General features: G+C 30.3%; 89 protein-coding genes and 6 tRNA genes (2 of these 95 cut by a window edge). 79 read left to right on the top strand and 16 right to left on the bottom strand.

Annotated elements, in window-relative coordinates; translation table 11 throughout:
- Nucleotides 1-196: the 5' portion of a DUF1289 domain-containing protein gene (locus AC5SLN_RS03680; protein ID WP_020169339.1), read on the bottom strand. Its footprint begins 56 nt before the window's first position; 196 of the gene's 252 nt are visible here — the first part of the coding sequence; it begins with the start codon at nt 194-196; the stop codon falls past the left edge of the window.
- 101 nt (nt 197-297) lie between these two features.
- Here AC5SLN_RS03680 and AC5SLN_RS03675 point away from each other — a divergent pair.
- The 42 genes from AC5SLN_RS03675 to lpxB all read left to right on the top strand — a co-directional run bounded on the left by AC5SLN_RS03675 (nt 298) and on the right by lpxB (nt 42,159).
- A tRNA-Leu gene (locus AC5SLN_RS03675) sits at nt 298-382 on the top strand.
- 16 nt (nt 383-398) lie between these two features.
- Complete coding sequence (gene tig / locus AC5SLN_RS03670; protein ID WP_494592782.1) at nt 399-1,832, top strand: trigger factor; 1,434 nt, start codon at nt 399-401, stop codon at nt 1,830-1,832.
- 31 nt (nt 1,833-1,863) lie between these two features.
- Nucleotides 1,864-2,475 (top strand): ATP-dependent Clp endopeptidase proteolytic subunit ClpP, encoded by a 612-nt coding sequence (gene clpP / locus AC5SLN_RS03665; protein WP_006997039.1) that lies wholly within the window; start codon nt 1,864-1,866, stop codon nt 2,473-2,475.
- A 91-nt stretch (nt 2,476-2,566) separates the two neighbouring features.
- Complete coding sequence (clpX, locus tag AC5SLN_RS03660) at nt 2,567-3,835, top strand: ATP-dependent Clp protease ATP-binding subunit ClpX (protein ID WP_494592781.1); 1,269 nt, start codon at nt 2,567-2,569, stop codon at nt 3,833-3,835.
- A gap of 59 nt (nt 3,836-3,894) precedes the next feature.
- A complete protein-coding gene (gene lon, locus AC5SLN_RS03655; protein WP_494592779.1) occupies nt 3,895-6,279 on the top strand; it encodes an endopeptidase La in 2,385 nt (794 codons plus the stop codon).
- A 49-nt stretch (nt 6,280-6,328) separates the two neighbouring features.
- Nucleotides 6,329-6,404 (top strand) — tRNA-Val (locus tag AC5SLN_RS03650).
- Between the two features lie 13 nt (nt 6,405-6,417).
- A tRNA-Asp gene (locus tag AC5SLN_RS03645) sits at nt 6,418-6,494 on the top strand.
- A gap of 88 nt (nt 6,495-6,582) precedes the next feature.
- Nucleotides 6,583-6,951, top strand: a complete 369-nt coding sequence (locus AC5SLN_RS03640) for an NADH-quinone oxidoreductase subunit A (protein WP_006997036.1) — start codon at nt 6,583-6,585, stop codon at nt 6,949-6,951.
- An 11-nt stretch (nt 6,952-6,962) separates the two neighbouring features.
- Nucleotides 6,963-7,484 carry a NuoB/complex I 20 kDa subunit family protein gene (locus AC5SLN_RS03635; protein WP_006997035.1) on the top strand — a complete coding sequence of 174 codons (522 nt, stop codon included), beginning with the start codon at nt 6,963-6,965 and terminating at the stop codon, nt 7,482-7,484.
- 5 nt (nt 7,485-7,489) lie between these two features.
- Nucleotides 7,490-8,098: an NADH-quinone oxidoreductase subunit C gene (locus AC5SLN_RS03630; RefSeq protein ID WP_006997034.1), complete on the top strand. Its 609-nt coding sequence runs from the start codon at nt 7,490-7,492 to the stop codon at nt 8,096-8,098.
- Nucleotides 8,082-9,257, top strand: coding sequence for an NADH-quinone oxidoreductase subunit D (locus AC5SLN_RS03625; RefSeq protein ID WP_494592777.1), 1,176 nt, complete (start codon nt 8,082-8,084; stop codon nt 9,255-9,257). The genes AC5SLN_RS03630 and AC5SLN_RS03625 overlap by 17 nt, the downstream gene beginning before the upstream one ends.
- Entirely contained in the window at nt 9,257-9,865 is a 609-nt protein-coding gene (gene nuoE, locus AC5SLN_RS03620) for an NADH-quinone oxidoreductase subunit NuoE (RefSeq protein WP_011282014.1), read from the top strand. The genes AC5SLN_RS03625 and nuoE overlap by 1 nt, the downstream gene beginning before the upstream one ends.
- Nucleotides 9,858-11,189 carry an NADH-quinone oxidoreductase subunit NuoF gene (gene nuoF / locus AC5SLN_RS03615; RefSeq protein WP_494592775.1) on the top strand — a complete coding sequence of 444 codons (1,332 nt, stop codon included), beginning with the start codon at nt 9,858-9,860 and terminating at the stop codon, nt 11,187-11,189. The genes nuoE and nuoF overlap by 8 nt, the downstream gene beginning before the upstream one ends.
- Nucleotides 11,182-13,221 carry an NADH-quinone oxidoreductase subunit NuoG gene (gene nuoG / locus AC5SLN_RS03610; protein WP_494592774.1) on the top strand — a complete coding sequence of 680 codons (2,040 nt, stop codon included), beginning with the start codon at nt 11,182-11,184 and terminating at the stop codon, nt 13,219-13,221. Before nuoF ends, nuoG begins: the two co-directional genes overlap by 8 nt.
- Before the next feature lie 3 nt (nt 13,222-13,224).
- Nucleotides 13,225-14,223 (top strand): NADH-quinone oxidoreductase subunit NuoH, encoded by a 999-nt coding sequence (gene nuoH, locus AC5SLN_RS03605; RefSeq protein WP_018414060.1) that lies wholly within the window; start codon nt 13,225-13,227, stop codon nt 14,221-14,223.
- Nucleotides 14,224-14,225: 2 nt separating this feature from the next.
- Entirely contained in the window at nt 14,226-14,711 is a 486-nt protein-coding gene (gene nuoI, locus AC5SLN_RS03600) for an NADH-quinone oxidoreductase subunit NuoI (protein ID WP_494592772.1), read from the top strand.
- Between the two features lie 2 nt (nt 14,712-14,713).
- A complete protein-coding gene (locus AC5SLN_RS03595; protein WP_006997027.1) occupies nt 14,714-15,346 on the top strand; it encodes an NADH-quinone oxidoreductase subunit J in 633 nt (210 codons plus the stop codon).
- Nucleotides 15,342-15,650, top strand: a complete 309-nt coding sequence (gene nuoK / locus AC5SLN_RS03590) for an NADH-quinone oxidoreductase subunit NuoK (protein ID WP_026225064.1) — start codon at nt 15,342-15,344, stop codon at nt 15,648-15,650. The genes AC5SLN_RS03595 and nuoK overlap by 5 nt, the downstream gene beginning before the upstream one ends.
- Before the next feature lies 1 nt (nt 15,651).
- Nucleotides 15,652-17,565: an NADH-quinone oxidoreductase subunit L gene (gene nuoL / locus AC5SLN_RS03585; protein WP_494592770.1), complete on the top strand. Its 1,914-nt coding sequence runs from the start codon at nt 15,652-15,654 to the stop codon at nt 17,563-17,565.
- The gene (locus AC5SLN_RS03580; RefSeq protein WP_494592768.1) at nt 17,565-19,058 is read left to right on the top strand and encodes an NADH-quinone oxidoreductase subunit M; all 1,494 of its coding nucleotides are present in this window, start codon (nt 17,565-17,567) and stop codon (nt 19,056-19,058) included. Before nuoL ends, AC5SLN_RS03580 begins: the two co-directional genes overlap by 1 nt.
- A complete protein-coding gene (gene nuoN, locus AC5SLN_RS03575; protein WP_494592766.1) occupies nt 19,058-20,473 on the top strand; it encodes an NADH-quinone oxidoreductase subunit NuoN in 1,416 nt (471 codons plus the stop codon). Before AC5SLN_RS03580 ends, nuoN begins: the two co-directional genes overlap by 1 nt.
- Nucleotides 20,473-21,036: a biotin--[acetyl-CoA-carboxylase] ligase gene (locus AC5SLN_RS03570; RefSeq protein WP_494592764.1), complete on the top strand. Its 564-nt coding sequence runs from the start codon at nt 20,473-20,475 to the stop codon at nt 21,034-21,036. Before nuoN ends, AC5SLN_RS03570 begins: the two co-directional genes overlap by 1 nt.
- Nucleotides 21,033-21,779, top strand: a complete 747-nt coding sequence (locus AC5SLN_RS03565; RefSeq protein WP_494592762.1) for a type III pantothenate kinase — start codon at nt 21,033-21,035, stop codon at nt 21,777-21,779. Before AC5SLN_RS03570 ends, AC5SLN_RS03565 begins: the two co-directional genes overlap by 4 nt.
- A gap of 2 nt (nt 21,780-21,781) precedes the next feature.
- Nucleotides 21,782-23,437, top strand: coding sequence for a ribonuclease J (locus AC5SLN_RS03560; protein ID WP_006997020.1), 1,656 nt, complete (start codon nt 21,782-21,784; stop codon nt 23,435-23,437).
- The gene (locus AC5SLN_RS03555) at nt 23,438-23,683 is read left to right on the top strand and encodes a DUF1467 family protein (protein ID WP_011282023.1); all 246 of its coding nucleotides are present in this window, start codon (nt 23,438-23,440) and stop codon (nt 23,681-23,683) included.
- A 2-nt stretch (nt 23,684-23,685) separates the two neighbouring features.
- Nucleotides 23,686-25,020: a proline--tRNA ligase gene (gene proS, locus AC5SLN_RS03550; RefSeq protein WP_494592760.1), complete on the top strand. Its 1,335-nt coding sequence runs from the start codon at nt 23,686-23,688 to the stop codon at nt 25,018-25,020.
- Nucleotides 25,017-26,249, top strand: a complete 1,233-nt coding sequence (locus AC5SLN_RS03545) for an FtsX-like permease family protein (protein WP_494592758.1) — start codon at nt 25,017-25,019, stop codon at nt 26,247-26,249. The genes proS and AC5SLN_RS03545 overlap by 4 nt, the downstream gene beginning before the upstream one ends.
- Nucleotides 26,242-26,928: an ABC transporter ATP-binding protein gene (locus AC5SLN_RS03540; RefSeq protein ID WP_494592756.1), complete on the top strand. Its 687-nt coding sequence runs from the start codon at nt 26,242-26,244 to the stop codon at nt 26,926-26,928. The genes AC5SLN_RS03545 and AC5SLN_RS03540 overlap by 8 nt, the downstream gene beginning before the upstream one ends.
- Nucleotides 26,912-30,328 (top strand): DNA polymerase III subunit alpha, encoded by a 3,417-nt coding sequence (gene dnaE, locus AC5SLN_RS03535; protein WP_494592754.1) that lies wholly within the window; start codon nt 26,912-26,914, stop codon nt 30,326-30,328. Before AC5SLN_RS03540 ends, dnaE begins: the two co-directional genes overlap by 17 nt.
- A gap of 129 nt (nt 30,329-30,457) precedes the next feature.
- Nucleotides 30,458-31,279: a 30S ribosomal protein S2 gene (gene rpsB, locus AC5SLN_RS03530; protein WP_494592752.1), complete on the top strand. Its 822-nt coding sequence runs from the start codon at nt 30,458-30,460 to the stop codon at nt 31,277-31,279.
- A 1-nt stretch (nt 31,280) separates the two neighbouring features.
- Nucleotides 31,281-32,132, top strand: a complete 852-nt coding sequence (gene tsf, locus AC5SLN_RS03525) for a translation elongation factor Ts (protein ID WP_494591216.1) — start codon at nt 31,281-31,283, stop codon at nt 32,130-32,132.
- Nucleotides 32,133-32,684 (top strand): ribosome recycling factor, encoded by a 552-nt coding sequence (frr, locus tag AC5SLN_RS03520; protein WP_271766376.1) that lies wholly within the window; start codon nt 32,133-32,135, stop codon nt 32,682-32,684.
- The gene (uppS, locus tag AC5SLN_RS03515; protein ID WP_494592749.1) at nt 32,681-33,358 is read left to right on the top strand and encodes a polyprenyl diphosphate synthase; all 678 of its coding nucleotides are present in this window, start codon (nt 32,681-32,683) and stop codon (nt 33,356-33,358) included. Before frr ends, uppS begins: the two co-directional genes overlap by 4 nt.
- Nucleotides 33,358-34,023 carry a phosphatidate cytidylyltransferase gene (locus AC5SLN_RS03510; RefSeq protein ID WP_494592747.1) on the top strand — a complete coding sequence of 222 codons (666 nt, stop codon included), beginning with the start codon at nt 33,358-33,360 and terminating at the stop codon, nt 34,021-34,023. Before uppS ends, AC5SLN_RS03510 begins: the two co-directional genes overlap by 1 nt.
- Nucleotide 34,024: 1 nt before the next feature.
- Nucleotides 34,025-35,191, top strand: coding sequence for a 1-deoxy-D-xylulose-5-phosphate reductoisomerase (locus tag AC5SLN_RS03505; protein ID WP_494592745.1), 1,167 nt, complete (start codon nt 34,025-34,027; stop codon nt 35,189-35,191).
- Between the two features lie 6 nt (nt 35,192-35,197).
- Nucleotides 35,198-37,438 (top strand): outer membrane protein assembly factor BamA, encoded by a 2,241-nt coding sequence (gene bamA, locus AC5SLN_RS03500; RefSeq protein WP_494594185.1) that lies wholly within the window; start codon nt 35,198-35,200, stop codon nt 37,436-37,438.
- A complete protein-coding gene (locus tag AC5SLN_RS03495; protein WP_494594183.1) occupies nt 37,438-37,968 on the top strand; it encodes an OmpH/Skp family outer membrane protein in 531 nt (176 codons plus the stop codon). The genes bamA and AC5SLN_RS03495 overlap by 1 nt, the downstream gene beginning before the upstream one ends.
- Before the next feature lie 2 nt (nt 37,969-37,970).
- Nucleotides 37,971-38,420, top strand: a complete 450-nt coding sequence (fabZ, locus tag AC5SLN_RS03490) for a 3-hydroxyacyl-ACP dehydratase FabZ (protein ID WP_271487002.1) — start codon at nt 37,971-37,973, stop codon at nt 38,418-38,420.
- A 56-nt stretch (nt 38,421-38,476) separates the two neighbouring features.
- Nucleotides 38,477-39,457 carry a UDP-3-O-(3-hydroxymyristoyl)glucosamine N-acyltransferase gene (gene lpxD / locus AC5SLN_RS03485; protein ID WP_494594181.1) on the top strand — a complete coding sequence of 327 codons (981 nt, stop codon included), beginning with the start codon at nt 38,477-38,479 and terminating at the stop codon, nt 39,455-39,457.
- Entirely contained in the window at nt 39,454-40,230 is a 777-nt protein-coding gene (lpxA, locus tag AC5SLN_RS03480) for an acyl-ACP--UDP-N-acetylglucosamine O-acyltransferase (protein WP_494594179.1), read from the top strand. Before lpxD ends, lpxA begins: the two co-directional genes overlap by 4 nt.
- Nucleotide 40,231: 1 nt before the next feature.
- Nucleotides 40,232-41,026, top strand: coding sequence for an LpxI family protein (locus tag AC5SLN_RS03475; protein WP_494594177.1), 795 nt, complete (start codon nt 40,232-40,234; stop codon nt 41,024-41,026).
- Nucleotides 41,023-42,159 carry a lipid-A-disaccharide synthase gene (gene lpxB / locus AC5SLN_RS03470; RefSeq protein WP_494594175.1) on the top strand — a complete coding sequence of 379 codons (1,137 nt, stop codon included), beginning with the start codon at nt 41,023-41,025 and terminating at the stop codon, nt 42,157-42,159. The genes AC5SLN_RS03475 and lpxB overlap by 4 nt, the downstream gene beginning before the upstream one ends.
- On the opposite strand, the gene gltX is transcribed toward lpxB, so the two are convergent.
- From gltX to AC5SLN_RS03435, 7 genes are all read right to left on the bottom strand, one after another.
- Entirely contained in the window at nt 42,136-43,536 is a 1,401-nt protein-coding gene (gene gltX / locus AC5SLN_RS03465) for a glutamate--tRNA ligase (protein WP_494594173.1), read from the bottom strand. The two genes, lpxB and gltX, sit on opposite strands and share 24 nt — an antisense overlap.
- A gap of 22 nt (nt 43,537-43,558) precedes the next feature.
- Complete coding sequence (lexA, locus tag AC5SLN_RS03460; protein WP_271487021.1) at nt 43,559-44,236, bottom strand: transcriptional repressor LexA; 678 nt, start codon at nt 44,234-44,236, stop codon at nt 43,559-43,561.
- A gap of 88 nt (nt 44,237-44,324) precedes the next feature.
- Nucleotides 44,325-45,116, bottom strand: a complete 792-nt coding sequence (locus AC5SLN_RS03455) for an indole-3-glycerol phosphate synthase TrpC (RefSeq protein WP_494594171.1) — start codon at nt 45,114-45,116, stop codon at nt 44,325-44,327.
- The gene (trpD, locus tag AC5SLN_RS03450; RefSeq protein ID WP_494594169.1) at nt 45,109-46,101 is read right to left on the bottom strand and encodes an anthranilate phosphoribosyltransferase; all 993 of its coding nucleotides are present in this window, start codon (nt 46,099-46,101) and stop codon (nt 45,109-45,111) included. Before trpD ends, AC5SLN_RS03455 begins: the two co-directional genes overlap by 8 nt.
- Nucleotides 46,098-46,673, bottom strand: coding sequence for an aminodeoxychorismate/anthranilate synthase component II (locus tag AC5SLN_RS03445; protein ID WP_018414084.1), 576 nt, complete (start codon nt 46,671-46,673; stop codon nt 46,098-46,100). Before AC5SLN_RS03445 ends, trpD begins: the two co-directional genes overlap by 4 nt.
- Entirely contained in the window at nt 46,673-48,127 is a 1,455-nt protein-coding gene (trpE, locus tag AC5SLN_RS03440; RefSeq protein WP_494594167.1) for an anthranilate synthase component I, read from the bottom strand. Before trpE ends, AC5SLN_RS03445 begins: the two co-directional genes overlap by 1 nt.
- Complete coding sequence (locus AC5SLN_RS03435) at nt 48,127-49,548, bottom strand: SurA N-terminal domain-containing protein (RefSeq protein WP_494594165.1); 1,422 nt, start codon at nt 49,546-49,548, stop codon at nt 48,127-48,129. The genes trpE and AC5SLN_RS03435 overlap by 1 nt, the downstream gene beginning before the upstream one ends.
- A 56-nt stretch (nt 49,549-49,604) precedes the next feature.
- Between AC5SLN_RS03435 and AC5SLN_RS03430 the strand changes: the two genes are divergently transcribed.
- The 15 genes from AC5SLN_RS03430 to AC5SLN_RS03360 all read left to right on the top strand — a co-directional run bounded on the left by AC5SLN_RS03430 (nt 49,605) and on the right by AC5SLN_RS03360 (nt 87,524).
- Complete coding sequence (locus tag AC5SLN_RS03430; protein ID WP_006996994.1) at nt 49,605-50,345, top strand: triose-phosphate isomerase; 741 nt, start codon at nt 49,605-49,607, stop codon at nt 50,343-50,345.
- Between the two features lie 5 nt (nt 50,346-50,350).
- A complete protein-coding gene (gene secG / locus AC5SLN_RS03425) occupies nt 50,351-50,650 on the top strand; it encodes a preprotein translocase subunit SecG (RefSeq protein WP_006996993.1) in 300 nt (99 codons plus the stop codon).
- Between the two features lie 84 nt (nt 50,651-50,734).
- Nucleotides 50,735-52,651: a TolC family protein gene (locus AC5SLN_RS03420; RefSeq protein ID WP_494594163.1), complete on the top strand. Its 1,917-nt coding sequence runs from the start codon at nt 50,735-50,737 to the stop codon at nt 52,649-52,651.
- Nucleotides 52,652-52,665: 14 nt separating this feature from the next.
- Nucleotides 52,666-52,893 carry a hypothetical protein gene (locus AC5SLN_RS03415; protein WP_011282048.1) on the top strand — a complete coding sequence of 76 codons (228 nt, stop codon included), beginning with the start codon at nt 52,666-52,668 and terminating at the stop codon, nt 52,891-52,893.
- Nucleotides 52,890-77,213, top strand: coding sequence for a cadherin-like domain-containing protein (locus AC5SLN_RS03410; protein WP_494594161.1), 24,324 nt, complete (start codon nt 52,890-52,892; stop codon nt 77,211-77,213). Before AC5SLN_RS03415 ends, AC5SLN_RS03410 begins: the two co-directional genes overlap by 4 nt.
- A 14-nt stretch (nt 77,214-77,227) precedes the next feature.
- Complete coding sequence (locus tag AC5SLN_RS03405) at nt 77,228-77,941, top strand: efflux RND transporter periplasmic adaptor subunit (protein ID WP_011282050.1); 714 nt, start codon at nt 77,228-77,230, stop codon at nt 77,939-77,941.
- Nucleotides 77,938-79,272, top strand: coding sequence for an efflux RND transporter periplasmic adaptor subunit (locus AC5SLN_RS03400; protein WP_006996984.1), 1,335 nt, complete (start codon nt 77,938-77,940; stop codon nt 79,270-79,272). The genes AC5SLN_RS03405 and AC5SLN_RS03400 overlap by 4 nt, the downstream gene beginning before the upstream one ends.
- The gene (locus tag AC5SLN_RS03395; RefSeq protein WP_006996983.1) at nt 79,269-81,371 is read left to right on the top strand and encodes a site-2 protease family protein; all 2,103 of its coding nucleotides are present in this window, start codon (nt 79,269-79,271) and stop codon (nt 81,369-81,371) included. Before AC5SLN_RS03400 ends, AC5SLN_RS03395 begins: the two co-directional genes overlap by 4 nt.
- Before the next feature lie 77 nt (nt 81,372-81,448).
- Nucleotides 81,449-82,087, top strand: a complete 639-nt coding sequence (locus tag AC5SLN_RS03390; RefSeq protein WP_494594158.1) for a type II secretion system protein — start codon at nt 81,449-81,451, stop codon at nt 82,085-82,087.
- Between the two features lie 87 nt (nt 82,088-82,174).
- A complete protein-coding gene (pyrG, locus tag AC5SLN_RS03385; protein WP_494594156.1) occupies nt 82,175-83,791 on the top strand; it encodes a CTP synthase in 1,617 nt (538 codons plus the stop codon).
- Entirely contained in the window at nt 83,788-84,612 is an 825-nt protein-coding gene (gene kdsA, locus AC5SLN_RS03380; RefSeq protein ID WP_494594154.1) for a 3-deoxy-8-phosphooctulonate synthase, read from the top strand. Before pyrG ends, kdsA begins: the two co-directional genes overlap by 4 nt.
- A complete protein-coding gene (gene eno, locus AC5SLN_RS03375) occupies nt 84,613-85,869 on the top strand; it encodes a phosphopyruvate hydratase (RefSeq protein ID WP_027306928.1) in 1,257 nt (418 codons plus the stop codon). It abuts the gene before it with no gap.
- A complete protein-coding gene (locus tag AC5SLN_RS03370) occupies nt 85,869-86,171 on the top strand; it encodes an FtsB family cell division protein (RefSeq protein WP_006996975.1) in 303 nt (100 codons plus the stop codon). The genes eno and AC5SLN_RS03370 overlap by 1 nt, the downstream gene beginning before the upstream one ends.
- Nucleotides 86,161-87,087: a lipoyl synthase gene (lipA, locus tag AC5SLN_RS03365; RefSeq protein ID WP_494594152.1), complete on the top strand. Its 927-nt coding sequence runs from the start codon at nt 86,161-86,163 to the stop codon at nt 87,085-87,087. The genes AC5SLN_RS03370 and lipA overlap by 11 nt, the downstream gene beginning before the upstream one ends.
- Nucleotides 87,087-87,524 (top strand): type II toxin-antitoxin system RatA family toxin, encoded by a 438-nt coding sequence (locus AC5SLN_RS03360; protein WP_006996973.1) that lies wholly within the window; start codon nt 87,087-87,089, stop codon nt 87,522-87,524. The genes lipA and AC5SLN_RS03360 overlap by 1 nt, the downstream gene beginning before the upstream one ends.
- 17 nt (nt 87,525-87,541) lie before the next feature.
- Here the strand turns inward: AC5SLN_RS03360 and AC5SLN_RS03355 are convergent, their stop codons facing one another.
- Genes AC5SLN_RS03355 through ispD form a run of 3 tightly spaced genes read right to left on the bottom strand, consistent with a single transcriptional unit; the run spans nt 87,542 to nt 89,611 of the window.
- Nucleotides 87,542-88,033, bottom strand: coding sequence for a CinA family protein (locus AC5SLN_RS03355; protein WP_494594150.1), 492 nt, complete (start codon nt 88,031-88,033; stop codon nt 87,542-87,544).
- Entirely contained in the window at nt 88,000-88,503 is a 504-nt protein-coding gene (locus AC5SLN_RS03350) for a phosphatidylglycerophosphatase A family protein (protein ID WP_494594148.1), read from the bottom strand. The genes AC5SLN_RS03355 and AC5SLN_RS03350 overlap by 34 nt, the downstream gene beginning before the upstream one ends.
- Nucleotides 88,496-89,611: a 2-C-methyl-D-erythritol 4-phosphate cytidylyltransferase gene (gene ispD, locus AC5SLN_RS03345; protein WP_494594146.1), complete on the bottom strand. Its 1,116-nt coding sequence runs from the start codon at nt 89,609-89,611 to the stop codon at nt 88,496-88,498. Before ispD ends, AC5SLN_RS03350 begins: the two co-directional genes overlap by 8 nt.
- Before the next feature lie 33 nt (nt 89,612-89,644).
- Between ispD and AC5SLN_RS03340 the strand changes: the two genes are divergently transcribed.
- The 10 genes from AC5SLN_RS03340 to AC5SLN_RS03295 all read left to right on the top strand — a co-directional run bounded on the left by AC5SLN_RS03340 (nt 89,645) and on the right by AC5SLN_RS03295 (nt 100,681).
- On the top strand, nt 89,645-91,426 hold the full coding sequence (locus AC5SLN_RS03340) for a sensor histidine kinase (protein WP_494594144.1): 1,782 nt from the start codon (nt 89,645-89,647) through the stop codon (nt 91,424-91,426).
- Complete coding sequence (locus AC5SLN_RS03335; protein WP_494594142.1) at nt 91,426-92,781, top strand: sigma-54-dependent transcriptional regulator; 1,356 nt, start codon at nt 91,426-91,428, stop codon at nt 92,779-92,781. Before AC5SLN_RS03340 ends, AC5SLN_RS03335 begins: the two co-directional genes overlap by 1 nt.
- On the top strand, nt 92,782-94,173 hold the full coding sequence (trkA, locus tag AC5SLN_RS03330) for a Trk system potassium transporter TrkA (protein ID WP_494594140.1): 1,392 nt from the start codon (nt 92,782-92,784) through the stop codon (nt 94,171-94,173). It abuts the gene before it with no gap.
- Between the two features lie 4 nt (nt 94,174-94,177).
- Nucleotides 94,178-95,587, top strand: coding sequence for a TrkH family potassium uptake protein (locus AC5SLN_RS03325; RefSeq protein WP_494594138.1), 1,410 nt, complete (start codon nt 94,178-94,180; stop codon nt 95,585-95,587).
- Between the two features lie 31 nt (nt 95,588-95,618).
- Nucleotides 95,619-95,695: transfer RNA gene (locus AC5SLN_RS03320), tRNA-Arg, on the top strand.
- Nucleotides 95,696-95,865: 170 nt separating this feature from the next.
- Entirely contained in the window at nt 95,866-96,906 is a 1,041-nt protein-coding gene (locus AC5SLN_RS03315) for an amino acid ABC transporter substrate-binding protein (RefSeq protein WP_011282064.1), read from the top strand.
- A 65-nt stretch (nt 96,907-96,971) separates the two neighbouring features.
- Nucleotides 96,972-98,117: an amino acid ABC transporter permease gene (locus AC5SLN_RS03310; protein ID WP_006996964.1), complete on the top strand. Its 1,146-nt coding sequence runs from the start codon at nt 96,972-96,974 to the stop codon at nt 98,115-98,117.
- Complete coding sequence (locus AC5SLN_RS03305; protein ID WP_018414101.1) at nt 98,117-99,397, top strand: amino acid ABC transporter permease; 1,281 nt, start codon at nt 98,117-98,119, stop codon at nt 99,395-99,397. The genes AC5SLN_RS03310 and AC5SLN_RS03305 overlap by 1 nt, the downstream gene beginning before the upstream one ends.
- Nucleotides 99,398-99,400: 3 nt before the next feature.
- Nucleotides 99,401-100,135: an amino acid ABC transporter ATP-binding protein gene (locus AC5SLN_RS03300; protein ID WP_018414102.1), complete on the top strand. Its 735-nt coding sequence runs from the start codon at nt 99,401-99,403 to the stop codon at nt 100,133-100,135.
- 174 nt (nt 100,136-100,309) lie between these two features.
- Entirely contained in the window at nt 100,310-100,681 is a 372-nt protein-coding gene (locus AC5SLN_RS03295; protein WP_018414103.1) for a helix-turn-helix domain-containing protein, read from the top strand.
- Nucleotides 100,682-100,793: 112 nt separating this feature from the next.
- Here AC5SLN_RS03295 and AC5SLN_RS03290 read toward each other — a convergent pair.
- Both AC5SLN_RS03290 and AC5SLN_RS03285 read right to left on the bottom strand, forming a co-directional pair.
- Nucleotides 100,794-100,869, bottom strand: a tRNA-Asn gene (locus AC5SLN_RS03290).
- A gap of 50 nt (nt 100,870-100,919) precedes the next feature.
- Nucleotides 100,920-100,993: transfer RNA gene (locus AC5SLN_RS03285), tRNA-Cys, on the bottom strand.
- A 127-nt stretch (nt 100,994-101,120) separates the two neighbouring features.
- Here AC5SLN_RS03285 and AC5SLN_RS03280 point away from each other — a divergent pair.
- The 3 genes from AC5SLN_RS03280 to AC5SLN_RS03270 are packed head-to-tail and all read left to right on the top strand — an operon-like array spanning nt 101,121 to nt 106,671.
- On the top strand, nt 101,121-103,748 hold the full coding sequence (locus tag AC5SLN_RS03280) for a valine--tRNA ligase (protein ID WP_027306938.1): 2,628 nt from the start codon (nt 101,121-101,123) through the stop codon (nt 103,746-103,748).
- The gene (ilvD, locus tag AC5SLN_RS03275) at nt 103,748-105,466 is read left to right on the top strand and encodes a dihydroxy-acid dehydratase (protein WP_027306939.1); all 1,719 of its coding nucleotides are present in this window, start codon (nt 103,748-103,750) and stop codon (nt 105,464-105,466) included. Before AC5SLN_RS03280 ends, ilvD begins: the two co-directional genes overlap by 1 nt.
- The gene (locus AC5SLN_RS03270; protein WP_494594135.1) at nt 105,466-106,671 is read left to right on the top strand and encodes a sugar phosphate nucleotidyltransferase; all 1,206 of its coding nucleotides are present in this window, start codon (nt 105,466-105,468) and stop codon (nt 106,669-106,671) included. Before ilvD ends, AC5SLN_RS03270 begins: the two co-directional genes overlap by 1 nt.
- 54 nt (nt 106,672-106,725) lie before the next feature.
- On the opposite strand, the gene AC5SLN_RS03265 is transcribed toward AC5SLN_RS03270, so the two are convergent.
- Nucleotides 106,726-106,947, bottom strand: a complete 222-nt coding sequence (locus AC5SLN_RS03265; RefSeq protein WP_006996955.1) for a DUF6552 family protein — start codon at nt 106,945-106,947, stop codon at nt 106,726-106,728.
- A gap of 112 nt (nt 106,948-107,059) precedes the next feature.
- Here AC5SLN_RS03265 and AC5SLN_RS03260 point away from each other — a divergent pair, with 112 nt between their 5' ends.
- From AC5SLN_RS03260 to AC5SLN_RS03250, 3 genes are read left to right on the top strand one after another with little or no spacing between them, the layout of a single operon-like run.
- The gene (locus AC5SLN_RS03260; protein WP_494594133.1) at nt 107,060-107,422 is read left to right on the top strand and encodes a Fur family transcriptional regulator; all 363 of its coding nucleotides are present in this window, start codon (nt 107,060-107,062) and stop codon (nt 107,420-107,422) included.
- On the top strand, nt 107,422-107,820 hold the full coding sequence (locus tag AC5SLN_RS03255) for a hypothetical protein (RefSeq protein WP_006996953.1): 399 nt from the start codon (nt 107,422-107,424) through the stop codon (nt 107,818-107,820). Before AC5SLN_RS03260 ends, AC5SLN_RS03255 begins: the two co-directional genes overlap by 1 nt.
- 14 nt (nt 107,821-107,834) lie before the next feature.
- Nucleotides 107,835-108,833 (top strand): Ldh family oxidoreductase, encoded by a 999-nt coding sequence (locus AC5SLN_RS03250; protein ID WP_020169397.1) that lies wholly within the window; start codon nt 107,835-107,837, stop codon nt 108,831-108,833.
- On the opposite strand, the gene xth is transcribed toward AC5SLN_RS03250, so the two are convergent.
- On the bottom strand, nt 108,825-109,601 hold the full coding sequence (gene xth / locus AC5SLN_RS03245) for an exodeoxyribonuclease III (RefSeq protein WP_020169398.1): 777 nt from the start codon (nt 109,599-109,601) through the stop codon (nt 108,825-108,827). The genes AC5SLN_RS03250 and xth overlap by 9 nt on opposite strands.
- Nucleotides 109,601-109,918, bottom strand: coding sequence for a HesB/IscA family protein (locus tag AC5SLN_RS03240; protein WP_006996950.1), 318 nt, complete (start codon nt 109,916-109,918; stop codon nt 109,601-109,603). Before AC5SLN_RS03240 ends, xth begins: the two co-directional genes overlap by 1 nt.
- A gap of 50 nt (nt 109,919-109,968) precedes the next feature.
- Here AC5SLN_RS03240 and AC5SLN_RS03235 point away from each other — a divergent pair, with 50 nt between their 5' ends.
- The 6 genes in view from AC5SLN_RS03235 to scpB are tightly spaced (at most 8 nt apart) and all read left to right on the top strand, a layout consistent with a single transcriptional unit that may run on beyond the window.
- Nucleotides 109,969-111,084 (top strand): deoxyguanosinetriphosphate triphosphohydrolase, encoded by a 1,116-nt coding sequence (locus AC5SLN_RS03235; protein ID WP_027306941.1) that lies wholly within the window; start codon nt 109,969-109,971, stop codon nt 111,082-111,084.
- Nucleotides 111,084-112,817 (top strand): arginine--tRNA ligase, encoded by a 1,734-nt coding sequence (gene argS, locus AC5SLN_RS03230; protein ID WP_027306942.1) that lies wholly within the window; start codon nt 111,084-111,086, stop codon nt 112,815-112,817. The genes AC5SLN_RS03235 and argS overlap by 1 nt, the downstream gene beginning before the upstream one ends.
- Nucleotides 112,817-113,080: a hypothetical protein gene (locus tag AC5SLN_RS03225; protein ID WP_011282074.1), complete on the top strand. Its 264-nt coding sequence runs from the start codon at nt 112,817-112,819 to the stop codon at nt 113,078-113,080. The genes argS and AC5SLN_RS03225 overlap by 1 nt, the downstream gene beginning before the upstream one ends.
- Nucleotides 113,070-114,020, top strand: a complete 951-nt coding sequence (locus AC5SLN_RS03220; RefSeq protein WP_011282075.1) for a glycoside hydrolase family 3 N-terminal domain-containing protein — start codon at nt 113,070-113,072, stop codon at nt 114,018-114,020. Before AC5SLN_RS03225 ends, AC5SLN_RS03220 begins: the two co-directional genes overlap by 11 nt.
- A gap of 8 nt (nt 114,021-114,028) precedes the next feature.
- The gene (locus tag AC5SLN_RS03215) at nt 114,029-114,769 is read left to right on the top strand and encodes a segregation and condensation protein A (protein WP_011282076.1); all 741 of its coding nucleotides are present in this window, start codon (nt 114,029-114,031) and stop codon (nt 114,767-114,769) included.
- Nucleotides 114,766-115,343 carry the 5' portion of an SMC-Scp complex subunit ScpB gene (scpB, locus tag AC5SLN_RS03210; protein ID WP_011282077.1) on the top strand. It continues 124 nt past the right edge of the window, so only the first 578 of its 702 coding nucleotides appear in the window; it begins with the start codon at nt 114,766-114,768; its stop codon lies beyond the right edge, outside the window. Before AC5SLN_RS03215 ends, scpB begins: the two co-directional genes overlap by 4 nt.

The raw sequence follows: 115,343 nt of genomic DNA, 5'->3' as shown, positions 1-115,343 counted from the left end.
CATAAGATTCTTTAAAACTCTCTAATTGCCAGCCACTCAAACGTGTTTGAATGATTGTTAAGTTTGATTTTTTCCATTCTTCTGTAGTTTCTTGCATTTTCCACATTTTTTTTTCCTCATTATTTCTTGCACATCCATAACAATATCCTGTTTGAGGATCTGTTTTACATATACTTATACATGGAGAAATAATCATTTTTTTTAAATTACTAGTAAATATAATTAATTATTAATATATTTCATTATTATTGTCATTGGACAAATAGAAACTATCCTATATAAAGCCACAAGAATTGTGGGCGAATGGCGGAATTGGTAGACGCGCTGGTCTTAGGAACCAGTATCGCAAGATGTGAAGGTTCGAGTCCTTTTTCGCCTACCAACAAGCTTAAAAAATTATGAAAGTTACAGTAGAAAATAAAAAAGGTTTAAATAAAGACATTAAAGTTTTCATAGATAAAGAAACTATGAATTCTTATATGGATGAAAAATATGAAGAAATTAAAAAGACTGTTAACTTAAAAGGTTTTAGACCTGGGAAGGTGCCTAAAGAAGTTTTAAAAAGACAATTTGGCCAAGCAATTTTTAGTGAAGTGCTAGATAAAGTTCTTAAAGATACATCAGTTAAGGCTTTAGAAGATAATAAAATTAAACCAGCTGGACAACCAAAGCTTGATCTTAAAACCTATGGTGAAGATAAAGATTTAGAATATGTAATGTCGATAACAGAACTTCCAAAGGTAGAGTTAAAGTCTGTTGAAAATATTAAATTTGACGAATATTCAGTTAAAATTGACACAAACGAAACAGATAAAAGAATTAAAGAAATAGCCAAAAGTCAGAACAATTTTAAAGAAGTTGCAGCAGATGTTAAAGCAGTAGAGGAAAATTTAGTTATTTTTGACTACAAAGCAACGATTGATGGAAAAGATTTTACTGGTGGTGAAGGAAAAAATACTCAATTAATTCTAGGTAAGGACTTATTTATTAAAGGCTTTGATAAGCAGCTTATCGGCGTTAAAAAAAATGATGAAAAATCTGTTGACGTTACGCTGCCTGAAAACTATCCACAAAAAGAATACGCAAATAAGAAAGCTAATTTTATTTGCAAGATTACAGAAGTAAAAAAATCAGAGGAAGTAAAAATAGATGATGTTTTTGCTAAAAACTTAGGTGCAAAAGATCTTGCTGATTTAAAAGTATTAGTTAGTAAACAAATTAATGATGAATATAAAAATTCTCTAGATAAATTGGCAAAAACTCAAATCTTAAAAGAAATTGAAAATTTTAAAGTGGATGAAATTCCGGAAAACTTAATTGAAGAAGAAGTTAAGATTTTATCTCAAGGTATGACTGAAGAAGATTCTAAAAAAAGTAGAAAAAATTTTGAGGAAATCGCTAAAAAAAGAATTAAAGTTGGGTTGATCTTAAATGAATTTGGTGAACAAAATAAAATCAAAGTAACTGAACAAGAAGTTCAAGCTGAAGTTCAAAAACAACTTAGAATGATGCCTGGCCAAGAAAAGATGGTTATGGAATTTTATCAAAAAAATCCATCAGCATTAGCTAGCTTAAGAGGAACCGTGTATGAGGAAAAAATTATCAATCTAATTAAAACTAAAGCAAAACCATCTAAAAAAGAAATTAGCAAAGAGGAAGCAGAAAAAATTTTAAAGGAACATCAAAAACAAGATCATAATCATGAACATGACCACAATCATGACCACGATCATCCTGAGGAAAAAAAAGCTTCAAAATCTACTAAAATTGAAAAAAAACCAAAACCCTCAGCATCTAAAAAACCTTCAACAAAAAAAGTTAGTAAAAAGTAATCACAAGTTGTATAAGTAAGAGAATCAACTTATGACAACAAACTTATTAGATCAAATGAATACTCTTGTACCTATGGTTGTTGAACAATCAAATAAAGGTGAGAGAGCTTATGATATTTATTCAAGACTTCTCAAAGAGAGAATTATTTTTTTGGTAGGACCAATAAATGATAACGTAGCATCTTTAGTTACAGCTCAACTTTTGTTTTTAGAGTCTGAGGATCCAAAAAAAGAAATCAATTTATATATCAATAGTCCTGGAGGACTAGTGACAGCAGGTCTTGGAATTTATGATACTATGCAATACATTAAACCAGATGTTTCAACATTATGTATTGGTCAAGCTGCATCAATGGGTTCATTTTTATTAGCTGCAGGTAAAAAAGGTAAAAGATTTTCTTTGCCAAATTCTAGAATTATGGTTCACCAACCTTCTGCTGGTTTTCAAGGACAAGCTACAGATATTGAAATTCATGCTAACGAAGTTTTAGCCTTGAAAAAAAGACTTAATGAGATTTATTCAAAACATACTGGAAAATCTGTTGATGATGTGAAGAAAGCACTAGAACGTGATAACTTTATGACTCCAGATACCGCAAAAGAGTTTGGTTTGATAGATGAAGTAGTTGAAAATAGATCTTAATACACAACATCTTGACACCCCATTAAACTGATACTTGATTAGTATGAGTCTTCTATATTAAAGTAACTTTACTGATTCGTTTATAAATTATATGACAACAAATAATAAAAATATTCTTTACTGTTCTTTTTGTGGAAAGAGCCAACATGAAGTTAGAAAACTTATTGCAGGTCCAACTGTATTTATATGTGATGAATGCGTTGAACTATGCATGGATATCATCAAAGAAGAAAGTAAAGACACATTTGTTAAACATCAAGATGGGTTACCACCGCCTAAAGAAATTTGTGCTGTATTAGATGATTATGTTATTGGGCAGCCTCACGCAAAAAAAGTTTTATCAGTTGCTGTTCATAATCATTATAAGAGACTTAATTATGAGACTAAAACCAGCAAAACAGTTGAACTTTCAAAATCAAATATTCTTTTAGTTGGTCCAACTGGTTGTGGAAAAACTTTATTAGCTCAAACTCTAGCAAGAATCCTTGACGTTCCTTTCACAATGGCAGATGCAACCACTTTAACAGAAGCAGGTTATGTTGGTGAAGATGTTGAAAATATAATTTTAAAATTATTACAAGCTGCTGATTACAACGTTGAAAAAGCACAACGTGGAATTGTATACATCGATGAAGTTGATAAGATTAGCAGAAAGTCAGAAAACCCCTCTATAACTAGAGACGTGTCTGGAGAAGGTGTACAACAAGCTCTATTAAAAATTATGGAAGGGACAGTGGCGAGCGTTCCACCTCAAGGTGGCAGAAAGCATCCACAACAAGAATTTTTACAAGTAGACACAACAAATATTTTGTTTATTTGTGGTGGAGCATTCGCTGGCTTAGATAAAATAATATCTCAAAGAGATAAAGGTACATCAATAGGATTTGGTGCAAATGTAAAAAAAACAGATGATAAAAAAACAGGTGAGTGGATGAAAACTTTAGAACCTGAAGATTTGTTAAAGTATGGCTTAATCCCAGAATTTATTGGAAGACTTCCAATGATAGCTACATTAGAAGATCTTGATGAAAAATCTCTAGTTAAAATACTACAAGAACCAAAAAACTCGCTAATTAAACAATACCAAGAATTATTTAAATTAGATGGAGCTAAGTTAAGTTTTAAAGAAAATGCGATCAAAGAGATTGCACAAAAAGCAATTAATAAGAAAACTGGGGCTAGAGGCCTTAGATCAATCTTAGAAAATATTTTATTAAAAACAATGTACGATCTTCCAAGTCAAGACAATGTGGAGGAAGTTATTGTAGACGCTAGTGCGGCCAAAGGACTATCTCAACCAATCATAGTTCATTCAAAAAATATTAGCAAAACAAAGACTGACAAAACCTCTGCTGCCTAATTTCACGTTAATAAGTAATAAATAGCTATTGCAATATCATATTTAATATCCATATTTAGATGATGGATGTAAAAATTGAACGACCTTTATTACCGTTAAGAGATATTGTTGTATTTCCAAATATGGTAGTTCCATTATTTGTTGGTAGAGATAAATCTATTGCCGCTTTAAATGAAGTTATGAAAAAGGACAAAAAAATTGTTCTAGTTACCCAAAAAAATTCAGAAATAGATGACCCTAAAAAAACTGATGTTTTCATGTATGGTTGTGAAGGTAATATTCTTCAGTTATTAAAATTACCAGACGGTACAGTAAAAGTTTTAGTTGAAGGAAGTAAAAGAGTAAAAATTTTAGATTTTAAAGATAATGAGAAATTTATTATTTGTGAATATGCTCATCACCATGATGTAGTAACTAAAGATGAAGACTTAATACCACTAGCAATGACTGCTGTAAGAAGATTAGAAAAACTAACTTCAATTAATAAAAAAGTATCAAGTGAAACGATTAATAATATTAAAAAGTTAACTAATGCATCACACATTGCTGATAATATCGCATCTCACCTAACAGCTACAATTTCAGAGAAGCAACAAATATTTGAAACTATAGATGTTAAGAAAAGACTTAATTCTATAATTAAAATAATGGAGAATGAAACCAGTATTATTGGAGTTGAAAAAAGAATTAGAGGAAGAGTTAAAACTCAAATGGAGAAAACTCAAAGAGAATATTATTTAAATGAACAACTTAAAGCTATTCAAAAGGAATTGGGTGAAATCGAAGATGGAAAAGATGAAACTTCAAGTTTGAATAAATTAATTATTAAAGCAAAAATGCCAAAAGATGTTGAGAAGAAATGTATGGCTGAGCTTAAAAAGTTAAAAAATATGAGCCCAATGTCTGCTGAGGCTACTGTTATCAGAAATTATCTTGATTGGATGACAGATCTTCCTTGGTATAAAAAAAGCCAAGTTGATATTGATCTGAAAAAAGCACTTGCAGTTCTTGATGCAGATCATTTTGGTTTAGAAAAAGTTAAAGAGAGAATTATTGAATTTTTAGCAGTCCAAAAAAGAATGGAAAAGATTAAAGGTCCAATTTTATGTTTAGTTGGTCCTCCAGGTGTTGGTAAAACATCATTAGGAAAATCAATTGCAAAAGCTACTAACAGAGAATTTGTAAGAGTTTCTGTAGGTGGTATGAGAGATGAAGCGGAAATAAGAGGACATAGAAGAACTTATATAGGCTCTTTACCTGGTAAAATTATTCAAATGATGAAAAAAGCAGGTACAAAAAATCCACTTATTCTTCTTGATGAAATAGATAAAATTGGAAATGATTATAGAGGAGATCCATCTTCTGCTTTGTTAGAAGCATTAGATCCAGAACAAAACACAACATTTAATGATCATTATCTAGAAGTTGATTATGATTTATCTGACGTCATGTTTGTTACTACAGCTAACACTTTGAATATTTTACCACCGTTATTAGATAGAATGGAAGTCATTAGATTAGCTGGTTATACAGAAGATGAAAAAATTAATATTGCAAATAAGTATCTACTACCCAAACAAGTTAAAGATAATGGAGTTAAAGAAAATGAAATGACTTTATCTGAGGATATAATTAAAGAAATTATCCAAAGCTATACAAAAGAGTCTGGTGTAAGAAACCTAGAAAGAGAAATTTCAAAAGTAGCTAGAAAAGTTGTTAAGAAAGTGGTTTCTGGAGAAGAGAAAGAAGTTAAAATTGATTTAAAAAATTTACCAGACTATTTAGGAATTCAAAAATTTAAATTTGGTGAACTTGAAAGTAAAGATAAAATCGGTGTTGTTACTGGTTTAGCTTGGACTGAATACGGTGGGGAAATTCTTAAAATTGAAACTGTTATAATGCCAGGAAAAGGCAAAATGCAAATTACAGGAAAATTAGGTGAGGTTATGCAAGAGTCTATCAAAGCTGCAAAATCTTTTATTAGATCAAAAAGTTTAGATTATGGAATCATTCCTCCTTTATTTGAAAAAAAGGATTTTCATATTCATGTTCCAGAAGGAGCCACTCCTAAAGATGGACCCTCAGCAGGTATTGGTATGGTCACTTCAATAGTTTCTGCAATCACAAATAACCCCGTCAGAAGAGATGTTGCAATGACAGGCGAGGTAACATTAACAGGTCAAGTATTGCCAATTGGTGGATTAAAAGAAAAATTATTAGCAGCACACAGAGCTGGGATAAAACAAGTTATAATTCCGAAGGAAAATGAAAAAGATCTTGTTGATATGCCTAAGAAAATTATTGATGATATAAAAATTACTCCTGTTGAGCATGCTGACGAAGTATTAAAAATAGCTTTAACAAAAGAATTAAAAAGAGTTGAGTGGGTCGAGGTTGAGAAAATTTCTCAATCTAATGATAAATCTCAAGCCAGTATTCAATAATTACCAATTTACATTATCTATTCCTTGATGTAATAGTAGCGCTTGTTTTGGGCGGTTAGCTCAGTTGGTAGAGCATCTCGTTTACACCGAGGGGGTCAAAGGTTCGAGTCCTTTACTGCCCACCAAAACAACTAAAGTGGGGGTGTAGCTCAGTTGGTTAGAGCGATCGCCTGTCACGCGATAGGTCGAGGGTTCGAGTCCCTTCACTCCCGCCACTTTTTCCCTATTAATTAACATTTATATTATTAAAAATGTGACGTAAGTACCCTTCAACAAGAGGTAAAAACTGCTATATAGACTCAAATGCTTTCAGAATTTTTAAAAGATTACTTACCAATTATTATATTTTTGATTATTGCACTTGGTCTGAGTTGTGCTTTTGTTGTTGTAAACTTAATATTATCACCAAAACATCCAGATCCAGAAAAATTATCTGCGTATGAATGTGGTTTTGAACCCTTTGAAGATTCAAGAATGGAATTTGATGTAAGGTTTTATTTAGTGGCAATTCTATTTATAATCTTTGATTTAGAGATAGCTTTCCTTTTTCCCTGGGCAATATCATTGGGCAATATTGGAGGTCTTGGCTTTACTTCAATGATGATATTTTTATTCATTCTTACGGTTGGATTTATTTATGAATGGAAAAAAGGTGCACTAGACTGGGAATAAAATTTTAGATTATGAACTTAGAAAATAAAAATAAAGAAATTCCTGAAGAATTTAAAAAACTTGCTGAAGACTTTAGTAAAAATGGTTTTATCACAACTTCACTTGATAATTTAATAAACTGGTCAAGAGCTGGTTCATTACACTGGATGACTTTTGGTTTAGCTTGCTGTGCTGTTGAGATGATGCAAACAGCAATGCCACGATATGATTTAGAAAGATTTGGTGCTGCACCAAGAGGGTCACCAAGACAATCTGATGTTATGATTGTAGCTGGAACTTTAACTAATAAAATGGCACCGGCATTAAGAAAAGTTTATGATCAAATGCCTGAACCGAGATATGTTATTTCGATGGGTAGTTGTGCAAATGGTGGTGGTTATTATCACTACTCTTATTCTGTAGTCCGTGGTTGTGATAAGATAGTACCTGTGGATATTTATGTGCCAGGATGTCCTCCATCAGCTGAAGCATTACTTTATGGAATCTTGCAATTACAAAAAAAAATTAGAAACAAAGGATCTTTTGAAAGATAATTTATATGCAAAATTTAATTGATCTTGAAAAAAAAATTAACTCGGAACTTACAACTAAAATTAAAAAAACTGAGATTAGACATGAACAGTTATATATTAATATTGATAATGAAGATTTGATAGATGTAACGTTATTTATTAAAAGTAACGAGAATACAAAATTTAGACAGTTAATTGATATTACAGTTGTTGATTACCCTGAAAATGCTCAACGTTTTAAAGTTGTGTATTTGTTTTTAAGTCATGAATTTAATCAAAGAATTATATTAAGTTACCTAATAAGTGAAAATGAAGTTATTCCATCATTAACACCCATTTATCCTGCAGCAAATTGGATGGAGAGAGAAGTTTTTGATATGTATGGAGTTAAGTTTAAAGACCATCCAGATATGAGAAGAATACTTACTGATTATGGCTTTGAAGGACACCCCTTAAGAAAAGATTTTCCTCTAACCGGTCATACTGAAGTTAGATATAGCGAAGATCAAAAGAAAGTTATTAGTGAACCAGTTAAGTTAGAGCAAAATTATAGAAATTTTGATTACGAAAGCCCTTGGGAAGGAACAAAATATATTAAAGATCAAACTGACCTAGAAAATGACAAAAAAAATTAAAACATTAAATCTAAATTTTGGACCACAGCACCCTGCAGCACATGGTGTATTAAGATTAATTTTAGAATTAGATGGAGAAGTTGTTGAAAAAGCTGATCCACATATTGGTCTTCTACACCGGGGAACAGAAAAGTTAATAGAAAATAAAACGTATATGCAAGCAGTCCCTTATTTTGACAGACTTGATTATGTTGCTCCAATGAATCAGGAACATGCTTTTGCTTTAGCTATAGAAAAAATTTTAAAGATAAATGTTCCAATTAGAGCCCAATTAATCAGAGTAATGTTTTGTGAAATTGGAAGAATATTAAGTCATATATTAAATGTTACAACTCAAGCTCTTGATGTAGGCGCTTTAACTCCATCACTATGGGGTTTTGAAGAACGTGAAACATTAATGACATTTTATGAAAGAGCATCTGGTTCAAGACTACATGCCAATTACTTCAGGGCCGGTGGTGTTCATCAAGATTTACCGATGGGTCTTGAAGAGGATATAGGTAATTTTTGTGAGTCGTTCCCGAAGATAATAGATGATCTAGAAACATTATTGACTGACAACAGAATATTTAAACAGCGAAATATTGATATAGGAATTGTAACCAAGGAAGATGCGTTAGATTATTCTTTTAGCGGTGTTATGATTAGAGGCTCTGGAGTTCCTTGGGATCTAAGAAAATCTCAACCTTATGACTGTTATGAACAACTAGAATTTAAAATTCCAGTAGGAAAAAATGGAGACTGTTTTGATAGATATTTATGTAGAATTGAAGAAATGAGAGAAAGTGTTTCAATAATCAAACAATGTTTAAGTAAAATGGAAAAAGGACCAATTAAATCATTAGATGGAAAAATTAGCCCTCCACCTAAAAAAGATATTAAACAATCAATGGAAGCTTTAATTCATCACTTTAAATTATTCACTGAAGGTTATCGTGTTGACAAAGATGAAATTTATACTGCTGTTGAAGCACCAAAGGGTGAATTTGGTGTTTATTTAATATCTGATGGAACCAGCAAACCTTACAAATGTAAAATTAGAGCTCCTGGCTTTTCTCACCTACAAGCAATGGATTATTTGATTAAAGGACATATGCTTGCTGATGTACCTGCTGTTTTAGGTTCGTTAGATATTGTTTTTGGAGAGGTTGATAGATAATGAGTTTAAGAAAACCTGCAAAAGAGCAACCAGAAAAATTTGAATTCACAGCAGATAGTCTAGCTGCAGCAAAAGAAATGATTTCCAAATATCCAGAAGGAAAACAACAAAGCGCTGTAATGGCATTACTATATATCGCTCAAAAACAAAATGATAACTGGATACCACTTGCAGCAATGAAATATATCGGAAAGTTTTTAGATATGCCTTATATAAAAGTTTATGAGGTGGCCACTTTTTATACAATGTATAACCTATCACCAGTTGGAAAACACTTTATTCAAGTTTGTACAACTACACCATGCATGATCAGAGGAGCTTATAAACTTGTTGAAGCATGCAAAGAAAAAATTTCAGAAAATGAAAATGAATTATCCACTGATAAATCATGCTCATGGATGGAAGTTGAATGTTTGGGTGCATGCGTTAATGCCCCAATGATGCAAATTAATGATGACTATTATGAAGACCTAGATAAAGAAAAAACTTTAAAAATTTTAGATGAGATACTTGACGGTAAGACGCCAAAGCCAGGATCTTATAGAGGAAGAGTTAATAATGAACCTGAAAATAACAGAAAAACACTTTTGGATTTAAAAAATGCTTAACGATAAAGATAGAATATTTCAAAACCTATATAATGATAAAGGTTCAGATGTTGAGTCTTCAAAAAATAGAGGCGACTGGGTAGATACTGCTGAAATAATAAAAAAAGGTAGAGAATGGATTATAGAAGAAGTTAAATCATCGGAATTAAGAGGAAGAGGTGGTGCTGGATTTCCTACGGGTCTTAAATGGTCTTTTGCCCCAAAAGAACTTGGTTCTAGACCTCACTATCTAGTTATAAATGGTGATGAATCTGAACCTGGCACATGTAAGGATCGTGATATTTTAAGGTTTGAACCTCACAAATTAATAGAAGGATGTTTGATTGCTGCTTACGCAGTTCAGGCCCATGTTTGCTATATTTATATACGCGGCGAATATTTTATTGACGGACAAAAACTTCAAAAAGCAATCGATGAAGCTTATGAAAAAAAACTTATAGGAAAAAATGCCTCTGGTACTGGCTGGGACTTAGATATTTATATTCATTATGGAGCAGGCGCTTATATATGTGGTGAAGAAACAGCACTTCTAGAAAGCATCGAAGGTAAAAAAGGTCAGCCAAGATTAAAACCTCCTTTTCCAGCTTTAATAGGATTATATGGATGTCCAACAATAATTAATAACGTGGAAACTATAGCTGTTGTTCCGACGATTTTGAGAAAAGGTGGTAAATGGTTTGCGTCATTAGGAAAAGCGAAAAATACAGGAACTAAAATATTTTGTATATCTGGAAATGTTAATAAACCATGTAACGTTGAAGAGGAAATGAGTATATCTCTTAAAGAGTTAATAGAAGTACATGCTGGCGGAGTAATTGGTGGATGGGATAATCTACAAGCAGTAATACCAGGTGGATCTTCTATGCCTATTATACCAAAAAAAACATGTGAAACTTTAACAATGGATTTTGACTCACTTGTTGCTGAGAAAAGTGGTTTAGGAACCGCAGGTATTGTCGTAATAAATAATGATCAAGATATTATTAAATGTATGGCAAGAATTGCTAGATTTTATAAACATGAAAGTTGTGGACAGTGCACACCATGTAGAGAAGGTTCTGGATGGATGTGGAGAATGTTAGAAAGAATGGCTGAGGGAGAAGCGTCAAAAGATGAAGTAGAAATGCTTGGTGATGTTACAAATCAAATTGCTGGTCATACTATTTGTGCTTTTGGTGAAGGATCTTCATGGCCTGTCCAGGGTTTGTTAAGACATTTTAGAAAAGAAATTGAGGAACGAAACAATTTTGAACCAACAATAAAAAAAAATAATGAAGTTCCTTATTTAGTCGATCAACATTTATTGGATAAAAAAAATGCCTAAATTAAAAGTTAACAATATTGAAGTTGAAGTTGAAGATGGCTTAACAGTCTTACAAGCTTGTGAAAAAGCTGGAGTTGAAATTCCAAGATTTTGTTATCACGAAAAACTTTCAATTGCTGGAAATTGTAGAATGTGCCTAGTTGAAATGGAAAAATCTCCAAAACCAGTTGCTTCATGTGCGATGCCTGCTGCTGAAGGTATGAATATTAAAACGAATACTGAATTTGTTGAAAAAGCAAGAAAAGGTGTGATGGAATTTTTACTTGCAAATCACCCATTAGATTGTCCTGTATGTGATCAAGGTGGCGAATGTGATCTTCAAGATCAATCAATGTTTTATGGGGTAGATAAATCTAGATTTAAAGAAAATAAAAGACAAGTTCCTGAAAAAAATATGGGTCCTTTAATTAAAACTCAAATGACAAGGTGCATCCATTGTACTAGATGTGTTAGGTTTGCAACAGAAATTGCTGGTGTACCAGAAATAGGAGCAATAGGACGTGGTGAAGATATGCAAATAACTACTTACCTTGAGCAATCAATGCAATCAGAATTATCTGCTAATGTTGTTGATTTGTGTCCTGTTGGAGCTTTAACATCTAAACCATATGTTTTTGAAGCAAGACCTTGGGAATTAAAAAAGACCGAATCTATTGATGTTATGGATGCTATTGGCTCTAATATAAGAGTTGATACCTATGGCTGGGAAGTTAAGAGAATTTTACCAAGAATAAACGAAGACATTAACGAGGAATGGATTTCTGATAAAACAAGACATGCTTGCGATGGTTTATCAAATCAAAGACTAGATACACCTTACATTAAGTATAATGGAAAATTTGAAAAAGCATCATGGTCTGAAGTTTTTAATATAATTAAATCTAAGTTTAAAAACACTGATAAAGAAAAAATCTGTGGGTTAACTGGTGATTTAGTCAATATGGAAACACTTTATATATTTAAAGAATTTTTTAATAAAACATTAGGTTCTCAAAATATAGAGTCTAGAGATAATTACAGTTATTTAAATCCAGAAAAGCGAGAAAATTATTTATTCAACTCATCAATTAATGGAATTGAAGAAGCTGATTTTATTTTCCTTTTAGGGACAAACCCTAGATTTGAAGCAACAATTTTAAATGCCCGAATTAGAAAATCCTATCTTCAAAACAAAACTAAAATTATTTCGCTAAATGAAGTAGGTGACCTTACATACCCTTACCAGTCTTTAGATGGAAACACTGAAACTGTTAAAAAAATTATCGAAGGTAAACATGAGGTATCTGATTTAATTAAACAAGCAAAGAAACCTATGATTATAATGGGTCAATCTGCACTAAAAAGTAAATCATCTAAATATATTTTTGAATCAATCAAGCAATTTTTAGATGAAAATAATAAACTTTCCAATGATTGGAATGCTTTAAATATAATTTCTGAAAATGCATCCACGGTAGGTGCGTTTGATCTTGGGGTATATAAAACAACTGATGGTGATAATGAAGTTTTGAAAGACTTGGAAGATCACAAGTTTGAAATTGTTTATCTTCTAGGTCTAGACGCTATTAATTTTGAAAAAAAAAATGAGTTTATTATTTATCAAGGCTCTCATGGAGATAAAGGAGCGGAAATAGCAGACATTATTTTGCCAGGGGCTGCTTATACAGAACAAAATGGTTATTTTACAAATTTAGAAGGTAAATTACAAAAAGCCTACAAAGCATCTTATCCACCAGAACTTGCAAAAGAGGATTGGGTAATAATAAATGAACTTGCAGAGTCCATGAATCATAGAAAATTATTTAATGATAAAGATGAGCTGGATAGCAGTTTAATTAATCAAATAAATCTACATATTGAAAAAAATAACTCTTTAACTTCATCAAAAGTTAAGGAATTAATTTTTGAAAATGAATTGATTAAAATAGATAATGATTATTATTATTCAAATGTAATTGCTAGAGCTTCAAAAACTATGTCTGAGTGTAGACATTTAAAAGCGGATTTAAAGTCTACAGGAACAGAAGGTTAATTTATGGAATATCTTAATATTATTTTTTTACAAACTTACAAAATATTATTTTTATTAGTTCCTGTTTTAGTTTCTGTGGCTATGATTGTGTGGCTTGACCGACGTATTTGGGCCTTTGTACAAAAAAGACAAGGACCTAATGTTGTTGGACCTTTTGGTTTGCTTCAATCATTAGCTGATGCATTAAAATATATTTTTAAAGAAGTTATAATTCCTTCAAGTTCAAATAAAGTAATCTTTATACTAGCACCAATTGTAACTATGACTTTGGCCTTAGTTTCGTGGGCTGTTATTCCATTCAGCACAACTCAAGTATTGGCAGATATTAATGTAGGTGTCCTTTATTTATTTGCTGTTTCTTCTTTAGGTGTTTATGGAATTATTATGGGTGGTTGGGCTTCAAATTCAAAATATCCTTTTTTAGGCGCTATTAGATCTGCCGCACAAATGGTTTCTTACGAAGTATCAATTGGAGTTATTATTATTAACGTTTTGCTTTGTGTTGGTTCTTTAAATTTGAACGATATAATTATGGCTCAAGAAAATTTATGGTTTATAATTCCATTATTTCCAATGTTTGTGATTTTCTTTATTTCTGCATTAGCGGAGACAAACAGACCGCCATTTGATTTGCCTGAAGCAGAAGCAGAACTTGTTGCGGGTTATCAAACTGAATATTCAGGCATGATGTATGCAATGTTTTGGCTTGGAGAATATGCAAATATTCTTTTGATGTGCGCTATGGGGTCAATACTTTTTTTAGGTGGGTGGCTATCGCCTATTGATCTTTATCCATTTAACTTAATTCCAGGCGCAATTTGGATGATTTTTAAAATTTTATTCTTATTTGTTTTGTTTGCTTTGGTTAAAGCTATTGTTCCAAGATATAGATACGATCAATTAATGAGACTAGGATGGAAGATATTTTTACCATTATCATTAACCTGGGTAGTTCTAACAGCTAGTTATTTGTTTTACTTCAACTTATTACCGGTTAATTAATTATGAAAATTTCAAGAATATTTAAAACAATTTTTTTATTAGATTTTTTAGGTGGCTTAAATATCGCTATCAAAGAAATATTTAAATCTAAAAAAACAATAAATTACCCTTTTGAAAAAGGGAAAATAAGCCCAAGATTTAGAGGTGAACATGCTTTAAGAAGATATCCTAACGGTGAAGAAAGATGTATCGCATGTAAGTTATGTGAAGCTGTGTGTCCAGCTCAAGCAATCACAATTGAATCCTCTGAAAGAGCTGATGGTAGTAGAAAAACTACTAGATATGATATTGATATGATGAAATGTATTTATTGTGGTCTTTGTGAAGAGTCTTGTCCAGTTGATGCGATTGTACAGGGGCCTAATTTTGAATTTTCAACTGAAACAAGGGAAGAGCTATATTATAACAAAGAAAAATTACTCGATAATGGAGATAGATGGGAAAATGTTTTAGCAGCCAATATTAAAGCTGATAACACTCACAGATAATCATGTTAGCACACGCAATATTTTTTTATACGTTTTCTTTTATAGCAATTGTTTCTGCTATAATGGTAACAGTATCTAAAAACACCGTTCATTCTGTTTTCTTTTTAATTTTAGATTTCATAAGTATTTCATGTCTATTTATAATGATTGGTGCTGAGTTTTTGGGAATGATCATGTTAATTGTATATGTAGGTGCGGTTGCTGTTTTATTTTTATTTGTAGTTATGATGTTAAATGTAGCTCAACAAAAAAACCAGTGGTTTAGTGCGCAGGAAAGTTCAAAGCATATACCTATTGGACTAATAGTAAGTGTTATAATATTTTTTGAATTAATAATCGTAATTGGTGGATGGAAATATAAACCTGATCTTGTCTCGGCAATGTCTTTAACAATAGATAAAAATATAACCAATACTCATTCAATTGGTTACGTTCTATATACAGATTACATTCATGTTTTTCAGTTAAGTGGAATGATTTTATTAGTTGCAATGATAGGTGCTATTGTTCTTACATTCAGACAAAGATCTGGAGTTAAAAGACAAAGTTATTTTAGTCAAATATCTCGTGAAAGATCAGATGGTGTTGAATTAATTGATGTTGAGAACAATAAAGGAGTTAAATCTGATGATTAGTATAGGTTTAGGTCACTATCTTACATTGGCTGCAATAATTTTTACTATCGGCATAGTCGGATTATTTTTAAATAGAAAAAATATTATAGTAATATTAATGAGTATTGAGCTTATTTTATTAGCTGTAAATATCAATTTAGTTTCATTTTCAATATTTTTAAACGATATTTCTGGTCAAATATTCACTCTTTTTATATTAACTGTTGCAGCGGCAGAGGCGGCAATAGGTTTAGCAATTATTGTTGTCTATTATAGAAACTCATCAACAATTGATGTTGAGAAAATTGACAGTTTAAAAGGATAATATGGAATTAGCTTTAATATTTCTTCCATTATTAGCCTCAATAACTTCAGGTTTTTTTGGTAAATATTTAGGTGATAGGAATTCAGAAATTGTAACTAGTCTTTTTGTGTCAATTTCAGCGTTACTTTCAATTATATTATTCTATCAAGTAATTGTTAACGGATATGAAAGTAATGTAGTTGTAGCAACTTGGATTAACTCTGGAACTTTAGATGTTAATTGGTCTATTAAAGTTGATGCTTTATCATCTGTAATGCTTGTTGTTGTAACTTTAGTTTCAGCTTTAGTGCATATTTACTCAATTGGTTATATGTCTCATGATCCACATAAGCCAAGATTCATGGCTTATTTGTCACTTTTCACTTTTTCAATGCTAACATTGGTTACCTCTGATAATTTTCTTCAGCTATTTTTTGGATGGGAGGGTGTAGGGCTTTGTTCATATTTCTTGATTGGTTTTTGGTTTAAAAAAGAAACAGCAAATGCAGCTGCAATAAAAGCCTTTGTGGTAAATAGAGTAGGTGATTTTGGCTTTGCTTTAGGAATTTTTTTAATCTTTTATTTATTTGGTACTGTAAACTATGTAGAAGTTTTTAATCAAATTCCACAAATTGTTGAAAAAAAACTTTTATTTTTAGGAATGAATGTTGGAGCAATTGATTTAATTTGTATTCTTTTATTCATAGGTGCAATGGGTAAATCAGCACAAATTTTCTTACACACTTGGTTGCCAGATGCCATGGAAGGCCCCACACCAGTTTCAGCTTTAATTCATGCGGCTACCATGGTTACAGCTGGTGTTTTTTTAGTTGTAAGATGTTCTCCAATTTTTGAATACTCACCTCTTACACTAAATATAATTACTGTTGTTGGAATGACTACAGCTTTTTTTGCTGCAACTGTAGCTTTAGTGCAAACTGATATAAAAAAAATAATTGCATACTCAACTTGTAGTCAGCTTGGTTATATGTTTTTTGCGGCAGGAGTAGGTGCTTATAATGTTGCTATGTTTCACTTATTTACTCATGCCTTTTTCAAAGCTTTACTTTTTTTAGGTTCTGGATCTGTAATTCACTCATTTAAAGATGAGCAAGATATTAATCAGATGGGAGGTGTTTATAAAAAACTTCCATACACCTATATATTTATGATTATTGGAACATTAGCTCTTACTGGTTTTCCATTCTTATCTGGTTTTTATTCAAAAGATGCAATTATAGAATTTGCGTATCTTAAAGGAAATACAACAGGATATTATGCAGCAGGTGTAGGAATTATGACTGCTGTTTTAACATCAATTTATTCTTGGAGATTAATTTTTAAAACGTTTCATGGAGATTATAATAATAAAAAAATTAATATTAACGAAATGCACGAATCCCCATTAGTAATGCTTTTACCTTTATTTATACTTGCTATTGGAGCTATTTTTGCTGGTTTTTTATTTAAGGATTTGTTCATTGGCAATAGTGGTGGAAATAGTTTTTGGGGAGATTCAATTAAATTTTTAAATCCATTAAGTACAGAACACCCTCCTTTATTGTTTCTTTTAACTACACCAGCACTTGTATTAACCTCCATTCCAATTGCTTATTATTTATTTGTTAAAGATAAAGATATTCCAAATCGAATTGCTCAATCCAATAAACCATTACATAACTTTTTAATAAACAAATGGTATTTCGATGAACTTTATAATGTTTTGTTTATTAAGTTTTCAAAAAAATTAGGAATATTTTTTTGGAAGGTGGTTGATGTTAAAATTATTGATAAATTTGGACCAGATGGAGTTTCTTCATTGATTAATAGGTTATCTTTAAAAGCAAGTAAATTTCAAAGTGGATTTATCTATCAATATGCATTTATGATATTATTAGGATTTTCTGCATTATTAACATTTTTAATTTTAAATTAATGAATTTTCCAATTTTATCATCTTTAATTTTACTTCCTGTAGTGGGCTCTTTGTTTCTATTATTTTCTAAAGATAAGAATTCTAATACAGGTAAATATGTTGCTTTATTTACATCGTTTGTTAACTTTTTAATTTCTTTATATCTTTGGTATCAGTTTGACCCAACTACTTCTGATTTTCAGTTTGTTGAAGATAGAGAATGGTTAAAGGGAATTATTAATTATAAGATAGGTATTGATGGAATATCAATCTTATTTATAGTTTTAACTGCGCTAATAACACCACTTTGTATAATCTCAGTTAACAATACTGTTAAAGACAGACTTAGAGATTTCCTGATTGCTATCTTAGTAATGGAAAGTTTAATGATTGGTGTTTTTTGCTCTCTTGATCTTGTTATATTTTATTTATTTTTTGAAGCTGGATTGATACCTATGTTTTTAATAATTGGAATATGGGGTGGAGCAAGAAGAGTATATTCAGCATTTAAATTTTTCTTATACACATTACTTGGTTCTGTTTTAATGCTAATTGCTATAATTTCGATCTACTGGATATCAGGAACCACAGATATAACTCAGCTTTATGAACTTGGTATAGACACCAAATATCAAAATTTATTATGGTTAGGTTTCTTTAGTTCTTTTGCTGTGAAAACTCCAATGTGGCCTGTACACACTTGGTTGCCAGATGCACACGTTGAAGCTCCTACTGCTGGCTCTGTTTTGCTTGCAGCTATATTACTTAAAATGGCTGGTTATGGGTTTATTAGGTTTTCTTTAGGACTTTTCCCAGTAGCTTCTGATTTATTTACGCCTCTTGTTTATGCCTTGAGTTTGATTGCTATTGTATACACATCTCTTGTTGCGCTGATGCAAGAAGACATGAAAAAGTTAATAGCGTATTCTTCAGTTGCACACATGGGATTTGTTACATTAGGTATTTTTACAATTACCCAACAAGGTATTGAAGGAAGTATAGTTCAAATGATAAGTCATGGTTTGGTTTCAGCAGCATTGTTTTTATGTGTTGGAGTTGTTTATGATCGTATGCACTCCAGATTAATAGCAACTTATGGTGGCTTAGTTTCGGTTATGCCTAAATATTCTATATTATTTATGCTTTTCACTTTAGCTGCATTAGGCTTACCCGGTACTAGTGGTTTTATAGGTGAATTTTTAATACTAATGGGGGCATTTAAAGATAATTTCTTAGTAGCAGTTATAGCTAGTTTAGGTGTTATTTTTGGCGCCGCATATATGTTGTGGCTATATAGAAGAGTTGTATTTGGAGAGATTAAAAATAAAGAACTTTTAAAAATGCCTGACCTTAATAATTCAGAAAAATTTATTTTGTGGTGTTTAGCAATACCAGTTTTATTTTTTGGATTTTATCCAGAACCTCTTATTAATACGATTGAAATTTCTGTAAAAGATTTAATAGAGATGTACAATTTTAACTTAAATATGAATATAACAGAGGTACAAAATTAATGGATAATTTAAATTTTATACTACCTGAAATATTTATATCTTTGTCTATAATGTTTTTATTGCTTCTTGGAGTTTATAAAAAGAATAGCTCAAATATTATTCATAATCTAGCAGTAGGTTCTTTACTTATTACGGGCATTTTAATTTTTAATAATCCGTTAGATCAAAATATTTCACTATTTAATGATGGATACGTTGTGGATAATCTTTCATCATTTATGAAAATACTCACTATTTTAGGAGGTGCATTTGTTTTATCAATTTCAACAAGATATCTCAAAATATTTAAGATTTTTTTAATAGAATATCCAGTTTTAATTCTTTCTTCAATTTTAGGCATGATGGTAATGATCAGTTCAAATGATCTTATGGTTTTTTATATAGGTCTTGAGTTGCAATCTTTAGCTTTATATGTGTTAGCATCATTTAATCGAGATCAATTAAAGTCTTCAGAGTCTGGACTAAAATATTTTGTTTTGAGTGCTTTATCATCAGGATTATTGTTGTATGGATGTTCTTTGGTTTATGGGTTTTCTGGATCAACTAATTTTAATGTTATTGGTGATGTAATGAATTCATCTCATTATGGTTTAACATTTGGAATTGTTTTTATACTTGTTGGTTTGGCATTTAAGATATCAGCTGTACCATTTCACATGTGGGCACCAGATGTGTATGAAGGCTCTCCAACTGCTGTCACATTATTCTTTGCAATTGTACCAAAAGTTGCTGCTCTTACGGTATTCATAAGATTTTTATATATACCTTTTGTTAATATGATCGATCAATGGCAACCTATATTAATATTTTTATCAATCGCCTCTATGATCTTTGGTGCTATTGCTGCAATTGGTCAAAATAATCTTAAAAGGTTGATTGCATATAGTTCAATTGGTCATATGGGTTATGCTCTAGCTGGTTTGTCTACAGGTTCAAACGAAGGCATTCAAAGCTCCATTGTATATATGTCGATATACTTGGTTATGAATCTTGCTTTTTTTAGTTGCCTGTTGATGTTAAAGAGAAATGATGCGTACTATGAAACCATTGATGATTTATCAGGGCTATCAAAAAATCATCCAATTTTATCTTTATCATTACTAGCTATCCTTTTTTCATTAGCTGGCATTCCTCCACTAGCTGGTTTTTTTGCAAAATTTTATATTTTTAAAGCTGTCATAGAGCAGTCAATGTACTTCTTGGCTATTGTAGGTCTTTTATCAACGGTAATAGCTGCATTTTATTATCTCAAAATAATTAAGGTTATTTACTTTGATAAAGAAAAGGAAAGTTATGACACAGATCATAATATTTGGCTAAAAGGATCCCTGACTTTTTCAACATTATTAATTCTCTTATATTTTATTTTTCCAAGCAAATTAGTGGAAATTGTATCTAGAATTAATATTATTTAATGAAATTAAAAAAGTTCAATTTTAAAACTGTAAATAGTACTAACGATCTAGCTATACAAATAATTAAAAAAACCAATAATAAATCTGGAATTATAATTGCTGAAAAGCAAAAAAAGGGAAGGGGTCAATATGGAAAAAAATGGACTTCTTTTAAAGGAAATTTATTTGTTAGTATTTTTTTTAAAATTAACAAAGTCCAATTATCATTGAAAGATTTAACAAAAGTTAACTGTCTTTTAGTTAAAAAATTATTATCAAAATTTTATAATGGTAAAATTACAATTAAAAAACCAAATGATTTATTAATAAATAGAATGAAAATTTCAGGTATTTTACAAGAAATATTAACTAAATCTGGTGAAAAATATATTGTTGTTGGAGTGGGTATAAATTTGACTAAGAGTCCAACTATAAAAAACTATTTAACTACAAATTTGTTTGACTTAACTGGTATCAAAATTACCCCTAATTATGCTGCTTTAAGGTTAAAAAAAATTTATGAAACTTTTATTCCAATGTTTCCTGAATTTAATATAAAAAACTTAGATAGAAATTTAAAATGATTATTGTTGGTGATATAGGAAATACGGAAACTAAAATTTGTTTGGTAAATTCTAAAAATATTATCATTAAACGTGTTACTTTGTTAACAAAAAAAATAAATCACCCCTCACTTAATAAATCTTTACTTGGCCTAAATTTAAAAAATAAATCAATTAATAAATGTTTATTTTGCAGCGTTGTACCAAAAAAATTTAATGCAGTTAAAAGCTTTTTTAATAAAGTTTATAAAATTAAGTGTCTCGAACTAAAAAAACTTAAGTTAAATAAATTGATTAAGATTAAAGTTAATTATAAACAAATTGGTTCAGATAGATTAGCAAATGCAATTAGCATTATTAATAATAAGGATAATTTTATAATTTTAGATTTTGGAACTGCAACCACATTTGATGTCTTGATTAAAAACACTTATCATGGTGGCGTTATAGCACCTGGTGTTAAACTCTCATTGGATACATTAACCGATAAAGCATCACAAATTCCAAAGATCAATTTAAAAAAAACAAATAGAGTAATTGGATTAAACACTATTAGTGCTGTTAGAGCTGGTTTTTTTTGGGGCTATGAGGGTTTAATTGACAATATTGTTAATTTAATTAAGAAAGAGACCCAGATGTCCTTTAAAATTATTATTACTGGAGGATTTTCTGGTTTATTCAAAAATTCAATAAAAACGAAAGTTACATTAAATAAAGACATAACAATTAAAGGCCTAATCAGAGCCACTACTTTAATTAAATAAATATGAAAGATGAATTATTATTTTGCCCTCTAGGAGGGTCCGGAGAAATTGGTATGAATATGAACCTATTTGCCTACGGTAAACCTGGTGAGCATAAATGGATCATGGTTGATATTGGGGTTACATTTGCTGATGATACTTTACCCGGTATTGATCTTATTTACCCAGATCCTGGATTTATTGTTGATAAAAAAGATGACCTTTTAGGTATTATTTTAACTCATGCACATGAAGATCATATTGGTGCGATCGCACATCTTTGGCCTCAACTTAAATGTAAAATCTTTGCAACTCCATTTACTGCAGTTTTAATAAAAGAAAAATTTAAAGAAAAAAATATAGATGTAACCAAGTTTCTCAAAATAGTTCAATTAAATGGAACAGTAAATTTAGATCCATTTAAAATAGAATATATAACTCTAACTCACTCAATCCTTGAGCCTAATGGTCTTAGAATTGAAACTCCAGCAGGTGTAATACTGCATACTGGTGATTGGAAGATTGATCCTGAGCCACTTATTGGTGAAAAGATCAATTCAGATAGACTTAAAGAAATTGGTAATGAGGGTGTGCTTGCTATGATTTGTGACTCAACAAATGTATTTAGCATGGGTAAAGCTGGTTCAGAGTTAGATGTTAGAAAAAGCTTATTAAATATCATGGGTAGCCTTAAAAAAAGAATTGTTATGGCTTCTTTTGCATCAAATGTTGCACGTATGGAAACAGCTTTTTATTGTGCAGAAAAAACTGGTAGACAAATATCGTTAGTAGGAAGGTCCATGCATAGAATATTTAAAGCAGCAAGACAATGTGGTTATTTAAAAAATGTTATTGAACCTGTCGATGCGCGTGATGCAAAAAAAATTGCTAGAGAAAAAATAGTTTATCTTTGCACAGGTAGCCAAGGGGAACCTATGGCAGCACTAATGAGAATTTCTAGTAATACTCACCCAGATGTATTCATTGAAAAAGATGATGCTGTTATTTTTTCTTCAAAAATTATTCCAGGTAATGAGAAAAAATTGTATAAATTACAAAATCAACTAGTTAAAGATGGTGTTGAAGTTATTTCAGAAGAAAGCGAATTTGTTCATGTTTCTGGACACCCCAATAGAGATGATCTTAGAGAGATGTACGATTGGGTAAAACCTCAATGTGCAGTTCCTGTTCATGGTGAACACAGACATATGATTGAACATATGAAGTTTGCTAAAGAAATGAAAGTTCCACATCCTGTTCAAGTTGAAAATGGAGATATTGTAAAATTAGCGCCTGGTAAACCACATGTTTTTGATAAAGCACCAAGCGGTAGACTTTATTTGGATGGTAATATGAGTGTAGAAGAAGATGCTCAATCAATTAAAGATAGAAAAAATATTAGTGCAAATGGATATATGGAGGTTACTATTTTAATTACTGCAAAAGGCAATATCCACAAAAGACCCGTATTAACTTTTAGAGGACTGCCTGTTTATGATGTTGATGAGTTTATATACGAATTAGAAGAAGCAATCGAAAAAACAACTAGAACTTTTTCTATAAAAAGTAAAAAGCAAGAATTTAATTTAATTGATGCTTTAAAAATAACATGTAGAAAATGTGCTAAAGATTTCACTGGTAAAAGACCATTTATCAATATCAACCTAGTAAGAATTTAAATGAGTGCAACAGGTCTTGCTATAATTTATATAATAATTTGGTGGATAGTTTTTTTTACAATCCTTCCAATTGATGTAAATAGACAAAAATCTATCAAAATTGATGGTGAAGACGCAGGTTCTCCTGAAAATCCTAAGATGCTAAAAAAATTCATTTATTGTACTGGTATTACAACAGTTATTTTCGTGATAATTTATTTATTGATAAAATATGAATATTTAAATTTAAGATATATAATTAATTAAAAATGTATATTTCAAAGTCATTCATTCCAATATTAAAAAATAACCCATCAGAAGCTAAAATTAAATCACATCAGTTAATGCTAAGGGTTGGTATGATTAAACAATCTTCAGCAGGTATTTATTCATGGCTACCTTTAGGTTTTAAGGTGATGAAAAAAATTGAACAAATAGTAAGAGAAGAACAAAATAAAATTGGTGCCCAAGAAATACTTATGCCAACTATACAACCCAGTGATATTTGGAAAGAAAGTGGTCGTTATGACGATTATGGTGATGAAATGCTTCGTATTAAAGACCGCCAAGGTAGAGAAATGCTTTATGGACCAACCAATGAAGAGTTAGTTACAGATATATTTAGATCAAGTGTTAAATCTTATAAATCACTTCCTCAATTATTATATCATATACAATGGAAATTTAGAGATGAAGTTAGACCAAGATTTGGAATAATGAGAGGTAGGGAGTTTTATATGAAGGACGCATATTCGTTTGACGTTAATGACGAAGATGCAACATTCTCGTATAATAAATTCTTTTTCTCATATTTAAATACATTTAAGAGATTAGAACTTTCAGCAATACCGATGGCAGCTGATACGGGACCAATTGGTGGAAATCTATCTCATGAATTTATTATTTTAGCAGATACAGGAGAAAGTAAAATTTTTACAGATAAAAGAGTTTTTGATTTAGGTAGTGAAGGAACTGTATTAGATAGACAATCCTTACAAGACTTAAGAAAAAAATATGAACAATATTACGCTGTAGCCGATGAAAAATTTAATAAAAATGAATTTGAAGAAAAGGTGTCAGAAGAAAATAGACTAATTACAAAAGGTATAGAGGTAGGTCACATTTTTTATTTTGGAGATAAGTATTCAAAAGCTTTAAATGCAGCTGTAGACCTTCCAGGTGGCAAAAAAGATTTTGTTAAAATGGGATCTTATGGAATTGGTGTATCAAGGTTAGTTGGAGCAATTATAGAAGCTAAATATGATCAAAAAGATGAAATAATGAAATGGCCATTTTCTGTAGCACCATACGAACTTGCAATAATACCTATGATTAACAAAAATGATACATCGGCATTAGATAAAGCAAATAAACTTTTTAAACATTTTGAAAGTAAAAATATTGATACAATTATTGATGATATGGATGAAAATCTTTCATCTAAAATTAAAAAATTTAATTTGATAGGTGTGCCTTATCAAATAATTTTAGGAAAAAATTCAGAAGATAATTTATTAGAGTTTAAAGAGATCGGAAAGGATCCAAAAAGTTTAACACTAGATCAAATAACTCAAATTTTAACTGAACAAAAATTAAAAAATTGATTTCTGCATTAGAAAAAGAAATTACACTTAGATATTTAAAAACCAGAAAAAAAGACGGTTTTTTAAATATAATATCCATTTTTTCATTTATTGGAATTAGCCTTGGTGTTGCTGTACTTATTATTGTGATGTCTGTTATGAATGGCTTTAGAAGTGAGTTAATTAATAAGATTGTAGGGTTTAATGCTCATGTCACTGTTAAGCCATATGAGACTTCTATTAATTTAGAAAAACTAAATAGTGAAAATCTAAAATTAATTTCAAAAGAATTAATACTTAGTAATTCTGGTGAAGCAATTGTTATTAGCAAAAACTACACAAAAGGTTTAATTTTGAGAGGTTATAGTAGAGAAAACTTTCTAAAACTTGATGTTGTAAAAAAAGGAAACTTAATTGGTAAATCAAACCAATTAACAAAGAATTCGATATCAATAGGTAAAGAATTAAGTTTTAATTTAGATCTTAGTGTAGGAGATAAAGTATCAATAATGTCTCCAGTAGGCATTGAAACAATAATAGGAAGTTTACCTAGGCAAGAAACTTTTATCATTAGATCTATCTTTGATAGTGGTTTAGCGGATTTTGATGCAAATATTGCTTTTATAAATTTAGAAACATTGGAAAACTTTTTTAGTTTTAAAAAAGAAGAGCGTAACCTAGAAATTTATTTGAACAAACCATCAAATATTGAAGAAGCAAAAAGTAAAATTCAAGAAATATTCAAAAATGAATTTGTATATAGTTGGGCTGATATGAATAGCCCATTGTTTTCTGCATTAAAGGTTGAAAGAAATGTAATGTTTATAATCTTATCTTTGATTATTATAGTAGCTGCTTTTAACATTATTTCGGGTCTTACAATTTTGGTTAAAAACAAGACAAGAGATATAGCTATCCTTAAGTCCATTGGTGTCCTGAACAAGTCTATTGTTAAGATATTTTTTCTTGTTGGTGTTATTATTGGAACTACAGCAACACTTTTTGGAGTCTTTTTAGGTGTAATATTTTCTTTATACATTGATAACCTGAGAGAATTCTTAAGTAATACATTTAATATTAGCCTGTTTCCTGAAGAGATTTATTTTTTGAGCACAATGCCCTCTGAAATAAACCCAACTTCAATTTTTATAATTTCTCTTTGTTCAATTTTTATAACTATTATCGTTTCAATTTTTCCAGCAATAAAAGCTTCAAAATTAGACCCTGTTAAAGGACTTAAGTATGAATAATTTGATATCCTTAAAGAACATATCTAAATCTTTTTCTAACAATAAAAAAATAAATGTTTTAAAAAAAATTAATTATTCTTTTACAAAAGGTAAGATTTATTCTCTAGTTGGTCCATCTGGATCTGGAAAGTCTACATTATTAAATGTTTTGTCACTAATAGATAAACCTACCACTGGTTCATTGTTAATTAATAAAACACCAGTAAACTTTAATGAAAATGCAAAAAATGATAAAATCAGATCAAGTAAAATTGGTATTATCTATCAACAAAATAATTTACTTCCAGATTTTACAGCATTAGAGAATGTTTATTTAGCTGGTTTAGCTTTAACTAATGATAAAAAAAATTCAATTGAAAGAGCAAAAGCAATTATAAAAACAATGGGTCTTTCATCACGTGAAGCTCATTTTCCATCTGAACTATCAGGAGGTGAAATGCAAAGAATTGCAATTGCTAGAGCACTAATTAATGAACCTGAAATTATATTAGCAGACGAGCCTACTGGCAGCTTAGATCATACTACTGCTAAAGAGGTTTTTAATGTTTTATATAAATTAAAAAATAAAAATAGATTAATAATTTATGCAACTCACAATAGATTTTTTGCTAATATGGCTGATTGCAAATTAGAAATGATTGATGGTAATATAAAAACTATCAATGCCAGAATTAAATAATCAAAACTTTAATCACTTAAAAATTCACACACAATATTCAATTTGTGAAGGTGCTATCAAAATTGATAACTTAAAAGATTTTTGTAAAGAAAAAAAAATACCTTGTTTAGGCATTTCAGACACATCTAATTTATGTGGTGCATTAGAGTTCGCTGAAAATATTTCTAAGGTTGGTACACAGCCAATTATTGGCACTCAAATTTATTTTAGATTTGAAGATACAACAGGGCTATTACCCCTAATAGCTCTTAACGAAAATGGATATAAGAAAATTATTGAACTTTCCTCAAGGTCTTACCTTGAAAATGATGCATTATCTGACCCTCATTTAGATGTAAAAGATCTTTTAATAGACACTGAAGGTGTGTCCTTACTTTCTGGAACTATTCAAGGGTTATTCGGTAAACTATTTGAAAAAGGTCGTTTAGATGAAATATCAAAACTATATAGAAGCTTATCATCAAAATTTAATGATAATTTTTACTTAGAAATCCAAAGACATGGTGATCAAAACGAAATTGCTTTTGAAAAATTCAATTTAGAACAATCTTTAAAAATTCAAATACCAATTATAGCTACAAATGAAGTTTATTACTTAACACCTGACATGCACGAAGCTCATGATGCTTTAACGTGCATTGGTTCTAAAACTTATGTTAATGAAAAAAATAGAATTAAATATAGCAACCAGCATTATTTTAAATCTAATGAAGAAATGTCAAAGCTATTTTCAGATCTTCCTGAAGCTTTAGAAAATAACTTCAATTTACCATTTAAATGTAATTTTAGACCACAGTTTTCAAAACCTGTACTTCCAAATATTAGTTCTGAAAAAGGAGGCAATGCTGATGAAATGCTTAAAAAAGATTCGCTAGACGGATTAAAAGAAAAATTCCAAAAAGTTTTTAAAATTGAAGAAAACAATTTAAAAACAGATGATAAATTTTTGAAATACAAAGATAGACTAGATCATGAGTTAAAAATCATAATCGAAATGAAATATCCAAGTTATTTTTTGATTGTATCTGATTATATTAAATGGGCTAAAAATAACGATATTCCAGTAGGACCTGGTAGAGGTTCTGGGGCTGGCTCTCTAGTTGCTTGGTGTTTGTCCATTACTGATGTTGACCCGATTAAATTTAATCTAATATTTGAAAGATTTTTAAACCCTGATCGAGTATCAATGCCTGACTTTGATATAGATTTTTGTGAGGAAAAAAGAGATCTTGTTTTTAAATATTTAACTACAAAATATAAAGATAGTGTTGCTCATATAATTACATTTGGAAAATTAAAAGCAAGAATGGTTATTAGAGATGTTGGTAGAGTATTAGGCTTACCATATGGTTTTGTTGACAGTATTTCAAAGATGATCCCTTTTGACCCTTCTAGACCTCAGAGTCTAACAGAGTGTATAAATAGTGAACCACGACTTCAAAAATTAGTTAATGAAGACCCACGTGTAAAAAAATTAACTGATCTTTCTTTAAAATTAGAAGGTTTAAATAGAAATGTAGCAACTCATGCAGCAGGTGTTGTAATAGCTGATAGAAAATTAACAGAAGTTGTACCTTTATACAAAGATGCTGCAGCAGACTTGCTGTTGCCATCAACACAATTTGATATGTATTCAGCAGAAAATGCTGGCTTAATCAAGTTTGATTTTTTAGGATTAAAAACTTTAACAGTTATTAATAGAACACAAAAATTGATTAATAAAAAAGTTAAAGATTTCAAAATTGAAGATATTGATTTTGATGATCAAAAAGTTTTTGAACTTTTATCTTCTGGTAATACTGTTGGATTATTTCAAGTTGAAAGTGCTGGTATGCGCGAAGCTTTGTTGCAAATGAAACCCAACCATATTGAAGATATTATTGCTCTTGTTGCTCTTTACCGTCCAGGACCTATGAGCAACATACCAATTTACAATGACTGTAAACACGGAAGACAAACACCTGATTATTTGCATCCATTACTTGAGGATATTTTAAAACCTACTTATGGAGTTATTATTTATCAAGAACAAGTGATGCAAATAGCGCAAAAACTCTCTGGTTTTACCGCTGGTGAGGCAGATATTTTAAGAAGAGCTATGGGTAAAAAAAAAAGAGCTGAATTAGAAAAGCAGAAACAGGGATTTATTGCTGGTGCTTTGAAAAATGGAATTAGCAAAGAAGTTGCAGCTAGTATATTTTTAAAAATTGAACCATTTGCTGAATATGGATTTAACAAAAGTCATGCTGCTGCTTATGCTATAATTTCCTATCAAACAGCTTTTTTAAAAACCTATTATCCTAAAGAGTTTTTTGCAGCTTCTATGACAATGGATATTTCAAATCAAAATAAATTGGGTGAATTCCATGAAGAACTAAAAAGAATTAATATTAAAGTTATACGACCTGATATTAATAAGTGTTTTGCAGATTTTCAATTCGATGACAATAATTTTTATTATGCACTCGGTGGAATTAAAAGTGTTGGTTATGAAGCAATATCAAATGTTGTTAAAGAAAGAAATGAAAATGGAGATTTTAAATCTATAAATGATTTTTTAAATAGAGTTAATCCTAAAGATATAAATAAACTTCAATTAGAAGGTTTGGTTAAAGCAGGAGCTTTTGATAATATAGATAACAATCGACAAGCCTTATTTAATTCTATTCCAAATTTTATTTTAAAAACAAAAAATATTTATGAAAACAAAGCAGCAAATCAAATTGATCTTTTTGGCTCAGATGAAGAGCAGGATAATGAAATAGTTTTAAATATTGAAGATTGGAAGTTTGAGGATCGTTTATCAAGAGAATTTGAAGCTATCGGTTTTTTTATATCTGACCATCCTTTAAATCAATTCAAAGAAATTTTTGACGACTATAAAATTGTCGATTATGCACAGTTTAATTTAGATGATACAATAAAAGAGGCAAATATCGCAGCTACACTTTTAAAAATCACTGAAAGAAAAACTGCAAAAGGTAATTCATACGGTGTTATTAAGTTCACTGATTTAACTAGTGTTTTTGAGCTCTTTATTTTTTCAGATATTTTAGAACTTAATAGAGAGGCTTTAGTTGAGGGTAGCTCTTTAATCATAACCTTGATCAAAACCATTTCTAACGATGAGAATAGATTTAAAAGAATAAATGTTCAAAAAATAGCTTCTCTCAAGGATCTCTTTAATAAGCCTGTTAATGAAATCGTATTTAATATTAAATCAATTAAAGACATCGATAAAATATCTGATTTAGTGAATGAAGAGGGGACAACTGAGGTAAAAATTAATATAACTGATAAAAACAATGAGATTAGCTTTAAATTGAAAAACAAGCGTCTAATTGACAGGAAAGCTATTAATATCATCAGAAATAAAGATATTTTGACAATTATTCATTAAAAAAGACTTGTTTGTTCCATGAATAATTTGTAAATAACTCTTAAATTAAATTAACACGCACACAGTTTGTGGTTTTATACCTCCGGTCCTTAAATGGAAATTACTGTGGTGGCTTAACCGGGAATAAATATGAAAATACCAAGTCTAACTATCCAACAACTATTAGAAGCAGGCGTTCATTTAGGTCATAAGACCTTAAGATGGAACCCAAAGATGAAAAAATACATTTTTGGAAAAAGAGATTCAATTCATATTATTGATTTAACTCAAACATTAGAATTAACCAATGTAGCTTTGGAAAAAGTTTACAATACGATAGCCAATAATGGCAAAATTCTCTTTGTATCTACAAAAAAACAAGCATCAGAAGCTATTGCTGAAGTTGCAAAAGAAACTGGACAATACTTTGTAAACTACAGATGGTTAGGTGGAATGCTAACCAACTGGGGAACAATCTCAGGATCAATTAAAAAGATGAAAAAATATGAGGCTGATCTTGTAGCTGAAAATAGAGGCTTTACAAAAAAAGAACTATTAAAGATGAGTGTTAAAAAAGATAAATTAGAAAGAGCATTAGGTGGAATTGCAGAAATGAAAAAGGTTCCCGATCTAGTTTTTATTATTGATACTAATTATGAATCTCTAGCTATTGCTGAAGCTTCTAAATTAGGTATTCCAATCTGTGCTATACTTGACAGCAATTCTAACCCTGATGGTATTGATTACCCAATTCCTGGTAATGATGATGCTAGAAGAGCAATTGATTTGTATTGTAATTTAGTAAAAGAAACTATTGAAAATGCAAAAAAAGCTGCTCCATCTAAATCTGAAGAAAAACCAGATGTTGATGAGACAAAAACAAAAGAAACTTCATCAAAAACTATTCAGGAGATTGATAGAGAGAAGTTAGATGCTAAATTTTCAAAAAAAGATAAGGAAAAACTAAATTAACATGAGTGATATAGAAAAAGTAAAACAATTACGTGAAGCAACCGGTGCTGGATTTAAAGATTGTAATTTAGCAATCAAAGAATCTGGAGGTGATCTAGATAAAGCTGTTGAAATTTTAAGAGTAAAAGGAATTTCTAAAGCATCAAAAAAAATGTCAAGAGATGCTAAAGAAGGTGTTATTGCAACTTCAGGTGATGAAAACAAAATATCTGTTATTGAAATTAACTGTGAAACAGACTTTGTTGCTAAAAATGATGACTTCGTATCTTTTGCGAAAGAATTAAGTGAATTAAATAATCAAAATTCGTCTGACTTAGAGAAACTCAATAAGTCAAAAATGGCAAATGGAGAAACAGTTGAAGATAGCCTTGTTGCATTAATTGCAAAAATGGGAGAAAAGATAACACTTGGTAAAGCTAAAACATTTAGCCAACCAGGTTCTAAAAATTTTAATTATTTGCATACTGTAGTTAAAGATAATTTGTCTAAATTATCAGTCATAACTTCACTTGAGACCTCAAACGATAGTGAAGATGTTAAAGCATTTGGTAAACAACTTTCAATGCATATTGCAGCTTCAAATCCTTTGGCTTTAAGTTCAGATTTAATTGATAAAGACCTTCTTCAAAAAGAACAGGATCTTGTTACAGAGGAGTTAAAAAATTCAGGAAAACCAGAGGAGATTGCACAAAAAATTAGCTTAGGTAAAATGAATAAGTTTAAAGAGGAAAATGCATTATTAACACAAGCATGGGTTATGGAACCAAAAAAGAAAGTTCAAGATATTATAAAAGAACTAAACATACCAGATTTAAAGATTAACAATTTTCTTAGAATTAAAATAGGTGAATAAATGTTTAATGAAAAAACATACAGCCAGAAGATGGATAAAACCATTGAGGTTTTTCAGAAAGAATTAACATCATTAAGAACAGGTAGAGCAAATGCTTCAATGTTAGATCTTGTTAAGGTGGAAGTTTATGGTCAAGCGATGCCTTTAAATCAAGTTTCAAGCATAACAACTCCGGATGCTAGAACAATTAACATACAAGTTTGGGATCTTAATAATGTTCCACTTGTTGATACTGCAATTAAAAAATCAGAATTAGGTTTAAATCCTCAAATCGATGGACAATTGATTAGGTTGCCCGTACCAGATTTAAATGAAGAAAGAAGAACTGAGATTAAAAAATTAATCAAATCTATGGGTGAAAAGTGTAAAATCTCAATAAGAAATATTAGAAGAGAAGCGAATGATGATTTAAAAAACTTAGTTAAAGAAAAAATAATTAGTGAAGATGATGAAAAGATTAATGAAAAATTAGTACAAACATTTACGGATGAGCATATTAAAATCATAGATACTAAAGTTGAAGCCAAAGAAAAAGAAATAATGACCATATGAACCCAGTCAAACATGTGGCCATCATCATGGATGGAAACGGAAGGTGGGGTATTAAACATAAAAATTCAAGAAACGCAGGTCATAGAGCAGGGTTATATACAGTTGAGTCTGTTATTGATGAATGTTTAAAGATAAATATTAAATATTTAACACTCTATACCTTTTCAACTGAAAATTGGAAAAGACCAAAAAAAGAAATAAATTATTTATTTAATTTATTGGAGAATTTTTTGACAAATAAAATTGATAACCTATTAAAAAAAAAAATTAAACTAAAATTTATAGGAGAGATAAATAAGTTACCCATTAGATTAAGAAAAATTATAAAAAATTCAGAATTAAAAACATCAAAAAATTCATCTTTACAGGTAAATGTTGCATTGAATTATGGTTCCAAAAGTGAATTAATTAACTCTATAAAAAACATCAGGAAAAAAAAAATTAAAATAAATGAAAAAAATATTGATAATAATTTATTTACAAAAAATATAATAGATCCAGATATTTTGATAAGAACTGGAAATACTCAGAGACTAAGTAATTTTATGCTATGGCAGTTGGCATACACAGAAATTTTCTTTGAAAAAAAATTATGGCCTGACTTTAAAAGTAATGATTTTAAGAAAATATTAAATAAATTTAAATCCATAAAAAGAAATTTTGGCTCAATATGATGAATAACGAATTAAAAAAAAGAATATTCACATCTATTATTTTACTTTCTTTATTGGCAGCAATGTATTTTTATACATTTATAATGATTGGTTCAATAATGATTATAGCAATAATTATATGGATTGAATTTTATGCATTGATTTCTAAAATTATAAAAGGCAATAGATATCAGGACCATTTTTTTAGGTATATATCAAAGTCAGCTTCATTACTGTATTTATCTATTTTGGTTTATTTTATATTTATAATAGAATCTGATTATACAGATTTAAAAATATATTTATTGTATTCAGTTTTAATTGCAATTTTATCTGACATTGGTGGATTAGTATTTGGAAAAACTTTTAAAGGAAAAAAACTTACTAAAATAAGCCCTAATAAAACTATATCAGGATCCATTGGTTCAATTGTTTTATCGATGATTTTAATACCAATATTTTATAATGAAGTAATTATATACGACTTGCTTACTTTAATAATACTAACAATTGTAATTTCTTTAATTTCCCAAATAGGGGATCTATTCATCTCTTTTTTAAAAAGAAAAGCTAGAGTTAAAGATACTAGCGATCTTCTTCCTGGTCACGGAGGATTACTTGACAGAATGGATGGCATAATTTTTGCTGTGCCGCTAGGTATACTTTTGTTAAATTTTTTAAACTAATATGAGAAAAAAAATAGTACTTTTAGGCTCGACCGGTTCAATTGGTAAATCTTTTTTAGACATACTTAAAAAAGATAAAAAAAATTGTGACATTTTATTATTATCTGTAAATAGAAATATTAATGAATTGCTTAAACAATTAAAAATTTTTAAAGTTAGAAATATTGTTGTTGGAGAAAAAAAAAGTTTTTTAAAAATTAAAAAAATACTTAAAAATAAAAAAATTAATATTTATAATAACTATGATTCAATACATAAAATTTTTAATAAAAAAAAAGCTGACTATATATTAAATGCAATTTCTGGTTTGGATGGTTTAAGCCCCACTTTAAAAACAATTAGGTTTACAAAGAATATAGCAATAGCCAATAAAGAGTCTATCATTTGTGGCTGGTCATTAATAAAAAAAGAATTAGATAAATTTAAAGTTAAATTTATACCAGTAGATTCAGAACATTTTTCAATATGGTCTTTAATTGATGATGCTAAAAATATTAATATAGAAAAAGTATTTATTACAGCATCAGGGGGACCCTTTAACAAATTAAATTTAAATAAGTTTAAAAAAATTACTATAAAACAGGCGCTTAATCACCCTAATTGGAAAATGGGAAAAAAAATAACAATAGATTCTGCAACATTGATGAATAAAGTTTTTGAAATTATAGAAGCTAAAAAAATTTTTAATTATAAGTATAGTCAATTAAACATCTTAATACACCCAGCTTCCTATGTTCATGCTATTATTAAATTTAATAATGGCTTAACTAAAATGTTAATACACGATACAAATATGAAAATTCCAATTTTTAACTCTTTTTATAGCAAGTATGAAAAAAAAATTCGAACGCAAAAACTTAACTTTAATCTATTAAGTAAACTTAATTTTACAAAGGTAGATACTACTAAATTTCCAGTTGTAAAAATTTTAAAGAAGATGCCACACAATGACTCATTATTTGAAACTGTTATAGTAAGTGCGAACGACAAATTGGTTGATTTATTTTTAAAGAAAAAAATAACATTTAATCAAATATCAACTTTCTTATTGAAAATAATCAAAATGAAGGAATTCACAAAATTTAAAAAAATTAAGGTCAAAAATATTGATGAAATCATCAAATTGAACAGTTATGTAAGTTTGAAAATTAACAAATTAACTATATAAAACCTTATGTTTAAAACAATTATAAGAATTAATTTTATTTTATTCTTTATTTCCACTTTATCTATAGCTCAAAATATAAGTGAAATTAAGGTGGATGGTAATAAGAGAATATCTAAAGAATCTATAATCATTTTCGGCGATATAGATTTTAACAAAAGTTACAATGACGATGACTTAGATACAGTACTTAAGAATATTTATGAGACAAATTTTTTCAAAGAAATTAACTTAAAAATTAATAATTCAATCTTAGAGATTTCCGTCATTGAAAATCCAATCATTGAAGATGTCCAAATAAATGGTATTAAAAGTACAAAATTAACTGAGCTATTATTTGATAAGATTAAATTAAAAAACCGTAGTTCTTATATTGAAACATTGTTTCAATCAGATTTAAATTTAGTAAAGAATATTTTGAAAAGTAGCGGATATTACTTCGCTGATGTTAAAACAACCTCCACATTAAATGAAGAACAAAATTCTACAAGACTTACTTACGATATAAATTTAGGCAAAAGAGCTAAAATCCATGAAATCCAATTTATTGGAGATAAAAAAATGAAAGATAGAAAACTTAAGAATATTATCACCTCTGAAGAGTCTAAATTTTGGAAATTTATTTCACAATCTATTTATCTTAATTCTGAAAGAATAGAATTAGACAAAAGACTATTAACAAATTTTTATAAAAATAATGGCTATTATAACGTAGAAATAACAAACTCTTTTGTAGAATTTAATAATGAAGATTCTTTTAAGTTAATTTTCAATATTAATTCTGGTGAAAAATTTATATTTAACGAATTAATTTTAGTATTATCTGAAGACTACGATTCAAAATATTTTACTAAAATTAATGAATCCTTAGTAGATTTAAAAAATCAAGAGTACTCATTAGATAAAGTTGAGAAAATTTTAAGAGAAGTTGATAAAATAGCGCTTACTAAACAATACCAATTTATTGATGCGTCACTAGAAGAAACAATAATAGATAATAATAAATTGAACATTTCATTTTCTTTAAAAGATAACGAAAAATTTTATGTTGAAAAAATTAACATACTAGGAAATAATTATACTATTGAAGAGGTTATTAGAAACTCTTTAATAGTAGATGAGGGTGATCCTTATAATGAAATTTTATTCAACAAATCTGTAAATAATATTAAAGCAAAAAATATTTTTTCAAAAGTAGAAACTAATATTGTTCCAGGTTCTAGCGAAGGTCTTAAGGTGGTAAATCTTACTGTTGAAGAAAAACCTACTGGAGAAATTTCTTTAGGTGCTGGTGTTGGAACATCAGGCGGCACAATAGGTGGAGGTATAAAAGAAAATAATTTTTTAGGGAAGGGGATTAAATTAAACTCAAATTTACAATTTTCAGAAAATTCTATTAAGGGACAATTTATATATGAAAAACCTAATTTTAATTATTCAGATAACTCTTTATTTACCTCTATAAGAAGTACCAGTACTGATAATATAACTGACTTTGGTTACAAAACATCAGATTTAGGTGTATCCCTAGGTACTTCTTTTGAACAATTTGAAAATTTATACTTTAGACCTGAGGTTGATATCTCCTACGAAAAACTTGAAACAACAAGCGCTGCATCAACATCTCTTAAAAAACAAGAAGGAAATTATTTTGATAGTTATTTTAACTATTCTTTAGACTATAACTTAACAAATAAAAGATTTCGACCAGATGAAGGTTTTAGAAATATATTTCAACAGGAACTACCAGTAATGTCAGATAATTATGAAATTGTTAATTCATTTGAGTCAACCAGATACCAGAAAATATCAGAAATGGTTACGAAAGTTAGTTTTTATGGAAAAGCTGTAAATTCACTTGGTAATGAGGATGTAAGAATCTCAAAAAGGTTATTTATGCCTAGCAGTAAACTCAGAGGTTTCGAATCTGGTAAAATTGGTCCAACCGAAAATAATGACTACATTGGTGGTAATTATATTTCTGCTCTAAATTTCAGTGCTACACTACCTAAACTTCTACCATCCTTTCAAAATATAGATTTTTCTCTATTTATTGACGCTGCTAATGTATGGGGTGTCGATTATGATAGTGCTATTGATGATAATAATAAAATTAGGAGCTCAACAGGAGTCGCAATGGATCTATTAACACCAATTGGACCTCTAAATTTTTCATTGTCTCAACCAATTACTAAAAGCTCTACTGATAAAACCGAAAGTTTTAGATTTAACCTTGGTACAACATTTTAATGACTTTCAAAAAAATCTGTATTTATTTAACCACAGCATTTATTCTTTTTTATACAAATATTGCTCTATCAAATAATAATATTTACTATCTAGATATAGATTATTTGATGAATAATTCACTAGCTGGGAAGTCAATCATTAAGAAATTAGATGAAAAAAAAAAATCTAATAAAAAAAAATTTGAAGAAATTGAAAAAAATTTACAAATTGAAGAAAAGAATATAATTTCAAAAAAAAATATTTTAAGCGAAAAAGAATACCTCATTGAAGTACAATTATTTAAAAAAAAAGTTGAAGACTACAAAGTATCTCGAAATAAAACAATTAATCAAATTACAAAAATAAAAAATGTTGCCCAAAGAAATCTAACTAAGTCACTTACTCCAATTCTTGCAGATTATGCTAAAAAAAATTCTATCTCATACATCATTCCAAAACAGGGCATCATAATAGGTAAAAAAGAATTAGATATTACAAGTCCAATACTTGAAATTTTGAATTCAAAAATTAAAAGTATAGAATTACAATAATTATGACCAATAAATTAAATAAAAAAGAAATAATCAATTTATTACCTCATAGAGAGCCCATGCTTCTTATAGAAGAATTAATTAATATCAAAAAATTATTTTCTGCAACGGCAATTGTTAATGTTAAGAAAGATAGTTTTTTTGTACAAGGACATTTCCCTGGTAATCCCGTTATGCCAGGAGTTTTGATTGTTGAAGCTTTTGGTCAAGCAGCTGCAGCTCTTACCGCGCATGGTATTGATAGAGAAACTTATGAAAACAAACTTGTTTTTTTAATGGGTATTGAAAAAGCAAGATTTAGAAACCCAGTTATTCCAGACTGTAAGCTAGAACTAAATATAGAAGCAATTAGATCTCATGGAAGAGTCTGGAAGTATAAGGGTGAAGCATTTGTTGATGGAAAAAAAATGGCTGACGCTCTATGGTCAGCTACTATCGTAGATAAAAAATAATTAGTAATAATTCTTGATAAGCAAACCTTTAAAATTTTTGATAAAAAACTTTATCAATGAATAATCCATTTTTTAAGAATAAAGGTCCTATAAAAATTGATGATATCTTAATTTCTGCAAATATTAATAATAAACATAAATATGTAGAAACAAATATTTTAGATATCAAGGATCTTGTTACAGCATCGAATACAGATATTACTTTTTTTCATTCAAAAAAATATGAAGCTGTGGCTTCAATCACTAAAGCTGCTTATTGTTTAACTACTAAGCAATTATCAAGTATATTACCAAATAATTGTAAACCTATTGAGGTTGATAATGTTCTTATCTCTACTGCTATAATTACTAAAATATTTTATCCGGATTCTGTTACTGATGATTTTGATCCCCAAACTGAAAATATTGAAAAAACAATTTTACATAAGACTGTGAAACATGGTCAAAATGTATTGGTTGGAAAAAATGTTAAAATTGGGCTCAATTCTTCAATAGGGCATAATTCAATAATTGAAAGCAATGTAATCATTGGTGATAATTGTTCAATTGGATCTAATGTTATCATCAGAAATACTTTAATTAAAAATAACGTTTATATTTTAGATGGATGTGTAATTGGAAAAAAAGGTTTTGGTTTTTTCCCAAATAAAAATGGAAATACTAGATATCCTCACATAGGAATTGTGATAATTGAAGATAATTGTGAAATAGGTTGTGGATCTACAATAGACAGGGGCTCTTTGTCTAATACTGTAATTGGCAAGAATACCTTTATTGATAATCAAGTTCATATTGCTCACAATAATAAGATCGGAGAAAATTGCATCATTGCTGGTCAAGTTGGATTTGCTGGAAGCTCTACATTAGGAAATAATGTGATGATTGGTGGTCAAGCAGGAATATCTGGACACTTAAAAATTGGTAATAATGTACAAATAGGAGGTGGATCCGGTGTTATAAAGAATATTCCTGATAATACTAAACAAATGGGTTATCCTGCTAAAGATTTAAAAAAATTCATCAAAGATAATAAATGATCCATAAAACAGCAATAATAGATCCAAAAGCAAAAATAGCTTCAAATGTTGAGATTGGTCCATATTGTATAATTGGTCCAAATGTCGAAATTGATGAAAATACTATCATTCATTCTCATGTTAATATTTCTGTAAGTGCTAAAATTGGAAAGGGAAATAAGATTTATCCTTTTGTTTCAATTAATGATCCACAGGACTTGAAATACAATGGTGAACCTACTAATTTAATAATTGGTGATAATAACAAAATTAGAGAGCATGTAACAATAAACCCTGGTACAGTTAGTGGTGGGGGTAAAACAGTTATTGGAAATAATTGTTTATTTATGATTTCATCACATATCGCTCATGACTGTCATGTTGGTAATAATGTAATAATTGCAAATAATGTACCTTTAGGTGGTCATGCAATTATTGAGGACCATGTTGTTATTGGCGGCAATTCCGCTGTTCAACAATTCACTAGGATTGGAAAAATGGCAATGATTGGTGGAATGACGGGTGTGTTACATGACGTAATACCTTATGGATTGTCTACTGGAAATAGAAATTCATTGCAAGGATTGAACTTAATAGGGTTGAGAAGAGCTAAGTATGAAAACAAGGATATCTTAGGTTTAAGTGACGCTTACAAAGAAATTTTTGCTACAAAAAATATTAATGAAAATATAAGTAAATTGAATGGTTCTTTTCAAGAAAATCAGTTAGTTAAAGATGTAATTAAATTTATAACAAAAGATAAAAAAAGATCTATTTGCACACCATTTTCATAAGATGATAGGATTAATTTTTGGTGATACTGATTTTCCAAAGGAAATTCTAAAAACAATTAAAAAAAATAAAATAAAATATTTGATAATTGATTTATCAAAAACAAAGAAATTTAAGAAAGATAAAAATTCTTTTGCTGTATCCATGGGTCAATTCGGTAAAATTATTAATATTCTTAGGGAAAATAACTGTAAAAAAGTCTTATTTGCTGGAAAAGTAAATAAACCAAACTTTTCTAAATTAAAATTAGATTTAAAAGGAATTTATTATATACCAAGAATAATCAAAGCCTCAAAGCTTGGAGATGCAGCGATACTTAAAGAAATTATTAAGATATTTGCTCAAAATAAGATTAAAACAGAAAATTCTCTTAAATTTAATCCCGAATTATCTTTAACGAAAGGTAACTATTCAAAGATAAAACCAAACAAACAAGATCAATTAGATATTAAAATAGCAATTAAAACATTAAATAATTTAAGACAATATAATTTTAGCCAAGCTGTTGTAGTTAGAAACAAAAAAGTGATTTCTATAGAAGGAAAAGGTGGGACTAAAAAAATGCTTGAAAAAAGCAAAAGCAAAATATTTAGAAACCATGGAGTATTAGTTAAGTTTCCCAAAAAAAAACAAGACTTGAGAGTAGATCTGCCAACGATAGGATTAAAAACTATCAAACAAAGTAAGACTGCTGGTTTAAAGGGTATAGTTATAAAAAACAAACAACATGTTTTTTTAGATAAAATCAAATGCATAAAATTTGCGAATAGAAATAAGATGTTTATCTCAGTAAAATGAAAAAAATCTTTATATTAACTGGTGAACCCTCTGGAGATAAACTTGCCTCTAAAGTCATATCCAAAGTCCAAAAAAATAATCCAAATATTCAATATGCTTGTGTCGGTGGAACACATTTAAATTCGTTAGGAATAAAATCTATTTTTAAGCTAAAGGAAATTACCCACATCGGCTTTACAAGTGTTTTATTAAATATTTTTAAAATAAAGAATAAAATAGATAAAACTGTAGAAGAGATAATAAGATTTAATCCAGATATTTTGTTTAGTGTAGATAGTCCTGATTTTACATTAAGAGTTGCAGAAAAAGTTAAAAAATTAAACAATGATATAAAAACTATTCATTATGTAGCACCACAAGTATGGGTATGGCGTGAGGGCAGAGTAAAAAAATTTAAAAAGTTTTTAGATCATATTTTATTATTATTTGATTTTGAAAAAAAATACTTTGATAAAGAAAATATTCCAAATACTTTTGTCGGTCATCCGTTGCTAGAAGAAGAGTCAAAAAACAAAATAGATCTAAATAACATCATATCTAATGATAAAAAAATTATTTCTCTTTTTTCTGGAAGTAGATCGTCGGAAGTTAATTTACTTTTACCTATCTTGATAGATTTTATTAATATGATGAATAAAAAATTTAATAATTTTACTTTTATTTTTCATACTACTGAGGATAATAAAAATTTAATTAGTGAAAAAATTCATAATATAAATTTAAAAAATGTTGAAGTCATTTCTGAAGAAAATATTAAAAAACAAATTTTAAATAAATCTATTTTTGCAGTTTCTAAATCTGGAACTGTTTCTCTTGAAATTTGTAATGCAAGAGTTCCTTCTATAATTATTTATAAAATGAATTTTTTGAATTTTTTAATTGTTAAAATGTTGGTGAAAACAAAATTTGCTAATATCATCAATATTATTAACAACAAAGAGATAATTCCTGAATTAATACAAAAAGAATGTAATGCTAAAGAGATTTACGACTCTGTTGTTTATTTTTTAAAAAATCCAGAATTAATGAAAAAACAAATCAATGAGTGTGATGAAACTTTAACTAAAATTAGATCAAAAACCTCATCTTCTGATGAAGCTTCTTCCGTATTAACTAAGTTTCTTATTAGTTAATCTTTTTATAACTTCCTCTTTTCCAAGTGAAATAATTATATCATATATGCCAGGTCCAAATTTTGAACCTGTTAAAGCTATTCTTAAAGGCTGACCAACTCCTTTAAAATTTGTATTATTTGATTTAATTAGTTCATTTATTATTGGCTCCAATGTTTCTTTGCTAATTTTATCTATGATAGCAAATTGAGCATTGAAAGCAGAAATGATTTTTTTTGCCTTATCATCAACGATCTTAATGTCATCCTGATTAAAATTTATCTCATCGACAATAATATATTGACCATTATTAAATATATCTTCTAATGTTTTTGCTTTATTTTTTAAGAAAGTTAGAGATTTTTTGATCTTATCTTTTTTATCTGACTTAATTTCACTCTTATATAATTTGCAGTATTCTATTAGTTGATTAAATAAATCATTTTCATCAATATTTTTAATATAATGCTCGTTCATTGATAGAATTCTACTCATATCTAGTTTAGATGGTGATTTTCCTATACCTTCTAAGTTAAAGTACTTAATGCTCTCATCTAGAGTGAATATTTCTTTATCTTCAAAAGACCAGCCCAATCTCAGTAAATAATTCCTCAATGCATCAGGCATTATTCCTATTTTGGAGTAGTCATCTAAAGTTGATGCATTATCTCTTTTTGATAATTTTTTACCTTCTATTGTATGAATAAGAGGTATATGTGCAAATTGAGGAACTTCCCATTTCATTGCTAAGTATATTTGCATTTGTTTGAATGTATTAATCTTATGATCGTCGCCTCTAATGATATGGGTCATATTCATTTGATGATCATCAACGGTTGCAGATAAATTATATGTTGGCGTTCCATCATTTCTTAATATTATAAAATCCTCTATTGTAGTATTCTCAATTTCAACATCTCCTTGCACCAAATCTTTTAGAATTGAAGTTCCTTTAATTTTACTTTTAAATCTAATTACTGGTTTGATAATTGTAGGCGCATTAGACTCTTGAAGATCTCTACATTTTCTATTGTAAACATAAGGAAGTTTTTTTTGTCTCGCTCGTTTTTTTTGCTCTTCTATTTCATCACTTGAACAATAACATTTATAAGCATGACCATTTTTAAGCAGTTCATTAGCTACATTTACATGATCATCAATTTTAGTTGATTGAATGTATTCATCACCATCATGCTCAATACCAATCCATTTTAAAGACTTGATAATTTGAATTTTATGTTCATCTTTAGATCTTTCCTTGTCTGTATCTTCAATCCTTAGATGAAAGGTCCCATTTTTATTTTTAGAATATAGCCAATTGAATAAGGCAGTTCTTACACCACCAATATGAAGAGCTCCAGTAGGAGAGGGAGCAAATCTTGTTGCTACTTTTGACATCAATGATTTTTAGACTATTTTCTTAGAAGTTTCTATATAAAGATACAAGAATACCTTGAACTTTTACTCTATCTGGACCAAATATTTTGGTTTCATAGTTTCTATTAGCACTTTCAAGCGCTACAGTTTTTCCTTTTCTTCTAATTCTTTTCAACATTGCCTCGTGTTCATCTATTAAAGCTACTACAATTTTACCGTTATCAGCAGTGTCAGATCTTTTTATGATAACAGTATCACCTTCATTAATGCCAGCCTCAATCATTGAATCACCTTGAACTTTTAGACCAAAATATTGACCGTTTTTTTCAAGATTGCTTGGAAGAGGTATACGAGAAACTTCATTTTGTATTGCCTCTACAGGTGTTCCTGCTGCTATACTACCTAATACAGGAATTTCCATTTCATTTAAGTTAGTATTTTCTGTATCTAGACCACCCTTAATAACACTAGGTGAAAAGCTATTGTAAATATCATTAGCAGAAGCTGTTTCAGGAAGTTTTATAACCTCTAAAGCTCTAGCTTTGTGAGCCAACCTTCTAATAAAACCTCTTTCTTCTAAGGCACTTATTAATCTGTGTATTCCTGACTTAGACTTTAAATTTAAAGAATCTTTCATTTCTTCGTATGAAGGAGATACACCTGAGGCTCTCAATTTTTTGTTGATGAATAAAAGCAGGTTTTTTTGTTTTTTAGTTAGCATAAGAACAAATAAAGTACAAAATCTGTTCTACAAGTGTTCTTTTAATTCTGCAATAGCTAAAAAATGTTTAAAATAGGGGCTTATTTTACTAGAGAATGGAAAAAATAGAATTTTTATTTAAATTTTTTAAAAGTGATTCACCAATTAAAAAAGTTTTTATTTCTGTTTTGTTCTCTAAAGAAAGAAGTTCTTCCTTTGTTTTAATGCCGCTTTCAGAAATTAAAGGGGAGGAGTGATTACTTAAGACGTTATAGATATCATAAGTTGTATTAAGATCTGTTTTTAAAGTTTTAAGATTTCTATTATTTATTCCAATTAATGCTTCTTTAAAGTTAAGAGCTTTTTCGGCTTCTTCAATTGTATGGACCTCAACAATTATTGACATATTAAGTCTCATTGCTTCTTCATATAATTCATTAGCAAGGTCGTCAGAGACACCAGCTAATATAATTAATATTGCATCCGCACCATAACTTTTTGCAAGAGGTACTTGAAACTTATCAATAAAAAAATCTTTACATAAAACAGGTAAATTTATTTTTTCTTTCACTTTACTAATGTCACTTAGGCTGCCCAAAAAGAAATCTTCTTCAGTAAGAATTGATAAACATGTTGCTTTATTGTTATTGTAGATTTTTGCTATTTCTATAGGGTTATAATCATCAATTATAATACCAGCAGATGGGCTTGCTTTTTTTATTTCTGCAATTAGAGAGATTTTATTATTATCAATGTTGTTTTGAATTTTATCTTTAAAGTTAATAAATGATTTATTTTGATCTATTTGTTCATTTAAAAAATTTAATGAAATTGATTTTTTTAATAAATCAACTTTTTCAATTTTTTTTTTAATAATTTCCTCTAGTACATCTTTAGACATTTTGAATTTCCTTTAAGTCATTGTATGTTTTTCCTGACAATATATGTGTTCTTGCTTCGTTATAAGCTTCAATAAAAATTGTATATTTTTCTGAAACGATAAGACCTGCTGCAGCATTTAAACAAACAGCCTTTGAAAAATCATTATCCTCACCTTTGAATATATCTAACATTTTATTTGCGTTAAATTTTGCATCATCACCAAGTAAATCTTCAAATTTATTTGCACCTATATTTAGTTTTATAGGATCAATTAATATTTCAGAAATTTTACCATCTTTTAATTGAACAACATTAGTTTTTGAATAGGGTGATATTTCATCTAATCCATCTTCACTATTTACAATCCAGGCAAATTTAATATCTAAATTATTCAAAGCATTAGCAAAAATTTTTAATAGTTTTTTATCAAAAACACCAATTACTTGCCTGTTAACTAGTGCAGGACTACTTAAGGGACCAATCATATTAAAAATTGTTCTTTTTCCTATTTTTTTTCGAGTAGGACCAACAAATCTCATTGCACTGTGATAGTTAGGTGCAAACATAAAACCAAAGTTATTTTTTTCAATTTGTTCCTCAATATTTTTAGGCTCTAAATCTATCTTTATATTTAAAGCTTCCAAAACATCTCCTGAACCACATTTAGAGGAAACAGCTTTATTGCCATGTTTTGCAACTTTTATCCCCATACTAGATAGAAGTAGTGCTGAAGCGGTTGAAATATTAAGTGTGTTCATACCGTCTCCACCCGTTCCACATGTATCAATACAGTCATTAACGTTAACTCTTTTAGATTTATCTCTTAATACAAAAACCCCTCCAGCAATTTCATCTGAGCTCTCACCTTTAGATGAAAGTAGAGTTAAAAAATCAAATATCTCATCATCTGATGCTTTACCATCCATTAGTATTTCAAAAGCATTTTTGCTTTCAGCAAACGATAAGTCTTGTTTATCTTTTAATTTATCTATGAAAACTTTCATTTACTTTTGTAATTAATAAAATTTTTTAATATTTTAATTCCAATGGTAGTTTTTATACTTTCAGGGTGAAATTGAACACCGTGAATATTATATTTTTTATGCATTATGCCCATGATAATTCCATCTTCAGTTTCTGCAGTAATTTCAAGATGATCAGATAACGTTTTTTTATCAACTATAAGACTGTGATACCTTGTAGCTTCAAATTTAGAGGGAAGATTTTTAAGTATACCTATTTTTTTTGATTTTATAAAACTAGTTTTCCCATGCATTAACTTTTTTGCTTGAATAATTTTTGAACCGAAAACTTGGCCAATAATTTGATGACCTAAACATACTCCAAGAATTGGTATTTTTCTATAAAGTGCTTTTACTATTTTAATACAATTTCCTGATTGATTTGGATTACCTGGTCCTGGTGATATAATAATTTTGTCATATTTAATTTTTAGTATTTGTGTATGGGTGATTTTATCATTTCTAACCACATCAACTTTAACGCCTAGTGATGATACATAGTGATATAAGTTAAATGTAAAACTATCATAGTTATCTATTAATAAAATTTTCATTATTTTAATGCATTCATTAAAGCTTTGGCTTTATTAACAGTTTCTTCGTATTCTTTAATTGGATTACTGTCAGCTACTATTCCTGCACCAGCTTGGACATAAAATTTTTTATTTTTTACAACAGCAGTTCTTAATGCAATGCATGTGTCAAACTCACCATTCGCAGAAAAATAACCTATACCCCCAGCATATACTTTTCTTTTAGTGGTTTCTAGCTCATCAATAATTTCCATAGCTCTAATTTTAGGTGCACCAGAAACAGTCCCTGCAGGAAATCCAGCAAGTAGTGATTTAAATTTTGAAATTTTATTATTATAAATACCCATCACATTGGAAACTATATGCATTACATGAGAGTATTTCTCGATCATAAAACTATCTGTAACTTTAACAGTTCCTATTTTAGAAACTTTACCAGCATCATTTCTACCCAAGTCAAGTAGCATCAAATGTTCAGAAAGTTCTTTTTTATCTTTAAGCAAATCTTTTGCAAAAAAGTTATCCTCTTTTAAATCTTTACCCCTAGGTCTAGTTCCAGCAATTGGTCTAACAGTAATCTTGTTATCTCTTAGTCTTACTAAAATTTCTGGACTAGCGCCTATAATTTGAAAATCATCAAAATTAAAAAAATACATAAATGGAGATGGGTTAGTAATTCTAAGTTTTTTATAAATTTCTAATGGTCTTTTAGACAATTTAGCTTCAAACCTTTGACTTAAGACGACTTGAAAAATATCTCCAATTTTTATGTATTTTTTAGCTTTGTTTACCATCTTTAAAAACTTATTTTTGGTTGTATTAGATTTAATTTTTATATTTTTGACAATGGCTTTATTAAAATCTTTTTTTTGGAGAGAAGCTTGAATTAATAATTCATTTATTTGTTTTTCAATTTCAAGGTATTTATTCTTATAGTTTGTAATTTTTTCATCCTTAAAGATATTAACAATATAAAAAATCTTTTTTTTCAAGTTATCGTGGACAACTAACACCCTTGGTCTTAAAAGCCTTACATCAGGTAGTTTTAAATCATCTCTACATTTGTTTGGAATTTTTTCTATGTATCTAATTGAATCATAAGAAAAATAACCAGAAATTAATGAACTAATAGGAGGAAGACCTGATGGTATCTTAAATTTAAATTCTTCAATTATCTTTTCTATAATTTTTTCAGGTTTTCCTTTAATTCTTTTTTTAGTTTTGTTTGTAACTAAATATGAATTATTATTATTGAACTCCCAAATTTTATCAGGGTTTTTACCAAAAATAGTGTATCTACCTCTTATTTTTCCCTTTTCTACGGATTCAAAAACAAAACTATTTTTTTCTAGAAGAAAATTATCTATTAGATTTAGGATTTCGTCATCATTTCTTATTTTCCTAGTGGTGTAGAGGATTTGATTTTTGTTTCTTTTATGTTGAAACTTAAAATCATTAAAGTTTCTGTTTAACATTATTTAAAATAATTTTTAACTCGCTCAAGTGTTTTTTCATTCACAACAACTTGGTATCTGTTATTTAAAAATAAATCATATGATTTTAAAATATTATTTTTACTTTGAGCTCCCTCTTCAGAAGATATTTTTCCAAAATTAGCAGAATTTTTGTTAATGTTTTTTTCTTCGTATTTTATAGTCTTTGCAATAAACACATCATTTTCATTGTTTGCAATTAATGTAAAAGAATTAATAGGAAGAGAATAGAGTATTTGAATTGAGTTTGTCTCAAATTTTTTAGTATCATTTATAGAATCTAGCTTAATTTCTTTTATATTGTTTTTACCAAACTCATCAAATGACACTTGATTGAATGTTTTTTTATTAATTTTTTCTAAAATATTTTTATTAAATTCAAGCTTTTCTTTTTGAAATAGAAGATTTGTAATTTGTTCTTTAATTATAGGATTTTCAAGATCTGGCAATTTAGAGATTGAATTATTTATATTGTAAAAAATATAAGCACCATTATTTTCAAGAATTTCAATTTTATCTTCTCTTGAATTATAGATCATATTTTCTATTATTTTTTTATTATCAAAATTTATGTATGAGTTAACTTCGGTAGGGGAAATATCCAAATTTTTAACTATAGTTTTAAAGTCAATATTTTTTGATATTTGGTTTTCTATATCGTCAATTTTATCAAAAAATGCTTGATTAAAATCATCAATACCTAGTAAGTTTTTTGGGCTAATTTCAACAAAAGAGAAATCAATATAATCTTGTTTTAATTTTTCTGCATTTTCTTCAACGAAAAACTTAATATCGTTATCTGTAAACATTTCCTTTTTTTTATAAAAGGTACTTAGATCGATATATTCGATATCTAATTTTTTGTTATTTTCTTTATAAAATTTATTAATTAAAAATTCTGGTGATTTTGTTCCACCACTTATGTAGGTAAATAATTGTTTTTGAAGTTCATTATTTTTCAAGCGTATTTCAAACATGGCTGCAGAAGAATTATTTGTTAATAAAAATTTTTCATATAATGTTCTTTGAAATAATCCATTTTCATCATGGAAATTTTTATTATTTTTAATTTTTCTAATCAATACGTCTTCTGTGATTGAAAGATTAAGTTCTTCTATTTCAAGATCAAGAAGAGTCGTGGATACTAATGTAGATAAAAGTTCTTCTATAATATTTTTATCGATATTTTCTTTAATTACCTGTTGGCTTAATCCTGATTCATTTAAATAATCCATAAAATCTTGTGTAGAAATATTAGTATTATTTATCTTAGCTATGTTGTTTTGATTGCCAGTGCTAAATCCTCCACCAAAACCACCAAAACCAAAAGCTACTATAATTACAAAAATTAGTAGTAGACCACCAATTTTCTTTTTAGAAAAATTTTTAAAAGGATTTATCATTACTTCATTAATTTATTGATCTTTAAAATACCAAGCTATAGATTAAATTTTTCATTATGACAAATAAATATATGTATTTTGTAGCTAATTGGAAAATGTATGGGAATTTATCTTCTTTAAATACATTGGATAAAGTTATTAGATTTTCAAAATCTAAAGAAATAAAGGGAGGTAGATTAATTTACTGCCCTCCAAATACTTTAATAAGTTCTTTTGCTAAAAAATTTAATAATTGTCAAATTGGTATTGGTGGACAAAATTGTCATGAAAGCAAAGATTATGGTGCTCACACTGGCCATGTTAATTCCCGTATGTTAAAAAACATTGGTGCGCATTTTGTAATTATTGGTCATTCTGAAAATAGAAAACAAGGTGAGAGTGATAAACTAATTAATCTAAAAATAAAAAGTGCTCTCGAAGCTAAATTAAAAGTTATTTTTTGTATTGGTGAAACTTTAAGTGAAAAAAGAAAAAAAAAGACACGTTCAATTTTATCTAAACAAATTAAAATTGGTCTAAAAAATATTAAAAATAAATCTAATATTTTTATTGCTTATGAGCCTGTTTGGGCTATTGGCAGTGGCATTATACCAAAATCATATGATCTTTTTAAAACTATAGAATTTATTAAAAGTAAATTTAGAGATAAATTGCCAAAAGTTTTATATGGAGGTTCAGTCAACCCTGAAAATATTACAAACTTAAAAAAAATTAATAATATTGATGGTTTTTTGATTGGTGGTGCATCTCAAAGTGCTAAAAAATTTATTGATATAGTCAAAAAAACGTATAGTTAAGCCACATGGAAAATATTTTATTAGTAGTCAACTTAGTGCTAGCAACAATACTTGTACTTTTGATACTTGTACAAAAATCAGAAGGTGGTGCTCTTGGCATAGGTGTCTCTCAGGATAATTTTATGCTTTCCAGATCTGCAGGTAATTTTATGGGGAAGGCTACTGCAGTAGTTGCAACTTTATTTATAATTTGTAGCTTAGCTTTAACAATTATATCTAGAGGTGAGTTAACACCTACTGAATCAGTTTTGGATATCATTGAAGAAAAGTCTAGTGATACACCTTCAATTCCTGAAAATAATTAAAAAATTAAAAAAAAGTTTAAGAAATAAACACTTTTACCTTTAAAACCCCAAACTGGTCACTCAACCTTTATTAGAATATTTCTAATGATTTATAAAGAGTTCGTGTACCAAAAAATTATAAAAATTGTATTAATCTTAAGCCTTAGCTTGTTGGCTTCGTGCGCCAATAGAGGCCCATTGCCATTTTCTTTTGATTTTTTAAAGAAATCTGCTGATGAAGATATTGAAAAAATTTCAAAAATTAGAAAGCAAAATGAAATATTACAAAAAAACTTAGACATTGATTTATATACAGCGATCGCCCTTGCAATCGAAAATAACAAAGATTTAAAAGTAAAATTATTCGAAACCGCATTAGCGGACCGTCAATTGAAAGACGTAAAGTTTGACATGTTACCAACCATGTCAGCTAATGCAGGTTATTCTGGAAGTGACAATTATCAATCATCCACAAGTGCAACTGTTGGAAATAATGATATAGCAGCATCCAAAGGGTCTACATACTCTACATCACGAAATAGAGATGTCGTTGATCAAGATATAGGTTTTGCTTGGAACGCACTTGATTTTGGTTTGTCTTATATCAGAGCAGGGCAAACAAGCGATCGATTTTTAATTGCAAAAGAGATAGAAAAAAAATCAGCTAACAATATTGCAAAAGAAGTTATTCGATCTTATTGGAATGCTCTTTCTGCAGATAAGTTAATTCAAAAATACGATCCTTTAATTAAAAAAGTAAAAATAGCTTTAAGCGACTCTCAAAAAATAGAAGAGATGTTGCTACAAAAACCAATGGATGCACTTTTGTATCAAAAAGAATTGCTAGATATAAAGAGAGCTCTTATTACACAAAGACAAACTTTAATTAATTCTAAAATTGAATTAGGAACCTTAATGGGATTGTTGCCCAACCAAAGCTATAAATTAGTAGCAACCAATCAACCTATCAATATTTTAGACATGGATTTAAAAAACATGGAAAAACATGCTTTAGTTAGTAGAGCAGAGTTATTAGAAAATCGATATCAAGAAAGAATATCCGTTGCTGAAACTAAAGTTGGATTAAGATCTTTGTTACCTAATTTTAATATTAACGCAGCTTTCACAAGTTCTTCAAATGATTATCTACAAAATAAATCAAATTTTGAATTTGGTTCTTCAGTTGGCGCAAACTTATTAAATGTCTTTAGAGCACCATCGATTAAGAAAATGAATGAGGCAAATACAGAAATTATTAAAGAACAACGTCTTGCTTTATCTATGGCTATTTTATCACAAGTTCATTTAGCAAATATCGATTTTCAAATGAGCATGGAAGAATATGATACGGCTGAACGTTATTTAAAAGTTTCAACAAAAATTGCCGACCAAGTTCGAAACGCACAAAAAATTGCAAGATTTGGTGAGTTAGAATTAATTAGAGAAGAAGCGGGTACTCTTGTTGCTGAACTAAGAAGAGACATTTCATTTTCTAAAATGCAACATTCAATTGCACAAGTTTATACCTCAGTTGGAATTGATATTACTACAAGAGACACCATAGTAGGGGGTACGGAATTATTTGCATATGAAATTAAGAATAAATTTAGTGGTTTAGGTAAAAAATACATTGCAAAAGTAACAGAACCTATTCAAAAACAAAATCCAGTTGCTAAACAATTTGATGAAAATTATAAAAAATTTGAATTTTCAGATAAAACGTTCAAACTTGAAGGTCAAGGTTCTGTACAATATTCAGCAAGATTATCAAATGATCAACCATTACCTAGTTGGATAGATTTTTTACCAACGCAAAGAGCGTTTTTAATAGACTCGGTACTAAAAGGTGACATTCATGAAATAGAGCTCATTGTTAATGCAAAAAATATCAATTCTACAGTTGATGATCAATTTACTTTGATAGTGGATCCAATTTTAAAGAGCCAAAAAGATTTAGCAAAAATAATAGGTACCACATTAAAAGAAAAAGCTGAAATAGTTAAAGCTTCAAAAATCCAATAAATTAAGGAGATCTAATGAAAAAAATTACAAAGAATATTAAGGTTAAAGTTGCCTCGAATAAAAAAAAAGTTTCAGGAAACATATTGAATGCACCTAAAACGCACAAATTACCTCGTGTGGTTAAAGCAAGAGCAGGACAAACTATAACAGGTAAAATTGGAGGTATTAGAAAGACACCCAATAAATCAATTGCAAAACCAGGACAAACAATAACTGGTAAAATTAGACGAAGAACCAATTGACCCAAAAACCTAAAAAGAAACAGAAAATATTTATAGAAGCCCTTGAGCAGAGGATAATGCTCGATGGAGCAGGGGCCTCAACCTTTTTAGATTTAATTGATGAACGCAATCAAGAAGAGATAAAAAAAAACTCTAAAATAATCGATACCACTAAAGACAACAATGAAGTTCCTTTTGCAAACACTGCAAGAGACCAAAACAAAAAAAATGTAGTCTTTATTGATAGTGCTGTCTCTGATTATGAAACCATTATTAATTCATTTAAAGAAAACACTGAGTTTTATTTAATCAACTCCAATGAAGATGGATTTAAAAGAATTAGTGAAATTTTAAATGATCGAAAAGATATTGATGGTTTGCACATCATCGGTCACGGTAGTGCTGGACAAATTTTATTTGGTAATGCTTTTTTAAATAACGATACCATCACTAATTACCAATCAACTTTAGCATCCATCGGTCAATCGTTAACCACAAGTGGAGATATTTTATTTTATGGTTGTAATGTAGCTTCTACTGAACAAGGTGAAATTTTAATTAAAAAAATATCAGAGATTACTAAAGCAGATATTGCAGCATCAGATGACTTGACTGGTAAAGGTGGAGATTGGGTTTTAGAGAAAAAAATTGGAATAATTGAAACTCAAAATTTTAAGATAGGAGGATATAACCATGATTTAGTTTCTTGGGGTAATATGTCTTCAAGTTCAAACTCAGTTGGAATTTCTCATATTTTTGGAACTCAAATTGAAACAGATACAACACCTGATCTGACTAAAGATGCAAATGATAATGGTAATTCATCAACATATGATTGGTTTGTGTATAGAGAAAAGAGTGGACTTTCAATTTCTACCAACACCTATGTTTCAGAAGTGGATATAGATGGTGGAAATCAATCCTTATCAGCCAATAATACCACTGGTGATGTAAGTACGAGTCTTAGAACTTTAAATCAAAATACGAGTTTATCAAGTGCCACAGTAAGTTCATATTATGTATATTTTACTGATACAAATAAAAATGGAAATCCAAATTATAAAACTGGTGGAATAGTTTTTGATGGAGAAATCATTGGTGTATTTTTTAGTTCAAAATATACTTTAGGTCCCGACAATACACTTCCAAACAGCACAAATAACATATCAACAGCTTACACTATTAATGACACTTATGGTGATAGTGATGCTGACTATTATAATGGATATGAAACAGATGAAAATAACTTTACTGGTGGAAGAGTATTTGAGGATGGAAGTGAATACTTTGATGATGATGCTGATATCAGTACAAGTATTGATAGTGCTACAGTATCTAATGCAAGCTCCGGAGGAACAAATAATTGGTTAAGAGTAAGAGCTAAAAATGGAAATGGTGGGGATATTATAAGGGTAATAGTCAAAGAAAACACTTTACCTACTGCATCTAATTCAACAGTATACATTAATGAAAACAATCAAGCATCTACAGCAGGGGATAGAACTCCATCTAATATTACAAAAGTATTTACAGCTGGGGACTTTAATTATTCAGACGGTGATAGTGATAATTTATCAAAAATAAAAATTACTACTTTAGAAAGTGCGGGTGTTTTAGAATATTCATCTAATGGATCATCTTGGGCTGATGTAACTTTAAATCAAGAAATAACAGCGTCAGATATAGGAAATAATCGTCTAAGATTTACTCCAGCTGCAAATTCAGAAAGTAATGTAACGTTTGGTTTTAAAGTTCATGATGGTACAGATTATAGTTCATCAGCTTACACAATGACAGTATCTGTTAACGCTGCACCAAATGTTACAGATGCAACAGTTGGAACAGTTGCTGCAGGTGCCACAAGTTCAGGTGATGTTCATGATGGTGTTGCTGATAGTGATGATGCTGATAGTGTTTTAGTGGTAACTGGTGTTGCATCTGGAAATGAAAGTTCAAATAATTCAATTGTAACCAATAATACTGGAGTTGGTTCAGCAGTTTCAGGAACTTATGGTTCATTGAATATTGCTTCAAACGGAACTTATACTTACACAGCAAGTTCAACAAATAACATTTCTTACGGTTCAACTGCAACAGACATTTTTACATTTACAACCCGAGATGATGAAGGTTCAAGTGGAAATGCAGGTTCGCATGCTTATGATGTAGGTACCATTACTTTCACTGTTGCAAGTTCAATTTCTTTAGTAGCTGATACAGACGCTGTTGCTGAAAATGGAACAGTTACTCATTTAACAAATTCAGAAGGCACAGTTATTTCAAATGATGCTGCTGATACTAACGGTTTAGTTGTTACAAATATTTCTCATACAAATGGAAATGCAGATACCATTGAGTCTGGTTCTACATACACAGACTCTAGTGGAGAGCCTGGTAGTGTTGTTGGAACTTATGGAACTTTAAAAATTGGAGCGGATGGAACTTATACCTATACAGCCGATCAAACAGCAGCGGATGCATTAGATTTAAATGATCAAGTAACAGATGTATTTACTTATACTGCAGATGGTGCAACAGCCACTTTAACTATCACAGTTACTGGTATCAATGATAATCCAACTGCAGTTAATGATACAGGTTACATTAAAGAAGGTGGAACTTTAACTGTTGCAAATAGTGCTGCTGCTAGTTCTGGAACAAGCACCGGTAATCATACTGGAGATATTACGGACAATGATACCGATGCAGATGCAAGCTCAACAGCAACTATTACTAGTATCACCGCAACGACAGCAAGTGGAAATGCACAAACAACTTTTTCAAGTAACTCAGAAACAGTTACAGGTCAGTACGGTACTTTAACAATTAACTCTAATGGTTCTTACTCTTATGCTGCAAATTCAAATATATCAGGCCTTGATGCAGGGGATGCAAATATAACAGATGTCTTTACTTATATCGTATCTGATGGCACCGCTACATCTACTGCAACCCTTACAATTAATGTTATTGCTAGCCAAGATCTAACTGCACGTAATGATACAGGAACTGTAAATGAAGATGCCACCCTTACTGTCAGTGATGATCTTGATGCAAATAGTGCTACAGCACTTTCTTTGGTAAGAACAACAAGTATTAATTCTCAAGAATCGTATCCAAGAGACATTACATTCAATAATGATGGAACGAAGATGTTTACTATTGGTGCTAATGGTGATGATGTTGGATATTATACTTTATCAACGGCATACGACACAAGCACAGCAACTCATCAAGCTGATTATTTAGGAGGTACTTATACTACAGCATGGAGTTTATCATTTAATAATGATGGGACTAAGTTATTTATAGTAAATGGAGACTCTAGTTATCGTATGTATGAATATTCACTTTCAACTGCTTACGATCTATCAACTTTGAGTTTGGAAAGCAATAGAGGACCTTTTAGTTTTAGTTCTTCTTACCCAACAGGACATTCTTTTAATAGTGATGGAACAAAACTATTTTTAGGAAATACAGATGGTGGAATTAGAGAATATTCTCTCTCTGTAGGTTTTGATCTTTCCAGTACTTTTACTCTGGTAGATACTTTAGATGTTTCATCAGACGTTGGTAACAATGTAAAGGGCATAGAATTTAATGATGATGGTACTAAGATGTTTGTAACAAGTGAACCATCAAAAAAACTTTTTCAATATGATCTTTCAACTGGTTTTGATCTAACTGGCGCTACTTTAAAAAAAGAGTTACTTCATAATATGAACTATATAAATGGCTTCGAATTTAAACCTGATGGTTCTCAAGTATTTTTAGCCAGATCTGGTAATGGAACTATATATACTTACGACATAGAGTCTCCGTATGAATTAAAAGATGTTAATGGCTCACATTCAGGAGATGTCATTAACACAAGTTCAACTGATAATTATGATACAGACCCTGATAGCGATACTCTTACAGTTACTGCAATTAGAGTAGGATCAAGTGAGGGATCGGGTACCGTAGGATCTGTTGGTTCAGCTTTAACAGGAACATACGGTCAATTAACAATTGCTGCAAATGGATCATATACTTATGTTGCAAATCAAGATGCAGCGGATGCATTGGATCCAGGTGATGTGGTAACTGACACTTTTAATTATACAGTTTCAGATGGACAAGGTGAAACGGATATGGCAGTTTTAACTATTACTGTTAATGGAATTAATGATACTCCAGTTGCACAAAATGATGTAGGAGTTATTGTCGAAGATGGAACTTTAACAGTTTCAAATGGTGCTAATGCCAATTTATCAGGAAGTTATGATGCAACAGGTGAACACTCTGGTGATATTATTGATACTAGTTCAAGTTCTCATACAGATAGTGATGCTGATGATAGTGCATCTCTAACTGTTACTGCAATTAGAGTAGGCTCAAGTGAAGGTTCAGGAACAGCAGGATCCATTGGTTCAGCTTTAACAGGTACTTATGGTCAATTAACCATTGCAGCAAACGGTTCTTATTCTTATGTAGCCAATCAAGCTGCAGCGGATGCATTGGATGTAGGAGACTCAGTCACAGACTCATTTAATTACACATTATCAGATGGAACAGCAACAGATATTGGAGTAATTACAATTACAATTCTTGGAGCAAACGATGATCCAACTGCAGTTAATGATACAGGTTACATAAAAGAAGGTGGAACTTTAACTGTTGCAAATAGTGCGGCTGCTAGTTCTGGAACAAGCACCGGTAATCATACTGGAGATATTACGGACAATGATACCGATGCAGATGCAAGCTCAACAGCAACTATTACTAGTATCACCGCAACGACAGCAAGTGGAAATGCACAAACAACTTTTTCAAGTAACTCAGAAACAGTTACAGGTCAGTACGGTACTTTAACAATTAACTCTAATGGTTCTTACTCTTATGCTGCAAATTCAAATATATCAGGCCTTGATGCAGGGGATGCAAATATAACAGATGTCTTTACTTATATCGTATCTGATGGCACCGCTACATCTACTGCAACCCTTACAATTAATGTTATTGCTAGCCAAGATCTAACTGCACGTAATGATACAGGAACTGTAAATGAAGATGCAACGTTAACTGTTGCAGATGGTGATAATTTAACAAGTGTTGCTTCAGCATCTTACGATGATAGCGATAGCCTTACTATTGCAGGTTCAAACTTAAATCCTCCTACTACTCAAGCTGATATTAACGCATTACTTTTTAATCCTGATGGAACAAAAATGTACACATTAGGATATGCTCATGGTTACTCTGGAGATAAAGCCCTTTTTCAATACACATTGTCAACTCCTTTTGATGTATCGACTGCTTCAGTTTCAAGTAGTGATTATATTACTGTTGGAGGCACAAGGTCTATGGACAACGAAGATATGAGATTTAATAACGATGGAACAAAGCTTTTTGTTCTTTATGAGAGAAGTTATGGGACAGATTATATCTATCAATACACTTTAAGCACCCCTTACGATATTACCAGCACTGTAACAGCGGGTAATTCCCTTCAGATAGGGAGTGGGAGTGATTATTTTTACTCATTTCTTTTTAATGACGATGGTTCAAAGATATTTGTTAGTAGAATGGCGGCTATATACGAATATACTTTAAGTACTTCTTTTGATACTTCATCTGCTACAAGAACTGACACATCTTGGTATGCACATCATAACTCTTACGGTATCTCAAACTATGGTTCATACTCCTCTATTACTGGTATGCAATATAATAACGATGGCACAAAGTTATTTACAGTTCATCAAAGAGTAAATTCTGGTTCTACAGCAAAAATAGTAGAGTGGTCATTGTCAACTGCTTATGATCCTAAGACTGCAAGTACAAATGCTGACTTTAACGACACGAGCACCTATTTTGAAACTGGTGAAACTACTGGTTCTGCTGGTAATGGAGTCCCTACTCAATTTATCACTTTTAACAATGATGGATCAAAATTCTTTAGTTTTAATGGTAGTAGTGATCCAGCAAAAATTAAAGAATGGAATCTAGCTTCACCTTTTAATGTAGTAAATGTTAGCGGCGAACATTCAGGAGATGTCATTAACACAAGTTCAACTGCTAATTATGATACAGACCCTGATAGCGATACTCTTACAGTTACTGCAATTAGAGTAGGATCAAGTGAGGGATCGGGTACCGTAGGATCTGTTGGTTCAGCTTTAACAGGAACATACGGTCAATTAACAATTGCTGCAAATGGATCATATACTTATGTTGCAAATCAAGATGCAGCGGATGCATTGGATCCAGGTGATGTGGTAACTGACACTTTTAATTATACAGTTTCAGATGGACAAGGTGAAACGGATATGGCAGTTTTAACTATTACTGTTAATGGAATTAATGATACTCCAGTTGCACAAAATGATGTAGGAGTTATTGTCGAAGATGGAACTTTAACAGTTTCAAATGGTGCTAATGCCAATTTATCAGGAAGTTATGATGCAACAGGTGAACACTCTGGTGATATTATTGATACTAGTTCAAGTTCTCATACAGATAGTGATGCTGATGATAGTGCATCTCTAACTGTTACTGCAATTAGAGTAGGCTCAAGTGAAGGTTCAGGAACAGCAGGATCCATTGGTTCAGCTTTAACAGGTACTTATGGTCAATTAACCATTGCAGCAAACGGTTCTTATTCTTATGTAGCCAATCAAGCTGCAGCGGATGCATTGGATGTAGGAGACTCAGTCACAGACTCATTTAATTACACATTATCAGATGGAACAGCAACAGATATTGGAGTAATTACAATTACAATTCTTGGAGCAAACGATGATCCAACTGCAGTTAATGATACAGGTTACATAAAAGAAGGTGGAACTTTAACTGTTGCAAATAGTGCGGCTGCTAGTTCTGGAACAAGCACCGGTAATCATACTGGAGATATTACGGACAATGATACCGATGCAGATGCAAGCTCAACAGCAACTATTACTAGTATCACCGCAACGACAGCAAGTGGAAATGCACAAACAACTTTTTCAAGTAACTCAGAAACAGTTACAGGTCAGTACGGTACTTTAACAATTAACTCTAATGGTTCTTACTCTTATGCTGCAAATTCAAATATATCAGGCCTTGATGCAGGGGATGCAAATATAACAGATGTCTTTACTTATATCGTATCTGATGGCACCGCTACATCTACTGCAACCCTTACAATTAATGTTATTGCTAGCCAAGATCTAACTGCACGTAATGATACAGGAACTGTAAATGAAGATGCAACGTTAACTGTTGCAGATGGTGATAATTTAACAAGTGTTGCTTCAGCATCTTACGATGATAGCGATAGCCTTACTATTGCAGGTTCAAACTTAAATCCTCCTACTACTCAAGCTGATATTAACGCATTACTTTTTAATCCTGATGGAACAAAAATGTACACATTAGGATATGCTCATGGTTACTCTGGAGATAAAGCCCTTTTTCAATACACATTGTCAACTCCTTTTGATGTATCGACTGCTTCAGTTTCAAGTAGTGATTATATTACTGTTGGAGGCACAAGGTCTATGGACAACGAAGATATGAGATTTAATAACGATGGAACAAAGCTTTTTGTTCTTTATGAGAGAAGTTATGGGACAGATTATATCTATCAATACACTTTAAGCACCCCTTACGATATTACCAGCACTGTAACAGCGGGTAATTCCCTTCAGATAGGGAGTGGGAGTGATTATTTTTACTCATTTCTTTTTAATGACGATGGTTCAAAGATATTTGTTAGTAGAATGGCGGCTATATACGAATATACTTTAAGTACTTCTTTTGATACTTCATCTGCTACAAGAACTGACACATCTTGGTATGCACATCATAACTCTTACGGTATCTCAAACTATGGTTCATACTCCTCTATTACTGGTATGCAATATAATAACGATGGCACAAAGTTATTTACAGTTCATCAAAGAGTAAATTCTGGTTCTACAGCAAAAATAGTAGAGTGGTCATTGTCAACTGCTTATGATCCTAAGACTGCAAGTACAAATGCTGACTTTAACGACACGAGCACCTATTTTGAAACTGGTGAAACTACTGGTTCTGCTGGTAATGGAGTCCCTACTCAATTTATCACTTTTAACAATGATGGATCAAAATTCTTTAGTTTTAATGGTAGTAGTGATCCAGCAAAAATTAAAGAATGGAATCTAGCTTCACCTTTTAATGTAGTAAATGTTAGCGGCGAACATTCAGGAGATGTCATTAACACAAGTTCAACTGCTAATTATGATACAGACCCTGATAGCGATACTCTTACAGTTACTGCAATTAGAGTAGGATCAAGTGAGGGATCGGGTACCGTAGGATCTGTTGGTTCAGCTTTAACAGGAACATACGGTCAATTAACAATTGCTGCAAATGGATCATATACTTATGTTGCAAATCAAGATGCAGCGGATGCATTGGATCCAGGTGATGTGGTAACTGACACTTTTAATTATACAGTTTCAGATGGACAAGGTGAAACGGATATGGCAGTTTTAACTATTACTGTTAATGGAATTAATGATACGCCTGTTGCAGATGCTGAAACAGGTTCAGTTGATATAAGTCAAACTTTAACAGTCACTGATGGTACTTCAGATCTTTTACATGGGGATACGGATGCAGATGCTAGTGCTTCATTAAGTGTATCGAGTATTGTTGCAACCACAGCAAGTGGAAGTGCAACTGCTGTTAATCCAGGAACTGCTTATAATTCAGGTTACACATCAGTTACTGGTAGCAAGGGAACTTTGAGAGTTGGTGCAGACGGTACTTATCAATACATTGCAGATTCAAGTACTGGAACCGATGTTTTTACTTACACATTATCAGATGGAACAGCAACACATACAGCTACTTTAACAATTACAGTTAATAGTAGTAACAATGCTCCTTCAGCTGTTGCAGATACTGATAGTGTTAATGAAGATGCAACAGTTACTCAAAGCTCAGGTTCAGGTTTATTAAATGCAGATGATTCAGATGCTGATGGTGATAGTTTAACGGTTACTCAAATTAAAAAAGATGGTGGAAGTAATTCATCCGTATCTGGAGGAAGCTCATATAATTCAAGCGGAACATCAGTCACAGGAACCTATGGAACATTAACGGTTGGAGCTGATGGAACTTATACATATGTTGCGGATCAAGCTGCAGCTGATGCTTTAGATGCAAGCGACACTGTTACAGATGTATTTACTTATACTATTTCAGACGGCAATGGTGGAACAGATACTGCAAATTTAACTATTACAGTCACAGGTGTTAATGATGCACCTTCAGCTACAAATGACACAGGGTCAGTTAATGAAGATGCAACTTTAACAGTTTCAACAGCATCAAGTGGTGTAACTCAAGATAATGATACAGATGCGGACGCCGATGATAGCGCATCATCATTGGTTATTACTCAAATTAAAAAAGATGGTGGATCAAATAGTTCAGTTAGTGGAGGAACCAATCATAGCAACGGAACTTCGGTTACAGGAACTTATGGGACATTAGTCATTGGTGCTAATGGAACTTATACTTATGTTGCGGATCAAGCTGCAGCTGATGCTTTAGATGCAAGCGACACTGTTACAGATGTATTTACTTATACAGTTTCAGATGGAAATGGTGGAACAGATACTGCCAATATTACAATTACTGTTACAGGAGTGAACGATGACCCAATTGGAGTTAATGATACAGATAGTGTTAACGAAGATGCAACTATAACTGAAAGCTCAGGATCAGAATTATTAGTTGCAGATGATTCAGATGCAGATGATAGCTCATCTCTTACAGTTACACAAATTAAAGTCACAGGTGGATCAAATAGTTCTGTTGCTGGAAGTAGTACTTATAATAGTAATTTTACAACAGTTACTGGAACTTATGGAACATTAAAAGTTGGTGCTGATGGATCTTATACTTATGTTGCAGATCAAGCTGCAGCGGATGCACTAGATGTTGGTGATAATGTGACAGATAGTTTTACTTATACAGTCTCAGATGGAACAGCAACATCTACAGCAACATTAATAATTACAGTAACTGGTATCAATGATGTACCAGTTGCAGTTAATGATACAGATGCTGTAAATGAAGATGCAACTATAACTGAAAGCTCAGGATCAAAATTATTAGTTGCTGATGATACAGATGCAGATGATAGTTCATCTTTAACGGTGACACAAATTAAAGTCACAGGTGGATCAAATAGTTCTGTTGCTGGAAGTAGTACTTATAATAGTAATTTTACAACAGTTACTGGAACTTATGGAACATTAAAAGTTGGAGCTGATGGATCTTATACTTATGTTGCAGATCAAGCAGCAGCTGATGCGCTAGATGCAAGTGATACTGTGACAGATAGTTTTACTTATACCGTATCAGATAATACATGGTTTGATACAGCTACATTAATAATTACAGTAACTGGTATCAATGATGCACCAACGGCTTCAAATGGAACTGTTAATATCAATGAAAATAATCAAGCATCTACAGCAGGGGATAGAACTCCACTCAATATTACAAAAGTATTTGCAGTAAGCGATTTTAACTTCGCTGACGATGATACAAGTGGCAGTTTATCAAAAGTTAAAATTACTACATTAGAAAGTGCGGGTGCTTTAGAATACAATAATGGATCATCTTGGGCAGATGTTACATTGAACCAAGAAATTTCAGCAACAGATATTAGTAATAATAGATTAAGATTTACCCCAGTTGCAAACTCTGAAAGTAATCCAACGTTTGGTTTTAAAGTTCACGATGGAACAGATTACAGTTCATCACCTTACACAATGACTATATCGGTTAACGCTGCACCAAATGTTACAGATGCAACCGTTGGATCAACAGTTGCTGCAGGTGGAACAAGTTCTGGCGATGTTCATGACGGGGTTGCTGACAGCGATGATAATGATAGTGTTTTAGTGGTAACTGGTGTTGCATCTGGAAATGAAAGTTCAAATAATACAATTGTTACAAATAATACTGGAGTTGGTTCAGCAGTATCAGGGACTTATGGTTCTTTAAATATTGCAGCAAACGGTACTTATACTTATACAGCAAGTTCAACAAATAATATCGCGTACGGTGCAACTGCAACAGACATTTTTACATTTACAACTCGTGATGATGAAACTGCTTCTGGATCATTTGCCTATGACGTAGGTAGCATTACTTTTACCGTTGCAAGTTCAATTTCTTTAACAGATGACACGGATAGTGTTAATGAAGATGCAACAATTACTAAAACTGGTTCTCAAGACGATGTATTAAATGATGATGCTGCTGATACTAATGGTTTAGTAGTCACCCATATTAAAAAAGATGGTGGATCAAATTCAACAGTTGCTAGTAGTAGTACTTATACATCTAACGGAACTTCTGTTACGGGTACTTATGGTACTTTAGTAATTGGTGCGGATGGTTCTTATACTTATACAGCCGATCAAAGTGCTGCTGATGATTTAGATTTAAATGACGTAGTAACAGATGTATTTGTCTATACGGCAGATGGTGCTTCAGCAAATTTAACTATTACAGTGACAGGTATCAATGATGCTCCAGTTGCAACAAATGATACTGGTTCAGTTAATGAAGATGCTACTTTATCAGTTAGCAATGGTTCAGGAGATATCATTGATAATAATGATACCGATGCTGATGATAGCGCAAGTTTAGTGGTGTCTGCTGTAAGAATTGGTGGGGTAGAAGGTAGTGGAAATGCAGGAACTGTAGGTCAAGCTTTAACAGGAACGTATGGTCAATTAACTTTAAATGCAAATGGATCCTATTCATATGTTGCAAACCAAGATGCAGCAGATGACCTTGATGCAAGTGATCAGGTAACTGATGTATTTAATTATACATTAAGTGATGGAACAGCAACAGACACTGCAACAATCACAATAACAGTTACAGGGATCAATGACGCACCAGTTGCAGACAATGAAACAGGGGCAGTAAATGAAGATGCAACATTAACAGTCACCGATGGAACTTCAGATGTTTTACATGGAGATACGGATGCTGATGATAGTGCATCTTTAACAGTTTCAGCAATTAGAACTGGGGCTGAAGATGGAAGTGGAACCTCAGGCTCAATTGGCTCTGGTTTAACCGGTACTTATGGAACTTTAACTTTAGCAAGTGATGGAACATATACATATGTAGCTGATCAAAGTGCTGCTGATGATTTAGACGCTTCAGATACTGCAACAGATGTCTTTACCTATACACTATCAGATGGAACCGCAACGGATACTGCAACAATTACAATAACAGTGACAGGTATCAATGATGCTCCAGCTGCAGTCAATGATACTGATGCTGTAAATGAAGATGCAACAGTTACAAGAACTTCAGGCGATAGTTTATTAATGGCTGATGACAGCGATGCTGATGATGATGATAGTTTTACCGTTACACAAATTGCAGTAACAGGTGGATCAAATAGCTCAGTTGCTGGAAGTAGTACTTACAACAACAATTTTACTTCAGTTACTGGAACTTATGGAACATTAAAAGTGGGTGCAGATGGAACATATACATATGTAGCCGATCAAAGTGCAGCTGATGATTTAGACTTAAATGATACTGCAACAGATAGTTTCACTTACACAATTTCAGATGGTGATACTACTGACACTGCAACATTAATCTTTACGGTAACAGGAATTAATGATGTACCAACTGCTGCAGATAAAACTGTAACTACAAATGAGGATACAGCTTATGTATTTTCAGCATCAGATTTTGGCTACACAGATGCAGATGACGATGATGCGTTAGTAAGTGTAAAAATTACAGGATTAGAAGATGCAGGTGCTTTACAATATAACAATGGATCAGCTTGGGTAGATGTAACTGAAAATCAAGTGATAACAGCAACGGATATCGGTAATGATAAATTGAGATTTAACCCAGCTGCAAATGAAAATGGATCTTCATACACTACTTTTAATTTTACAGTAAATGATGGCGATGCAGATAGTGCCTCAGCTAATACAATTACAGTCAATGTAACAGCAGTTAACGATGCACCTGTTGCAGATGATGAAACTAATTCAGTCAATGAAGATGCAACATTAACCGTTACCGATGGATCGTCAGATGTTTTACATGGAGATACCGATGTTGATAGTGGCGATACTTTAACAGCTACAACTTATTCTCATACATCAGCTACAAATCAAAGTGGTGGAAGTGCATCATCTGCAAACGGAAACAGTGGAACAGCTGGAACAAATGCTGTTGTAGGTTATTATGGTACATTAACTTTAGCAGCGGATGGAACTTATACTTATGCAGCTGATCAAAGTGCTGCAGATGATTTAGATGCAAGTGATACTGCAACAGATGTATTTACCTATACAGTTTCAGATGGAACCGCAACGGATACTGCAACAATTACAATAACAGTGACAGGAGTGAATGATGCTCCAGCTGCAGTCAATGATACTGATGCTGTAAATGAAGATGCAACAGTTACAAGAACTTCAGGCGATAGTTTATTAATGGCTGATGACAGCGATGCTGATGATGATGATAGTTTTACCGTTACACAAATTGCAGTAACAGGTGGATCAAATAATGCAGTTACTGCAAGCAGTACTTATAATTCTGGTTCACCAGAAACGGTAACAGGAACTTATGGTACACTTACTGTTGGTGCTAATGGAACATATACTTACGTTGCAGATCAATCAGCGTCTGATGATTTAGATGCTTCAGACACTGCAACAGATAGTTTCACTTACACAATTTCAGATGGTGATACTACTGACACTGCAACATTAATCTTTACGGTAACAGGAATTAATGATGTACCAACTGCTGCAGATAAAACTGTAACTACAAATGAGGATACAGCTTATGTATTTTCAGCATCAGATTTTGGCTACACAGATGCAGATGACGATGATGCGTTAGTAAGTGTAAAAATTACAGGATTAGAAGATGCAGGTGCTTTACAATATAACAATGGATCAGCTTGGGTAGATGTAACTGAAAATCAAGTGATAACAGCAACGGATATCGGTAATGATAAATTGAGATTTAACCCAGCTGCAAATGAAAATGGATCTTCATACACTACTTTTAATTTTACAGTAAATGATGGCGATGCAGATAGTGCCTCAGCTAATACAATTACAGTCAATGTAACAGCAGTTAACGATGCACCTGTTGCAGATGATGAAACTAATTCAGTCAATGAAGATGCAACATTAACCGTTACCGATGGATCGTCAGATGTTTTACATGGAGATACCGATGTTGATAGTGGCGATACTTTAACAGCTACAACTTATTCTCATACATCAGCTACAAATCAAAGTGGTGGAAGTGCATCATCTGCAAACGGAAACAGTGGAACAGCTGGAACAAATGCTGTTGTAGGTTATTATGGTACATTAACTTTAGCAGCGGATGGAACTTATACTTATGCAGCTGATCAAAGTGCTGCAGATGATTTAGATGCAAGTGATACTGCAACAGATGTATTTACCTATACAGTTTCAGATGGAACCGCAACGGATACTGCAACAATTACAATAACAGTGACAGGAGTGAATGATGCTCCAGCTGCAGTCAATGATACTGATGCTGTAAATGAAGATGCAACAGTTACAAGAACTTCAGGCGATAGTTTATTAATGGCTGATGACAGCGATGCTGATGATGATGATAGTTTTACCGTTACACAAATTGCAGTAACAGGTGGATCAAATAGCTCAGTTGCTGGAAGTAGTACTTACAACAACAATTTTACTTCAGTTACTGGAACTTATGGAACATTAAAAGTTGGTGCAGATGGAACATATACATATGTAGCCGATCAAAGTGCAGCTGATGATTTAGACTTAAATGATACTGCAACAGATAGTTTCACTTATACAATATCGGATGGTGATGCCACTGATACAGCTACTTTAATCTTTACGGTTACAGGAATTAACGATGCTCCAGTTGCAGTCAATGATACTGATGCTGTTAACGAAGATGCGACAGTTACAAGAACTTCAGGCGATAGTTTATTAATGGCAGATGATAGTGATGCTGATGACGATGATAGTTTCACAGTAACTCAAATAGCAGTTACTGGTAGCTCTGATAACGCAGTTACTGCAAGCAGCACTTACAATTCTGGTTCACCAGAAACAGTAACAGGAACTTATGGTACACTTACTGTTGGTGCAAATGGAACATACACTTACGTTGCAGATCAATCAGCGTCAGACGATTTAGATGCTTCAGACACTGCAACAGATAGTTTCACTTATACAATATCGGATGGAACAGCAACAGACACTGCAACATTAATCTTTACAGTAACCGGAATTAATGATGTGCCAACAGCTTCAGATAAAACAATTTCTACTGCAGAAGATACCCCTTATGTATTTTCAGCATCAGATTTTGGATACACAGATGCAGATGATGATGACGCATTAGTAAGTGTAAAAATTACAACCTTAGAAGATGCTGGTGCATTACAATATAATAATGGATCAAACTGGGTAGATGTAACTTTAAATCAAGTAATAACAGCAACAGACATTGCTGCTAATAAGTTGAGATTAAATCCAGCTACTAATGAAAATGGTTCGCCTTACACTACTTTTAATTTTACAGTAAATGATGGGGATGCAGATAGCGCAACTCCAAATACAATTACGGTAAATGTTACAAATGTAAATAACGCACCTGTTGCAGATAATGAAACTAATTCAGTTAATGAAGATGCAACAGTCACAGTCACAGATGGAACGTCTGATGTTTTACATGGAGATACGGATGCAGATAGTGGTGATACCTTAACAGTAACTCAAATTGCAGTAACAGGTGGATCAAATAGTTCAGTTGCTGGAAGCAGTGCTTATAACAGCAATTTTACTTCAGTTACTGGAACTTATGGAACATTAAAAATAGGTGCTAATGGAACATATACTTATGTAGCTGATCAATCAGCGTCTGATGATTTAGATGCCTCAGATACTGCAACTGATAGTTTTACTTATACAGTTTCAGATGGAACAGCGACAGACACTGCAACATTAATCTTTACAGTAACAGGAATTAACGATGCTCCAGTTGCAGTCAACGATACTGATGCAGTTAATGAAGATGCAACAGTTACCAGAACTTCAGGTGATAATTTATTAATGGCTGATGACAGCGATGCTGATGATGATGATAGTTTCACAGTAACTCAAATAGCAGTTACTGGTAGCTCTGATAACGCAGTTACTGCAAATAGTACTTATAATTCTGGTTCACCAGAAACAGTAACAGGAACTTATGGTACACTTACTGTTGGTGCTAATGGAACATATACATATGTAGCTGATCAAAATGCTGCTGATGATTTAGATTTAAACGACCAAGTAACAGATAGTTTCACATATACAATATCGGATGGAACAGCAACAGACACTGCAACATTAATCTTTACAGTAACCGGAATTAATGACGCTCCAGTTGCACAAAATGATGTAGGAGTTATTGTCGAAGATGGAACTTTAACAGTTTCAAATGGTGCTAATGCCAATTTATCAGGAAGTTATGATGCAACAGGTGAACACTCTGGTGATATTATTGATACTAGTTCAAGTTCTCATACAGATAGTGATGCTGATGATAGTGCATCTCTAACTGTTACTGCAATTAGAGTAGGCTCAAGTGAAGGTTCAGGAACAGCAGGATCCATTGGATCTGCTTTAACGGGAACGTATGGTCAATTAACCATTGCAGCAGATGGTTCTTATTCTTATGTAGCCAATCAAGATGCAGCGGATGCATTAGATGCAGGTGACTCAGTCACAGACTCATTTAATTATACATTATCAGATGGAACAGCAACAGATATTGGAGTAATTACAATTACAATTCTTGGAGCAAACGATGCTCCCGTTGCTAATAACGATACTGGTTCAGTAAATGAAGACGCAACCTTGACAGTTTCCTCAGCTTCAAGTGGAGTTACACAAGATAACGATACAGATGTAGATGGTGATGATACAGTTTCATCTTTAACAGTTACACAAATAGCTGTTACTGGAAGTTCAAACTCAAGTGTTACTTCAAGTACTACTTATTCTAATGGAACTTCTGTAACGGGAACTTATGGTACACTGGTTATTGGCGCAAATGGTACTTATACATATGTAGCCGATCAAAGTGCTGCAGATGATTTAGATTTAAATGATACTGCAACAGATAGTTTCACTTACACAGTTTCAGACGGAACAACAACAGACACTGCAACATTAATCTTTACAGTGACAGGTATCAATGATGCTCCAGTTGCAGTCAATGACACCGATGCATTAAATGAAGATGCAACAGTTACCAGAAGTTCAGGTGATAATTTATTAATGGCAGATGATAGTGATGCTGATGATGATGATAGTTTTACTGTTACACAAATTGCAGTAACAGGTGGATCAAATTCAAGTGTAAACTCAAGCACTACTTATTCTAATGGAACTTCAGTAACTGGAACATACGGTACTCTAGTTGTTGGAGCTGACGGATCATATACATATGAAGCAGATCAAAGTGCTGCTGATGATTTAGATTTAAACGACCAAGTAACAGATAGTTTTACATATACAATATCGGATGGAACGGCAACAGACACTGCAACATTAATCTTTACAGTGACAGGAATTAACGATGCTCCAGTTGCAGTCAATGATACTGATGCTGTTAATGAAGATGCCACAGTAACCAGAAGTTCAGGCTCAAGTTTATTAATGGCAGATGATAGTGATGCTGATGATGATGATGCATTTACAGTAACTCAAATTGCAGTAACAGGTGGATCCAATAGTTCAGTTGCTGGAAGTAGTACTTATAACAATAATTTTACCTCAGTTACTGGAACTTATGGAACATTAAAAGTTGGTGCAGATGGAACATATACATATGTAGCCGATCAAAGTGCTGCTGATGATTTAGATGCTTCAGACACTGCAACAGATAGTTTCACTTACACAGTTTCAGATGGAACAGCGACAGACACTGCAACATTAATCTTTACAGTAACTGGTGTTAATGATGTACCAACAGCTTCAGATAAAACAATTTCTACTGCAGAAGATACCCCTTACGTATTTTCAACTTCTGATTTTGGATACACAGATGCAGATGATGACGATGCATTAGTAAGTGTGAAAATTACAACATTAGAAGACGCTGGTGCATTACAATATTATAATGGTAGCGCTTGGGTAGATGTAACTTTAAATCAGGTGATAACAGCAACAGACATTGCTGCTAATAAATTAAGATTAAATCCTACTGCAGATGAGAATGGATCTCCTTACACTACTTTTAATTTTACAGTAAATGATGGTGATGCAGATAGCGCAACTCCAAATACAATTACGGTAAACGTTACTGCTGTTAATGATGCTCCAGTAGCTGACAACGAAACTAATTCAGTGAATGAAGATGCAACAGTAACTGTGACTGATGGAACCTCAGATGTTTTACATGGAGATACTGATGTTGATAGTGGTGATACCTTAACAGTAACTCAAATTGCAGTAACAGGTGGATCAAATAGTTCAGTTGCAAGTTCAAGTTCATATAATTCTAATGGTAGATCAGTAACGGGTACATATGGTACTTTAACTATAGGTGCTGATGGTACTTACACTTACGTTGCAGATCAAAGTGCAGCTGATGATTTAGATGCCTCAGATACTGCAACAGATAGTTTTACTTATACAGTTTCAGATGGAACAGCGACAGACACTGCAACATTAATCTTTACAGTTACAGGAATTAATGATGCTCCTGTAGCAGTTAACGATAGCGATGTAGTTAATGAGGACGCAACAGTAACACAAACTTCAGGCTCAAGTTTATTAATGGCAGATGATAGTGATGCTGATGATGATGATAGTTTTACTGTTACACAAATTGCACTAACAGGTGGATCAAACAGTTCAGTTGCAAGCTCAAGTTCTTACAATAGTAATTTTACTTCAATTACTGGAACTTATGGAACATTAAAAGTTGGTGCTGATGGTACTTATACTTACGTTGCAGATCAATCAGCGTCAGACGATTTAGATGCAAGTGATACTGCAACAGATAGTTTTACTTATACAGTTTCAGATGGAACAGCTACGGATACAGCTACTTTAATCTTTACAGTGACAGGTATCAATGATGCTCCCGTTGCAGTCAACGATACTGATGCATTAAATGAAGATGCCACAGTAACCAGAAGTTCAGGCTCAAGTTTATTAATGGCAGATGATAGTGATGCTGATGATGATGATGCATTTACAGTAACTCAAATTGCAGTAACAGGTGGATCAAACAGTTCAGTTGCAAGCTCAAGTTCTTATAATTCAAGTGGGACTCAAGTTACAGGTACATACGGTACACTTACTGTTGGTGCTGATGGTACTTATACATATGTAGCCGATCAAAGTGCTGCTGATGATTTAGATTTAAACGACCAAGTAACAGATAGTTTTACTTATACAGTTTCAGATGGAACGGCAACGGATACTGCAACATTAATCTTTACAGTAACTGGTGTTAATGATGTGCCAACTGCATCTGATAATGCAGTTACTACAAACGAAGATACCCCTTATGTATTTTCAGCATCAGATTTTGGATACACAGATGCAGATGATGATGATGCATTAGTAAGTGTAAAAATTACAACTTTAGAAGATGCTGGTGCATTACAATATTATAATGGTAGCGCTTGGGTAGATGTAACTTTAAATCAGGTGATAACAGCAACAGACATTGCTGCTAATAAATTAAGATTAAATCCTACTGCAGATGAGAATGGATCTCCTTACACTACTTTTAATTTTACAGTAAATGATGGTGATGCAAGTAGTTCAACACCTAATACTATTACGGTAAATGTAACAGCAGTTAATGATACTCCAACAGCTACTGATGATACAGCTAGTGTTAATGAAGATGCTACTACAACCATTTCATCTGCATCAAGTGGAGTAATAGATGACAATGATACAGATCCAGATTCATCAGATACTTTAACTTTAACTAACGTTGCTCATACAAATGGAAACACAGAAAGCGTTACATCGAGCACCACTTATTTAAATGGTCAATCAATTACTGGAACTTATGGTACTTTAACTATAGGTGCTGATGGTACTTACACTTACGTTGCAGATCAAAGTGCAGCTGATGATTTAGATGCTTCAGACACTGCAACAGATGTCTTTACCTATACACTATCAGATGGAACAGCAACCGATACTGCAACAATTACAATAACAGTGACCGGAGTGAACGATGCTCCCGTTGCAGTCAATGATACTGATGCTGTTAACGAAGATGCAACAGTTACCAGAACTTCAGGTGATAATTTATTAATGGCAGATGATAGTGATGCTGATGATGATGATAGTTTTACCGTAACTCAAATTGCAGTAACAGGAGCTTCTAATTCTTCAGTTGCAAGCTCAAGTTCTTATAATAGCAATTTTACTTCAATTACTGGAACTTATGGAACATTAAAAGTTGGTGCTGATGGAACATACACTTACGTTGCAGATCAAAGTGCTGCTGATGATTTAGATGCTTCAGATACTGCAACAGATAGTTTCACTTATACAGTTTCAGACGGAACAGCTACTGACACTGCAACATTAATCTTTACAGTGACAGGAATTAACGATGCTCCAGTTGCGGATAATGAAACAAATTCAGTAAATGAAGATGCAACACTTACAGTCACAGATGGAACTTCAGATGTTTTACATGGAGATACGGATGTAGATGACAGCGCATCTCTAACAGTTTCAGCAATTAGAACTGGAGCGGAAGGCGGAAGTGGAACTGCAGGCTCAATTGGTTCTGGTTTAACTGGTACTTATGGAACTTTAACTTTAGCAAGTGATGGAACATATACATATGTAGCCGATCAAAGTGCTGCTGATGATTTAGATTTAAACGACCAAGTAACAGATAGTTTTACTTATACAGTTTCAGATGGAACGGCAACGGATACTGCAACAATTACAATAACAGTGACAGGTATCAATGATGCTCCAGTTGCAGTCAATGATACTGATGCTGTTAACGAAGATGCGACAGTTACAAGAAGTTCAGGATCAAGTTTATTAATGGATGATGATAGTGATGCTGATGATGATGATAGTTTTACCGTAACTCAAATTGCAGTAACAGGAGCTTCTAATTCTTCAGTTGCAAGCTCAAGTTCTTATAATTCAAGTGGGACTCAAGTTACAGGTACATACGGTACACTTACTGTTGGTGCTGATGGAACATACACTTACGTTGCGGATCAAAGTGCTTCAGACGATTTAGATGCTTCAGATACTGCAACAGATAGTTTCACTTATACAATATCGGATGGAACAGCAACAGACACTGCAACATTAATCTTTACAGTAACTGGAATTAATGACATTCCAACAGCATCAAACAATACAGTTTCAACACAAGAGGATACCCCTTACGTATTTTCAACTTCTGATTTTGGCTACACAGATACAGATGATGATGATGCATTAGTAAGTATAAAAATTACAACATTAGAAAGTGCTGGTGCATTACAATATTATAATGGTAGCGCTTGGGTAGATGTAACCTTAAATCAAGTAATAACAGCAACCGATATCTCAAATAATTATTTAAGATTAAATCCTACTGAAAATGAAACAGGCTCACCCTATACAACAATTGGTTTTTCTGTAAATGATGGAGATGCGGACAGTTCATCTTCGTATACAATGACCGTTAATGTAATCAATACAAATGATGCTCCAGTAGCTGACAACGAAATTAATTCAGTGAATGAAGATGCAACGGTCACAGTCACCGATGGAACTTCAGATGTTTTACATGGAGATACGGATGCTGATAGTGACACTTTAACAGTAACTCAAATTGCAGTAACAGGTGGATCCAATAGTTCAGTTGCTGGAAGTAGTACTTATAACAGCAATTTTACTTCAGTTACTGGAACTTATGGAACATTAAAAATAGGTGCTAATGGAACATATACTTATGTAGCTGATCAATCAGCGTCAGACGATTTAGATGCCTCAGATACTGCAACAGATAGTTTCACTTACACAGTTTCAGATAGTAATGCGACAGACACTGCAACATTAATCTTTACAGTAACTGGTGTTAATGATGTGCCAACAGCATCAAACAATGCAGTTTCAACAGAAGAGGATACACCATATGTATTTTCAACATCTGATTTTGGCTACACAGATGCAGATGATGACGATGCATTAGTAAGTGTAAAAATTACAACATTAGAAGACGCTGGTGCGTTGCAGTATTACAATGGATCAAACTGGGTAGATGTAACCTTAAATCAAGTAATAACTGCAACAGATATCTCAAATAGTTATTTAAGATTAAATCCTACTGCAGATGAAAATGGATCTCCTTATACAACAATTGGTTTCTCTGTAAATGATGGCGATGCAGATAGTGCTTCAAGTTACACTATGACAATTAACGTAACCGCTATAAATGATAATCCAGTTGCTGATAATGAAACGAATACCGCAACAGAAGGCACTACTACAACAGTCACAGACGGGACTTCAGATATTCTCTATGGCGACACAGATACAGAGGGAGATACATTAGAAATATCAGGCATAAGAACAGGAACAGAGTCTGGCTCTGGAACATTTGGAGCAATAGCTACACCTTTAACTGGTACTTATGGATCTTTAACAATTAATTCAGATGGAACATATAGTTATACGCCTAATGATGTTTTAGGTAGTGGAGAAACTGGAATAGATTATTTTACATATACAGTCTCTGACGGTAATGGTGGAACAGATACAGGACAACTTTCTATAACGGTTACAGGTGCTAATGATGCCCCAGTTGGTGTTAATGATAGTAATACAATTGATATAGCAGCAACTTCAACTTTAACAGTCACAAATGACTCTGAAAAAGATGTGTTAACTAACGATACTGATCCAGACTCAAATGATACATCAATAGTAACTGAGATAAGAACAGGATCAACGGAAGGCTCAGGTACTGCTGGAACATTAGGGGAGGCATTAATTGGAACTTATGGTTCTTTGATAATGAACTCAAATGGTAGTTACACATATATAGTTAATGAAGGTTTAAAAGATACATTGGATCCAGGTGAAATAGTTTATGAATATTTTAATTATACAGTTAGAGATGGTAGTGGTGTTACGGATACAAGTTCAATTGTATTAAAATTACAAAATGGTGGTGGTGTTGTTAAAGAAATTAGAGAAAAGAAAGCTGAAAGAATTATTATAAATCAAGCTAGAATGGAAGCAAGGGTTCAAGTTGAAAATACTTTCACAGAACTAAATCAATCAACAGAATTTGATTTAAATAATTTTGAATTTGAACAAACTGCAAGAAAAACAGATTATTCCCAAGGTCTTAAATTAGTTGATTTAGTTGCCGAAACAGACTCTCTTCAAATTTCTGAAGGAGAACTTTCAAACCTTAAAGTTAAAGACAAACAAGAAGGTTTAAAATTGAAATTTGGTGTCATGAATGAAGCCGACAATGAGATTGTTAAATTTGATGGAAAAATGAGTGATGGTTCTGCATTACCTGAGTGGATTAAAATTAATCCTAAAACAGGTCAAACAACCACAAATATTCCAGAAGGTGTAGATAAAGTTGAAATTATGATTATTGCAACGGATAAAAACAATGAAACTCGAGAAATTGCAGTTGAGATTGATCCTGAAAAAATAAAACAAGATAGAAAAATTATCAAACAAGCAAAAAGAACAAATTCTTCAATTACTGTTAATGAAGACGGTACGGTTAATATTGTAAAACAAAATGAAGATGGATTAGTTGAAAGATCATTTAACAAAACATTAAATTTTAACAATCAAGCAGATATCAATGAAATTATTGAAACGTTTAAACCAGAAACAATTTTTCAACTTAAACCTTTAAATATTGGAAATGATTTAATTATAGATTTGCCCAATGAGCTAAAAGGTAATTTTAATAATACTAAACTTGTTCTTAAAGATGGAACCGAAGTACCTGACTGGCTTGAGTATGATCCTGTAACGGGTCAAATTATTGCAGAAAATCCACCTGAAGATGTTTCTCAATTAGAATTAAAACTTATTATTGAGCAGGATGGAAAAATTATTGTAAAAGATTTAGAAATTGATTTACAAGAGCAAAATGTATCCCAAAATTTTGATGGGGGTGAAAATAATAAATTTGTTACTTTAAGCGACCAATTAGATAAAGAATTTAATGATTGGGAAGATTATGGTAATGACCTTATTAATAGACTATAAAATAACTTAGCCTCATGAAACAATTACTATTTATATTATTCATTTATTTATCATTTTTAAACCCTGTTCATTCTGAAGAAAGGGAAGCTCGAGGTTTAGTGAGCGCAACGGAGAAAGTTTCCATTTCCAGTGAAATTGCTGCAAGAGTTCAAAGTATTAATTTTTTATTAGGGGATGCCTTTAAAGAAGGGGATGTGCTGATTAGTTTTGATTGTGAAATTTATAAAGCACAAAAAGATGTAATTAAAGCCGAACATGAGAGTGCAAGAATACAATTAGAAAATGATAAAGAATTATTAGAACTAAGATCAATTGGTAAACTTCAATACCAATTAACAGTTTCAAATTATGAAAAGGCTAAAGCAGAATTGAGTATTGCAACTTTAAATGTGGATCGATGTGAAATCATTGCTCCTTATGATGGAAAAGTGATGGATGTTTATACAACTATTTTTACCAGTATAGAACAAAGACAACCCTTAATGGACATTGTTGGGGATGGATTATTAGAAGCTGAAATTGTTGCTCCAAGTAATTGGCTTAAATGGTTAAAAAAAGGACATAACGTAAAAATCATTATTGATGAAACTGGAGAAACGTTAGATGCAACCGTTATTAGTTTAGGAGCTACAGTGGATGCAATTAGTCAAACAATAGAATTAAAAGCACAGTTTAATGAAAAATACGATTCATTAATACCTGGAATGAGTGGGATCGTTAAATTTTGAGTGAAGATAAAAACATAAAAGTTGCTCGGTTATTTGGTTTAGAAAAAAAAGCAAGAGAAGCAAGATCTCAAGACGAACTACATTTTGTAATCGCAAATGAGACAAGACAAATTATCGATTATATCAGTGCGTTTTTATTATTAAAAACACCAGCGGATAAATTTAATATTAAAGCAACCTCTGATTTAGCTACAGTTGATAGAACGTCACCTTTACTTACTTTTATAGAAAACTTTGTGAACAACGATAAATCGTTAAGTGATAAAGAAATTCAAAATTTAGAATTAGACAAAATTGCTAAAAATATTAATTCTGAGAAACCAAAAAATTTACCCGAAAACATTTTATTTATTCCAATTATTTCACCTCAAAAAGGCCTACAAGGTTATTTATTATTAGTAAGAAGTGAAAAATTTTCTGAAAACGAAATTGAACTTGCCGGACATTTGTCTTCAACTTATGGTCATGCTTTTAATTCGTTCTTAAAAGATTTTTCAATTAAAAATCATTATAAAAAATATTTAACTGGAAAAAAATCATGGAAAATTTATGCAGCTATTTTTATAATTTTAATTTTACCTATTCGAATAACCAGTACGGCTCCAGTTGAGGTTATAGCAAAAAATCCAAGCTTAGTTACTTCACCATTTGATGGGGTGGTTAAAAATATTGTAGCAAGTAATAACGATAAAATTAAGCAAGGTGATTTATTGGTTTTATTAGAAGATATCGAACTTAAGAATAATTTAAATATTACAAACCAATCCCTTCAAGTAGCTCAAAAAGAACTTCTTCGAAGCAGACAATCATCCTTTACGAATAATGAGGAAAAAGCTCGATTAGCAGAATTAGTGGCACAAGTTGAATTAAAAAAAGTAGAAGTAGCATCAGCACAAGAAAAGCTAAAAAATACAAAATTATTTGCAAAACAAAAAGGAATTGCAATTGTAGATCAAAAAAATGATTGGCAAGGACGACCCGTTGCAGTGGGTGAAAAAATTATGACTGTTGCAAATCCTGATGAAGTTGAGTTTTTGATATGGTTGCCGGTTAAAGACTCGTTAGTGATTAAAGAAAATTCTAAAGTTAAAGTGTTTTTAGACATCAATCCAATTAGCTCGTTAAAAGGAAAACTTTTAAGATCTTCTTACGAACCTTCTTTGTCTCCTGAAGAAATATTATCTTATAAATTAGGAGCTAGTTTTGAGGGAAAAAAACCTCCAAGAATAGGATTGAGAGGAACGGCTAAAGTTTATGGTTCAAGGGTTTTTCTATTCTATTATGTTCTTAGAAAACCAATTACTTTTGTAAGACAACTTATAGGAATATGATCGTTCCTTATCTAAGACAAGATTTAGAAGTTTTTCGTGGTAATAGCCGTGAAGATGGTTCACCCGCATGGCTTTTATATGATGCAATTCGAAATAAATACTTCACACTTGGTTTAACGGCTTTTAAACTTATTAAAAACTGGAGTGGAGGTGAAGATATTAAAAACTTTGAAAAGAAAATTAATTCATCAGGAATTGAAACCAGTGAAGATGAAATAAAAAGTTTTATTAGTTTTCTTCACCAAAATAATTTAATTGTCCAACCTTCCGGTCAAAACATTAGCTATTTACTACAACAAAAAAATAGCATGAAGAAGAGCTGGTTATTATATTTAATACACAGTTATCTATTTTTTAAAATTCCATTATTTAAACCAGACAATTGGCTTTCTAAAACTTTAAAATATGTAAAATATTTTGGTTCAAAACGATTTAGAAATATTACTTACTTCTTTGGTTTTGTTGGTTTATTTTTAGTCGCTCAACAATTTGAAACCTTTAAAAGTACTTTTCTATATTTCTTTTCTTTTCAAGGGTTAATGCTTTATTTCTTAACTTTAGTTTTTGTAAAATGTCTTCATGAATTAGGACATGCTTATATTGCAAAACACTATGGCTGTAGAGTATCTGCAATTGGAATAGCTTTTTTAGTTTTTTTTCCATTTTTATATACCGATACAACTGATGCTTGGAGACTTAGAAATCACAAAGAAAGATTATTAATTAACTTTGGTGGTATACTTACAGAATTACATCTAGCGTTATTTGCAACTTTTATTTGGGGAATTTTACCTGAGGGTGGATTTAAAAGTGCAGCCTTTTTCATTGCAACAACATCATGGATTTCATCCTTAACGATTAATGTAAGTCCTTTCATGAGATTTGATGGCTACTATGTTTTTTCCGATTGGTTAAAAGCTGAAAATTTACAACCTCGTTCATTTGCTCTTGCAAGGTGGAAAATAAGGGAAACTTTATTTGGTCTTAATCATAGTCCTCCAGAAGAAATTAACCCCTCAAGAAGATGGACTTTTATCGTTTATGCTTGGGCGACATGGCTGTATCGATTTTTTCTATTTTTAGGTATTGCACTTTTAGTTTATCACCTAGCATTTAAATTTTTAGGAATCATACTGTTTGCGGTTGAAATTTATTGGTTCATTATGTTACCGGTAATTCGTGAAGTGAATAATTGGTACAAATTAAAATCTGAAATAAAATTTAACAAACAAACCAAAAGAACTTTAATCATTATTACTGCTTTATTAATGGTTTTATTCTTACCCTGGAAGTCATCTTTAAAAATACCTGCAGTATATATTTCTGAGCAGTATTTAAAAATTTACGCACCTTATCCTTCAATGATTAAAAGAATATTAGTTGAAAAAGATGATGAAGTTGAAAAAGGACAAAATCTAATTGAACTTTATTCGCCTGATTTAGAGAATGAAATTATTTCATTAAGAAGAAATATAAAACTAATCAAGACAAAGATTAATCGATTAAGTAATTCAGCAGGAAATATGGATCAATACTTAACGTTACAACAAAGATTAATTGCTCTACAAACAGAATTATCTGGTCTTACAAAAGTTCAAAATAAGCTTTTAATTAAAGCACCCATTAAAGGAAAGATAAAAGATTTTTATAATTTATCTGAAGATATGTGGGTTAGTAATTTAGATCAACTTTTAGGTATTGTTCAATTCGGTACTGGAAAAGTAAAAGGATTTATTAAAGAAGAACAAATAGATCGATTTTTAGAAAAAAACCCAGCTGTCTTTATTCCAAACGATGGAATTCATGATAAAGTTTATTTAGTTTCAAAATCACTAGATTTATCTGCTGTTAATAATCTTCCTTACATTTCATTAAGCTCAATTCATAATGGTCCAGTTGCTATAAGAAATTTTACAGGAGGAAAATTTCAATATCGTCCACAAACAGCACATTATATTGCAGACTTCAAACTTGCGAAACGTAGTAAAATTCAATTCGAATTACCTGGTTATGTTCATATTGAAGGGAGTCGATACAGCCCTTTTACAAAATTGTTTAAAAATATTATTGCTATTCTTGTAAGAGAAAGTGGTTTTTAAATATCATTAGTTTATTAAACCTAAAATGGACGTCTTTTGATATAAAAAAATACATCAAATCAATTATAATTTTAAAAATGAAAGTTATAAATAATAAAAAAGGTTTTACCTTAGTTGAATTATTAGTGGTAGTTGCCATCATTGGTATTTTATCATCTGTCGGGGTTGTTGCTTATAATGGGTATACAGCTGGGGCTAAAGAAACAGCTTGCAAAGGTAATTTTAGAACCATAGTTAAAGCTGTTTATGAAAATATAATGTGGTGTGAGCTTAACCCAACAATTAATTTTTTGTGGAGTTCACAACAATCTCGAGAATATGATTGTGGTAATTTGGAGGAAGAAAACTATAACAGAAACTTAAATGCAACTTCAGAAGAAATATTAGCCAAGCTTACTGTAAATCAACTTGGTAATATGGATAGAATTAGAGAGCTTGCCGCTGCAAGAGGGCAAGAGACAAAATTAGATTCAAGATCAACACTTAAAACGATGACTAATCCCTACACTGGTTATACTGTTCTTGATGCTGCTTCACCCAATGCATATTATTATGGAGATAAATATGATCAGAGAGGTAAAGTAACTCTTGGAAAAAAAGATAGTAGTGGAAATGAATTAGGCTTTGCAAATTGGAAGGCGGAGGAAGAGGGACAACTGTTTCTAATAACTAAATGTCGTGATAAAGTGATAGAATACGAATTTGATATCTATTGAAAATTTATATGTTTTCTTAAAATGGATAAATAATTAACATAAAATACTTCTTTCCATTTTCATATTTAATGTCTATAAGATACTACCATGGCGCGATATATCTTTGTCACCGGCGGTGTGGTTTCTTCCCTTGGTAAAGGTCTCTCTTCAGCATCATTAGCTTATCTATTACAATCAAGAGGTTACAAAGTTAGAATTAGAAAACTAGATCCGTATTTAAATGTAGATCCAGGAACTATGAGCCCATTTCAACATGGAGAAGTTTTTGTAACCGATGATGGAGCTGAAACAGATTTAGATTTAGGTCACTATGAAAGATTTTCAGGAGTGTCTGCAAAAAAATCAGATAATATTACAACAGGAAAAATTTATAGCGATGTTCTTAGAAAAGAAAGAAAAGGAGAATATTTAGGAAAAACTGTCCAAGTTATTCCACATATTACTGATCGTATAAAACAATTTATCAAACACGATTCATCCAAAGAAGATTTTGTTATTTGTGAAATAGGTGGAATAGTAGGGGATATAGAAAGCCTGCCATTTGTAGAGGCGATTAGACAATTTGCAAATGATGTGGGTAAAAAAAATGCTTTATTTGTTCATTTAACTTTAGTTCCTTACCTTAAAGCATCAGATGAAATTAAAACAAAACCTACACAACATTCTGTAAAAGAATTAAGAAGCCTTGGTATACAACCAGATATCATCATTTGTAGATCGGAAAGACCTATTCCATTAGATCATAGAAAAAAAATATCATTATTTTGTAATGTGGATATTAAAAATGTAATTCAAACTGTTGATGTTAAAACTATTTATGAAGCTCCAATTAGTTTCAATAGAGAAAACTTAGATAAACAGGTGCTTGAATATTTTAAAATTAAATCAAGGAAAAAAGTTAATTTAAATCCTTGGAAAAAGATTACAAAAATAGTTTTACAAACAAAAAAATCTATTAATATTGCAATAATTGGTAAATACGTTGACCTTAAGGATGCTTACAAATCCTTAGATGAAGCACTAACTCATGGTGGTATTGATAACAATTTAAAGGTTAACTTAGTCAGAATAGATTCTGAAAATTTAAAAATTTCTGAAATAAAAAATAAATTAAAGGGAGTTTCTGGAATTTTAATACCAGGAGGATTTGGCAAAAGAGGTACAGAGGGTAAAATTGAAGCAATTAAGTTTGCACGAGAAAAAAAGATACCTTTTTTTGGAATTTGTTTTGGAATGCAAATGGCTATTATTGAATTTGCTAGAAATAAGTTAAAAATTAAAAAAGCTACATCAAGTGAGTTTGGAAACACCGGTACTCCAATTATTGGTTTAATTACAGAATGGAATAGAGATGGAAAATTAATAAAAGGAACAGATAAAGATCTAGGTGGTACGATGAGACTTGGTCTTTATGAGGCTAAATTAAAAGAAAATTCATTAATTAAAAAAATCTATAAATCAAGATCAATCCAAGAAAGACACAGACATAGATACGAAGTTAATATAAGCTATAAAGACCAATTTGAAAAAAATGGCTTAATTTTTTCAGGGCTATCTCCAGATAAAAGACTGCCAGAGATTATTGAGTTAAAAAACCATCCTTGGTTTATAGCAGTTCAATTCCATCCTGAATTTAAATCTAGACCTTTAGCACCACATCCTTTATTCTCATCATTTATCAAGGCTGCAAAAAATTATAAATGAAAAATATTAAAGTAAATTGTGGAAATATTGAAATCGCAAATAATAATAAAATTTGCATTATTGCGGGTCCTTGCCAACTTGAAACCGAGCAACATGCCATGGATATGGCGGGTAAAATCAAAGAAATTACTTCAAAATTTAATATGGGTTTTATTTATAAAACCTCATTTGATAAAGCTAATAGAACAAGTTTAAAGGGTCAAAGAGGTGCGGGTCTCGAACAATCTTTACCTATTTTTGATAAGATTAAAAAAGAATTAAATGTTCCGATTTTAACAGACATACATAATGCTGAGCAATGTTCTGTAGTAGCTCCTTATGCTGATGTATTACAAATTCCAGCTTTCTTATGTAGGCAAACAGATTTATTAATTGCTGCTGCAAAAACGAATAAAATTATAAATGTTAAAAAAGGTCAATTCCTAGCACCATGGGATATGGTTAATGTTACAAAAAAAATTTCAGACTCGGGTAATAATAACATTTTAGTTACAGAAAGAGGAGCAAGCTTTGGTTATAATACTCTTGTCTCTGACATGAGATCTCTACCCATAATGGCAAAAAATGGTTATCCTGTTATTTTTGATGCCACACATTCAGTTCAACAACCTGGAGGCCTAGGCGAGACTAGTGGTGGTCAAAGAGAGTTTGTTGAGTACTTAGCAAGAGCTGCGGTTGCTGTAGGTGTTGCGGGTGTTTTTATTGAAACACATCAAGACCCAGATAATGCTCCATCTGATGGACCTAACATGGTTCCATTAGATAAATTAGAAAAATTATTATCTCAATTATTTGAAATAGATAATCTGATTAAAAAATAAATGAGTAAGATTTTAAAGATTAAAGCTCGTCAAGTTTTTGATAGTAGAGGAAACCCCACAATTGAAGCTGAAGTTTATTCAAAAAAATTAAGTGCGTCTGCCATTTGTCCATCGGGTGCTTCAACCGGAACTTATGAAGCATTTGAAAAAAGAGACGATAACAATAAAAAATATTTAGGTAAAAGTGTTTTAGGTACAGTCAATTTAGTTAATACGAAAATTTCAAAAAAATTAATAGGTACAAATATTCATGATCAAACACGTATTGATACAATCTTAATTAATCTTGATGGTACTAGGCAAAAAACAAATTTAGGTGCTAATGCAATTTTAGCTGTATCAATGGCTGCTAAAAAGCTTTCAGCAAAGATTAAGAATGTTCCACTGTATAAAACTTTTTTAGTAAAAAATAATTATAAATTACCATATCCATTAATGAATATTATTAATGGTGGAGCACATGCTAATAACGGATTAAGAATTCAAGAGTTCATGATTAGACCCGATAAAGCTAAGAGTTTTTCAGAAGCTATGAGAATATGCTTTGTTGTAATTAATAACTTAAAAAAGCTAATTATAAAGAAAGGGTTGTCAACATCTGTAGGAGATGAGGGGGGCTTTGCTCCAATGATTAGTAATAATGAAAAAGCTTTAGATTTAGTTGTTGCTGCAATTAATAAGTCTGGTTTTAAAAATGGCAAAGATGTTTCGATTTGCTTAGATGTAGCGGCAAATGAATTAATGAAGAAAGATAAGTATTCTATTCATTCAAAAAAATTTGTTTCGGTAGATCAATCTATTAAAGAATATAAGAAAATAATAAATAAATACAAAATTAAATCTATTGAAGATCCATTTGGAGAAAATGATTGGATGGCATGGAGTAAATTAATGAAAAATACTAATAATGTGCAAATAGTTGGAGATGATTTGTATGTAACTAATTTAGAAAGACTTAAAAAAGGCTTTTTAAATAATTCTTCAAACTCTATATTAATTAAACTCAATCAAATAGGAACAGTTTCAGAAACACTTGAAGTTATAAAGTTTGCACAAATTATTGGATATAAAACAATAATTTCTCATAGATCTGGAGATAGCGAAGACACTTTTATAGCAGACCTGGCTGTAGGTACAAATTCAAATCAAATAAAAACTGGATCTTTAGCTAGATCAGAACGTGTTGCAAAATATAATCAATTATTACGTATAGAAGAAGAGCTTGGAAAAAAAGCATCAATGAGTAAAATTCATTAATGCTGGGGAAATTAAAAAAAAATTATTTTTTATTAATCTCTACTTTTTTAATACTTTATTTTTTCTTTAACCTTCTAGATGGTGAAAGAGGTCTTTTTTCTTATTTTAAAAAAAAAGAAATTTTAGTTAATTTAAAAATTGAAGAAGCTAATTTATCTAATAAAATCAAAGAGCTTGAATTTAAAAACTCTTTATTAAGTACTAAATTAGACCTAGATTATGTTGAAACCTTAATTAGAGAAAAATTTATGTTTGGCAAAGAAGGAGAGACCCTTTATATAATTAAAAAGAATGACAACTAAGCCAAGACATCCAGAAAAAGTTAACAAACCTTTAAATCCAATCAAAAAAAAACCTGATTGGATAAGATCTAAACTTGTTAATAGTAAAGAGTTTTTTCTAACAAAAACAATTGTTAATAATAATAATTTAGTAACGGTATGTCAGGAAGCTAACTGTCCAAATATCACAGAATGTTGGAGCAAAAGACATGCAACATTTATGATAATGGGTGATACTTGCACAAGAGCATGTGCTTTTTGTGATGTAAAAACAGGCAAGCCAGGAAAACTAGACTCATTAGAACCCGTTAAAATAGCTGAAGCCGTAAAAAAATTAAATTTAAAACATGTCGTAATCACTTCCGTTGATAGAGATGATCTCGACGATGGAGGATCAAATCATTTTTTTGAGGTAATTGATCAAACAAGAAAAAAAAATCCTAATACATCAATTGAAGTTTTAACACCTGATTTTCTAAGAAAAGGAGATGCTTATAAAAAAGTACTAGAAGCTAATCCTGATGTTTTTAATCATAACATTGAAACTGTGCCTAGACTTTATTTAAAAGTAAGACCAGGCTCTAGATATTTTTCATCATTAGAACTCTTAAAGAATGCAAAATTAGTTAATAAAAATGTTTTCACAAAATCAGGATTAATGGTTGGATTAGGTGAAAATAAAGAGGAGATCATTCAAGTGATGGATGATCTAAAAGCAGCTGATGTAGATTTTTTAACTATTGGTCAATACTTGCAACCCTCTGTAAGACATCACCCTTTAGATCGTTATTACCATCCAGATGAATTTAAAGAGTTAGAAACTATTGCAAAATCAAAAGGATTTTTATTAGTTTCATCGACACCTTTAACTAGATCTTCCTATCATGCAGATGAAGATTTTGCTAAACTTCAACATAATAGAATTAACAATCATTAATGCCTAAGGCATCAGTTAAAAGAAGTATAAATAAAAAAAAAAATAAACTTATTGAGTTTGTTTTGGATATCGAAAAATATCCAGAATTCATCCCTTTTTGCCTAGACTCAAAAGTCTACGATAGAAAAGATGAAAATAATCAAATTTTAATCATAGCAGATTTAACAATTGGAAAGGGTCCTTTTAGCGATACTTATAAAAGTGACGTTAGATTTAATAAAAAAGATGACACGATTAATGTTACTAATTTAGATGGACCACTAAAACACTTACAAAATAATTGGAAATTTATAGAAAATAATAACATCACTGAGGTTTATTTTGATGTTGATTTTGAAATTAAAAATAAGTTTTTAAATTTGTTAATGGAAAAATCTTTTGAATTTGGTTTAAATAAAATTGCTGATGCTTTTCAAAAAAGAGCTGAAACAGTATAAAAAATTTAAAAAACTGCTCAAATTAAAGAGCTAACAATATCCAAGGCCCTTTTAACTGAAGCTTTTTGAATTGAGCTTCTTGTTTTTTGTTTAAAAATATTTTTTGTTATCACCAATTTATTGGATCTTTTTACTCCTATATAGACTAATCCGATGGGTTTGTTTTTAGTTCCACCATTAGGACCTGCAATTCCAGTGACAGATACATTTATTTGAGCTTTAGATATCTTTGCTAAATTCTTAACCATAGCCTCACAACATTCAGCGCTAACAGCACCATATTTTTCGATAATACTTTTATTTACATTTAAAATATTGATTTTTGCTTGATTAGAATAGGTAATAAGACCTATGTTGAATACTTTAGATGCACCACTAATAGAAGTAATAGATGCAGCTAACATCCCTCCTGTGCATGACTCGGCAAAAGATATTTTAAGTTTTTTTTTGATTAATTTTTTTACAATATTTTTCATTATAAAATATAATTCTTTAAAATCATGAAACACACAAGGGTTAGAACCACATAAAAACCAGCACAGATATCATCCATAATTACACCAAAACTATTCTTAAAGTTTTTATCAAAAAAGTTTACAGGAAATGGCTTCATGATATCAAAATATCTAAAAAGAATAAAAAATAGAGTATAATAAACAATAGCTTCACCCCCATCTTTTGTTGTTCCATGAGATATCTCATAAAGATATATGGGTATCGATTGACCTAAAAATTCATCAATTATGATTTCACCTGGATCCTTATTTTCACTATTTTCTATATGACTTGAAACGGCATAAAATGAGTAAATAAATATTAATATCAAGCCAAATAAAATTATATTTGGTGAAATATTTAGAGTGTGGAATAGATGATAAAGAATAATTACAGTCGCTAGTGACCCAAATGTTCCAGGCATATATCTAATTTTACCAAGACCAAACATAGTAACTAATAATGAGTTGAAAGATTTAATCATTTTTAATAACAGAAGCTATTACTTCACAAGCTATAGCTTTTTCTTTACCAATTACACCTAACTTTTCAGTTGTTTTACCTTTTATATTAATTTGAGTGGGAGAGATATTACAAATTTTTGCAATACAGTTTATTATTTTTTTTTTATATTTTTGAATTTTAGGTTTTTGAGTAATTATATTTATATCAAGATTATTGATTAGGTAGCCTTTTTTTAGAGTTTGCTTAATTATTTCACTTAATAGAATTGTAGATCTAATATTTTTAAATTTCTTATTCTTATCTGAGAATTTTTCACCAATATCACCCATAGAACACGCTCCAAGTATAGCATCTGTTACAGCATGTAACACAGGATCTCCATCAGAATGACCTAATGTGCCAATAGGTGAGGGTATTTTAACCCCACCTAAATAAAGTTTTTTGTTAGGCACTAACCTATGAACATCAAAACCTATTCCAAATTTTATTAAATTATTAAATTTAATATCTGAATTTATTGTAATTTTATTATTAGTAGTTTCGCCCTTTATAATCTTTATTTTTTTACCAGCTCTTACAAATAAGTTAGCATCATCAGTAACTTCCTTACTTTTGTTATTTTGAAGTTCAAAAAGTTTTTTATAGTTAAAAGCTTGAGGTGTTTGGATTAAGTAAATATTTTCTCTTTTTAAATTTTTAACATTATTTGATATTTTCTGCTTAACTGTATCTGCAGTTTGAATTGCAGGAATTACACAATCATTTGATTTTAATTCATTCATTAATTTATTTAAAAGTTTTAAAGAAAAATTTGGTCTTGCAGCATCATGAATTATTACATTTTTAAAATTATTTTCTTTAATACTTTTTAAGGCATTATAAGCAGACTCTGCTCTTGTTTTTCCACCTGTGATAATTTTGATGTTTTTAATATTAAGGTTCTTGATAAAATTTTTGTGTTTTTTATTTACTACCAGAACAATTTTATTAAATTTATTAAAAACTTTAGCTTTATCAATTGAATGCAATAATAAAGGTTTACCTTTATAATTTGTGTAGGGTTTTGGAATATTTGAATTAAATCTTTTACTTTCACCTCCAGCAAGTATTATAAAGCAACTATTCATGATAAAAATATATAACACATTATATTGTTCAAAATGATTGATTTTATTAAAAAAAATATATTCATCATTGTAGTATTTTTAATTACTTTATTCATAGGTTTTATAACTTTTTTAACGTTTATTGATAAAAGTTTTTTAAAATTATCTGATGACAATCTCCAACTATTATTAATTGGAAATATTGCATTGTTAATACTTCTTTTTTTTATGATATTTTCAGAAGTAAGAAATTCTTTAAAGATAGATGTTGATGTAAGTGGCTCTAAAGCCAATAGAAAATATATAACATTCTTTGCATTATTTACTTTAATTCCTTCGATTTTAATTTCTTTATTTTCATTATTTCTCCTTTCATTTGCTCTTGATAAATATTTAGATAAAAAAATAACAACAGCTGTTAATAATTCTTATGAAATTGCAAAAAGCTATACTGAGGAAGTTAGAACAAAAACACAATCAGAAATAATTTTAATAGCATTTGATTTAAACAAAAGTATCAATTTTTTAAATACAAATATTAATCAATTTAAAAGTTTTCTTAAAACTCAAAAACTAATTAGAGGTATGGATGAAGTTCATATTATCGAAGGTAATGGAAATTTATATTTATCAACTTTAGAAGATACTACTTTATATACACCTCCTTTAAGTGATGCTTTAGAAATGGTCCAAAATGATAAAAGACCACTTAAGATTATTAATGCTTATAAAAATCAAACAGCATCCATTATAAAGCTTGAAAACTTTGAAGGTAAGTATTTATATATAGTAAAGTATTTAGATAAAAAAATTTCTCAATATTTACTAGAATCTCAAGAAGCTCTTAATTTTTACTACACAGTTTTAAATAAACAAACTGGGATTAAGATATCATTTGTATTTATTTATCTAGTTATAGTTTCACTATTATTATTTTTATCCATATCAATAGCTATAAGATTTTCATCAAGATTTTTTAGGTCTATTAATAATTTAATTATTGCATCTTCTAATATTGGAAAAGGTAATCTAGATATTAAAGTACCAGAAATTAAAACTGATAAAGACATGGAGATTTTAAATCAAAATTTTAATTTAATGATAGATAAATTAAAATCACAACAAGAAAAAATTATAATAAAAGAAAGACATGAAGCTTGGGAAAATTTAGCTAGAAAATTAGCTCATGAAATTAAAAATCCACTCACACCTATTCAATTAACTATCGATAAATTGAAAAATAGATATTCTGAAAAAATAGCAGATCATGAAAAAGAAGATTTTTCCAAAAGTTTATTAATTATTGGAAAGCAAATTAAACAAATTGAAAATTTAGTTAATGAATTTTCAGATTTTGCAAGAATGCCAAAACCAATTCTCAAAAATAACAACTTAGTTTCTTTGATAAAAGATAATGTTAAATTAATAAATGAATTAGATAATGAAATCATAATTGATTTTAAACCAAGTAAATCTAAAATTATTTTAAACTCTGATAGTGAACAATTAAGTAGAGTTTTCTTCAATTTAATTAAAAATTCTATTGAAAGTATACAGGATAAGAAAATTGATAATGTTAATTTTAATGGAAAAATCGATATTTCTATAAATGAGAATGAGGAAATAATTAACTTCATAATTATCGATAATGGATTAGGATTTGGGATATTTAAAAACAATATAAAAGACATTCTAAATCCTTATTTTACAACCAAAAAAAAAGGTACGGGCTTAGGTTTGTCTATTGTTAATAAAATAATAAATGATCATAATGGTAAAATAAATTTTATATCACTTGAAAAGGGTGCAAAAATTGAAATTACATTTACAAAATAATGAGTACTGAAATATTAATTATTGATGATAATGCAGATATTAGAAACATTATTAATGATCTAATAATTGAAGCTGGTTACAAAACAAGATTAGCTGCAAACTATAATCAAGCATTAAATGAGATTGATAAAAAACTCCCAGATGTTGCAATAATAGATGTTAAGTTAGATAAAAGTGATAATGATGGTTTAGAGCTATTATCACACATCAAAAATAAGGATAAAAATATTCCAGTTATAATAATTACAGGTCATGCGAATGTTGAAATGGCAATCAAAGCTTTAAAAGCTGGTGCTTTCGAATTTATTGAAAAACCTTTTAATCAGGAAAGATTATTAAATTTTATTAATAGGGCTGTTGAAAATTTAAATCTTAAAAATAAGAATAAAGAATTTGAAGGTAAACTTTTTTATTCTTATGAACTAATTGGTGTTAGTGACAATTTTAAAAAAATAAAAGATCAAATAGATAAAATATCAGTTTCCGAAAGTAGAATTTTTATCAATGGTCCTACCGGCTCAGGTAAAGAATTGATAGCAAGAAAAATACATAAAGAATCCAAAAGACAGAAGGGTCCTTTTGTTATTCTGAATGGCGCATTACTTGATATTAAAAAATATGAATTAGAATTATTTGGTGAAGAAAAAAATAATGGCTCCATAACTTATGGCGCTTTAGAGAAATCAACAAAGGGTATACTTTTAATAGATGAAATTTCTGAAATCCCACTTGATACCCAATCTAAAATTTTAAGAGTTTTAATAGATCAAAAATTTAGAAGAATTAATGGCAGCCATGATATTAATGTTGATGTAAGAATTATATGCTCATCTAGTAAAGATATAAAAAAAGAAATAGAAAATGGTAATTTTAGAGAGGATTTATATCATCGACTTAATGTATTTGAAATTAACATCGACCCTTTAAAAGACAGGGTTTCAGATATACCTTTGTTAGTTGAATATTTTTCTGAAAAAATTTCAACAAACTATAATTTAAAAAAACTAAGTATTGATACAAACAATAAATATTTACTCAATTATGATTGGCCAGGAAATGTTAGAGAATTAAGAAACTTAATAGAGAGAATAGCAATACTTTCGCCTGATAATAATGATAAAATTTCAAATATTATTAAAGAATCTCTAAAAACACCTGATATTAGAAATATACCATCAGAAAACTCTTTATCTATACCATTAAAAGAAGCTAGAGAAAATTTTGAAAAAGAGTATTTAACTACACAATTAAAAAAATTTAATGGCAATATATCAAAAACTGCTGATTTTATTGGAATGGAAAGATCTGCCTTACATAGAAAGCTTAAAGGTTTAGGGATCAAGGAATTAAACTAAATGAATATTATAATTTGTGGAGCTGGTAGAGTGGGCTTTACTATAGCAAAAATTTTAAGTGAGCAAGGACACTCAATAACCATAATTGATCAATCCAGTGAAGATATACAAAAGATTGATGACACACTAGATGTAAAGTCTATTGTGGGCAAAGCTACTTATCCATCAATCTTGGAAAAGGCAAACGCAACCGAAGCTGATATGATTATCGCAGTAACTCGTAATGATGAAATTAACATGTTGATATGTCAAATTGCATTTTCAATATTTAATGTTCCAAAAAAAATAGCAAGGATCAGATCACAAGATTATTTAAATCCAAAATTTACAAAAGTTTATAATAAAGAAAATTTACCAATAGATGTTATTATCTCACCTGAGATTGAGATAGCAAAGTCACTTCAAAGAAAACTAGAAGCCCCTGGTTCACTAGATAATGTTCCTTTTGCTAATAATAAAATTAGATTGCTTGAGATTTTGATAGATGAAAATTGTCCAATAAAAGATATCAAACTTAATGAACTTACAAAAAAATTTCCAAAACTTAATTCTAATATAATGGGAGTAATTAGAGATGAAAAATTTGTTTTATTAAAAAAAACGGATGTAATGCTTAAAGAAGATAAAGCTTATGTTGTAATTAATGCCTCACAAATGAATGAAACCTTAGCAGCCTTTGGTCATACAGAAAAAATTTCTAATAAAATTTTAATAATTGGAGGAGGAAATATAGGATTTAACTTAGCAAAAAATTTAGAAGAAAGTTTTGATTCTGCAAGAGTTAAGATAATAGAAAAAGATAAGGAAAGAGCAGAACTTATTGCAAGTCAATTAAATAACACAATTGTTATAAATGGAGATGCTTTAGATGAAGAAGTTTTATTGGAGGCAAATTTAGAAGAGGTTCAAACTGTTTTGGCTCTGACAAATGACGACGAAGATAATTTAATGATAAGTGTATTGGTTGAAAAATTTGCTAAAGACAATGATGAATTAAGTGACAAAAGAACTATGGCTTTAATTAACAAGCCTAATTATTCTCTTTTACAATCTTCTTTAAAAATTGATGATTTTATTGATCCTAGAATGAATACTGTATCAAGTATATTAAAACACATTCACAAAGGCACTATTGAAAATGCTTATAGTATTTTGAATGGTGAATGTGAGATTATAGAAGCTGAAATTATTGAAACTTCAGAGTTAGTAAATAAAGAGTTAAAAAATTCTAACTTACCAGATGAAATAAGAATAGGTGCAGTTTTAAGAGGTGAAGAAGTAATTATCCCTAGATCAAATTTTGTATTTAAAAAAGAGGATATTGTTGTTCTTTTGGCTAATAAAGATTTCTTACATGTTGTAGAAAACATGTTTCGTATAAGCTCTATTTAATTTAATGAAATACTTTAAACTCATTTACTTGAGTGTTTTTTTTGGAATAGTCTCAATTTTAGCTTTTTTTAATATCACTTACTCTTACTATCTAAACCTCTATCTAAATCTAAATACCTACATAATTACATTTATAGTCTCTATTCTTTTAACAATATTATTTTATTATTCAAAAAATAATGATGAAAAAAAAATAACTATATATGATAAAATATTAACAATACTTCTTGGTTATTTTTTATTACCATTAGTTATTTCTATACCTTTTTATTTTAGTATTTATAATTTAACTTTTGTTAATGCTATCTTCGAGTCAATTTCTGGATTCACCTCAACAGGCTTTACTATTTTTAACAATATTAATCATATTGATCAAAGCTTAATATTATGGAGATCTGCATCTCAATGGATAGGGGGTCTTTATTTTTTATTTTCTATAATACTTTTAATTGATATTTTTGATCATAGTTTTAAAAAATCTTTAACTAATTTTTTATCTTTTAATAAATCTGAAACATTCAAACAAGCATTCAAAATTTTTTTATTTTATTCATTAATTACACTTTCAATTTTTATAATTTTAAGTTTATTTGATATTAGGTTATTTAATTCTCTAAATTTAGCAATGACCATAATTTCATCAGGTGGTTTTTTACCATCTAATAATTTGTCTAATTTATTGGTCAATAATTCTCAAGTTATAATTATATCAATTTTATTATTATCTTCCTTTTTTAGTATTTTTTTAATTTACAATTTAATCTTTACAAAAAACCATAATCTTAATTTCTTTAATGAAGATATTCATCTGTTGTTTTATTTCTTATTTTTGTTGATTATTTTTTTTGTATTTTTAAATTTTGAAAATAATTTTAGTGAGTTATTTTTATCCTTAACAAGTAGTATTTCTAATGTAGGTTTTTCTCTTAATAATTCTTCTAGTAATTTATCTTTTGTTTTTCTAATACTTGTTATTATTGGAGGATCTTTTTTTTCGACAAGTTCTGGTATTAGGTTTTTAAAAATCTATTCTTTATTTAAATATTCAATTAACGAAATTCTTTCTTACAGTAGACCTAAAAATATTTACATAAATAAACACTTGTTTTCAAAAGATACATTCAAATTAGATGAAATTTATAAATATTTTTTATCTGTAATAGTTTTTATAATTTCTTTATTAATTTTAACATTTTTATTAACTTTAAGCGGAATTGATTTTGAAAGCTCTTTTAAACTCTCAATATTAACCATAATGAATACAGTAAACTCCTCAATGTTTGGGTTGGCTGATTTTAGTTTTTATGATCTACATTTTATCACTAAGTATTATCTAATTTTATTTATGATTATTGGTAGACTAGAGCTTCTAACTTTATTAATTATTTGTAAAAAATTTCTTTTTAAAAATTAAATTCGTACTATAAATATACTAATATTAATTTGCGCTCTTAGCTCAGCTGGATAGAGCATCGGTTTTCTAAACCGAGGGTCGGTGGTTCGAGTCCACCAGAGCGCACCATCACTATATGTGACACATTGTTCTTAATGTAGCACCACATATTGTTAGAATAATTCTAAAAACAAAATTTTTATTTTGATGCTAGTTATAAAATGCTAAACATCTCACTTAATTCAAATCATTTTGAATTATTTGTTAACAAATAAATAAATAAAACAGAGGAATAAAATATGTTTAAATACGTAAAACAATTAACTTCTCTAGTTGCTATGGTTGCAGTTCTGTTTACTTTTACAACAGAAACAATGGCCGCTAAGAAGTCAAAAACTCTTAAGAACACTCAGAAAAAAGGTTTCGTAAGATGTGGTGTATCTCAAGGTCTACCTGGATTTTCAAATGCTGACGCTGCTGGAAATTGGACTGGTGTTGACGTTGATGTATGTAGAGCGGTTGCTGCTGCAGTATTAGGTGATGCGAACAAAGTTAAGTTCACTCCACTAAGTGCTAAAGAAAGATTCACAGCTCTAACTTCTGGTGAGATTGATATCTTATCAAGAAACACAACTTGGACACTTTCTAGAGATGCTGACATTGGTTTAACATTCGTTGGAGTTAACTTCTACGATGGCCAAGGTTTCATGGTAAGAAAAGACTCAGGAATTACTTCTACGAGCCAATTCAAAAATGGAATTTCAGCATGTACTAACATTGGTACTACAACTGAACTAAACATGAGAGACTTCTTTAATTCAAAAGGAATTTCTTATGAGCCAGTAGCTTTCGAAAAAGCTGATGAAGTTGTTGCAGCTTATGACTCAGGCAGATGTGATACTTACACAACTGACAAATCTGGTCTAGCAGCACAAAGAACAAAAATGACTAACCCTGATGATCACGTAGTGTTACCAGAGACTATTTCTAAAGAGCCTCTAGGACCTGTTGTACGTCAAGGTGATGCAGTTTGGGAAGACATCGTAAGATGGTCACTAAACGTAATGATCGAAGCTGAAGAGTACGGTATTAACTCTGCAAACGCTGACATGATGAAAACTTCTGAAAACCCACAAATCAAAAGACTTGTTGGTTCTGAAGGTGAATTAGGTGCAGCATTTGGTTTAGATAACGATTGGAGCTTAAGAATTATCAAACAAGTTGGTAATTATGGAGAAAGCTACAAGAGAAATATCGCTGATACTGGTATTTTACCTGACAGAGGTCCAAACCAAATTTGGACTAAAGGTGGACTACTATACGTACCACCAGCAAGATAATTATTATCTAACAAAACATAAAAAGGGCTAGATTTATCTAGCCCTTTTTTTATAATACTCATCACATGAAATTAAAAAAAATCTTACCTCAACTATTAACATTATTATTTATAGTTTTAATATTTGGTTTCTTTACCATGAATGCTCAAGAGAACATGGATACAAGAGGTATTCAGTTTGGTTTTGGTTTTTTAACCCAAGAGGCATCATTTGATATACAATTTTCTTTAATTGATTATGATGGGTCACACTCTTATGCAAGAGCATATCTTGTTGGATTATTAAATACACTCTTAGTAGCTTTCATTGGAATTATTTTAGCTACATTATTGGGTCTTATTGTTGGTGTTGCAAGATTATCCCCAAATTATTTGATTAGAAAAACTGCTTCTTTTTACATAGAATTCTTTAGAAATGTTCCATTATTATTACAGATTTTCTTTTGGTATTTTGCAGCCCTAAGAGCTCTGCCAATGCCTCAAGATGCTACATTATTATTAGGTTCATCTTTTATGACCATAAAGGGACTTTATACACCAGCTCCAATTTGGACAAATTTCGATATTTTTTTTACAACGTTAATTGCTGCAATGATTTTAATTTTCTTTTTTGTCAAATTTGCAAAAAAGAAACAAGAACAAGAGGGAAAACAGTTGCCTGTATTAATTGTCTCATTAGCTATTTTTATAGGTCTACCACTGTTAACATTTTTAGTAGGTGGTGTTGATTTATCTTTTAGCTTTCCAGAATTAAGAAAAATGTCACAATCTTCTTACACATTTGATGGGGGTATGGGTATACCACCTGAACTAATTGCGTTAACTTTAGCCTTAACTCTCTATACGGCAACTTTTATTGCAGAAAATGTAAGAGCAGGTATTCAAGGTATTGGCAAAGGGCAAAAAGAAGCTGCTGCATCAATTGGTTTAACACCAAGCCAAGTTTTGAAATTAGTAATTATGCCTCAAGCGTTAAGAATAATTATACCACCTACTACTAATCAATATTTAAATTTAACCAAAAACTCTTCTTTAGCAGCAGCAATTGCTTATCCAGATCTAGTTTTAGTTTTTGCGGGTACTGCTATGATGCAAACAGGAAAAGCAATTGAAATTGTTGGTATTACAATGGCCACATATTTAACTATTAGTATAGCAATTTCATTACTAATGAATTGGTACAACCAAAGAATAGCGATAAAGGAAAAATAATGAATTCAAAAAATCTTGATTTACCAAAAGCTAAAATTCAAATAAATAGAAATACTTCTCTTATTATTGGAATTTTATTTTTTTTCTTAGGTATTTTTGATTTTTGTTTAAATAATTTCTTTGGTACAAATATTACCTCTTTCTTACCTAGGTTTATTAACTTTTTTACTCCCTTAATCTTTGGGGTAATTGGTCTTCATTTTATTAGAATTGAATTTTCAGGTATTAAAATTTTAGATAGCCTTAATAAAAACATTAACCCAAGTAATTTTAACGCAGCTTTAAGTTTGTGTATTATTTTTCTTATAATATTTTCACTTCCTCCATTATTAAATTGGTTCATTTTTGATGCTAATATTTCTGGTGACACTAAAGAAGCGTGTACAGGTGGTGGTGCTTGTTGGGTTTATATTAAAGTTTGGTTTAATAGATTTATGTATGGAATGTATCCTAATGCAGAACAATGGAGAATTAACATTACATTTATTGCTGTATTAGCCTTTATGGCAGCTGGATTTTTTGTACCTGCTAAATTTAGAAATTATCTTTCTCTTTATTACACCCTTATATTACCAATTATTTCTTTTATCTTAATCTACTATTTGATTTCAGGAGGTTCTTTTGGACTAGAGTGGGTTGAAACAGGTGCGTGGGGTGGCTTATCTTTAACTTTTATAGTTTCTTTTTTCTCATTAATTTTTTGTTTTCCAATTGGCATGATGCTGGCTCTTGGTAGAAGATCTGATTTACCTGTTGTTAAATATTCATCTCTTTCATTCATTGAATTTTGGAGAGGTGTTCCTTTAATTACAGTTTTATTTATGTCAGCTGTAATGTTTCCAATGTTTTTACCTGATGGAACATATGTAGATAAACTAATTAGAGTTGTTGTAGCAATTACTTTATTTGAAGCGGCTTATACAGCTGAAGTTATAAGGGGAGGACTACAAGCTCTTCCAAGAGGCCAATATGATGCAGCTAAGTCACTTGGGATGGGTTACTGGAAACTTCATATTTTTGTTATCCTTCCACAAGCTTTAAAATTAGTAATTCCAGGAATTGCGAATACATTCTTAGCACTTGTAAAAGATACACCACTAATTTTTGTAGTAGGTCTTTTAGAGGTAGTTGGTATGTTAAATTTAGCTAAAACTAATCCCGAATGGCTAGGATTTTCGATGGAAGGATACGTATTTGCCGGAATAATATTCTGGATTATTTGTTATAGTATGAGTAAATATAGCCAGAAATTAGAATTAAAATATAAAACAGATAGATAAATTATGTCAGATTCAATTATTCAAATTCAAAATGTAAACAAGTGGTTTGGGGACTTTCAAGTATTAAAAGAAATAAATCTTGAAGTTAAACCTAAAGAAAAAATTGTTGTGTGTGGACCATCTGGATCTGGAAAATCTACATTAATTAGATGTATTAATAGACTAGAAGAGCATCAAAAAGGATCAATCATTGTTGATGGCACTGAAATTTCAGAAGATACAAAGAATATAGAACAAGTCAGAGCTGAAGTTGGAATGGTTTTCCAACAATTTAATTTATTTCCTCATTTATCTATTTTAGACAATTGTACGTTAGCTCCAATTTGGGTAAAGAAAATGCCAAAAAAAGATGCAGAACAATTAGCTTTAGAACACCTTGAAAGAGTACAAATTTTAGATCAAGCTCAAAAATTCCCAGGTCAATTATCGGGTGGACAACAACAAAGAGTTGCCATTGCAAGAGCACTTTGTATGGAACCTAAAATTATGTTATTTGATGAACCTACTTCTGCGTTAGATCCTGAAATGATTAAAGAGGTACTAGATGTTATGGTTAATTTAGCAAAACAAGGTATGACAATGATTGTTGTAACTCATGAGATGGGCTTTGCTAAAGAGGTAGCTGACCAAATGATATTTATGGATGAAGGAATGATTGTAGAAAAGGCCACTACTAAAGACTTTTTTGCTAATCCTAAAAGTGATCGTACTAAACTTTTCTTAAGCCAAATTTTATAAGTCTTTTTAAAGCTTATAGTTCAACAATTTTATTTTTTCATTTTATATTATAAGTTCTTGACACATTTTGTTATTTTCTACTTAACTTTATAAAATAAATAAATTTTTGTGTTGCGATAACAGTCAAAAATTAGTTCAATATGTTTTTAAAAACAAACTTTAAGAGGGGTCTTAATGGAAGATAATTTCAACAAACATTTAGGTAACAAATTAAAGCTAAGAAGATTAGCTTTAGGTCTCACACAAACAAAAGTAGCAAAAGCAATTAATGTTACATTTCAACAAATTCAAAAATATGAAAAAGGAACTAATGGAGTTAGCTCAATAAGACTTCTTCAATTAGCAAATTATTTAAAAGTTCCAGTAAATTATTTTTTTGAAGATTTTTCAGAATATTTAATAAATCTAGAAAGATCTCAAGAAGGTCACATGAATGTAAATTATAATTTTTTAGTTAAATTATATTCTGAACTTAGTAACGATCAAAAACTAAAATTTAGTAAATCTTTACAAATTTCAAATATTGGAGTTTCAAAAGTAGGCTAATATAAATCATAGTTTAAGACCCCAATAAATTTAAATATTTTCATATAAATAAACTAATAATTTTAAGTTCTTTTTTAATAAGATTTATCAATAATAAAGAAAGTAATTTTTTTGGCTCCTCGGGCAGGACTCGAACCTGCGACCAATTGATTAACAGTCAACTGCTCTACCAACTGAGCTACCGAGGAATATTAAAAACACAACTTACTTTTTTTTAAGAGTAAAACAACATTTTTTTTGGAGGCATCGCCCAGAATCGAACTGGGATACAAGGATTTGCAATCCTCTGCGTAACCATTCCGCCACGATGCCTTTTCATCTCAATTTAAAACAAATAGAGAGCCTTTTATATATTAAATATATAAAATTAGTCTACCAAATAAGCTTTCAAAATGATTATTGTTAAATCATATTATTAAATTATAAACTTATTATCACCATGAGTAACGACAAATACATACATACAGATGTTGAAGATAAGATTTATTCTTATTGGGAAAAAAATAATTTATTTAAACCCATTAAAAATAAGAAACAATTTTCAGTGGCTATACCTCCACCCAATGTAACAGGTAGCCTTCATATGGGGCACGCTTTGAATAATTCAATTCAAGATCTTTTGGTTAGATATCACCGTATGAATAATTACGAAACATTATGGCAACCAGGAACAGATCACGCAGGTATTGCTACACAGGCTTTAGTTGAGAAAAAATTAACCACTGAAGGTATTGATAAAAATCAAATTGGAAGGAAAAAATTTATAGAAAAGGTTTGGGAATGGAAAGAAGAGCATGGTGATATCATTTTAAATCAACTAAAAAAATTAGGCTGCTCTTGTGATTGGTCGAGAAATGCTTTTACAATGGATGAAAATCTTTCAAAATCAGTTTTAAAAGTTTTTGTAGAGCTTCATAAAAAAGGTTTAATCTATAAGGATAAAAAACTAGTTAATTGGGATACAGTTTTAAAAACTGCAATATCTGACTTAGAAGTTGATCAACGAGAAGTTAATTCTAAAATTTATTACATTCAATATCCAATTGAAGGTTCTAGTGATTTTATAACTATAGCTACAACTAGACCTGAAACTATGTTGGGTGATACAGCCATCGCGGTAAATCCTAAAGATGATCGATTTAAACATTTAGTTGATAAATTTGTAACAGTTCCAATTGTTGGAAGAAAAATAAAAATCATCAAAGATGATTATGCTGATCCAGAAATGGGAACTGGTGCTTTAAAAATAACACCTGCTCATGATTTTAATGACTATCAAGTTGGACAAAGAAATAATTTAGAAATCATAAATATTTTTACTGAAGGTGGTAAAGTTAATGATAATGCCCCCAAAGAATATATTGGCCTTGATAGATTTGAAGCTAGAAAAAGAATTTTAAAAGAACTTAAAGAAAAAGAATTCTTTGTTAAGGAAGAAAATATAAAGAATAAAGTTCCCTATGGGGATAGATCTAACTCGATAATTGAACCTTTTTTAACAGAACAATGGTTTGTAGATGCAAAAAAATTATCAGTTAAAGCTAAAGATATAGTTAACTCTAAAAAAACTAATTTTTTTCCTGCTAATTGGTCAAAAACCTATTTTCAATGGATGAACAATATTGAGCCATGGTGTATCTCAAGACAACTTTGGTGGGGACATCAAATACCAGCATGGTATGGGCCAGATAAAAAAATCTTCGTTGCAATAAATGAAGACGAAGCAAAAGCTGAAGCCAAAAAATTCTACAATAAAGAAGTAGATTTAATTCGTGATCCAGATGTATTAGATACCTGGTTTTCATCAGGCTTATGGCCCTTTGCTACATTAGGGTGGCCTGATGATAAAGAATATGTTGATAAATTTTACCCTACATCAGTACTTGTTACAGGATTTGATATTATATTTTTCTGGGTAGCTCGAATGATTATGTTTGGAATGGAGTTTCTAGACAAAGAACCTTTTAAAGATGTTTATGTTCACGCCCTTGTTAAAGATGAGAAAGGACAGAAAATGTCTAAATCTAAAGGAAATGTAATTAACCCTTTAGATTTGATTGAAAAATATAGTGCAGATGCTTTAAGATTTACTTTACTTTCAATGGCATCACCTGGAACAGATGTAAAACTTTCTGAAGATAGAGTTAAAGGTTATAGAAATTTTTTAAATAAATTATGGAATGCAAATAATTTTTTAATTACCAATAATTGTGATTTTTCTAAAATTGATGAAAAACCAAGTTTATCAATTAATATTAATAAATGGATCTATTCTGAACTTATAGAAACTAAAAATAAAATTGAAAAAAATCTAAAAGATTACAGGTTCGATGAAGCTGCAAAAAATGCTTATCAATTCACTTGGCACTCTTATTGTGATTGGTATTTAGAACTATCTAAAACAATCCTATTTTCAGAAGATGAAAAAGCAAAAGATGAAGTAAGACAGGTATCTGCTTATGTGTTTAGACAAATATTAATAATATTACATCCATTTATTCCGTTCGTGACTGAAGAAATTTGGCTAAATAATAAATTTGATAACTCGGGTAAAGACTTTTTAATGTTAGCTAATTGGCCTTCTGGAGAGCTTGAAAGTGATTCATCTAATAATCAAGTAAAGAAGATTATAAGTATAGTCTCAGAATTAAGATCGTTTAAAAATGAATTAAGTGTAAGCCCTGGGTCATTTATAGATATTTCAATAGAAACTGTTAGTAAAAAAGAGCAATCATTTTTTATTGATAATGAAATTATTCTTAAAAAACTTGGTCGCATTAGAAATTTACATAATAAAGATTTAGACAAACCAGCGGCTACATTGATGGTTTCTGGTGATCTGTTTAAAGTATATTTTGATGAAGATGTTGATTTAAAATTAATCAAAAAAAACTTAACTACAAGACAAGATAAATACCAAGAGGAAATGAATAAGATATCAGAAAGATTAGCTAATAAAAGCTTTGTTGATAGAGCACCAAAAGATATTGTTGATCAAGAAAAAACTAATTATAATAATTTAAAAAATGATGTTGAGAGAATATCAATAACTATAAAGGGTATATAATGGCAAAATTTAATAAAAAGAAATTACCAAGCAGACATACTTCATTAGGTGCTGATAGAGCTCCACATAGATCATTTTACTATGCGATGGGTGAAACTGAAAAAGATGTAGCAAAACCTTTTGTTGGTGTTGTGTCAACTTGGAATGAAGCTGCTCCTTGTAATATTGCTTTAATGAGACAAGCTCAATCGGTTAAAAAAGGTGTTAGAGCCTCAGGTGGTACTCCTAGAGAATTTTGTACAATAACAGTAACTGATGGTATTGCGATGGGTCATGAGGGAATGAAATCGTCTTTAATTTCTCGTGAAGTAATTGCTGATTCAACTGAACTTACTGTACGTGGTCATTGTTATGATGCATTGGTTGGTATTGCAGGATGTGATAAATCTTTACCTGCTTTAATGATGGCAATGGTTAGATTAAATGTCCCAAGTGTATTTATTTATGGTGGTTCAATACTTCCAGGTCAATACAAAGGTAAAGATGTAACTGTTGTTGACGTATTTGAAGCGGTTGGAAAACACTCAGCAGGGCAAATGACTGCTAAAGAATTAAGAAAATTAGAATTGGTTGCATGTCCAAGTGCTGGCGCTTGTGGAGGTCAATTTACTGCAAATACTATGGCCTGCGTTTCTGAAGCTATTGGTTTAGCATTACCTTATTCAGCTGGAACACCTGCTCCATACGAAGAACGTGATAAGTATGCATTATTAAGTGGCAAGACTGTAATGAATTTATTACAAAAAAATATTCGTCCAAGAGACATTGTTACAAAAAAATCTTTAGAAAATGCTGCAACAATTGTAGCGGCTACTGGTGGATCGACAAATGCTGCTTTACACCTACCAGCTATAGCTAATGAAATTGGAATTAAGTTTGATTTAATGGATGTAGCTAAAATTTTTAAAAAAACTCCATATCTTGCAGACTTAAAACCAGGTGGAAAATATGTTGCAAAAGATATGTGGTTAGCTGGTGGAGTTCCAATGTTATTAAAAACTCTTTTTGATGGTGGTTTTATTCATGGTGATTGCATGACTGTTACTGGAAAAACGATGAAACAAAATTTAAAAAATATTAAATTTAATCCTAAGCAAAAAGTTCTAAGAGCATATGACAATCCCTTATCACCAGATGGAGGAGTTGTTGGTCTTAAAGGTAACTTAGCCCCTGATGGTGGAATTGTTAAAATTGCTGGTTTAAAGAAATTACAATTCACTGGAAAAGCTAGATGTTTTGATAATGAAGAAGCTGCAATGGCTTGTGTGCAAAATAAAAAATATAAAGCAGGTGATGTAATTATCATTCGTTATGAAGGACCAGTTGGGGGACCTGGTATGAGAGAAATGCTTTCAACAACGGGTGCTATTTATGGTCAAGGTATGGGTGAGAAGGTTGCCTTAATTACTGATGGAAGGTTTTCAGGTGCCACAAGAGGCTTTTGTGTGGGTCATGTTGGCCCTGAGGCGGCCTTAGGCGGTCCTTTAGCTCTTTTACGTAATGGTGATGTAATTGATATAGATGCTAAAAAAGGAACTATTAACGTTAGATTAACTAAATCACAATTAGCCACAAGACATAAAAAGTGGAAAGCAAAAAAATCAAGCTTTGGATCTGGTACTATTTGGAAATATGCTCAAACAGTAGGTCCCGCTTATTTAGGTGCACCAACACATCCTGGTAAAAGAAAAGAAGTAAAAGTTTACGCTGATATTTAATGAAAATTAGACCCGTTATATTATGTGGCGGAGCAGGAACTAGACTTTGGCCTAATTCTAAAAATCATCAAGCTAAACAATTTATTGATTTTGGTAATTGGACTTTATTAGGAAAAACTCTTGAAAGAGTTAAATCTTCAACTTTTGATGCGCCGATCATAAGTACAAATCTCAAATATTTAAAAGAAGTAAAAAAACATCTTAAAAAACATAAGTTAAGTAGATATAAAATTGTTTTAGAACCTGCTAAAAGAAATACAGCACCAGCAATTCTTACATCAGCATTAATTAAAGAAATTCCAAATGAACAACCCTTAATGTTTTTTGCAGCAGATCATTTAATTGAAAAAGGTAGTATTTTTAATAAAGCAATTAATAAGAATAAAACCAAATTAACAGATCAAAATATTTTCATTTTTGGGATTAAACCAACATCTCCATCAAGTGAATATGGTTATTTTTTAACAAAAAAAATTAAAGGAAATATTAATAAAGTAACAAAATTTATTGAAAAACCAATAGAAGCTAAAGCTAAACAAGTCATTAAACAAAAAGGTTATTGGAATTCTGGTATGTTTTTTTTGAGAAAAGATTCAATAATAAATAACTTTAAAAAATACCAACCTACAATATATAAAAATTGTCTTAATGCTGTTTCAAAAGCTAAACTTAAAGATAACACTTATTATTTAAATAAAGCTTCATTTGAAAAAGCTACAGCAAAATCTTTTGATTATGCAATTTTAGAAAAAACCAAGCAAATTAATGCTATTAAATTAGACATTCCTTGGTCAGATCTTGGCAGCTGGAAAGAGATCTTAAAAATGTATGATAAAAATAAGAATAAATATTATAAGAAAAAAAATGTTTATTACCGGCCTTGGGGTAGGTACGTTAATTTATTCGAAGGTAAAGGTTTTTTAATCAAAGAACTATTTGTTAAGCCTAAAGGTGTTTTAAGTTTACAAAAACATCATCATCGATCAGAACATTGGTTTGTAACTCAAGGAACGCCTAAAATTACACTTAATAAAGATAGTTTTTTTAGAAAAAAAAATGATCATATATTCATTCCATTAGAAGCAATTCATAGAATTGAAAATAAAGGCACCAAACCTGTTAAAATTATTGAAGCACAAGTTGGATCGATATTAAAAGAAGGTGATATTGTCAGGTTTCAAGATGTGTATGGTCGTGCTAAATAAAATTAATACAGCTACGTAAAGATATAAGATACAGCTTGTTCAGTTCAATTGATCCTAAAAAATAATTTTATAAATTCCAATTAAAAATAATGGTATCTGTAACCCAAAGTTTGTTAATATAGCTTTATCTTTTGATATAAAACCAGCTATTGTCCAACCAATAACTCCAAGACCATGGAAGTAGATGTTAATAGGGTAGATATTTAAGTTAGTTAATAATATTCCAGTTAATACTAAAGCAGTGCTGATCCATTTTAGGTATTTTTTTATAAGCATAGTCTCCTTTAAATGTAAGTTTTGTTAGGAATTTATTACAATTATAGAACAAACAAAAACCTTTATTACTGGGGTATTGACATAAAAAAATGTTATGTTATAACATAACAAAATGAATAATCACGATATAGTTTTTGATATAATTAAGAAATCTAAAAAGCATTTAACGGCTTATGAAATATTAGATAAATTTCAAAAATTTAAAAAGATACAGCCAATGGCTGTTTACAGATCTTTAAAAAAACTAATTGAAGAAGATAAGATACATAAATCTAATCAAAATAAGACCTATGTATTGTGTAGTCATGAGCATGTTAAGCATAATCCATCTATAGCTATTTGTAGAGATTGTGGAGACACAGAAGAGCTTAAATCAGAATTATTTGAAACAATATTTAAAAAAAACCCAATCAAAAAATATGACTTCAGCGATTTTCAGCTTGAAGTCTCAACGATATGTAGGAGATGTAACTAATGGAACACGCACATGAATTACCAGAATTTCTTCACTTTTTAGAAGAACTTATAGAGGAATATGGAATATTAAGAGGATTTGTATTTGGTTTTGTTCATACGTTAATACCATTAATTGGTTTTTATTCAGGTTGGAGCATAAACCGTTTTTTGAAATTAGTTTCTAATGGTGCAATTGCTGGAATAATTGGAATAGTTTTAGCTCATATTATAGCAGACTTTATAGCAGCATTACTTGATCCAAATTTAAAAAGTGCTGCCTTTGGAATTGTTCTTGGAGGCTTCTTACCTTTATTAGCGGTACCTTTTTTAGAAAAATATGTAACGAAAAGCCAATACCATAATGTTGTTGGTGATCATGAAGATCTAAAAAAAGATTTGAAAAGCAAGCATAAATAATATTTAATATTGGGATGAGTACAGTTCCCTTAACATTAAAAGAAATTTTAGAACTAGCCAAAAAAACACTATTAGCTAATGGTTGTGATGAGGAAAATGCTAGTATTCTAGCGGATACTATTATGAGAGCTGAAAGAGATGGTTCCGTTTCTCATGGTTTGTTTAGATTACCAGCTTATGTAGCAGGCTTAAAAAGTAAAAAGATTAATGGTAAGGCAAGACCCGAATTAGAAAATGTTGCTCCAAGTATTATTAAAGTACTAGGCAACAATGCAGTTGCTCCTATGGTTTTAAGTTTAGGATTACCTGCAGTTATTGAATTAGCAAAAAAAAATGGTGTAGCAGTTCTTGCCATAAAAAATTCACATCACATGGCAGCCCTTTGGCCTGAAACTGAAGCTATTGCTGAAGCAGGACTTGTTGGTATTGCTTGCACATCTTATAAACCAGCTGTTGCACCAGCGGGTGCTACTAAACCTTTATATGGGACAAATCCAATTTCTTTTGCTTGGCCTAGACCTGGTAAAACTCCTGTTGTCTATGATATGGCAACTGCTTCAATGGCAATGGGTGAAGTTCAAATTGCAAAAAGAGAAGGGCACAAAGTTCCCCTTGGAACGGGTTTAACTAAAGAGGGTAAAGAAACAACCGATCCTGGAGAAATAGCTGATGGTGGAGTTATACTTCCTTTTGGAGGCTATAAAGGATCTAGTATTGCAATGATGGTTGAATTATTAGCTGGAGCATTAATAGGTGAAAATTTTAGTTTTGAAACTGCTGCAAAAGATAATAACGATGGTGGTCCCCCAAGTGGAGGTGAATTTATCATGGCAATCTCACCAGATAAAATTTCTAGTAAAGGTTGGGATAAACACGCAGATGAATTTTTTAGTAAAATGTCAGCTATGGAGGGTGTTAGGCTTCCAGGAGAAAGAAGACATAAAAATAGATTAAATAAAGGACCAAGAAATATTAATGAAGAACTCGTTAATAAAATTAAATCTTTAAGCTAATTCAATTTCAATAGGTGTGTGATCAGAGGGTTTTTCTTTTCCTCTTGGGTCTTTATTAATATTAACATTTTTTACTATATTTAATAAAGAATTTGATACTAAGAAGTGGTCAATTCTTAATCCATTATTTTTCTGCCAAGCACCTCTCATATAATCCCAATAAGTATAGCCTTCCTTTTCACCATGAATGTGACGGTAGGCATCATGAAAACCCAGATTAATCATTTCTCTAAATTTTTTTCGTATCTCAAGTCTGTATAAAGCATCATCTTCAAACCCTTTAATATTATAAGCATCTTCAGCTGAGGGAAGAATATTAAAATCTCCAGCTAAGATAATATTTTCATTTTTCTTTGAAAGAGTTTTTAATTGTTTAATTAATTTATCTAACCAGTTTTTTTTATAAGTGTATTTATCAGTATCTACAGGATTACCATTTGGAGTATAAATATTAATCAGTTGAATATTTTTTTTTTTATGCTTTAGTTCAGCTGAAATAATCCTAGATTGTTTCAATTTATCTTTAATCAAATCTATTTTAACATTTTCTAGTTTGTGTTTGGATATAATAGCAACACCATTATAACTTTTTTGTCCAAATACATGACTCTCATAATCTAATGCTGAAAAATCATCATAGGGAAAAGTCTCATCTTGTGTTTTAATTTCCTGCATCATAACAACATCTGGAGAAAATTTTTGAAGATATTCTTTAATATTTTCAATTCTTGCTCTAACAGAATTAACATTCCAAGATGTAATAATCATTATATAGAGAAAGAAACACCACAACCGCAAGAAGATTTACTTTGTGGGTTAGTGATCTTGAATTGATCGCCAATTAGTTCTGAAACAAAGTCCACTTCTGAACCTTTTAATAAGTCTGCTGAAGTTTTATCTATAAGAATATTTTCATGTTTTAAGTCGTCAGCTTCTAATTTTTTGTCAAAAGTAAACTCATATTGAAAACCTGAACAACCACCGCCTTTAATAGCGATTCTAAAAAATGACCCTGGATCTTTTTGAGACAACAAATTATTAATCTGTTTTATAGCTTTATCTGTAAATTTAATTTCTTTAATCATATAACAACACTGATAATACTAATATAATATCAATTTATTAAATTTAAAGTATGAATAATTACTCAAATTTAGCTTTATCTAAAAGCAAAGGTCGTATTTTTAAAGAAGCTAATTCACTTTACAGAACTCCATTTCAAAGAGACAGAGATAGAATTATTCACAGTGCCTCATTCAGAAGGTTAAAACATAAAACACAAGTTTTTGTTAACACAGAAGGGGATCATTTTAGAACTAGAATTACCCATTCAATTGAGGTTGCGCAAATTGCAAGATCAATAGCTAAACATTTAGGTTTAAATGATGATCTAGCTGAAACCTTAAGTTTGGCTCACGACTTAGGGCATACTCCGTTCGGACACGCTGGAGAAGATGCTCTTAATGAATGTATGGTTAACTTTGGAGGCTTTGACCACAATCTTCAAACCTTAAGAATAGTTATGTTTCTTGAGCATAAATACCTTAAATTTAAAGGCCTGAACTTAACATTAGAAACTTTAGATGGATTATTAAAGCACAATGGCGCAATTGATGATCTCTCCACAGTTAATAGGTTGATTGGATTAAAAAGTTTTAAGAATAAAATAAACTTTACTAACTCTGGTTCATTGGAAGCTCAAATATCAGCAATCTCAGATGACATTGCTTATAATAATCATGACATACAAGATGGAATTAGAGCTAAAATGTTTAATTTAAACGACTTGATTGAAATTAATTTTTTTAAAGATATTTATAAATCACACAAAAATAATATTAAAAACAACAATAAAGATATTTTGATATATCAAATAATACGAGATTCAATTGATTTAATGGTTAGAGATTTAATTAAGAATACTAAAAATAATTTAAAAAATAATAAAGTCAAATCTTTAAAAGATGTTTATAACTTAGATGATCCTATAGTGTGTTTTTCAAGTAAATTTCTTAAAATTGAAAAAGAAGTTAGGTTTTTCCTTAGAAGCAAAATGTATAACAATAAAAAAGTATTATTAAAAAATAATCATGGAAAAAAGATTATTAATAAACTCTTTTATAAAATTAAGAATAAGCCCAAAAAATTTTTAAACGATGATCAATTAAAGAATGATCTAAATAGAGCAATAGCTGATTTTATCTCAGGTATGACAGATAGATATGCAATCAATTTAAATAAAGGTATTTAATGAACATTTTTGATCTCTACTTGGATAAAATAATAATCTTGATTAAAAAGCTTAATAAAGATGGTTCTTTAGAATTACCTGAATCTTTAAATGGAATTAATGTAGATATACCACCATCAAATTTTGACTGCGATATATCAACCAATGTAGCCATGGTGCTCTCTAAGGCTAATAAAAAATCTCCAATTGATATTGCAAATATTTTAATTGAATTAATTAAAAATGAAGATGAAAAAATAGAATCTATTTCTGCAGCAAAACCAGGATTTATTAATATTAAATTTAAGACAATATATTGGAATAATTTTATTAAAAGTATTAATCAAAATCACAAGGATTACGGTGTCAATAATAAAGAAAAAAAACAAAAATATCTTATAGAATTTGTTTCAGCTAATCCCACTGGCCCTCTTCATGTTGGACATTGTAGAGGTGCAATATTGGGAGATGTTATTTCAAATATATTAATTTTTAACAAGCATGATGTTTCAAAAGAATATTATGTTAACGATTATGGTAATCAAATCATAAATTTTACAAAATCTGTTTTTTTTAGAATTAGGGAAATACTTTTTAATGAAAAATTCCCAATTGAAAACTCTGATTTATATCCTGGTGATTACTTAGTTGGTATTGCTAAAAATATTATAAAATCTAATAAAGTTTTAAAATTTGATAAATTTGAAAATGTTTCAAAAGAACTAACTTTATTATCGGTTTCAGAATCTTTAAAATTGATTAAAAATAATTTATCAAATCTTGGAATAGTGCACGATAGATTTACAAGTGAAACTGATATTGTCTTAAATAATGAAGTTCAGAAAGCAATTGATAAATTAAAGGAAAAAAAGCTTGTTTATAGTGGAAAAATTAAGGCTCCCAAAGGTGAAGATGATGAAAACTGGGTAGAAAGGGAGCAACTTTTATTTAAATCAACAGATTTTGGTGACGATAAAGATAGAGCACTTCAAAAGTCTGATAAATCGTGGACTTACTTTGCTAGTGATGTTGCCTATCATGATAATAAATTAAATAGAAATTACGATACACTTATTAATATATTAGGGGCTGACCATGCTGGCTATATTAAAAGGATAACTTCTGTCGTTGAAGCTCTATCAGGAGATAAAAAAAAATTGATTTGTAAAGTAAGTCAACTCGTCAAATTAATTAAAGATGGAAAACCTTTTAAAATGTCAAAAAGAAAAGGTGACTATATAACAGTTGAAGACTTGATAGCCGAAGTTGGTAAAGATGCCACGAGATTTATTATGCTTAATAGAAGTAGCGATGTAGAGTTAGATTTTGATTTTACAAAAGTTAAAGAAAAATCTAAAGATAACCCACTTTATTATGTCCAATACTGTTATGCTAGAATATCATCTGTCTTTAGACACGTAAATCTTAATATAGAAAATGATTTGAATATAAAAGATTACGAATTTGCATATACGGGTGATGAAATAAAGATATTAAAAAAAATAGCAGAATGGCCTAAGTGTATTGAAGCTGCAAGTCTAAGACTTGAACCCCACAGAATACCAGTTTATCTTTACGAACTATCATCAGAATTTCATTCTTATTGGAATATGGGCAAAGAGGATCAATCAAAAAGGTTTATTAACGAACAAAAGAAAATTTCAAATGATAAATTAGTTTTTTTAAAAGTTATATCTAATGTTATCAAATCTGGAATGGATATTGTTGGAGTAGACACTCCTCAAAAAATGTAATGTTAAAAGAACTTAAATATCTTTTATTTTTGATTGTTATAATTTTATTTTTTTTTCTATCTTTCAAATATTATTTTTCAAATGAAAATAAAAAAAATTCATACCGATCTTTGAAAAATATTGAGGATAAAACTGAAAATTATTCTCGCAATCTTATTATACTTAAAAGTGATACTGTTGATATTGTTGAATATGTTGAAAAAACCATAGATAAAAATAAAAAGAATTACAAGTTTTGGGAACTAATTAATAATGATGGATAATCGTAAAAGTTTCATAGTTGGTTTAAAATCTACTAAATTATTGACTAGTGAAAAAAAATTTCTAATTAAACACAAGCCTTGGGGAATAATACTTTTTTCAAGAAATATTAAAAATATTGAACAATTAAAAAAATTAACAGGTCAAATTAGAAAAATATTCAATGATAAAAAATATCCTATTTTAATTGATCAAGAGGGTGGTAGAGTTAATAGATTAAAAAAATTTTTTAAAGCAGATAAGTTTACTGGAGAATTTTTTGGTAATCTTTATCTTAAAGATAAAAAAAAATTTTATATCGAATATAAAAAGTTTATCAATAAAACTGTCTTATTATTAAAAAATGTAGGAATTAACATAAATACTTTACCAGTCCTTGATGTTAGATCCAAAGGATCAAGTGCAATAATTGGTGACAGAGCCTTTTCAGACAATGCAAAGATTGTTTCAGAAATTGGAGATATTTGTATTAAAGAGTTTCATAATAATAAAATTGCCACTGTGATAAAGCATATACCAGGACATGGTTTAGCAAAGGTCGATAGTCATAAAAAAACTCCTACAATCAATAAGGAATTAAGATATTTAAATAATCATGACTTTTTGGCATTCAAAAATAAAAACAGTTTATTTGCAATGACAGCACATCTTATTTATAAAAAAATTGACAAAGTTAATACCGCAACACATTCGAAGAAAATTATAAAATTAATAAGAAATCTAATTAAATTTAGAAATATTTTGATGTCCGACGATATATCAATGAAAAGTTTAAAAGGCTCTATAGCAATTAATACAAAGAAATCTTTTAGTGCAGGTTGTGATTTAGTTCTTCATTGTAATGGAAATTTAAAAGAAATGAATGATGTAGCCCTATATTCACCAGTTATAAGTAAGTTTATTAAAAAAAAAACATCACAATTTTATAAGATTATAAGCTAATATTTGTCATGGCCGATTCTGATTCTAAAAACTTTAATGTAGATCTTGATAATTATAACGGCCCACTTGATGTGTTATTAGATTTGGCAAAAGCTCAAAAAGTTAATCTTGAGAATATTTCTATAACATTACTGGCTGATCAATTTCACAATTATATTACTAATGAAAAAAATCTAAATCTAGAATCTGCATCAGAATACTTGTTGATGGCTACATGGTTAACTTATCTTAAATCAAAACTTTTGTTGCCAGGAAATCCAGAAGAAGAATTTAAAGTTTTAGAAGTTGCTGAAAAATTAAAATTACAATTAAAAAAATTAGAATTGATTAGATTACTTTCTGACCAAATGTTACAAAGAAAAAGACTTGGTAGAGAAATAAGAACTAGAGGAATTAAAGGAAATATACGATCTATATATAGTACTGAATATAAACTAAATCTTTACGAACTTTTAAAATCTTATTCCTCAATTATTATGACCAAAGATTTTCAAAGGATGAATATTCCTAAACTTCCAGTTTTTACCACTGAAGATGGCATCAAAAGAATAAAAGAATTCTTTGGTAAATTAATTGATTGGAGAAATATTAATGAACTAATACCTTCTTCATTTAAAAGTGGCTCAAAATTTAAAACAACCGGTAAAGCAGGAATTTTTGCTGGTTCCTTAGAGCTGGTTAAAGAGGGCAATCTGACTATAAAGCAAGAAAACTTATTTGATGATATTTATATTAAAGAATTAAAATGACAAAAATAAAAAAAGAAACAAATAACAATATAGTTACTTTCCCATCAAAAATGAATGATGGCGAAAGAGAAGTTGAGGCAATAATTTTTGCTGCTGCTGAACCATTAGATATTGACACTATCGAATCTAAAATTTCAAAAAAAATTGATGTTTTAAAATCATTACAGAAATTACAAAAAGAATATTCATTAAGAGGAATTAATCTAGTTTGTATTTCTAATAAATGGTCTTTTAGAACTTCTGAAAATTTATCGAACCTTATGTCTCAAGAAAAAACTGTAGAAAAAAAATTATCAAGAGCTGCAGTTGAAACATTAGCAATAATTGTTTATCACCAACCTGTTACTAGAGCTGAAATAGAAGAAATAAGAGGTGTTGCTTTTGGAACAAACACACTTGAGATTTTAATGGAGCTAAATTGGGTAAAACCACAAGGCCGTAAAGATGTACCCGGTAAACCAATTCAGTATGGAACAACTGATGATTTCTTAAGTCATTTTAGTCTTCAAAAATTGTCTGATTTACCTACAGTTGACGAATTGGGATCTGCCGGTCTTATTGATAGCTCAAATAT

Source organism: Candidatus Pelagibacter sp. PS_31, assembly GCF_059417865.1.
Note: the sequence above shows the minus strand (reverse complement) of the source record. Positions and strands in the feature narration are given on the sequence as shown.

Bases quoted from the DNA above. Each gene is read 5' to 3' on its own strand.
- AC5SLN_RS03215 (WP_011282076.1), top strand. From the start codon at position 114,029: ATGGCCGATTCTGATTCTAAAAACTTTAATGTAGATCTTGATAATTAT.
- AC5SLN_RS03435 (WP_494594165.1), bottom strand. From the start codon at position 49,548: ATGATAAATCCTTTTAAAAATTTTTCTAAAAAGAAAATTGGTGGTCTA.
- AC5SLN_RS03420 (WP_494594163.1), top strand. From the start codon at position 50,735: ATGATTTATAAAGAGTTCGTGTACCAAAAAATTATAAAAATTGTATTA.
- AC5SLN_RS03240 (WP_006996950.1), bottom strand. From the start codon at position 109,918: ATGATTAAAGAAATTAAATTTACAGATAAAGCTATAAAACAGATTAAT.
- nuoL (WP_494592770.1), top strand. From the start codon at position 15,652: ATGGAATTAGCTTTAATATTTCTTCCATTATTAGCCTCAATAACTTCA.
- AC5SLN_RS03225 (WP_011282074.1), top strand. From the start codon at position 112,817: ATGTTAAAAGAACTTAAATATCTTTTATTTTTGATTGTTATAATTTTA.
- lpxD (WP_494594181.1), top strand. From the start codon at position 38,477: ATGAATAATCCATTTTTTAAGAATAAAGGTCCTATAAAAATTGATGAT.
- AC5SLN_RS03510 (WP_494592747.1), top strand. From the start codon at position 33,358: ATGAATAACGAATTAAAAAAAAGAATATTCACATCTATTATTTTACTT.
- AC5SLN_RS03280 (WP_027306938.1), top strand. From the start codon at position 101,121: ATGAGTAACGACAAATACATACATACAGATGTTGAAGATAAGATTTAT.
- argS (WP_027306942.1), top strand. From the start codon at position 111,084: ATGAACATTTTTGATCTCTACTTGGATAAAATAATAATCTTGATTAAA.
- trpE (WP_494594167.1), bottom strand. From the start codon at position 48,127: ATGTTAAACAGAAACTTTAATGATTTTAAGTTTCAACATAAAAGAAAC.
- AC5SLN_RS03495 (WP_494594183.1), top strand. From the start codon at position 37,438: ATGACTTTCAAAAAAATCTGTATTTATTTAACCACAGCATTTATTCTT.
- secG (WP_006996993.1), top strand. From the start codon at position 50,351: ATGGAAAATATTTTATTAGTAGTCAACTTAGTGCTAGCAACAATACTT.
- AC5SLN_RS03540 (WP_494592756.1), top strand. From the start codon at position 26,242: ATGAATAATTTGATATCCTTAAAGAACATATCTAAATCTTTTTCTAAC.
- rpsB (WP_494592752.1), top strand. From the start codon at position 30,458: ATGAAAATACCAAGTCTAACTATCCAACAACTATTAGAAGCAGGCGTT.
- AC5SLN_RS03560 (WP_006997020.1), top strand. From the start codon at position 21,782: ATGAAAGATGAATTATTATTTTGCCCTCTAGGAGGGTCCGGAGAAATT.
- lon (WP_494592779.1), top strand. From the start codon at position 3,895: ATGATGGATGTAAAAATTGAACGACCTTTATTACCGTTAAGAGATATT.
- AC5SLN_RS03390 (WP_494594158.1), top strand. From the start codon at position 81,449: ATGAAAGTTATAAATAATAAAAAAGGTTTTACCTTAGTTGAATTATTA.
- dnaE (WP_494592754.1), top strand. From the start codon at position 26,912: ATGCCAGAATTAAATAATCAAAACTTTAATCACTTAAAAATTCACACA.
- AC5SLN_RS03595 (WP_006997027.1), top strand. From the start codon at position 14,714: ATGTTAGCACACGCAATATTTTTTTATACGTTTTCTTTTATAGCAATT.
- proS (WP_494592760.1), top strand. From the start codon at position 23,686: ATGTATATTTCAAAGTCATTCATTCCAATATTAAAAAATAACCCATCA.
- lpxB (WP_494594175.1), top strand. From the start codon at position 41,023: ATGAAAAAAATCTTTATATTAACTGGTGAACCCTCTGGAGATAAACTT.
- AC5SLN_RS03315 (WP_011282064.1), top strand. From the start codon at position 95,866: ATGTTTAAATACGTAAAACAATTAACTTCTCTAGTTGCTATGGTTGCA.
- AC5SLN_RS03265 (WP_006996955.1), bottom strand. From the start codon at position 106,947: ATGCTTATAAAAAAATACCTAAAATGGATCAGCACTGCTTTAGTATTA.
- AC5SLN_RS03310 (WP_006996964.1), top strand. From the start codon at position 96,972: ATGAAATTAAAAAAAATCTTACCTCAACTATTAACATTATTATTTATA.
- trkA (WP_494594140.1), top strand. From the start codon at position 92,782: ATGAATATTATAATTTGTGGAGCTGGTAGAGTGGGCTTTACTATAGCA.
- uppS (WP_494592749.1), top strand. From the start codon at position 32,681: ATGAACCCAGTCAAACATGTGGCCATCATCATGGATGGAAACGGAAGG.
- xth (WP_020169398.1), bottom strand. From the start codon at position 109,601: ATGATTATTACATCTTGGAATGTTAATTCTGTTAGAGCAAGAATTGAA.
- AC5SLN_RS03300 (WP_018414102.1), top strand. From the start codon at position 99,401: ATGTCAGATTCAATTATTCAAATTCAAAATGTAAACAAGTGGTTTGGG.
- AC5SLN_RS03625 (WP_494592777.1), top strand. From the start codon at position 8,082: ATGACAAAAAAAATTAAAACATTAAATCTAAATTTTGGACCACAGCAC.
- AC5SLN_RS03455 (WP_494594171.1), bottom strand. From the start codon at position 45,116: ATGTCTAAAGATGTACTAGAGGAAATTATTAAAAAAAAAATTGAAAAA.
- AC5SLN_RS03350 (WP_494594148.1), bottom strand. From the start codon at position 88,503: ATGATTAAATCTTTCAACTCATTATTAGTTACTATGTTTGGTCTTGGT.
- AC5SLN_RS03370 (WP_006996975.1), top strand. From the start codon at position 85,869: ATGCTGGGGAAATTAAAAAAAAATTATTTTTTATTAATCTCTACTTTT.
- AC5SLN_RS03415 (WP_011282048.1), top strand. From the start codon at position 52,666: ATGAAAAAAATTACAAAGAATATTAAGGTTAAAGTTGCCTCGAATAAA.
- AC5SLN_RS03570 (WP_494592764.1), top strand. From the start codon at position 20,473: ATGAAATTAAAAAAGTTCAATTTTAAAACTGTAAATAGTACTAACGAT.
- AC5SLN_RS03250 (WP_020169397.1), top strand. From the start codon at position 107,835: ATGAGTACAGTTCCCTTAACATTAAAAGAAATTTTAGAACTAGCCAAA.
- nuoI (WP_494592772.1), top strand. From the start codon at position 14,226: ATGAAAATTTCAAGAATATTTAAAACAATTTTTTTATTAGATTTTTTA.
- AC5SLN_RS03255 (WP_006996953.1), top strand. From the start codon at position 107,422: ATGGAACACGCACATGAATTACCAGAATTTCTTCACTTTTTAGAAGAA.
- AC5SLN_RS03270 (WP_494594135.1), top strand. From the start codon at position 105,466: ATGAAAATTAGACCCGTTATATTATGTGGCGGAGCAGGAACTAGACTT.
- AC5SLN_RS03235 (WP_027306941.1), top strand. From the start codon at position 109,969: ATGAATAATTACTCAAATTTAGCTTTATCTAAAAGCAAAGGTCGTATT.
- trpD (WP_494594169.1), bottom strand. From the start codon at position 46,101: ATGAAAGTTTTCATAGATAAATTAAAAGATAAACAAGACTTATCGTTT.
- gltX (WP_494594173.1), bottom strand. From the start codon at position 43,536: ATGTCAAAAGTAGCAACAAGATTTGCTCCCTCTCCTACTGGAGCTCTT.
- AC5SLN_RS03580 (WP_494592768.1), top strand. From the start codon at position 17,565: ATGAATTTTCCAATTTTATCATCTTTAATTTTACTTCCTGTAGTGGGC.
- clpP (WP_006997039.1), top strand. From the start codon at position 1,864: ATGACAACAAACTTATTAGATCAAATGAATACTCTTGTACCTATGGTT.
- frr (WP_271766376.1), top strand. From the start codon at position 32,133: ATGTTTAATGAAAAAACATACAGCCAGAAGATGGATAAAACCATTGAG.
- AC5SLN_RS03360 (WP_006996973.1), top strand. From the start codon at position 87,087: ATGCCTAAGGCATCAGTTAAAAGAAGTATAAATAAAAAAAAAAATAAA.
- nuoN (WP_494592766.1), top strand. From the start codon at position 19,058: ATGGATAATTTAAATTTTATACTACCTGAAATATTTATATCTTTGTCT.
- AC5SLN_RS03395 (WP_006996983.1), top strand. From the start codon at position 79,269: ATGATCGTTCCTTATCTAAGACAAGATTTAGAAGTTTTTCGTGGTAAT.
- eno (WP_027306928.1), top strand. From the start codon at position 84,613: ATGAGTAAGATTTTAAAGATTAAAGCTCGTCAAGTTTTTGATAGTAGA.
- AC5SLN_RS03405 (WP_011282050.1), top strand. From the start codon at position 77,228: ATGAAACAATTACTATTTATATTATTCATTTATTTATCATTTTTAAAC.
- AC5SLN_RS03430 (WP_006996994.1), top strand. From the start codon at position 49,605: ATGACAAATAAATATATGTATTTTGTAGCTAATTGGAAAATGTATGGG.
- bamA (WP_494594185.1), top strand. From the start codon at position 35,198: ATGTTTAAAACAATTATAAGAATTAATTTTATTTTATTCTTTATTTCC.
- tsf (WP_494591216.1), top strand. From the start codon at position 31,281: ATGAGTGATATAGAAAAAGTAAAACAATTACGTGAAGCAACCGGTGCT.
- AC5SLN_RS03260 (WP_494594133.1), top strand. From the start codon at position 107,060: ATGAATAATCACGATATAGTTTTTGATATAATTAAGAAATCTAAAAAG.
- AC5SLN_RS03335 (WP_494594142.1), top strand. From the start codon at position 91,426: ATGAGTACTGAAATATTAATTATTGATGATAATGCAGATATTAGAAAC.
- nuoH (WP_018414060.1), top strand. From the start codon at position 13,225: ATGGAATATCTTAATATTATTTTTTTACAAACTTACAAAATATTATTT.
- tig (WP_494592782.1), top strand. From the start codon at position 399: ATGAAAGTTACAGTAGAAAATAAAAAAGGTTTAAATAAAGACATTAAA.
- nuoE (WP_011282014.1), top strand. From the start codon at position 9,257: ATGAGTTTAAGAAAACCTGCAAAAGAGCAACCAGAAAAATTTGAATTC.
- lipA (WP_494594152.1), top strand. From the start codon at position 86,161: ATGACAACTAAGCCAAGACATCCAGAAAAAGTTAACAAACCTTTAAAT.
- AC5SLN_RS03555 (WP_011282023.1), top strand. From the start codon at position 23,438: ATGAGTGCAACAGGTCTTGCTATAATTTATATAATAATTTGGTGGATA.
- AC5SLN_RS03565 (WP_494592762.1), top strand. From the start codon at position 21,033: ATGATTATTGTTGGTGATATAGGAAATACGGAAACTAAAATTTGTTTG.
- AC5SLN_RS03630 (WP_006997034.1), top strand. From the start codon at position 7,490: ATGCAAAATTTAATTGATCTTGAAAAAAAAATTAACTCGGAACTTACA.
- fabZ (WP_271487002.1), top strand. From the start codon at position 37,971: ATGACCAATAAATTAAATAAAAAAGAAATAATCAATTTATTACCTCAT.
- nuoF (WP_494592775.1), top strand. From the start codon at position 9,858: ATGCTTAACGATAAAGATAGAATATTTCAAAACCTATATAATGATAAA.
- lexA (WP_271487021.1), bottom strand. From the start codon at position 44,236: ATGCTAACTAAAAAACAAAAAAACCTGCTTTTATTCATCAACAAAAAA.
- ilvD (WP_027306939.1), top strand. From the start codon at position 103,748: ATGGCAAAATTTAATAAAAAGAAATTACCAAGCAGACATACTTCATTA.
- AC5SLN_RS03340 (WP_494594144.1), top strand. From the start codon at position 89,645: ATGATTGATTTTATTAAAAAAAATATATTCATCATTGTAGTATTTTTA.
- lpxA (WP_494594179.1), top strand. From the start codon at position 39,454: ATGATCCATAAAACAGCAATAATAGATCCAAAAGCAAAAATAGCTTCA.
- AC5SLN_RS03640 (WP_006997036.1), top strand. From the start codon at position 6,583: ATGCTTTCAGAATTTTTAAAAGATTACTTACCAATTATTATATTTTTG.
- AC5SLN_RS03635 (WP_006997035.1), top strand. From the start codon at position 6,963: ATGAACTTAGAAAATAAAAATAAAGAAATTCCTGAAGAATTTAAAAAA.
- AC5SLN_RS03220 (WP_011282075.1), top strand. From the start codon at position 113,070: ATGATGGATAATCGTAAAAGTTTCATAGTTGGTTTAAAATCTACTAAA.
- AC5SLN_RS03305 (WP_018414101.1), top strand. From the start codon at position 98,117: ATGAATTCAAAAAATCTTGATTTACCAAAAGCTAAAATTCAAATAAAT.
- AC5SLN_RS03295 (WP_018414103.1), top strand. From the start codon at position 100,310: ATGGAAGATAATTTCAACAAACATTTAGGTAACAAATTAAAGCTAAGA.
- AC5SLN_RS03445 (WP_018414084.1), bottom strand. From the start codon at position 46,673: ATGAAAATTTTATTAATAGATAACTATGATAGTTTTACATTTAACTTA.
- clpX (WP_494592781.1), top strand. From the start codon at position 2,567: ATGACAACAAATAATAAAAATATTCTTTACTGTTCTTTTTGTGGAAAG.
- AC5SLN_RS03325 (WP_494594138.1), top strand. From the start codon at position 94,178: ATGAAATACTTTAAACTCATTTACTTGAGTGTTTTTTTTGGAATAGTC.
- ispD (WP_494594146.1), bottom strand. From the start codon at position 89,611: ATGAATAGTTGCTTTATAATACTTGCTGGAGGTGAAAGTAAAAGATTT.
- nuoG (WP_494592774.1), top strand. From the start codon at position 11,182: ATGCCTAAATTAAAAGTTAACAATATTGAAGTTGAAGTTGAAGATGGC.
- kdsA (WP_494594154.1), top strand. From the start codon at position 83,788: ATGAAAAATATTAAAGTAAATTGTGGAAATATTGAAATCGCAAATAAT.
- pyrG (WP_494594156.1), top strand. From the start codon at position 82,175: ATGGCGCGATATATCTTTGTCACCGGCGGTGTGGTTTCTTCCCTTGGT.
- AC5SLN_RS03475 (WP_494594177.1), top strand. From the start codon at position 40,232: ATGATAGGATTAATTTTTGGTGATACTGATTTTCCAAAGGAAATTCTA.
- AC5SLN_RS03505 (WP_494592745.1), top strand. From the start codon at position 34,025: ATGAGAAAAAAAATAGTACTTTTAGGCTCGACCGGTTCAATTGGTAAA.